This window comes from Moorella sp. E308F (assembly GCF_006538365.1).
GTDB lineage: Bacteria > Bacillota > DSM-521 > Neomoorellales > Neomoorellaceae > Neomoorella.
This window is the reverse complement of the sequence record NZ_BJKN01000001.1, coordinates 489,639-604,981: the sequence shown is the minus strand read 5'-3', so window position 1 is coordinate 604,981 and position 115,343 is coordinate 489,639. Positions and strand designations below refer to the sequence as shown.

The 115,343-nt window shown below is 55.7% G+C and carries 108 protein-coding genes, 3 tRNA genes and 4 pseudogenes (1 of these 115 only partly in view); 89 read left to right on the top strand and 26 right to left on the bottom strand.

All coding sequences use genetic code 11. The annotated features are described in order from the left end of the window. The 20 genes from wecB to E308F_RS02765 all read left to right on the top strand — a co-directional run. Window positions 1-887, top strand: the 3' portion of a protein-coding gene (wecB, locus tag E308F_RS02860; protein ID WP_141263360.1) for a non-hydrolyzing UDP-N-acetylglucosamine 2-epimerase. The gene continues 271 nt to the left of window position 1, outside the view; only the last 887 of its 1,158 coding nucleotides appear in the window; the start codon falls outside the window, past its left edge; it ends in the stop codon at window positions 885-887. Between the two features lie 122 nt (window positions 888-1,009). Continuing rightward, a complete protein-coding gene (locus tag E308F_RS02855) occupies window positions 1,010-1,282 on the top strand; it encodes an AtpZ/AtpI family protein (protein ID WP_141263359.1) in 273 nt (90 codons plus the stop codon). After that, entirely contained in the window at window positions 1,254-1,622 is a 369-nt protein-coding gene (locus E308F_RS02850) for a hypothetical protein (protein ID WP_141263358.1), read from the top strand. Before E308F_RS02855 ends, E308F_RS02850 begins: the two co-directional genes overlap by 29 nt. 4 nt (window positions 1,623-1,626) lie before the next feature. Continuing rightward, entirely contained in the window at window positions 1,627-2,310 is a 684-nt protein-coding gene (atpB, locus tag E308F_RS02845) for a F0F1 ATP synthase subunit A (RefSeq protein WP_172613489.1), read from the top strand. Window positions 2,311-2,377: 67 nt separating this feature from the next. After that, entirely contained in the window at window positions 2,378-2,647 is a 270-nt protein-coding gene (gene atpE / locus E308F_RS02840) for an ATP synthase F0 subunit C (RefSeq protein ID WP_373995602.1), read from the top strand. Window positions 2,648-2,731: 84 nt separating this feature from the next. Further along, a complete protein-coding gene (gene atpF, locus E308F_RS02835) occupies window positions 2,732-3,238 on the top strand; it encodes a F0F1 ATP synthase subunit B (protein ID WP_141263353.1) in 507 nt (168 codons plus the stop codon). Continuing rightward, entirely contained in the window at window positions 3,235-3,771 is a 537-nt protein-coding gene (locus tag E308F_RS02830) for a F0F1 ATP synthase subunit delta (protein ID WP_141263352.1), read from the top strand. The genes atpF and E308F_RS02830 overlap by 4 nt, the downstream gene beginning before the upstream one ends. A 35-nt stretch (window positions 3,772-3,806) precedes the next feature. Then, a complete protein-coding gene (atpA, locus tag E308F_RS02825) occupies window positions 3,807-5,330 on the top strand; it encodes a F0F1 ATP synthase subunit alpha (RefSeq protein WP_141263350.1) in 1,524 nt (507 codons plus the stop codon). Between the two features lie 14 nt (window positions 5,331-5,344). Further along, window positions 5,345-6,193, top strand: a complete 849-nt coding sequence (gene atpG, locus E308F_RS02820) for an ATP synthase F1 subunit gamma (RefSeq protein ID WP_141263348.1) — start codon at window positions 5,345-5,347, stop codon at window positions 6,191-6,193. A 15-nt stretch (window positions 6,194-6,208) separates the two neighbouring features. Then, window positions 6,209-7,597 carry a F0F1 ATP synthase subunit beta gene (gene atpD, locus E308F_RS02815; RefSeq protein ID WP_141263346.1) on the top strand — a complete coding sequence of 463 codons (1,389 nt, stop codon included), beginning with the start codon at window positions 6,209-6,211 and terminating at the stop codon, window positions 7,595-7,597. After that, window positions 7,598-8,002, top strand: coding sequence for a F0F1 ATP synthase subunit epsilon (locus E308F_RS02810; protein WP_141263344.1), 405 nt, complete (start codon window positions 7,598-7,600; stop codon window positions 8,000-8,002). A 66-nt stretch (window positions 8,003-8,068) separates the two neighbouring features. Then, on the top strand, window positions 8,069-8,923 hold the full coding sequence (locus tag E308F_RS02805; RefSeq protein ID WP_141263342.1) for a YwmB family TATA-box binding protein: 855 nt from the start codon (window positions 8,069-8,071) through the stop codon (window positions 8,921-8,923). A gap of 58 nt (window positions 8,924-8,981) precedes the next feature. Then, the gene (gene murA, locus E308F_RS02800) at window positions 8,982-10,238 is read left to right on the top strand and encodes a UDP-N-acetylglucosamine 1-carboxyvinyltransferase (protein WP_141263340.1); all 1,257 of its coding nucleotides are present in this window, start codon (window positions 8,982-8,984) and stop codon (window positions 10,236-10,238) included. A gap of 135 nt (window positions 10,239-10,373) precedes the next feature. After that, a complete protein-coding gene (gene spoIID / locus E308F_RS02795) occupies window positions 10,374-11,354 on the top strand; it encodes a stage II sporulation protein D (RefSeq protein ID WP_141263338.1) in 981 nt (326 codons plus the stop codon). Between the two features lie 112 nt (window positions 11,355-11,466). Then, window positions 11,467-12,183, top strand: a complete 717-nt coding sequence (locus E308F_RS02790) for a M23 family metallopeptidase (protein WP_141263336.1) — start codon at window positions 11,467-11,469, stop codon at window positions 12,181-12,183. A gap of 62 nt (window positions 12,184-12,245) precedes the next feature. Then, a complete protein-coding gene (gene spoIIID / locus E308F_RS02785) occupies window positions 12,246-12,503 on the top strand; it encodes a sporulation transcriptional regulator SpoIIID (RefSeq protein ID WP_141263335.1) in 258 nt (85 codons plus the stop codon). Window positions 12,504-12,579: 76 nt separating this feature from the next. Continuing rightward, on the top strand, window positions 12,580-13,614 hold the full coding sequence (locus E308F_RS02780; RefSeq protein ID WP_141263333.1) for a rod shape-determining protein: 1,035 nt from the start codon (window positions 12,580-12,582) through the stop codon (window positions 13,612-13,614). Between the two features lie 182 nt (window positions 13,615-13,796). After that, complete coding sequence (locus E308F_RS02775) at window positions 13,797-14,969, top strand: efflux RND transporter periplasmic adaptor subunit (RefSeq protein WP_141263331.1); 1,173 nt, start codon at window positions 13,797-13,799, stop codon at window positions 14,967-14,969. Then, entirely contained in the window at window positions 14,966-18,088 is a 3,123-nt protein-coding gene (locus E308F_RS02770; RefSeq protein ID WP_141263329.1) for an efflux RND transporter permease subunit, read from the top strand. Before E308F_RS02775 ends, E308F_RS02770 begins: the two co-directional genes overlap by 4 nt. Window positions 18,089-18,206: 118 nt before the next feature. After that, window positions 18,207-18,788: a TetR/AcrR family transcriptional regulator gene (locus tag E308F_RS02765; RefSeq protein WP_141263327.1), complete on the top strand. Its 582-nt coding sequence runs from the start codon at window positions 18,207-18,209 to the stop codon at window positions 18,786-18,788. 140 nt (window positions 18,789-18,928) lie between these two features. Here the strand turns inward: E308F_RS02765 and E308F_RS02760 are convergent, their stop codons facing one another. Then, complete coding sequence (locus E308F_RS02760; RefSeq protein ID WP_141263325.1) at window positions 18,929-19,114, bottom strand: hypothetical protein; 186 nt, start codon at window positions 19,112-19,114, stop codon at window positions 18,929-18,931. Window positions 19,115-19,389: 275 nt separating this feature from the next. On the opposite strand from E308F_RS02760, the gene E308F_RS02755 reads away from it, so the two are divergent. From E308F_RS02755 to E308F_RS02740, 4 genes are all read left to right on the top strand, one after another. After that, window positions 19,390-20,016 (top strand): copper amine oxidase N-terminal domain-containing protein, encoded by a 627-nt coding sequence (locus E308F_RS02755; RefSeq protein ID WP_141263323.1) that lies wholly within the window; start codon window positions 19,390-19,392, stop codon window positions 20,014-20,016. Window positions 20,017-20,155: 139 nt separating this feature from the next. Beyond that, complete coding sequence (locus E308F_RS02750; RefSeq protein WP_141263321.1) at window positions 20,156-21,118, top strand: LCP family protein; 963 nt, start codon at window positions 20,156-20,158, stop codon at window positions 21,116-21,118. 96 nt (window positions 21,119-21,214) lie between these two features. Continuing rightward, the gene (locus E308F_RS02745) at window positions 21,215-21,946 is read left to right on the top strand and encodes a WecB/TagA/CpsF family glycosyltransferase (RefSeq protein WP_141263319.1); all 732 of its coding nucleotides are present in this window, start codon (window positions 21,215-21,217) and stop codon (window positions 21,944-21,946) included. 83 nt (window positions 21,947-22,029) lie between these two features. Further along, window positions 22,030-25,758 carry a S8 family serine peptidase gene (locus E308F_RS02740; protein ID WP_141263317.1) on the top strand — a complete coding sequence of 1,243 codons (3,729 nt, stop codon included), beginning with the start codon at window positions 22,030-22,032 and terminating at the stop codon, window positions 25,756-25,758. A 27-nt stretch (window positions 25,759-25,785) separates the two neighbouring features. Here E308F_RS02740 and E308F_RS02735 read toward each other — a convergent pair whose 3' ends face one another. From E308F_RS02735 to E308F_RS02725, 3 genes are all read right to left on the bottom strand, one after another. Continuing rightward, window positions 25,786-26,868, bottom strand: a complete 1,083-nt coding sequence (locus E308F_RS02735) for a zf-HC2 domain-containing protein (protein WP_141263315.1) — start codon at window positions 26,866-26,868, stop codon at window positions 25,786-25,788. 11 nt (window positions 26,869-26,879) lie between these two features. Further along, window positions 26,880-27,473 (bottom strand): RNA polymerase sigma factor, encoded by a 594-nt coding sequence (locus tag E308F_RS02730; protein WP_141263313.1) that lies wholly within the window; start codon window positions 27,471-27,473, stop codon window positions 26,880-26,882. Window positions 27,474-27,800: 327 nt separating this feature from the next. Then, complete coding sequence (locus E308F_RS02725; protein WP_253260380.1) at window positions 27,801-28,583, bottom strand: Rpn family recombination-promoting nuclease/putative transposase; 783 nt, start codon at window positions 28,581-28,583, stop codon at window positions 27,801-27,803. A gap of 641 nt (window positions 28,584-29,224) precedes the next feature. Here E308F_RS02725 and E308F_RS02720 point away from each other — a divergent pair. The 6 genes from E308F_RS02720 (at window position 29,225) to E308F_RS02695 (ending at window position 39,774) form a co-directional block, all read left to right on the top strand. Next, on the top strand, window positions 29,225-29,803 hold the full coding sequence (locus E308F_RS02720) for an RNA polymerase sigma factor (RefSeq protein ID WP_141263311.1): 579 nt from the start codon (window positions 29,225-29,227) through the stop codon (window positions 29,801-29,803). A 159-nt stretch (window positions 29,804-29,962) separates the two neighbouring features. Further along, complete coding sequence (locus tag E308F_RS02715; protein ID WP_216364435.1) at window positions 29,963-31,075, top strand: zf-HC2 domain-containing protein; 1,113 nt, start codon at window positions 29,963-29,965, stop codon at window positions 31,073-31,075. A 424-nt stretch (window positions 31,076-31,499) separates the two neighbouring features. Further along, complete coding sequence (locus E308F_RS02710; protein WP_141263307.1) at window positions 31,500-33,965, top strand: copper amine oxidase N-terminal domain-containing protein; 2,466 nt, start codon at window positions 31,500-31,502, stop codon at window positions 33,963-33,965. A gap of 135 nt (window positions 33,966-34,100) precedes the next feature. Next, on the top strand, window positions 34,101-35,168 hold the full coding sequence (locus E308F_RS02705) for a TolC family protein (RefSeq protein WP_172613494.1): 1,068 nt from the start codon (window positions 34,101-34,103) through the stop codon (window positions 35,166-35,168). Window positions 35,169-35,320: 152 nt separating this feature from the next. Further along, window positions 35,321-36,535: an efflux RND transporter periplasmic adaptor subunit gene (locus tag E308F_RS02700; protein WP_141263304.1), complete on the top strand. Its 1,215-nt coding sequence runs from the start codon at window positions 35,321-35,323 to the stop codon at window positions 36,533-36,535. Further along, on the top strand, window positions 36,535-39,774 hold the full coding sequence (locus tag E308F_RS02695) for an efflux RND transporter permease subunit (protein ID WP_141263302.1): 3,240 nt from the start codon (window positions 36,535-36,537) through the stop codon (window positions 39,772-39,774). Before E308F_RS02700 ends, E308F_RS02695 begins: the two co-directional genes overlap by 1 nt. A gap of 22 nt (window positions 39,775-39,796) precedes the next feature. Here E308F_RS02695 and E308F_RS02690 read toward each other — a convergent pair whose 3' ends face one another. Together E308F_RS02690 and E308F_RS02685 are read right to left on the bottom strand one after the other, a co-directional pair. Further along, window positions 39,797-40,864 carry a zf-HC2 domain-containing protein gene (locus E308F_RS02690; protein ID WP_141263300.1) on the bottom strand — a complete coding sequence of 356 codons (1,068 nt, stop codon included), beginning with the start codon at window positions 40,862-40,864 and terminating at the stop codon, window positions 39,797-39,799. 11 nt (window positions 40,865-40,875) lie between these two features. Next, window positions 40,876-41,376 (bottom strand): RNA polymerase sigma factor, encoded by a 501-nt coding sequence (locus E308F_RS02685; protein ID WP_253260379.1) that lies wholly within the window; start codon window positions 41,374-41,376, stop codon window positions 40,876-40,878. A gap of 332 nt (window positions 41,377-41,708) precedes the next feature. On the opposite strand from E308F_RS02685, the gene E308F_RS02680 reads away from it, so the two are divergent. After that, window positions 41,709-42,773, top strand: coding sequence for a copper amine oxidase N-terminal domain-containing protein (locus tag E308F_RS02680; RefSeq protein WP_172613806.1), 1,065 nt, complete (start codon window positions 41,709-41,711; stop codon window positions 42,771-42,773). Between the two features lie 349 nt (window positions 42,774-43,122). Here the strand turns inward: E308F_RS02680 and tnpA (E308F_RS02675) are convergent, their stop codons facing one another. Next, entirely contained in the window at window positions 43,123-43,353 is a 231-nt protein-coding gene (tnpA, locus tag E308F_RS02675) for an IS66 family insertion sequence element accessory protein TnpA (protein ID WP_253260378.1), read from the bottom strand. 544 nt (window positions 43,354-43,897) lie between these two features. Here tnpA (E308F_RS02675) and E308F_RS02670 point away from each other — a divergent pair. Both E308F_RS02670 and fliD read left to right on the top strand, forming a co-directional pair. Further along, window positions 43,898-44,170 carry a hypothetical protein gene (locus E308F_RS02670; protein WP_141263295.1) on the top strand — a complete coding sequence of 91 codons (273 nt, stop codon included), beginning with the start codon at window positions 43,898-43,900 and terminating at the stop codon, window positions 44,168-44,170. 243 nt (window positions 44,171-44,413) lie between these two features. Beyond that, complete coding sequence (gene fliD / locus E308F_RS02665; RefSeq protein WP_141263293.1) at window positions 44,414-45,853, top strand: flagellar filament capping protein FliD; 1,440 nt, start codon at window positions 44,414-44,416, stop codon at window positions 45,851-45,853. A gap of 149 nt (window positions 45,854-46,002) precedes the next feature. On the opposite strand, the gene E308F_RS02660 is transcribed toward fliD, so the two are convergent. Continuing rightward, window positions 46,003-46,560, bottom strand: coding sequence for a sigma-70 domain-containing protein (locus E308F_RS02660; RefSeq protein WP_141263291.1), 558 nt, complete (start codon window positions 46,558-46,560; stop codon window positions 46,003-46,005). Window positions 46,561-46,915: 355 nt separating this feature from the next. Between E308F_RS02660 and E308F_RS02655 the strand changes: the two genes are divergently transcribed. The 7 genes from E308F_RS02655 to E308F_RS02625 all read left to right on the top strand — a co-directional run bounded on the left by E308F_RS02655 (window position 46,916) and on the right by E308F_RS02625 (window position 55,289). Next, the gene (locus E308F_RS02655) at window positions 46,916-47,563 is read left to right on the top strand and encodes a hypothetical protein (RefSeq protein WP_141263289.1); all 648 of its coding nucleotides are present in this window, start codon (window positions 46,916-46,918) and stop codon (window positions 47,561-47,563) included. 239 nt (window positions 47,564-47,802) lie between these two features. Next, window positions 47,803-49,314, top strand: a complete 1,512-nt coding sequence (locus tag E308F_RS02650) for an efflux RND transporter periplasmic adaptor subunit (RefSeq protein ID WP_141263287.1) — start codon at window positions 47,803-47,805, stop codon at window positions 49,312-49,314. Between the two features lie 5 nt (window positions 49,315-49,319). Next, the gene (locus tag E308F_RS02645; protein ID WP_141263285.1) at window positions 49,320-50,069 is read left to right on the top strand and encodes an ABC transporter ATP-binding protein; all 750 of its coding nucleotides are present in this window, start codon (window positions 49,320-49,322) and stop codon (window positions 50,067-50,069) included. Continuing rightward, window positions 50,066-51,277 carry an ABC transporter permease gene (locus E308F_RS02640; protein ID WP_141263283.1) on the top strand — a complete coding sequence of 404 codons (1,212 nt, stop codon included), beginning with the start codon at window positions 50,066-50,068 and terminating at the stop codon, window positions 51,275-51,277. Before E308F_RS02645 ends, E308F_RS02640 begins: the two co-directional genes overlap by 4 nt. 39 nt (window positions 51,278-51,316) lie before the next feature. Further along, the gene (locus E308F_RS02635; protein WP_172613805.1) at window positions 51,317-51,613 is read left to right on the top strand and encodes a hypothetical protein; all 297 of its coding nucleotides are present in this window, start codon (window positions 51,317-51,319) and stop codon (window positions 51,611-51,613) included. Window positions 51,614-51,901: 288 nt separating this feature from the next. Then, window positions 51,902-54,100, top strand: a complete 2,199-nt coding sequence (locus E308F_RS02630; protein ID WP_141263278.1) for a copper amine oxidase N-terminal domain-containing protein — start codon at window positions 51,902-51,904, stop codon at window positions 54,098-54,100. An 88-nt stretch (window positions 54,101-54,188) separates the two neighbouring features. Next, on the top strand, window positions 54,189-55,289 hold the full coding sequence (locus E308F_RS02625; protein WP_141263276.1) for a TolC family protein: 1,101 nt from the start codon (window positions 54,189-54,191) through the stop codon (window positions 55,287-55,289). Window positions 55,290-55,531: 242 nt separating this feature from the next. On the opposite strand, the pseudogene E308F_RS02620 reads toward E308F_RS02625, so the two are convergent. Next, window positions 55,532-55,798: pseudogene (locus tag E308F_RS02620) on the bottom strand (transposase); the annotation flags it as partial. A gap of 145 nt (window positions 55,799-55,943) precedes the next feature. Here E308F_RS02620 and tnpA (E308F_RS16995) point away from each other — a divergent pair. Beyond that, on the top strand, window positions 55,944-56,120 hold the full coding sequence (gene tnpA, locus E308F_RS16995; RefSeq protein ID WP_428846034.1) for an IS66 family insertion sequence element accessory protein TnpA: 177 nt from the start codon (window positions 55,944-55,946) through the stop codon (window positions 56,118-56,120). Between the two features lie 164 nt (window positions 56,121-56,284). Continuing rightward, window positions 56,285-57,847 (top strand): DUF4127 family protein, encoded by a 1,563-nt coding sequence (locus E308F_RS02610; protein WP_141263272.1) that lies wholly within the window; start codon window positions 56,285-56,287, stop codon window positions 57,845-57,847. A 256-nt stretch (window positions 57,848-58,103) separates the two neighbouring features. Here the strand turns inward: E308F_RS02610 and E308F_RS02605 are convergent, their stop codons facing one another. The 6 genes from E308F_RS02605 to E308F_RS02580 form a co-directional block, all read right to left on the bottom strand. Further along, window positions 58,104-58,466 (bottom strand): hypothetical protein, encoded by a 363-nt coding sequence (locus E308F_RS02605; RefSeq protein ID WP_141263270.1) that lies wholly within the window; start codon window positions 58,464-58,466, stop codon window positions 58,104-58,106. A gap of 53 nt (window positions 58,467-58,519) precedes the next feature. Then, on the bottom strand, window positions 58,520-59,128 hold the full coding sequence (locus tag E308F_RS02600) for a TetR/AcrR family transcriptional regulator (protein ID WP_141263268.1): 609 nt from the start codon (window positions 59,126-59,128) through the stop codon (window positions 58,520-58,522). Between the two features lie 78 nt (window positions 59,129-59,206). Further along, a complete protein-coding gene (locus E308F_RS02595; protein ID WP_141263266.1) occupies window positions 59,207-60,406 on the bottom strand; it encodes an ABC transporter permease in 1,200 nt (399 codons plus the stop codon). Between the two features lie 13 nt (window positions 60,407-60,419). Further along, complete coding sequence (locus E308F_RS02590) at window positions 60,420-61,559, bottom strand: ABC transporter permease (RefSeq protein WP_141263264.1); 1,140 nt, start codon at window positions 61,557-61,559, stop codon at window positions 60,420-60,422. Then, window positions 61,552-62,259, bottom strand: coding sequence for an ATP-binding cassette domain-containing protein (locus tag E308F_RS02585; protein ID WP_141263262.1), 708 nt, complete (start codon window positions 62,257-62,259; stop codon window positions 61,552-61,554). Before E308F_RS02585 ends, E308F_RS02590 begins: the two co-directional genes overlap by 8 nt. After that, window positions 62,260-63,372, bottom strand: coding sequence for an HlyD family secretion protein (locus tag E308F_RS02580; RefSeq protein WP_141263260.1), 1,113 nt, complete (start codon window positions 63,370-63,372; stop codon window positions 62,260-62,262). Between the two features lie 397 nt (window positions 63,373-63,769). Between E308F_RS02580 and E308F_RS02575 the strand changes: the two genes are divergently transcribed. The 14 genes and pseudogenes from E308F_RS02575 to E308F_RS02510 all read left to right on the top strand — a co-directional run bounded on the left by E308F_RS02575 (window position 63,770) and on the right by E308F_RS02510 (window position 72,019). Beyond that, on the top strand, window positions 63,770-64,030 hold the full coding sequence (locus E308F_RS02575) for a DUF4258 domain-containing protein (protein WP_141263258.1): 261 nt from the start codon (window positions 63,770-63,772) through the stop codon (window positions 64,028-64,030). Further along, a complete protein-coding gene (locus tag E308F_RS02570) occupies window positions 64,027-64,239 on the top strand; it encodes a DUF2283 domain-containing protein (protein WP_141263255.1) in 213 nt (70 codons plus the stop codon). The genes E308F_RS02575 and E308F_RS02570 overlap by 4 nt, the downstream gene beginning before the upstream one ends. Before the next feature lie 478 nt (window positions 64,240-64,717). Further along, window positions 64,718-65,164 (top strand): MarR family winged helix-turn-helix transcriptional regulator, encoded by a 447-nt coding sequence (locus E308F_RS02565; RefSeq protein WP_141263253.1) that lies wholly within the window; start codon window positions 64,718-64,720, stop codon window positions 65,162-65,164. Next, on the top strand, window positions 65,151-66,746 hold the full coding sequence (locus E308F_RS02560) for a DHA2 family efflux MFS transporter permease subunit (protein WP_141263251.1): 1,596 nt from the start codon (window positions 65,151-65,153) through the stop codon (window positions 66,744-66,746). Before E308F_RS02565 ends, E308F_RS02560 begins: the two co-directional genes overlap by 14 nt. A 23-nt stretch (window positions 66,747-66,769) precedes the next feature. Further along, window positions 66,770-67,462: an HlyD family secretion protein gene (locus E308F_RS02555; protein ID WP_141263249.1), complete on the top strand. Its 693-nt coding sequence runs from the start codon at window positions 66,770-66,772 to the stop codon at window positions 67,460-67,462. Window positions 67,463-67,496: 34 nt separating this feature from the next. Then, window positions 67,497-68,696, top strand: a complete 1,200-nt coding sequence (locus E308F_RS02550; RefSeq protein ID WP_141263247.1) for an efflux RND transporter periplasmic adaptor subunit — start codon at window positions 67,497-67,499, stop codon at window positions 68,694-68,696. A 92-nt stretch (window positions 68,697-68,788) separates the two neighbouring features. Beyond that, on the top strand, window positions 68,789-69,109 hold the full coding sequence (locus tag E308F_RS02545) for a hypothetical protein (protein ID WP_141263245.1): 321 nt from the start codon (window positions 68,789-68,791) through the stop codon (window positions 69,107-69,109). Beyond that, window positions 69,102-69,446 carry a toxin-antitoxin system TumE family protein gene (locus E308F_RS02540; protein WP_253260377.1) on the top strand — a complete coding sequence of 115 codons (345 nt, stop codon included), beginning with the start codon at window positions 69,102-69,104 and terminating at the stop codon, window positions 69,444-69,446. Before E308F_RS02545 ends, E308F_RS02540 begins: the two co-directional genes overlap by 8 nt. Before the next feature lie 96 nt (window positions 69,447-69,542). Then, window positions 69,543-69,647 (top strand): annotated as a pseudogene (locus E308F_RS16805) (hypothetical protein); the annotation flags it as partial. Window positions 69,648-69,680: 33 nt separating this feature from the next. Further along, a complete protein-coding gene (locus E308F_RS02535; RefSeq protein WP_062280557.1) occupies window positions 69,681-69,986 on the top strand; it encodes a nucleotidyltransferase domain-containing protein in 306 nt (101 codons plus the stop codon). Beyond that, a complete protein-coding gene (locus E308F_RS02530) occupies window positions 69,976-70,377 on the top strand; it encodes a HEPN domain-containing protein (protein ID WP_141263241.1) in 402 nt (133 codons plus the stop codon). Before E308F_RS02535 ends, E308F_RS02530 begins: the two co-directional genes overlap by 11 nt. 191 nt (window positions 70,378-70,568) lie before the next feature. After that, window positions 70,569-70,820, top strand: a complete 252-nt coding sequence (locus tag E308F_RS02520; protein WP_141263239.1) for a hypothetical protein — start codon at window positions 70,569-70,571, stop codon at window positions 70,818-70,820. Between the two features lie 330 nt (window positions 70,821-71,150). Beyond that, window positions 71,151-71,495 (top strand): nucleotidyltransferase family protein, encoded by a 345-nt coding sequence (locus tag E308F_RS02515; protein ID WP_141263237.1) that lies wholly within the window; start codon window positions 71,151-71,153, stop codon window positions 71,493-71,495. Then, a complete protein-coding gene (locus E308F_RS02510; RefSeq protein ID WP_141263235.1) occupies window positions 71,492-72,019 on the top strand; it encodes a hypothetical protein in 528 nt (175 codons plus the stop codon). Before E308F_RS02515 ends, E308F_RS02510 begins: the two co-directional genes overlap by 4 nt. A gap of 7 nt (window positions 72,020-72,026) precedes the next feature. Here the strand turns inward: E308F_RS02510 and E308F_RS02505 are convergent, their stop codons facing one another. Continuing rightward, a complete protein-coding gene (locus tag E308F_RS02505) occupies window positions 72,027-73,562 on the bottom strand; it encodes an ATP-binding protein (RefSeq protein WP_141263233.1) in 1,536 nt (511 codons plus the stop codon). An 85-nt stretch (window positions 73,563-73,647) separates the two neighbouring features. Between E308F_RS02505 and E308F_RS15700 the strand changes: the two genes are divergently transcribed. From E308F_RS15700 to E308F_RS02495, 3 genes are read left to right on the top strand one after another with little or no spacing between them, the layout of a single operon-like run. Beyond that, window positions 73,648-73,809, top strand: coding sequence for a hypothetical protein (locus E308F_RS15700; protein ID WP_172613496.1), 162 nt, complete (start codon window positions 73,648-73,650; stop codon window positions 73,807-73,809). Beyond that, window positions 73,806-74,132 carry a DUF86 domain-containing protein gene (locus tag E308F_RS16800; RefSeq protein WP_172613803.1) on the top strand — a complete coding sequence of 109 codons (327 nt, stop codon included), beginning with the start codon at window positions 73,806-73,808 and terminating at the stop codon, window positions 74,130-74,132. The genes E308F_RS15700 and E308F_RS16800 overlap by 4 nt, the downstream gene beginning before the upstream one ends. Then, window positions 74,047-75,741, top strand: coding sequence for an FAD-dependent oxidoreductase (locus E308F_RS02495; protein ID WP_172613802.1), 1,695 nt, complete (start codon window positions 74,047-74,049; stop codon window positions 75,739-75,741). Before E308F_RS16800 ends, E308F_RS02495 begins: the two co-directional genes overlap by 86 nt. Before the next feature lie 4 nt (window positions 75,742-75,745). Here the strand turns inward: E308F_RS02495 and E308F_RS02490 are convergent. Both E308F_RS02490 and E308F_RS02485 read right to left on the bottom strand, forming a co-directional pair. Next, window positions 75,746-76,111: pseudogene (locus E308F_RS02490) on the bottom strand (HEPN domain-containing protein); the annotation flags it as partial. A gap of 34 nt (window positions 76,112-76,145) precedes the next feature. Beyond that, on the bottom strand, window positions 76,146-76,463 hold the full coding sequence (locus E308F_RS02485; RefSeq protein ID WP_172613499.1) for a nucleotidyltransferase domain-containing protein: 318 nt from the start codon (window positions 76,461-76,463) through the stop codon (window positions 76,146-76,148). 147 nt (window positions 76,464-76,610) lie between these two features. Between E308F_RS02485 and E308F_RS02480 the strand changes: the two genes are divergently transcribed. Continuing rightward, entirely contained in the window at window positions 76,611-77,759 is a 1,149-nt protein-coding gene (locus E308F_RS02480; protein ID WP_141263226.1) for a S41 family peptidase, read from the top strand. A 1-nt stretch (window position 77,760) separates the two neighbouring features. Here E308F_RS02480 and E308F_RS02475 read toward each other — a convergent pair whose 3' ends face one another. Together E308F_RS02475 and E308F_RS02470 are read right to left on the bottom strand one after the other, a co-directional pair. After that, window positions 77,761-78,180, bottom strand: coding sequence for a type II toxin-antitoxin system VapC family toxin (locus E308F_RS02475; RefSeq protein ID WP_141263224.1), 420 nt, complete (start codon window positions 78,178-78,180; stop codon window positions 77,761-77,763). Beyond that, window positions 78,161-78,406, bottom strand: coding sequence for an AbrB/MazE/SpoVT family DNA-binding domain-containing protein (locus tag E308F_RS02470; protein ID WP_141263222.1), 246 nt, complete (start codon window positions 78,404-78,406; stop codon window positions 78,161-78,163). Before E308F_RS02470 ends, E308F_RS02475 begins: the two co-directional genes overlap by 20 nt. 91 nt (window positions 78,407-78,497) lie before the next feature. Between E308F_RS02470 and E308F_RS02465 the strand changes: the two genes are divergently transcribed. The 4 genes from E308F_RS02465 to fdhF all read left to right on the top strand — a co-directional run bounded on the left by E308F_RS02465 (window position 78,498) and on the right by fdhF (window position 84,851). After that, complete coding sequence (locus tag E308F_RS02465) at window positions 78,498-79,532, top strand: alpha-hydroxy-acid oxidizing protein (protein ID WP_141263221.1); 1,035 nt, start codon at window positions 78,498-78,500, stop codon at window positions 79,530-79,532. A gap of 132 nt (window positions 79,533-79,664) precedes the next feature. After that, the gene (gene nuoE, locus E308F_RS02460; protein WP_253256431.1) at window positions 79,665-80,147 is read left to right on the top strand and encodes an NADH-quinone oxidoreductase subunit NuoE; all 483 of its coding nucleotides are present in this window, start codon (window positions 79,665-79,667) and stop codon (window positions 80,145-80,147) included. Window positions 80,148-80,299: 152 nt separating this feature from the next. After that, entirely contained in the window at window positions 80,300-82,075 is a 1,776-nt protein-coding gene (gene nuoF / locus E308F_RS02455; RefSeq protein WP_141264077.1) for an NADH-quinone oxidoreductase subunit NuoF, read from the top strand. Window positions 82,076-82,154: 79 nt separating this feature from the next. Then, a complete protein-coding gene (gene fdhF / locus E308F_RS02450) occupies window positions 82,155-84,851 on the top strand; it encodes a formate dehydrogenase subunit alpha (RefSeq protein WP_141263219.1) in 2,697 nt (898 codons plus the stop codon). A 279-nt stretch (window positions 84,852-85,130) separates the two neighbouring features. Here the strand turns inward: fdhF and E308F_RS02445 are convergent, their stop codons facing one another. After that, window positions 85,131-87,065, bottom strand: a complete 1,935-nt coding sequence (locus tag E308F_RS02445) for a sigma 54-interacting transcriptional regulator (protein ID WP_141263217.1) — start codon at window positions 87,063-87,065, stop codon at window positions 85,131-85,133. A gap of 452 nt (window positions 87,066-87,517) precedes the next feature. Between E308F_RS02445 and E308F_RS02440 the strand changes: the two genes are divergently transcribed. From E308F_RS02440 to E308F_RS02380, 13 genes are all read left to right on the top strand, one after another. Further along, window positions 87,518-87,811, top strand: coding sequence for a 4Fe-4S binding protein (locus E308F_RS02440; RefSeq protein ID WP_216364434.1), 294 nt, complete (start codon window positions 87,518-87,520; stop codon window positions 87,809-87,811). A 17-nt stretch (window positions 87,812-87,828) separates the two neighbouring features. Next, a complete protein-coding gene (locus E308F_RS02435) occupies window positions 87,829-88,989 on the top strand; it encodes a transketolase C-terminal domain-containing protein (protein ID WP_141263216.1) in 1,161 nt (386 codons plus the stop codon). Between the two features lie 18 nt (window positions 88,990-89,007). Further along, window positions 89,008-89,880, top strand: coding sequence for a thiamine pyrophosphate-dependent enzyme (locus E308F_RS02430; protein ID WP_141263214.1), 873 nt, complete (start codon window positions 89,008-89,010; stop codon window positions 89,878-89,880). After that, window positions 89,877-90,311 (top strand): 2-oxoacid:acceptor oxidoreductase family protein, encoded by a 435-nt coding sequence (locus E308F_RS02425; RefSeq protein WP_141263212.1) that lies wholly within the window; start codon window positions 89,877-89,879, stop codon window positions 90,309-90,311. The genes E308F_RS02430 and E308F_RS02425 overlap by 4 nt, the downstream gene beginning before the upstream one ends. Window positions 90,312-90,466: 155 nt before the next feature. Beyond that, on the top strand, window positions 90,467-91,813 hold the full coding sequence (locus tag E308F_RS02420) for a GntP family permease (protein ID WP_141263210.1): 1,347 nt from the start codon (window positions 90,467-90,469) through the stop codon (window positions 91,811-91,813). A 230-nt stretch (window positions 91,814-92,043) separates the two neighbouring features. After that, the gene (locus E308F_RS02415) at window positions 92,044-93,213 is read left to right on the top strand and encodes an aconitase family protein (RefSeq protein WP_141263208.1); all 1,170 of its coding nucleotides are present in this window, start codon (window positions 92,044-92,046) and stop codon (window positions 93,211-93,213) included. A 181-nt stretch (window positions 93,214-93,394) separates the two neighbouring features. Then, window positions 93,395-94,783 carry an NAD(P)/FAD-dependent oxidoreductase gene (locus E308F_RS02410; protein WP_141263206.1) on the top strand — a complete coding sequence of 463 codons (1,389 nt, stop codon included), beginning with the start codon at window positions 93,395-93,397 and terminating at the stop codon, window positions 94,781-94,783. Between the two features lie 96 nt (window positions 94,784-94,879). Then, window positions 94,880-96,163: an adenylosuccinate synthase gene (locus E308F_RS02405; RefSeq protein WP_141263205.1), complete on the top strand. Its 1,284-nt coding sequence runs from the start codon at window positions 94,880-94,882 to the stop codon at window positions 96,161-96,163. A 414-nt stretch (window positions 96,164-96,577) separates the two neighbouring features. After that, entirely contained in the window at window positions 96,578-98,353 is a 1,776-nt protein-coding gene (locus tag E308F_RS02400) for an L-lactate permease (protein ID WP_141263203.1), read from the top strand. 213 nt (window positions 98,354-98,566) lie between these two features. Continuing rightward, a complete protein-coding gene (locus tag E308F_RS02395) occupies window positions 98,567-99,922 on the top strand; it encodes a (Fe-S)-binding protein (protein WP_253260376.1) in 1,356 nt (451 codons plus the stop codon). Window positions 99,923-99,952: 30 nt separating this feature from the next. After that, window positions 99,953-100,516: a LutC/YkgG family protein gene (locus tag E308F_RS02390; RefSeq protein WP_141263201.1), complete on the top strand. Its 564-nt coding sequence runs from the start codon at window positions 99,953-99,955 to the stop codon at window positions 100,514-100,516. After that, a complete protein-coding gene (ldhH, locus tag E308F_RS02385) occupies window positions 100,506-102,674 on the top strand; it encodes an L-lactate dehydrogenase (quinone) large subunit LdhH (protein WP_141263199.1) in 2,169 nt (722 codons plus the stop codon). Before E308F_RS02390 ends, ldhH begins: the two co-directional genes overlap by 11 nt. Before the next feature lie 89 nt (window positions 102,675-102,763). After that, window positions 102,764-103,465: a FadR/GntR family transcriptional regulator gene (locus E308F_RS02380; protein WP_141263197.1), complete on the top strand. Its 702-nt coding sequence runs from the start codon at window positions 102,764-102,766 to the stop codon at window positions 103,463-103,465. A gap of 70 nt (window positions 103,466-103,535) precedes the next feature. Here the strand turns inward: E308F_RS02380 and E308F_RS02375 are convergent, their stop codons facing one another. From E308F_RS02375 to E308F_RS02355, 5 genes are all read right to left on the bottom strand, one after another. Further along, window positions 103,536-103,820, bottom strand: a complete 285-nt coding sequence (locus E308F_RS02375) for a DUF2442 domain-containing protein (protein WP_141263195.1) — start codon at window positions 103,818-103,820, stop codon at window positions 103,536-103,538. A gap of 13 nt (window positions 103,821-103,833) precedes the next feature. After that, complete coding sequence (locus E308F_RS02370) at window positions 103,834-104,094, bottom strand: DUF4160 domain-containing protein (protein ID WP_141263193.1); 261 nt, start codon at window positions 104,092-104,094, stop codon at window positions 103,834-103,836. 155 nt (window positions 104,095-104,249) lie between these two features. Beyond that, a tRNA-Asp gene (locus tag E308F_RS02365) sits at window positions 104,250-104,326 on the bottom strand. A gap of 5 nt (window positions 104,327-104,331) precedes the next feature. Further along, window positions 104,332-104,406, bottom strand: a tRNA-Glu gene (locus E308F_RS02360). Between the two features lie 7 nt (window positions 104,407-104,413). Further along, window positions 104,414-104,489, bottom strand: a tRNA-Lys gene (locus tag E308F_RS02355). Window positions 104,490-104,757: 268 nt separating this feature from the next. On the opposite strand from E308F_RS02355, the gene E308F_RS02350 reads away from it, so the two are divergent. From E308F_RS02350 to E308F_RS02295, 12 genes and pseudogenes are all read left to right on the top strand, one after another. Further along, window positions 104,758-105,573, top strand: a complete 816-nt coding sequence (locus tag E308F_RS02350) for a DeoR/GlpR family DNA-binding transcription regulator (protein ID WP_172613500.1) — start codon at window positions 104,758-104,760, stop codon at window positions 105,571-105,573. 57 nt (window positions 105,574-105,630) lie between these two features. Next, complete coding sequence (locus E308F_RS02345; RefSeq protein WP_141263189.1) at window positions 105,631-107,145, top strand: sugar ABC transporter ATP-binding protein; 1,515 nt, start codon at window positions 105,631-105,633, stop codon at window positions 107,143-107,145. A gap of 36 nt (window positions 107,146-107,181) precedes the next feature. Next, complete coding sequence (locus E308F_RS02340) at window positions 107,182-108,180, top strand: ABC transporter permease (RefSeq protein WP_141263187.1); 999 nt, start codon at window positions 107,182-107,184, stop codon at window positions 108,178-108,180. A gap of 35 nt (window positions 108,181-108,215) precedes the next feature. Next, a complete protein-coding gene (locus tag E308F_RS02335) occupies window positions 108,216-109,205 on the top strand; it encodes an ABC transporter permease (RefSeq protein WP_141264074.1) in 990 nt (329 codons plus the stop codon). A gap of 122 nt (window positions 109,206-109,327) precedes the next feature. Next, window positions 109,328-110,365: an autoinducer 2 ABC transporter substrate-binding protein gene (locus E308F_RS02330; protein ID WP_141263186.1), complete on the top strand. Its 1,038-nt coding sequence runs from the start codon at window positions 109,328-109,330 to the stop codon at window positions 110,363-110,365. A gap of 76 nt (window positions 110,366-110,441) precedes the next feature. Then, window positions 110,442-111,416 carry a sugar phosphate isomerase/epimerase family protein gene (locus E308F_RS02325; protein WP_141263185.1) on the top strand — a complete coding sequence of 325 codons (975 nt, stop codon included), beginning with the start codon at window positions 110,442-110,444 and terminating at the stop codon, window positions 111,414-111,416. 35 nt (window positions 111,417-111,451) lie between these two features. After that, window positions 111,452-112,246 (top strand): class II aldolase/adducin family protein, encoded by a 795-nt coding sequence (locus tag E308F_RS02320; protein WP_141263184.1) that lies wholly within the window; start codon window positions 111,452-111,454, stop codon window positions 112,244-112,246. Window positions 112,247-112,323: 77 nt separating this feature from the next. Then, entirely contained in the window at window positions 112,324-112,596 is a 273-nt protein-coding gene (locus E308F_RS02315) for a BMC domain-containing protein (protein ID WP_141263183.1), read from the top strand. A 60-nt stretch (window positions 112,597-112,656) separates the two neighbouring features. After that, the gene (locus E308F_RS02310) at window positions 112,657-112,953 is read left to right on the top strand and encodes a BMC domain-containing protein (RefSeq protein ID WP_141263182.1); all 297 of its coding nucleotides are present in this window, start codon (window positions 112,657-112,659) and stop codon (window positions 112,951-112,953) included. Window position 112,954: 1 nt separating this feature from the next. Beyond that, a complete protein-coding gene (locus tag E308F_RS02305) occupies window positions 112,955-113,227 on the top strand; it encodes a BMC domain-containing protein (RefSeq protein WP_141263181.1) in 273 nt (90 codons plus the stop codon). 13 nt (window positions 113,228-113,240) lie between these two features. Beyond that, window positions 113,241-114,713: an aldehyde dehydrogenase family protein gene (locus E308F_RS02300; protein ID WP_141263180.1), complete on the top strand. Its 1,473-nt coding sequence runs from the start codon at window positions 113,241-113,243 to the stop codon at window positions 114,711-114,713. A 7-nt stretch (window positions 114,714-114,720) separates the two neighbouring features. Continuing rightward, window positions 114,721-115,343: pseudogene (locus tag E308F_RS02295) on the top strand (hypothetical protein); the annotation flags it as partial.

The window sequence follows — 115,343 nt, the reverse complement described above, 5'->3', positions numbered from 1 at the left end:
CGGACGTGGTCCTGGTTCACGGGGACACCACCACCACCTTCGTAGCGGCCCTGGCTGCCTTTTACCAGCAAATTCCTGTCGGTCATGTCGAAGCCGGCTTAAGGACGGGTGACCGCTACGCCCCATTCCCGGAGGAGATGAACCGCCGCCTGGCCGGAGCCCTGGCCGACATTCATTTTGCCCCCACGGCCACTGCCCGGGACAACCTTTTGCGGGAAGGTGTACCGGCAGAGCATATCTACGTCACCGGTAATACCGTTATCGATGCCTTGAAGGCTACCGTCCGCCCCGGATACTGCTTCAGCGATCCCCGCCTGCAAGAGCTGGATATGGAGAGGTGGCGGGTCGTTCTGGTAACAGCCCACCGCCGGGAAAACTGGGGCGAGCCCATGCGGGAAATATTCAGCGCCTTGCGGGACCTGGTAAAGCGCTATAGCGATATTGCCGTCGTTTTCCCCGTTCACTACAACCCCCGTGTCCGCGAGCTGGCCGGAGAAATCCTCGGTAACCGGGAGCGTATTTACTTGATCGACCCCCTGGACTACGAGCCCTTTGTCAACCTTATGGCCCGTTCCTACCTGGTGTTGACAGACTCCGGTGGCCTCCAGGAAGAAGCGCCGGCCCTCGGCAAACCGGTGCTGGTCCTGCGGGAAGTCACCGAACGCCCGGAAGCCGTTGCTGCCGGTACCGTACGCCTGGTGGGCACGGGCTACCACGAGATCCTGGCAGCGGCCGGCGAACTCCTGGAAGACCGGCAGGCTTACCTGCGCATGGCCCATGCTGTCAACCCCTATGGAGACGGCCAGGCTTCACGGCGTATCCGCGGCGCCCTGCGTCATTATTTTGGCCTGACAATTGCTAGGCCACAGGAATTTACGCCCGCATAAAGTTTCCCTATGTGTTGGATTAAAAAATAAACATCTTTGCGGCAGGAATTTCATTGACAAAAGAGAATACTTTTTAACACTGGCAGGGTATAAAAATTTCCTCCAGGTACAATTTAACATCAATGGCAGCCAAGAAACGTCACTACTGGGATTACGCGAGATTTGCCAATATGGCCTTTTCCTTCGGAGTTACCATGATTGCCGCCATCCTCCTCGGCCTTTATGGCGGGGCATGGCTGGACCGGCGGTTGGGTACGTCACCCCTTTTCATGCTGGCCGGCGTTTTTCTGGGGGTAGGGGTGGGATTTCGCTCTATCTTAAGCGAATTGCGTATCCTGGAAAAGGAAGCACCAAAGATTAAAACCAATGATCAAGATAAAACTCACCCGGACTGAAAAAGGGATGCTGGCCCTGGCTGCCCTGGCAGCAGTAGCTGGCCTGGGAGGCGGTTATTATGCCTTTGTAGCGGGCCTGGGGGTAGCTTTGCCTGTCTCCCTGGGGTTGTTCCGCTGGCAGCTGGGAGCCGTCGCCAACCTGGACAACCTGCCGCCCCAGAAGGCCTTTAATCGTTTCTTTGGCCGTTCCCTCATGCGATCCTCCCTGGCCCTGGCCCTTCTGGGTCTGGCCCTGGCCGGGGGGATAGAATTTCTTTTTGGTGTGTTTGCAGGGCTGCTCCTTCAGGTCCTGGTCTACATGGGCGAGGCCATTCTCATTATCCTGGGAAAGGAGGGATAGAATAATGGGACTGCGAGCCTTAGGGGAGATAATGGCCCATGTCCGGCCCCATGAAGTATTTTACCTGGGGCCCATCCCGGTCTACTCCACGGTGGTCAACACCTGGATTGTCATGGCTCTCTTATTCCTGGGGGTTTTCCTGGCAAGCCGGAAATTAAACTTTATCCCCCGGGGTATCCAGCACATTTTTGAGCTGCTCCTGGAATTTTTCTATGGCCTCCTGGAGGAAACCATGGGCAAGGAAGGCCGGCGCTACCTGCCTCTGGTAGCCACCCTGTTTATTTTCATCCTGAGCCTCAATCTTTCCTGGTTTATCCCCGGGATGAAGCCCCCGACCATGGACCTTTCCACTACGGCGGCCTTTGCTGTGACTACCATTATCCTGGTCCAGCTTATCGGCATCCGGAAAAGGGGCCTGGTGGGCTACATCAAGCACTTTTTCCAGCCGGTGCCCTTTCTCTTTCCCCTGAATGTAATTGAGGAGCTGGTCAAGCCGGTATCCCTTTCCTTACGTCTATTCGGCAATATGTTCGGGGAAGAGATGGTGGTAACCATCCTGTTTATCATGCTGCCCTTTTTATTACCGACGCCCATTATGATCCTGGGCGTCCTTATGGGCTTGATCCAGGCCTTTGTTTTTACCCTGCTTACAGTTACTTATATCGCTAACTTTATTCACGGGCATTAAAGGAGCCGCACTTACGGGATTAGTTCCCGGGGAATGAACGGAAATTAGTGGCTGGCTAACCACCAACATGGCCAGCCCACAAAGGAAGCCATTTTTAGAGGAGGATATGCACATGACAGCACTAGGTTTTATCGGCGTCGGTCTGGCCATTGGCCTGGCAGCACTAGGTTCGGGCCTCGGCCAGGGTTTTGCTTCCCGCGGAGCGATGGAAGGTATCGCTCGTCAGCCCGAGGCCAGCGGCAACATCCGTACCACCCTGCTCCTGGCCCTGGCCTTTATGGAAGCGCTGACGCTCTTTTCCTTCGTTATAGCCATCCTCATGTGGACCAAGCTCTAAAATACCTACGGGCGAGTAAGGCGGTTAAAACCGTCTTATTCGCCCCTGACCTGTTTTTGGGAACAGTGAAAGGGGGGTGGCCACGTGCAGGGCATCTTTCAGGCCTTGAATTTAAGCGGTTGGACCTTTTTGTTCCAGGTCATCAACCTCCTGGTAGTCATGGGGGTTCTTTATATTCTCCTTTACAAACCCCTGGGCAAGATCCTGGCCGACCGCGAGGCGAAAATTGAGGGCAATTTAAGGGACGCGGCGACGGCCAAAGAGAAGGCGGAACAGATGCTCGCCGAGTATCAGCAGCAGCTCCGCGGCGCTCGCCAGGAAGCCCAGGCGATATTGGACCGGGCTAACAGGATGGCCGAAGAGACGCGGGCGGAGATAGTTGCCAAGGCCAAAGAGGAAGCTAGCCGCGCGCTGGAACAGGCACGAGCCGAGATTGAAGGCGAAAAGAGCAAGGCCCTGGCCGCTATCCGCAATGAAGCAGCGACCCTGGCCGTCCTGGCGGCGGGAAAGGTTTTAGGGCGCACCTTAACCCCTGACGACCAGGAACGCCTGGCCCGGGAAGCGCTGGCTGAGGTGGAGCGATTGCAATGAGCAGCCAGACCATCGCCAGGCGCTATGCCCGCGCCCTCTATGAAGTTGCCCGGCAGAAGGGCGCTACGGAAGGCTTTGCCGCCGTCCTGGAAGCAGCCGGCCGGGCCCTGGTAGAGAACCCTGAACTGCGCCGTGTCCTTTATCACCAGCTCATTCCCGTCCGGGAGAAGCAAAGAATAATGGATACCCTCTTCCCGGACGTCGACCCGTTGTTAAAGAACTTTTTCCACCTGGTCATGGCCAAAGGTCGGGAGCGGGCCCTGCCGGAGATAGCGGCCCAATTCCGGCGCATGGTTGACCGGGAAAACAGGGTGCTGCCGGTGGAAGTGCAGGCAGCAGCACCTCTTTCTGAGGAGATCACCGCCGCTCTGAAAGAAAGGCTGGCCCGGATAACGGGACAAAACGTCCGCCTGCAAACCAGAGTGGATCCGTCCCTCCTGGGCGGGATGGTCATCCGCGTGGGGGACAGGGTCCTGGACGCCAGCCTGAAGAAAAAGCTGGAACTTTTGGGCGAGCACTTGAAGGGCGCATAAACAAAACCAGACGTGCAAAGGGGTGAAAAACAGTCTTGAGCATCCGGCCCGATGAAATAACCAGTATTCTCAAGAACCAGATCGAACAGTACCAGCTGGAAGTAGAAGTGGCCGATACGGGGATCATCACCCAGGTGGGTGACGGCATCGCCCGCATCTACGGCCTGGAGCGGGCCATGGCCGGCGAGTTGCTGGAGTTTCCCGGCAATGTCTACGGCATGGTCCTGAACCTGGAAGAAGACAACGTCGGCGCCGTGGTCCTGGGCCCCTACACCCACATCAAAGAAGGGGACCAGGTCAAGCGCACCGGGCGCATTGTCGAGGTACCGGTAGGGGAAGCTCTGATCGGCCGGGTAGTCAACGCCATGGGCCAGCCCATTGACGGCAAGGGGCCCATCAAGACGGAAAAGTTCCGGCCGGTAGAATCACCGGCGCCGGGCGTCGTTTACCGCCAGCCGGTGAATACCCCCCTCCAGACAGGCTTGAAAGCCATAGATTCCATGATCCCCATCGGCCGCGGCCAGCGGGAATTGATTATCGGCGACCGGCAGACGGGCAAGACGGCCATCGCCGTGGACACCATCATCAATCAAAAAGGGCAAAATGTCATCTGCATCTATGTGGCCATAGGCCAGAAGGCTTCCACCGTGGCGGGCGTTGTCCAGCGCCTGGAGGAAGCCGGGGCCATGGAATATACCATTGTCGTTTCGGCAACGGCCAGCGAGCCGGCGCCCATGCTCTACATCGCCCCCTATGCCGGCTGCGCCATGGGCGAGTATTTCATGTACGAGCAGCACCGGGACGTCCTCTGCATCTATGACGACCTGTCCAAGCACGCCGCCGCCTACCGTGAACTTTCCCTGCTGCTAAGGCGGCCGCCGGGACGAGAGGCCTATCCGGGCGACGTTTTCTACCTCCATTCCCGCCTGCTGGAACGGGCGGCCCGTCTGAACGACGCCCTGGGGGGCGGTTCCCTGACGGCCCTGCCCGTTATTGAAACCCAGGCCGGAGACGTGTCGGCCTATATCCCCACTAACGTCATTTCCATCACCGACGGCCAGATCTACCTGGAGTCCGACCTTTTCTACGCCGGCCAGCGCCCGGCCGTCAACGTGGGCCTGTCGGTATCCCGGGTAGGGGGCGCAGCCCAGATCAAGGCCATGAAACAGGTGGCCGGCCGTCTGCGCCTGGACCTGGCCCAGTACCGCGAGCTGGCGGCCTTCGCCCAGTTCGGCTCCGACCTGGACAAGACGACCCAGGCGAGGCTCGCCCGCGGCGAGCGCATGATGGAGATTTTAAAACAGGACCAGTACCAGCCCATGCCGGTGGAAGAGCAGGTAGCGGTCCTCTACGCGGCCGTTAACGGTTTCCTGGATGACCTGCCGGTAGAAAGGGTGCGGCCCTTTGAAAGGGAATTCTTGCGCTTCCTGCACAGCGTGCGCCCGGAAGTTTTGGCCGGTATCCGGGAAAAACGCGAACTCGACGACAATCTTCAGGAGCAGCTGAAGAAGAGCATAGAAGAATTCAAGAGCAGCTTCACCGCTGCCGGGAAAGCATAAGGTGGTGAGCCGGCATGCCCAATATGCGTGACCTGAAGCGCCGTATCCGCAGTATCAGGAGCACTCAGCACATCACCCGGGCCATGAAAATGGTGGCGGCGGCCAAACTGCGCAAGGCCCAGGCCCAGGTCACGGCAGCCCGGCCCTACGCCGAGAAACTTGAGGAAGTCATCGGCCGCCTGATCGGCGCCGTTGATCCGGAGACCCAGCCCCTGGCGGCAACCCGGGAAATCAAAAAAGCCGGCTACGTGCTGATTACCGGTGACCGGGGCCTGGCCGGCGGCTATAATGCCAACCTCATCCGCATGGCGGAAGAACGCCTGCAGGCGGAAGAACGCCCGGTGGCCCTGGTGACTGTAGGCCGGAAAGGAAGGGATTATTTCCGCCGCCGCCGGGTGGAGATAGTCCGGTCCTTTACCGATATCGGCGATGAACCGGACCTCATCCAGGCCCGCGAGCTGGCCCGCCAGCTGGTAGATCTGTACCTGGAGGGAACCGTGGATGAGGTAAACCTCATCTATACCCGTTTTTACTCCGCCCTCCGCCAGGTACCCCGGATCGACCGCCTCCTGCCCATCAAAGCCGGCGCGACCGGGGAGGACAGCGGGGATTATATCTATGAACCTTCTCCCGCCGAGGTCTTAAAGGCCCTGCTACCCCGTTACTGCGAGATCAAGGTCTACCAGGCCCTCTTGGAGGCCAAGGCCAGTGAGCATGGAGCCAGGATGACGGCCATGGATAACGCCACCGAGAATGCAGCCGAAATGATCGATAAATTAACCCTATCCTTCAACCGCGCCCGCCAGGCGGCCATTACCATGGAGATCGTGGAGGTTGTGGCCGGCGCCGACGCCCTGAAGTAAAGGAGGGGATATGGATTGAACGAGGGACAGGTAGTACAGGTAATCGGCCCGGTAGTTGACGTGGAATTTGCCAGCGACCAGCTGCCCGACCTTTATAACGCCATTACCATCAAGAATGATAACATCAATATCACTATGGAAGCCATGCAGCACCTGGGCAACAATACCGTGCGCTGTGTGGCCCTGTCTTCCACCGACGGCCTGCAGCGGGGGATGAAGGCCGTGGATACCGGCGCCCCCATCACCATACCGGTAGGCCGGGCGACGTTAGGCCGGCTGTTTAACGTCCTGGGAGAACCTATTGATAACCAGGGCCCGGTAGAGGCCACAGAACGGCTGCCCATCCACCGGCCGGCACCATCTTTCGAGGAACAGCAGCCGTCGACGGAAATCCTGGAGACAGGCATTAAAGTAGTTGACCTGCTGGCCCCCTACGCCAAGGGAGGTAAAATCGGCCTTTTCGGCGGTGCCGGCGTGGGCAAGACGGTCCTCATCATGGAACTCATCCGCAATATTGCCTACGAGCACGGCGGTTTTTCCGTCTTTGCCGGTGTCGGCGAGCGTACCCGTGAAGGCAACGACCTCTACCTGGAAATGAAGGAATCCGGGGTCATTGAGAAAACGGCCCTGGTCTTCGGCCAGATGAACGAGCCCCCGGGAGCACGCCTGCGGGTGGGCCTGACGGGCCTGACCATGGCCGAGTATTTCCGGGACGCGGAAGGACAGGACGTCCTCCTTTTCATCGATAATATTTTCCGCTTTGTCCAGGCCGGTTCCGAAGTATCGGCTCTCCTGGGACGCATGCCTTCGGCCGTGGGTTACCAGCCCACCCTGGCCACGGAAATGGGCGCCCTGCAGGAGCGCATTACTTCCACCAAAAAGGGTTCCATAACCTCCGTCCAGGCCATTTACGTCCCGGCCGACGACCTGACCGACCCGGCCCCGGCGACTACCTTTGCCCACCTGGACGCCACCACGGTGCTTTCCCGGCAGATCGCCGAGCTGGGCATCTATCCGGCCGTGGATCCTCTGGATTCCACTTCCCGCATCCTCGACCCCAGGATCGTGGGCGAGGAGCACTACCAGGTGGCCCGGGGCGTGCAGCGCATTCTGCAGCGCTACAAGGAACTCCAGGACATCATCGCCATCCTGGGCATGGATGAACTCTCGGAAGACGACAAGCTGATCGTGGCCCGGGCGCGTAAAGTGCAGCGCTTCCTCTCCCAGCCCTTCCACGTGGCGGAGGCCTTTACCGGCCAGCCCGGCGTCTACGTGCCTTTAAAAGAAACCGTCCGCGGCTTCAAGGAGATCCTGGAGGGTCGTCACGACAACTTGCCCGAACAGGCCTTCTATATGGTCGGCACCATTGACGAAGCCGTAAAGAAGGGGCAGGAGATGATGTAAATGGCCCCTCTGAAATTGGAGGTTATTACTCCCGAGAGGGTGACCTTAAAGACGGAGGCTGAAGGCGTTATCGCGCCGGGCATCCTGGGCTACCTGGGCATTTTGCCCGGCCATGCTCCCCTCATTACCCCCCTTAAGGCCGGGGTGGTAACCTATCGCCAGCAAGGCGGCGGGGAGGAGCGCCTGGCTGTATCGGGCGGTTTCCTGGAAGCCGGACCGGAGCATGTGGTCATCCTGGCGGATACGGCGGAAAAAGCCGCCGAAATCGACGTAGAGCGGGCGCGCCAGGCGAAAGCGAGGGCGGAAAAGCGCCTCCGGGAACGGCCGCCCGGCCTGGATGTGGCCCGGGCTGAGGCCGCCCTGCAGCGGGCTACGGCTCGCCTCAAGGCCGCGGGCGCCCTGTGATAGTTTATTCCCCTGGCCCCCTGGCAAGAATAGGTATGAACCTATTCCTGCGAGGGGGCATTTAATTTGCGTCGGTTTTTATTTAATTCTCTTCCTTTTCATTTTAAAACTGTCCTGTTAATCCTTTTCCTCCTGAGCTTCACCGGAGGCCTGGCCCTGGCCAGGCACCTGTTATTGCCGGGGGCGCGGGAACTCTTCGCTGCAGGTAGAAACGCTACCAGTATCAGCCGGGCTGTGGACGGGAAGGACCAGGCACCTCACCTTTTGTTTAACGCCTTTATCGCCGGCGGAGCCCGTCTGGATACCATGGCCCTGGAAGCATGGGGCAGCCTCAATTCTACTTTTATGGACAGCGAGGCCCTCGGCGAGATGGCCGGACGGACGGCAGCCGCCCTGGGGCTGGAGGAAATAACAAGTTTTACCAGGCAGGATGACGCCGGTTTCCACGCCCTGTACTGGGAAGGGGAAATGCAGCCGGGGGTGGCCCTGTTTTTTTCTCTCCAGAGCCTGGCCGGAACGGGGGAGGGGGGCGAGACCTACCTCCTCATCAACGTAGAAGGCCGGCCCCGGCAGGGTGAAGGGGAGATGCTGGCCTGGCAGGAAATGGTGAAGGCGGCCTTCCGCTCCTGGCAGGTGGAGCCCCACTTTATCTACACCCTGACAGGCGTTATTCCCGGAAAACTTTCACCAGCGGAAAGGGAGCAGCGGGCCAGGGCCGTCCTGGACGCCCTTAAGGCTGAAAAGGTAGAGGGCGTGGAAGATGAGGAACTCCTCTCCATCAGCGCCTATTCCCCCTGGTTACCACGTTCCCTGGAAGTTGCCGGTCGTCCGGTAAACGCTAACGTGGCCCTGCGTTACCACGCCACCGACGGCAACACCTATATGCATTTAGGATCTCCCCTTTTAGGTGGCGAGTATTAGCCAGTATATGTTATAATAAAATTTAAATAAGCTTCATATCCGAAGGGGCTAAGGGAAATTGGAGGCAATCGTCATTCAAGGCCGGACGCGCCTTCAGGGACGGGTAGCCATCAGCGGCGCCAAAAATGCTGTGCTACCCATTATTGCAGCCTGCCTGCTTACTGAGGATGAATGTTACCTGGAGGATATTCCCCGCCTGGCTGATGTAGATACCATGTGCGAGGTTATTGGCGAAATGGGGGCCGAAGTTTACCCCGAAGGGGTAAAGAATTTAAGGGTGGCCGCCGCATCTTTAAAGAAAGTAGAGCCACCCTATGAATTTGTCCGCCGCATGCGGGCTTCCTTCCTGGTTATGGGGCCGCTCTTGGCGCGCCTGGGCCGGGTGAGGGTATCCCTGCCCGGCGGTTGTGCCATAGGCGCCAGGCCCATTGACCTCCATCTTAAAGGCATGGCCGCCCTGGGGGCCAGCATTCATGTCAACAACGGCAACGTTGAGGCCGAGGCCGGGCGCCTGAAGGGAGCGTCCATTTACCTGGATTTTCCCAGCGTCGGGGCAACGGAAAACATCATGATGGCCGCCGCCCTGGCCGAAGGGACGACGATCATTGAGAACGCCGCCGGCGAGCCCGAGATCGTCGACCTGGCCAACTTCATCAACGCCATGGGCGGGCGTATCAGCGGCGCCGGTACCAGGGTTATCAAGATCGAAGGTGTCAGGGAACTCCACGGCGCCCGCCACGCAGTCATTCCCGACCGGGTAGAGGCCGGCACCTTCATGATCGCCGCAGCCGCCACCGGGGGCGATGTGTTCCTGGAAAACGTCATCTCCACTCATTTGAAGGCCGTCATGGCCAAGCTGGCGGAAGCCGGAGCCGAACTTTCCGAGGAGGACGGCGGTATCAGGGTGCGGGCGGAACTGCCCCTGAAGGCTGTAGACATCAAGACCATGCCTTATCCCGGCTTTCCCACGGACATGCAGGCCCAGTTCATGGCCCTTCTTACGACGGCCCGGGGCAGCAGCGTCGTCACCGAGACGGTCTTTGAAAACCGCTTCATGCATGTCAATGAGCTAAAGCGCATGGGAGCCAGCATCTTCATCGAGGGCCATTGCGCCGTGGTGAAAGGCAGGGAAAAGCTTACCGGGGCGCCGGTCAAGGCCACTGACCTGCGGGCCGGTGCCGCCCTGGTTATAGCCGGACTTATGGCTGAGGGAGAGACGGTGATTTCCTGCGTCCATCATATTGACCGGGGCTATGAGGACCTGGTGGGCAAACTCCAGGCCCTGGGAGCGAAGATAAGCCGGGAAGAAAGGTAGAGATATCCGGCCTGGCGTCGGATTATCGTTTTTATACTGACCGCCCTTACCAGGGGCGGTCTTTTTTTGGTCAAGCCCTCATATACATGGACATAGCAGGTGGACAAAACCTCAAGCCGCCGGAGGGGGAGCACCATGCGTAAAGTAATGGGCATTTTCATTATCCTTATTTTTGCGGCCGTAATTATCGTACCGGCCATGATTATCGAAGGTATACGTCTTTTTCAGCCGCCGGTCCAGGTCCAGGCGGGGCAACAACTGGTACGGGTCTACTTTCACCAGAGCGATGACATCAAGATCATGCCCCTGGAACAGTATATAATCGGGGTAGTAGCCGGGGAAATGCCGGCCAACTTTGAGCCGGAAGCCCTTAAAGCCCAGGCCGTGGCCGCTCGCACCTATACCCTCAAAAAGATAGAAGAAGCCAGGAACAAGCCCGACGACCACCATCCCAGCGCCGATATCTGCACCGACCCGGCCCACTGCCAGGCCTTTGCCGCTGATGACGTTTTGCGGCAACGCTGGGGTTTCTTTAATTTCTGGCGCTATAAAAGCAAAATCCAGGAAGCCGTCCGGGCCACCCAGGGGATGGTCCTGACCTACCAGGGCAAGCTCATTGACCCCGTCTACCATGCCAACAGCGGCGGCCGGACGGAAAGCGCTGCTGCCGTCTGGGGCCGGGACCTGCCCTACCTCCAGAGCGTATCCTCCCCCTGGGATAAGGAAGCCCCTCACTACCAGGCCACCATTGCCTTCACCCTGGAAGAAATGGACCGGAAGCTGGGGGTAAATCTCAAGGCCGTACCGGCGGCAGCTCTGGCTCCGTCCGGGGGTACGGCCATGAAGGTTCTGGAAAAGACCGCCACCGGCCGCATCAAGACCATAAAAATCGGTAACAAGACCTTTGCCGCCACCGAGTTACGACAGCTTCTGGGCCTGCCCTCAACCGATTTTACCTGGCAGGTCCAGGGGGACCGCATAATCTTCAATACTACCGGTTATGGCCACGGCGTAGGCATGAGCCAGTACGGCGCCAACGGTATGGCCAGGGAGGGTAAAAACTTCGCTGAGATTCTTACCTACTACTACCGGGGAGTAAAGATTGAAAACCGGTGAGGAATTATTTCGACAGCGAAGCATTTTGTAAGAACCGGCAGCGGCATGCGGGGAATAACAGGTATTAAATACCAGAAAATGGGGTAGAATCCAGCTGAGGTGATGCAACTACATGCTGAAGATTCTGGCCTCATGGAAAAAACTTTTATCACGGAACCCCCTGGCCGGGCAGGAAAACCTGGGACGGCTTGAGCGGGCATTAAAGCGTCGCGGCCTCTACCTGGCGCTGCTGGTCCTTCTCTTTGGCGGCAGCTACTACCTGGTTACCAACGACGCCGTGTTCAAAAAGCCCGCCGTCCAGACCTTCACCCTGGCCGGCCAACCGGCGGCCCCCCAGGGAGCGCCGGCGCCCCGGGAACCCCTTGCCGGCTCTACCACTGTACCGCCTGAACTCAAAGAGCAGACCGGGGCCCATGCTGCCCCGGCTACGGCTTCACCTTCCCTGGCCCTGCCCGTTGCCGGAAAAATAGGCAAGGGCTACGGCTTTACCTATGCCCCGGCCTTTGGCGATTACCGCTTCCACCCCGGTATAGACCTGGAAGCCCCTGCTGGCAGCGAGGTTAAAGCCGCCGCTGCCGGGGTAGTGAAGCAGGTAGAGCACAGCAACGCCTGGCGTTACCGCCTGAGCATCGACCTGGGCAACGGCTATCAGCTCGTCTATGCCCACTTAAGCAGCATCAAGGTCGCCAAGGGGGATAAGGTTCAGGCAGGTACCGTTTTGGGTGAGCTGGGTGATCCGGGCACGGCCGAAGCGGGGACCTCAGCCCACCTGCACCTGGAATTACTAAAAAACGGCAAAGCCATCGATCCGGTTTCCGCCCTGCAATAAGTTCTTTTTTCGGCAGCCTGCCAATAAAATTATAGCGGAGTTGAAATTGGGAGGCTGCCCCCATGCAGGATTATATCCAGGAGAGGGTATTGCAAATAGCCGCCTACATTGTGGAGTACCGCTGTACTGTCCGCCAGGCGGCTACTGTTTTTAATGTCAGCAAAAGCACCGTGCACAAGGATGTTACCGAACGCCTGCCGCGCCTTAATAACAACCTGGCCCGGGAGGTACGAGCGGTGCTCAACGCCAACAAGGCCGAACGGCACCTGCGGGGTGGAGAAGCTACCAGGAAAAAATATAAAGAACCCCGGGTTTCCTGAAAGAAAGACAGGAATTCTTTCCTCTTCTGGAGAATAATTAACAAGATTGCCATGGGAGAGGAAAGGAGCAGGAGTAATGTTCGGCCTGGGTCATCAGGATATCGGCATCGATTTGGGGACAGCCACTGTTCTGGTATATGTGCAGGGTAAGGGGATTATGTTACGGGAACCTTCGGTGGTAGCCTTTAACCGGGATAACGGTCAGATTTTTGCCGTCGGGGAAGAAGCCCGGCGTATGCTTGGTCGGACACCGGGAAATATTATCGCCCTGCGCCCTTTGAGGGATGGGGTAATTGCCGACTACGACAGCACCGAAAAAATGTTGCGCTACTTTATAGAAAAAGCCTGCGGCCGCCAGGGACTGCTCCGGCCGCGGGTAATGGTCTGTATCCCCTCCGGGGTTACCAGCGTGGAGGAGCGGGCGGTCCGCCAGGCGGCCCTCCAGGCCGGGGCCAGGCAGGCCTATGTCATTGAAGAACCCCTGGCGGCGGCCCTGGGGGCCGGCCTGGACATTGCCGAACCCAGCGGTTCCATGGTGGTAGATATCGGCGGGGGGACCACCGACATCGCCGTTCTTTCCCTCGGGGGTATTGTCTGCAGCAATTCTTTACGGGTGGCCGGGGACAAGCTCGATGAAGCCATTGTCCGTTATATCCGCCGCGAGCACAACCTGATGATCGGCGAGCGTAGCGCCGAGGAGTTAAAAATCAACATTGGCACGGCCCATCCTTCGTCCCGGGCTGAAGCCAGTATGGATGTCCGCGGCCGCGACCTGGTAACCGGCCTGCCCAAGACGGTAAAGATCACTTCCAGGGAAATCTATATTGCCATCCAGGAGCCCCTGCAGCAGATAACCGGGGCAGTTAAAGAAGTGCTGGAAAAAACGCCGCCGGAACTGGCGGCGGACCTGGTGAACAAAGGCATCGTCATGACCGGCGGGGGCAGCCTCCTCCACGGCTTGGACATAACTTTAAGCGAAGAGACGGGACTGCCGGTGCATGTGGCCGACGATCCCGTCTCCTGTGTGGCCCTGGGGACAGGCAAAGCCCTGACCATGCTGGACGTCCTGCGGCAGAGCAACCCTTCAGAAAACCGGCGCCCGGGCCGGTGAGAATTTGTAAGAGGCAAGTAGATTGGCAGCGACTTGCCTCTTCTTATTTATTGTATGCGAGAAATTTTGCATCGAAATTGGAATGGCAAGCATTGATCACCTTACCACATGATGCTATTATTAAAACGTTATTATACTCCGACCGACCGTCCGGTCAATTTAAAGATGGGGGAGCTGTAACCGTGAGGCCAAAAAGGAACTTTGCCGGTGTTGTCCTTGTCCTTTTCCTCCTGGCTGTAACTTTAGGTGGCTGTGGTAAAAATACGGCAGGCCAGGTGGAAACACCCAGGGTGCCGGTGGAAGTGGCACCTGTCAAACGGGGAAATATCGCCCAGCTGGCCCGGGTTACCGGGATAGTTCAGGCCGGAGCCACCGTCCAGGTGATGGCCGCCAGCGCGGGGAAGATAAAGTCGGTTCTGGTGGATGTCGGCGATAAAGTCTCCCGGGGCCAGGTAATCGCCGAGCTGGAAAACAGCGACCTGGAAGCGCGCCTGCAGCAGGCAAAGGCGAACCTGGAGCAGGCGCGCCTCGGCTTGGACCAGGCTGACGCCCGGGTGAAGCAGGCGGAAGTCAAGGCGGAGCTGGATGAGACCAACCTGAAGCGCACCCAGGCGCTGTTTGAACAGGGCGCAGCATCCCAGCAGCAGCTGGACGCCGCCCGCACAGCCGCGGCCGTCAGCCAGGAAGACCTGGCTGTAGCCCGCGCCGCCCTGGCGGCCGCTCAGGCCCAGGTCGCCGCGGCCGAGGCGGCCGTGCGCCAGGCCGAAGTAGCCCTGGAGAATACATACATCAAGGCGCCGGTGAGCGGGGAAGTAGCGGCGCGCCTGCTGGAGCCCGGCGCCCTGGCCCAGGGGGCGGTGGTCACCCTGGTGACCTCCGGCGAACGCCAGGTGGAGATTGGCGTTACCGAACAGGATGTCAACTACCTCCAGCCGGGCCGGGAGGTTACTGTGGAGGTGCCGGCTGCGGCAGAATCCTTGAAGGGGAGGGTCGCCAGCGTCAGCCCGGCAGCCGACGAACTTTCCCGCCTTTTTAAAGTCGAGGTCAGCCTTGTCAACGCCAAGCCGGCTGTCAGGCCGGGTATGGCCGCCACAGTTATCTACACCACCAGGCAGGTCAAAAACGCCCTTCTGGTACCCAAAAACGCCGTTATCAAGCGCGGCGCCCAGGACGTGGTCTATACAGTCGTTGAAGGCAAGGCGGCAGGTCGGGTAGTCACCACCGGTATAGCTGACGATAAAAACGTCGAGATCGTCAAGGGCCTGACTGACCAGGACAGCATTATAGTAAAAGGCCAGGACTTCGTCAGCGAAGGCCAGCCGGTGGAAGTCGTAAACGGGGGTGCAGGGGCATGAACTGGCTTCAGGCACTGGTCAGGCGGCCGGTAGCGGTAACCGTGGCCGTACTGGTAGCGTTTATCGTGGGAGCCGTGTCCCTATCGCGCCTGCAGATAGACCTCCTGCCCGATATGAACCTGCCCTACGCCGCGGTGATTACCACCTACCAGGGTGCCGGGCCGGAAGAAATCGAAAAGAGCATTACTAAACCCCTGGAAGACGTCCTGGGCACGGTCCAGGGAGTCAAAAATATCCAATCATACAGTATGTCCGGCACATCCGTTGTCCTGCTGGAGTTTAACTGGGGCCAGGATATGGATTTTGCGGCCCTGAATATGCGGGAGAAAGTCGACCAGACGGAGCGCTTTTTACCAGAGGCCGCCGACAAACCGATGGTAATGAAGTTTGACCCCAACATGATGCCCGTAATGACCCTGGCCATGTACGGCGCCCTGGACGAGCAGCAGCTGAAAGACCTGGCGGAAAACACCGTCAAGACGCGCCTTGAGCGCCTGGACGGCGTCGCCTCGGTCAACATCACCGGCGGCCTGGAGCGCGAGATCCAGGTGCTGGTAGACCCGGCCCGGCTGCAGCTCTACGGCCTGTCCATCAGCCAGGTGGTCCAGGCCCTGCAGGCGGAGAACAGCACCTTTTCCGCCGGCAAGGTCAGCGATGCCGGCAAGGACGTTCTGGTTCGGGTCGATGGCGAGTTTAAAGACCTGGACCAGATCCGCCAGGTGACCCTGACCACCGCCGCGGGGACGGTGCGCCTGGGCGATATAGCGGAAGTGCGGGATTATCATGCCGAGCGGCAGAACTATGCCCTGTTCAACGGCCGGCCGGCCATCGGCCTGTCTATCCAGAAACAGACTAGCGGCAATACGGTGCAGATCGCCCATGCTGTAAAACAAACTGTCAGGGAACTGCAAAAGGAGCTGCCGCCGGGGGTAACCCTGGAGCCGGTTGTCGACCAGTCCCGTTACATCGAAAGCGCCATCAACGGCGTTTACCGGGATATGCTGTATGGCGGGCTGCTGGCCATGCTTATTATTTTCATTTTCCTGCGGAACTTCCGCGCCACCCTGGTCATCGGCCTCACCATTCCCATCTCGGTAATTACGACTTTTGTTCTGCTCTATTTTGGCAAGATGACCCTCAATATGATGACCCTGGGCGGTCTCTCCCTGGGCATAGGCCGCATGGTCGACGACGCCATTGTCGTCTTTGACAACATCTACCGCCACCGCCAGGAGGGCCGGGAAGCTATGGCAGCGGCCGTCTCGGGGACCCGGCAGGTGACCACGGCCGTGGTGGCCTCCACCCTGACTACCGTATCTGTCTTTTTGCCCATCGCCTTTATTGAGGGATTGGCGCGGGAAATCTTCGGCCCCCTGGCCCTGGCGGTGGTCTGCTCCCTGATGGCTTCCCTGGCAGTTTCCATGACCGTCACCCCCACTGTGGCAGCCCGCCTCCTGGCAGGCACCCTGCCACCGGAGGCCACGACAGCCCGGAGTTTCTGGCAGAGCCTGGTTAACGGTCTGTGGCTGGCGCGTTTAAGCAATGCTTACAGCCGCTTCCTGAACTGGGCCCTGGGACACCGTAAAACTGTAATTGCGGTGGTAATCCTTATTTTTGCTGGGAGCCTGGCGCTGATACCCCTGGTGGGGGTAGAGTTTATGCCTGCCACCGACGAAGGAACAATCAACGTATCCATCGAGCTCCCCAAAGGGTCGGCCCTGGAGGCCACCGCCGCGGTGGCCGACCAGGTGGTGCAGGTGGCCCAGCAACAGCCGGAGGTCCAGAGCATCTACCAGCAGATCGGCAGTACCGGCGGCAGGGCCAGCTTTATGAGCGGTGAGACGCCGGAGGCAGCCAGCATCAGCATCAACCTGGTACCGCTGGAGGAGCGCCGTCGCAGTTCGACCGACGTGGCAGCGGCTATCCGGGCGCAGGTCCGGAAAATTGCGGGCGCCAGGATTAACGTCACTACCTCTTCCAGCTTCGGTGGGGCGATGAGCGGCGCGCCGGTGCAGGTCGACATTCACGGACCCGACCTGGAGCGCCTGAAAGAGCTTGCTAATACGGCGCAACAGCTGGTGGCCGCCGTGCCGGGCGCGGTAGGCGTGGAAAACAGCCTGGCTAAAGGCCGGCCCCAGGTAGAGATCACCGTCGACCGGGAAAAGGCCGCCCTGTACCGGCTGGGGGCGGGGCAGGTCGGTGCGGTGGTGGCCACGGCCGTAGGCGGCACGGTAGCCACCCGCTACCGCACCGGCGGTGACGAATACGACATCCGCGTCATTCTGCCGGAAGCCAGCCGTCGCAGTATTGCCGACCTGGAGAATCTCACGGTTCTGTCCCCTCTGGGGGTACAGGTGCCTTTAAAAGAGATCGCCAGCCTCAAGCTGGACACCACTCCCAGCACCATCAACCGCTACAACCAGGACCGGGTGGCCAGCATCACCGCCAATTTGAGCGGGACGCGCCCCCTCGCGGACGTGCTGCGCGACGTCCGGGCGCAGATGGCCCGGCTGGAATTGCCCCCGGGCTACAGCATCGAGTATACCGGCCAGAACGAGATGATGACTGAGACCTTCGGCCAGCTGGGCCTGGCCATGGTTATGGCCATAATCCTGGTCTACCTGGTCATGGCCGCCCAGTTTGAATCCTTCTTCCACCCCTTTATCATTATGTTTTCCATCCCGGTGTCTTTAACAGGGGTGGTACTGGCTCTGCTGGCAACGGGAAGAACTTTCAACGTCGTCGCCTTTATCGGGATCATCATGCTGGCCGGCATTGTACTCTCCAACGCCATTGTCCTGGTGGACTACATCAACATCCTGAGGCGGGAAGGCGTGCCGCGGCAGGAGGCTATCTTGACGGCCGGCCGCACCCGCCTGCGGCCCATCCTGATGACGGCCCTGACCACAATCCTCGCCATGCTGCCTCTCGCTACCGGCATCGGCGAAGGGGCCGAAATGGAAGCCGGCCTGGCTACGGCCGTTATCGGCGGCCTCCTGGCATCTACGCTGCTGACCCTGGTCCTGATACCGGTATTGTATACCGTCTTAGAAGACCTGGGGCAGCGCCTGGCCCGCTTGCTGCGGCCGGCGCGGCGCCGGCAGGGGGTAGGGGTATAAGGCCGCCGGTTCGCCGGCAGATTCCGGCGGCGGGGCAAACCGCCGCCGGCACCGCCTGCCTGCGGCCGGAAATGTAAATAGCAGGTATGGAAAACACGGAAAAGGAGAGGGGAGAGATATGACCCGCGCGACAGGCGACAAGCGCCAGCAGATCCTGGCCGCCGCCACCGAGATCTTTGCCGCCCGCGGCTTTTACCAGGCTAAAATAGCCGACATCGCCGCGGCCGCCGGGGTGGGGAAGGGGACCGTCTACGAGTATTTCCGCAGCAAAAAGGATCTCTTCCAGCAGCTGCTGCTGTATCTTTCCAACACCTACCTGGACCGCCTGCAGCAAGTGAGCCAGGAGCCGACCCTGGCCGGGTTCCTGGAGCGCCTTTTCAGGGAAAGCCTGAGCGAGTTCCAGGCTCACCGGGAAATTGCCAGAATTCTCTTGAGCGATCACCCGCCCATCGACGCCGCCACCCAGCGGCTGCTTTTCGCCACCCAACAAGAGAAGCTGCACCGCCTGGCGCTTTATCTCCAGGTTGCCGGGAAACGAGGAGAGATGCGCCCGGTGTCGCCCCGGCTGGCCGCCAACCTGATCTTGGGTTTCATCGCTGCCCTGGGCCACCAGCTTTTCTTTGAAAGCGATACGGATTTCGATCCGGCCAGCATCGCCAGCGCAGCCACGGAGATGATTCTCCAGGGTATCGGCGGCTAGGGAAAGCGGAACTGTCCGGGCCGCCGAGCGCCTGCAGCCCGGCATGGCTCCTGATCCCACCGCCTCACCCGGGCGCTTGCCCTACCTGCCCCGGGCCGGTAAGTAAAAAGCGCGGTCGTAAACCGCGCCTTTTACTCCTCCTAGACCACATTTCGCTTGGGAAGCCTTGCCCGGGGTCTGCTTTTGCTTTTGCCCAGTTCAAGCTGCTCGTCGATGTCCATAATCCTGACGAGCAGGTGGGGCCGCTCTCTTTCCGAAGCATAGGCCCACTGTTCCAAGAGCGCCTTGCGTTCGCGGAGGAGATTGCGCTGGATGTCCTTTAACATTTTTATGCCTCCCTTCTTCGTTATAAATAAGTAAACCGGGGGAATTGCAGGAAACTAGATTCTTTTGCTAAATAGTATCTCTCGTTGCCCCCGTTTTTATTATACCATAAAGACAGGTACTTTGTGAATTATAGCTTGATAAAAAATTGCAATTATTTCTCCTCGTCAGGACAAAAAAATGCTAACAGGAATCTAGCCCTTTGTGTCGAATTAGACTTAGATAAACCTTAAGCGAGCTTTTGTGACCAAGTTATTTCCGGGAGGAGCCCTGGAGAATGGAGCGTTCTTCCTTACGTAACTGGAAAATAGCCCTGCCCCTGGTCCTGCTAATGGCTGCCGGCATTTATTTTACCGGCCGGTCAGTCCAGGCCGGAGGACCGGAGCCGGGCAGCAGCCAGGACCCCCTGGTGACTAAATCTTATGTCGACAATTATATCAACAGCCGCGTTCGGGAACTGCAGGGGCAGCTTGATAACATAAACAGGCAGATTGCCGAGCTGGAAGCCAGGGTAACGGCCCTGGAGCAGCGGCCGGTGATTAAGTTAACAATCGGCAGCAAAACGGCCTATGTGGGCGGCACCGCCAAACAGCTGCCGGTTGCTCCCTACCAGACGGGCAACGGTACCTCCATGGTTCCCTTCCGCTTTATCGGCGAGGCCCTGGGGGCTAAAGTTGATTATAATGCAGCGACGCAAACTGTCAGTTATACCACGGCAGCACATTCCGTTATACTGAAAATCGGTACTCTGAGCGGTACCTTTGACGGCCGGAAAGTCGACATTCCTGCGCCGGCCACCTTGATAAACGGGACGACCATGGTGCCGGTGCGGGTCATCAGCCAGGGTCTGGGAGCCAGGGTGGATTGGGATCAGGCTACGATGACCATTACCATCAGGCCATGACTTTAGAATCTGTGCAGGTACGGCAGAAGCAACGTAAAGGGCGCGTCAGGCGCCCCTTCCTATGTCACGGCGAAAAATTTTTGCAGGCAGGGGAACCCGAAAGGTTAATTTATCGTCTATAAGTTTGGAGGAAGAGTTCATGGCGACACCAGACCAGTATCAAACCGAATTCTGGGGTGAAAGGTCGGCCCTGGCCAGGCGCCGCCGCCGCAGCTCCCTTCCTTTGATTTTGGGTTTAATGCTGCTGGCCTTTTTTACCTTTGGCGTCTTCGCCTTTGCCGGTTACCGGCTGGCCAACCTCTGGCTGACCGGGGGCCTGGCGACCGGCCAGGGGAATAAGGACGGCAGCGGCCTGGCCGAGGCGGCACCCGGCCGGCCCCAGACCATTTTGCTCATCGGCATCGACCGGCGCCAGCCCCAGGAGCCTTCCCGGTCCGATACCATTATCCTGGCGGTCCTCGATCCCGGGAAACCGGGGGTTGACCTCCTCTCCATACCGCGGGACACGCGGGTAAAAATACCCGGCCACGGCTATGATAAAATCAACGCCGCCCACGCCCTGGGCGGCCCGCAGCTGCTAATGGACACCATCAACGATTTCCTGGGCACCCATATCGAGAAGTATGTGGAAGTCGACTTCCAGGGGTTTGAAAAAATCATTGACATCCTGGGCGGCGTTGATATTGACGTGGACAAGCGCATGTATTACCCGGAAGAGGGCATTAATCTCCGCCCGGGATTCCAGCACTTGAACGGCCACGATGCCCTGGGCTACGTGCGTTATCGCTACGACCCGGAAGGAGACATCACCAGGATCGGCCGCCAGCAGAAATTTATCAAGGCCCTCATTGACCAGACCCTGAAACTAAGCACCATCCCTAAAATCCCAAAGCTGGTTAATGAAATCAGCAAGGAAGTCACGACCAACCTGAGCATTAAGGAAATGCTTTCCCTGGCGATAAGTATGAAGGATTTAAACGGCAGCGCCGTGACCTCATACTTGCTTCCCGGAGAAGGCAGGTACATCAACGGCATCAGCTATTACCTGGTCGACCAGAAAAAGCTGGCGGAAACCCTGGCCGCCATACCCAACCTGCGGTAAAGAAAGCCCGGCCGCTACTCTTAGCCGGCACCGGCCAGGCAGCAGGGAGAGGAAGGCCGGCCTCCGGCTATCCCTCACGAAGGAGAGGGCAGGATTATGTCAAGCTGCTATGTCCTGGGCAACCGGGTCGATCCCCTCACCCTGGCCGGGGCTGTGGCCAGGGTGGCAGAGTTTATCGCGGCCGGTAACCCCCACCATGTGGTGACGCTGAACGCGGAAATCGCCTACCGGGCCTACCGTGAGCCGGATCTCCGGGCCGTCATCAACCGCGCCCACCTGGTAACGGCCGACGGCGCCGGCATCCTCTGGGCGGCCCGCAAGCTGGGAACGCTGCTGCCGGAACGGGTTACGGGCATCGACCTCCTCCAGGCCCTGGCGGCAGAGGGCGCCCGCCGGGGCTGGCGTTTTTACCTCTACGGCGCCGCCCCCGGCGTGGCTGAGGCGGCGGCTGCCAGATTAGTCAGGGAACATCCCGGCCTGGTGGTGGCCGGCACCAGCCATGGTTACCTGTCAGCCCGGGAAATACCGGGACTTATAGAGGCTATCAAAGAAGCGCGACCCCATATTCTCCTTGTGGGCCTCGGCGCCCCGAAGCAGGAATACTGGATCGCCGGCCACCTCAAAGAGCTCCAGGTGCCGGTGGCCATGGGCGTGGGGGGAAGCTTCGATGTCCTGGCGGGACGGGCGCGGCGGGCACCGGCCTGGGTGCAGCGGCTGAACCTGGAATGGCTGTACCGGGTGCTCCAGGAGCCGGCAAGGGTCAAAAGAACGCTGGCCCTGCCGAAGTTTATGCTGGCAGTACTGCGGCAGGCCTGCAAAAAGGGCTGAGGCCCGTGCCTGCTATCGGCCGGGCCTGTTAATGTGACCACCACCGGGTTCACCGGCAGTTATACTCGGCAAGGAGTATACATATGGGCATAAGTTTACATAAAACAAAAACCGTTACCAGGGTACTTGTCTTTTCTATGTTCCTGCTCCTGCTGGTCCTCCTGGGACCTCCCCCTGGGCGGCAGGGCCGGGGCTTCCTCACCGACCGCGCCGCGGATATCATCGGCGCCCGGCCCCTGGCGGCGCCGGGCCTGGTGGCACCGGCCGGTCTTACCGGCAAGGGCGAGATTGTGGGCCTGGCCGACAGCGGCCTGGATGTCGGTAGTGCGAGCGACATTCACCCCGACCTGCAGGGCGCTCCCGGCCAGATGCCCAAAGTGGTCATGCTCAAGAGCTGGGCGGGGAGGGAAAAGGCCGACGACCCTGTCGGCCACGGCACCCACCTGGCCGGTATTATCGCCGGTACAGGTGCGGCCTCAAACGATCAGTACCGCGGCATCGCCCCCGGGGCCAGCATCTATTTCCAGGGCCTGTTAAACTCCAGGGGGGAAATGGCGATCCCCGAAGACCTTTCCCGCCTCTTCCGACCCGCCTATGAGGCCGGCGTCCGCATTCACGTCGACGGCTGGGGCGGCGGTCCCAACGCCTACCGCGACGCTGCCGCCCAGATTGACAGCTTTGTCCGCCAGTACCCCGACTTCCTTCCCATCTTCGGCGCCGGCAACAGCGGGCCGGTCCAGGGGTCCCTTACAACCGAAGCCAACAGCAAAAACGCCCTGGTGGTAGGGGCGAGCGAGTCCGTGCGCCCCGCTTTCAGCCCCGACGCCAATGATGCCAGCCGCCAGGCCGATTTCTCCAGCCGCGGCCCCACCGGTGACGGGCGCAATAAACCCGATCTCCTGGCGCCGGGTACGGGTATCGTCGCTCCCCGCTCCCGCCTGGTAGAAGGCAATTTCCCGCCCAATGCCAGCTATAACGTCCAGAGCGGCACCAGCCAGGCAGCGGCCGTGACCGGCGGTGCCGCGGCTATCTTACGCCAGTACCTGAAAACAAGGGGTTTTTCCGACCCCTCTGCGGCACTGTTGAAGGCCGCCCTGGTCAACGGCGCCTGGACGCCGCCGGAAGGGCCGACGGCTGCTTTTCCCGGCATCCTGGACCTGGCCGGAACTGTCCTGGCCCTGGAGGAAAAGAGCATGCACCTTGTGGATGCCGGAGAAGGCCTGGCAGCGGGGCAGGAGATGACCTTCCAGGTCGAAGTGAATGCCGCAGCTGCGCCTTTCAAGGCCACCCTGGCCTGGACCGACCCGGCACCGGCACCCGGAGCCGAGGCCGCCCTGGTCAATGACCTGGACCTGGTGGTAATTGCGCCCGACGGCCGCCAGTTTTTCGGTAATGATTATAACGATACCGGTAAAGCCGACCGCCGCAACAATCTGGAAAAAGTTTACATAAAAGACCCGGCCCCCGGCACTTACACCGTTAAAGTACGGGCCATAACCATCACCAAAAGCGCTCTGCCCGGGACCCGGCAGCCGGTCCAGGATTTTGCCCTGGCCTTCGGTCGGCCCCTGGAGCGGGGAGTGGTGGCCGGGGTAAACGGCAACAGCGTGATTTTAAGCGACGGCCGCACCATTACCGCCCCGCCAGGGGGCATCAAAAACTGCGTCGACGGCGCTGTGGCCCCGGCCGATAGCGCCTCCATCCTGCCGGGCTCCGAAGCCTACCTGGGGCCGCAAACCCTGTATATAGTAGGCCGTAGCTGGCAGGCCGCCGGCGTCCAGGCCCTGCAGACCGGCCAGGGCAGCCTGTTCCTGGAGATTAACAGCCAGGCCCGGACCGGCGGCTACTACTTCAATCCTGCCGGGAGCCTTTCCGTCAACGACCGTCCCGGCATAGCCGCGGACCTGCCGCCCGGCTTTTCCCTGGACGCCACCCTCAATCCGGCAACCCAGACTCTGTGGCGGGTCCGGGCCGGCTATCAGGAAAAGGAAGGCATTCTCGCCCGCATTGACCTGGAAAAGCGAGAACTCTGGCTCCTGGGACGCGATGCCCCCTATACCTTCAGTCCGCATGTCGCCGTAACCTTTGCCGATAAACTGGTAGATGCCGGCAGGGAGGATCTCCCTTACGGCGCCGCCGGGCGGGCCGAAGCCGGGTCCCTGGTGCCGGGTATGGCCGTGCACCTGGTTTTCGATCCGGCAACAGGCCTGGTGGAATACATCGCCGTAAAAAGAGAGCTGGCCCTGGGACAGGTGACCAGGGTTGAGGGCAATAGCCTCACCCTGGCCACCGGCGCCACCTATACCCTTTTTCCCGGCGCGCCCGTCAAGCGCGACGGCGAGCCGGCGCAGGTGGCCGCCGTCCGCCCCGGCGACTGGGCGGTTCTGAACCTTATGTCCGGCAGCCGGCAGATAATAGCCCTGACGGCTTACAGCAATGTCACTTACGGCCGCGTCCTCTATGTGAGCGCGAACCGGCGCAGCCTGTACCTCATGGATTATGCCAATCAGTTTCGGATTTACGGACTGGATGATAGCACGGAAGTATTTCGCTGGGGGCTCCCCGTCAGCGTCGCTACTTTAAGTCCGGGCGACTGGGTGCGCCTGACGATAGCTCCGGGAGGAGAAAAGGCCTGGCGCGCCGATATAGCTGCCCCGGCCGGTGAAACCGGTAAAGTCCTGGCCGGCGTTGACGGGCGGCAGGGCCTCCTGCGCACCGCCGACGGCGGCAGCTACTTTTTAAGCGACCGCACCCTGGTCACTCTAAACGGCTACCGGGTGGACGCTGCCGGCCTGCCGGCCTGGGTGCCCGTGACCCTTACCCTTCTGGAAGGGCCGGAAGGGTCCATCCTGGCCCGGGTAGCAGCTGCGAGCTTTCCCGCCAGCCGGCCGCCGGAACTGGCCGTCTCGGTCCTGCCACGGGAAACCGGCTTCATCCTTAAAGGGACCACTACCGCCAGCCGCCTGTATTTAAACTATGATGACGGCAGACAGGAGATAATTCCGCTGGATGCCAGGGGCAATTTCCAGTGGCCTTTATCAGGCGGGGAAAAAAGCGTCCTCCTGGTGGCCCTGGACCAGGCGACGAGCGGGGTGACGGGGCAGAAAATCGACCTGGAAAGCACGGTAGGAGAGGGTTTCTGGGATACCTTTGGCCACTGGGCGGAAGAGGACATCAAGAAAATGGCCGCCCGGGGTATACTGGAGGGCTATGAGGACGGCAGCTTTCGTCCGGACAGCCCGGTGCGGCGGGTGGAGCTGGTAGCCATGCTGGTCCGCCTGGCCGGCTGGGCGCCCGGCAGCGGGGAACCCCTGCCTTTCAGAGACGCGGCCGCCATCCCGGCCTGGGCGCAGGGCATTGTGGCCGCGGCCCGGACCCACGGCCTGGTAGCCGGCTATGAAGACGGCACCTTCCGACCGGACCGGCCCGTCAGCCGCGTGGAAGCGGCGGCCTTTTTCACCCGTTACCTGGAGATAGTAAGTAAAGGCACCGGGAACGGCAGCGCCGCAGACGAGGCCGCCCCTCCCTCCGGAACGACCGCGCCGCTCCCGGCAGCTTCCCCGGCCGGACAGGCAGAAAACTCCCGGACGGGTGTATCTAACGCGGGCAGCCCCCTTACCGGCGCGGCACCTGGTACCTCCATGCCGGATTCCCTCCCCTTCCGCGACCGGGACGACGTCCCGGCGTGGGGCCGGGAGGCCGTGGCCCGCGCCTATACAAAAGGCCTCATGCGCGGCGTGGCGCCGGACGTCTTTGCCCCCCTCTCCCCCCTCACCCGCGCCCAGGCCGCGGCCGTCCTGGCACGGATGTAGATATAAATTAAGGGACCTCGCGGTCCCTTAATTCGTCTCCAGCCATAATATGATGGTGTGCTGTTTCGTTTCCTCTTCCCAGGTGCTGAGCTGTTGTTCCAGGGCTTTGGCTTCCTTAGCGAGTTTTTCTTTTTCCGCCGAATCGGCGGCGGCGTTCACCTGGGCCACCTTGGCCTGGTACTGCTCCAGGGTGGCGCTGAACTGCTCGGTCAGGTCCAGGGTAGTGGTATTTTTGGAGATCACCTGACCCAGCTGGCTCAGTCCGTCCAGGAGGGCAGCGGCCTGGCCTTCTGCTACCTTGAATGTGTAAATTACCCGTTTTTCCTGGCCGTTGTCCTGGTCGGCGATGACCTGGGTGTCCGCGCCGCTGCCGGCCGCCAGGCTCAAGGCCCTTGCCCTAGCCACTGCCATATCAGCCACCGTAATTTTAAGCATGGTGCTGGTCGCCTGGCGCCGGTCGCCCAAGAAGGCGCGGGCTACATAGGGTTCAGCTGCAGCTACCTGCGTGGGCTGCCCGCCAGAATTGCCGTTGCCTGTAGGTGTAACCGCTCCGTCGGCGGGTTTGGAAGACTCTTTGCCGCTGCTGGCGATCACGGGTGCCGTGTCTTTACCGGGCGCTTCACCGCCACCCGGCTGCCGGCCGTCTGGCTTTACCGTCTGGCTGGTCCCGCTGTCCGGCAGCAAATTTGACGCCGGCGGCTCCGCGTTCGGAACGGGGTTGTCAACAGCTACCTGCCGGCCATCGCTGTGCTGCACACTGGCTACAGGTGCAGGCAAGTGCTGCCATATTCCCCGGGCGGCGTAGCCGATAGAGCCGGCGGCCAGTACAGCCACGGCTGCAGCGGCAGCCGCCCAGCGCCGGATACCTCGCCAGGGCCGGACCCTTTGCCGTTCCGCCAGCCTGGCGTTGGCCGCCGTAGCAAACCCCGGCGGCGCCGCCACCGGCGCCTTCAACCCCTGCAGCGCCAGGGAAAGCTTTCGCCAGCGGGCCAGTTCCTCCCGGCAGGCCGGGCAGCCTTCCAGGTGCTGCTGTAAAACTTCCATTTCTTCTGTGGCGAGTTCCCCGTCCAGGTAGGGCGAGAAAAACTCCCGCGCTTCACGGCACTGCATAACCTCTCACCTCAAGGCTGCCTGTGCTCAGGCGGCTTCTCCTCTGCCATCTGCGTTACTTTCTCTCTCATAGCCTGCCGCGCCCGGTTGAGGCGCGATTTCACCGTCCCCGGCGGGCAGCCCAGCAGGGACGCAATTTCCTCATAACTGTAACCCTGCAGTTCCCGCAGCACCAGCACCGCCTGGTACTCCGCCGGCAGCTGCCTTAAGGCGCTGCGGACAAAGCCCCTCAGCTCCATGTCCTCTACCAGTTCCTGGGGGTCGCCCCCGGCAGCGGCCACTTCCCTGGTGACCTCGCCCTCACCCGTATCCAGGGGGGCGTCCAGGGAAACCGCCGGGTGGCGGGCTATTTTCCGGCGCAGGTTTAAAAATAAATTTACGGTGATGCGGTGCAGCCAGGTGCCCGGGTCGGCCTCGTACCGGAACTTATCCAGCCCCATGTAGGCCCGGACAAAAACCTCCTGGGCCAGGTCCTGGGCGTCGGTATGGTTGCCCGTCAGCTGGTAGCTCAAATTATATACTCTATCTTGATAGGTCAGGACCAGTTCTTCAAAGGAAACAGCGCCATTCTTTTTGCCAGGCGCTTTTTTACTCCCAAGGTTCAAGAAGAACACCCCTGGAGGCCCGGTATTACCCGGACACTTATTAGACAACATTGAAGGACAAAAAGTTCCCATTTTGCATTTCTAGTATATTATAGCCACGGGTCCCCTGCAACCTGGCAAATAATGTATTTAGCTTTTATTTATTCCCTGTTAAATAAACTTAATTGCTGATCCGGACCCACGCCGTACCCTCTCCGCTTTCACTCCGTTTTATGAACTATTGCGTCATAAAGTTGTATTTAAACAGGATTGCAGCCATTAAAACAGGGACCTCGCGGTCCCTCATAGTGACTAAAGCCAATACCTGTCCTTTAATCTGCGCCATCCTCAATTTTCCAGTTGCTTTCTCAGGACATTTATCTCTTCCGGGCTAAGTCCGGTAGCCTTGATAATGGTGTCAATGTCTATGTTGAGCAGCAGCAAGTTTCTGGCTATTTCCTGTTGGGCTTCCAGCTTGCCTTCCAACTTGCCCTCCAACTTACCCTCAATCTTACCTTCAATCTTGCCTTCCATCTTGCCTTTCAATAAAGCCTGCTGCTGCATCTCTGCCAGGGTTAATTCCAGGTTGTAAATCATCCGTCCCACCAGCTCTTCCGGGCGCATCTTCTGGTCCAGGAGAAAGACACCGGCGATCAGGTTTGCCGCCCTGATAAGTTCTTCTTCGCTGTAACGGTTGACGTCAAAGAGAAGATAGCGGAAGTCCAGGAGATGCCCGCAAAAATCCTGGTAACGGTCCAGCATTTCTTTGAAAGAGAGCGCCGCTGTCCAGGAGCCGGCTCCGTTGTAGAGGACGGCCGGGATGATGGGCGGCAGGCGGAAATGTTTGCTTTCCCGCTCATACTGCGGCGTGTTGTTGAAGATTTCCCGCCAGATCTCTACCATATAAAGCAATAGACGGAAGGGTATGAGGTAGTCTACCGTTGACTGCAGCTCCAGCAGGACGTAAAAGATGACGTTTTTATCTCTGGTCTTAAGCCGGTAGACGATATCGGCTTCTTTCTCGCTGAAATCCTGGAGGACGTAGGATTTGTTCACCAGGATGAGGTCGTCGGCATCAATGGTTTCTACCCATTTTTCCCGGACGAAGGTCTTTATGAGTTCCAGGAACACCCTTTTGTCGGATAGAAGTTGCTTGTAACCTTTGTCATGGGGGTGATGGGTTGCTCCGCTTGCCCTTCGTTTTCCGGCATGGAAACACCTTCTTCCGGCTATCATTATACCATATCTTTGGGGCAAAAGATACTTTCAGGAAACCCTTAAATAACAAGGGAACTCTTGCTTCCTTATTGCATCTCCAGCCGCCGGCCCAACGCCGTACCCTTTTCGCTTTCACCCCGTTTTATTTTTCTTTGCAGCCTCATTGCCTGCATTCCAGACTGAGGTCATATTTTGATGGCCATATTTTAAACCTCAACTGACGAGCCGGTGCAAGCGCTAGTATGGGCTTTCTTTTGCCAGGCGCTTTCGGCAAGGTGAGATGACTGTGAATTGACAGCGTAATAGGAATATAGCAAAATAGTAAAGGCATGCTGTCTATGCACCCGGGCTGTTTGGCGCGGGTGCTTTTTTGTATGCCCGGTAAGGGTGCACACCACATTTTATTCTGCCATCAGGACGGGAGAGTATTTCCGAAAAATTAACCTGCTCTTCGTTAAAAAATTTATTTCTTCAGGCCGAAACTTTTGCTGGCGTTTTTCGTGTTTATAAGCAGAAAACGAAAAAGGCAGGAACCGGATTAAGGGTGTCTATCCATGGATGAAGTCAAAGGCCTGATAGCCAGGGTCCAGCAAGGGGATATGTACGCTTTTGAAGAGCTGGTAAGAGCCTACCAGGAGAAGATTTACTCCCTGGCCTTCACCCTGGCAGGCAACCATGCCGACGCTGAAGATCTGGCCCAGGAAATCTTGCTGAAAGTGTACATAGCACTGCCAAATTTCGTTAATGACGAGCGAGGGTTTGACGCCTGGGTGCATAGAATTGGTGTTAATCTGTGGATTGACTGGTGGAGAAGGCGCAAGAAGGTACAGATATTTTCCCTGGATGCCGGAGGGGGTACCGATGATGGCGGAATAAGCTGGGAAATAGCAAGTGAAGGGAACAATCCGGAAGAAGAATTAAAAAAGAAAGAGTTCTGGAGGGCGCTGTGGCGTACCATGGGCGAACTCCCGGAAAACTGCCGGGTGGCGCTCAAATTAAGGGCGATTGACGGTTATTCCTATAAAGAAATTACCGTTATCTTGAAAAACTCTGAGGCGGGCCTCAAGTCCCAGTTGAACCGCTGCCGGCAGCGGTTGAAACAAAAGTTAGCGGCTGCCGGGTTCTATCTCTAGGGCCAAAATAGTATGGAGGGCCATAAAAATTTTTCCTGATGGAGCGAAACTTTCGGGTTCGTTATGCGTGTTAATATGCAGAAAGGCCGGTGGAAGAGACCGCATGTAGCTCCGGGAGCAAAAAAAGTCGGAACGGCTGGAGGAGGAGGGATGACTGCTATGAACTGCCGGCAGGCCCGGCGCTTGCTTTCCCCCTACTTTGACAATGAAGTGGGGGTTAAAGAAAGAGACGCGATAGAAAAGCACCTTGCCGTTTGTCCCGCCTGCCGTGAAGAACTGGAAGCCATGAGGAAAATATCCGCGGGGCTGCAGGAAATATACAGGCATGTTAAAGCACCGCCGGGTTTCAGCACGGCGGTCATCACCAGGATAAAGCAGCAGGCCCGGCAGCGGGAAGCGAATGCTGCGCTACGGAGGCCTGCCTGGATGAGACATCTGGCGGCAGCGGCGGCAGTGGCGGTACTGGCCGGAGGCACCGTGTTCCTGGCCTACAAGGAAAGGCCGGGGGGCGCAACGGATGGAAGTGTGGCCTGGCAGGACAGCTCGCAAGTAGAGCCCCCGGCGGTAGCCCTGGCACCAGGGGAACAAACCCAGGAAACAAATTTACAGGGACAACGTGGAGATGGTGGAAGGGCATCAAAGGAGACAGGATCTACCGGGAAGGCAGCTGCCCTTAAGGATAAAAACGAAGGAAGGGTAACGCAACAGGTAGATACGAAAAAAATCAACCCTGAACTCGCTAAACCCCAGCAAGAAGTGAATAAGGGACAAATCTCAGGGCAACAGCCTGAAGTAACCAGCCCGCAACCTGCGTCTCAAAAACAAGAAGGCCAGCCTGCCCGGGTTTTCCTGAGCAATACCAGGCATAGCCGCAGTACGCTGCTCAAGCTAAAGGTAGCTAACCTACCAGCGGTTCAAGAGAAGGTATTAACCCTGGCCACGCAGGCAGGAGCGGAATCCCCACAGGTGGTGTGGGTATGGCAAAACGAAGAGACTATTCTCCGCCTGGTAGTACCGGTGCAAGCAGCAGGCAAGCTGGTCGAGGAAGTAGCTGCCCTGGGGGAAGAACTGGAGCGCCATCAGGAGACAAATGACATCACAGCGGAGTACAACAGGAAGCTGGCCGAATATCAACTGCTGGCTGGGCAAAAGGAGAAGGCAAATGCCAGCGCCGGCATGCTTAAAATGCTGCAGCAACAGCTGGAAGCATTAGAAAAAGAATCGCTGGAGGCCGGTCACGAAATCGTAAACATATGGCTTATGGCCAGATAGGTAATGATTTTGGATAACCAGTTAGCGGGAAGGTTGTTAAGAAAAACACCTTCCTGCCGGAGTTTCAAGCGCCGAAGGCGGGGGAGAAACCTGTGAAAGGGGGGATGCTATCCTGACTGCTGAAAGCTTCTCTGGCCGGCATCATAACCCGTGGGGTGCCAGTAGTGTCATTAACGGAGCAAGATAGGCACCAGGAGAAGCAAAAAGGTGTCCCTGGGGATCACCTGGTCCCGGGGGTGGCCTCGTGGGAAAAGGCAGTATAACCAGCGGGGCCGTGTTGCCTGAGGAGCAGTTGGGAAATATCTGTGAGGTAAAAGCAAAGAGCAGGAGAAGGCGAGGCTAAAGGTAAGGCGCTGGAAGCGCCGCCGGGCCTGAAGCAGCGGTCCCGGAGAAGAGCAACTTCAAACTATTGGGAGGGTAAAGAATGGCGAGAGATTTTAAGAAGCGTGGTAAACTTATTTCAGTGTTGTTGGTACTAACCATGCTGGTTACCCTGTTCCCCTTGGGTGCGGGGAGCGCTCTGGCCGCCAGCGAGTACCGGGCCCTCACGGTGCCCAGCGTCCTGGACGGTGTGTGGCAGGAACTGGGCAGCGTAGTCGTGGAAATTGACGGAGGGACCTTGAAGCAGGGCGATTCGGTTAACCTGATGTTTCCCAGTGATTTCGTGATCGGCAGCATTAGCGGTTATGATACTGTTAGTGGGTATGCGTATTTAAAAGACAGCGCCGGCAATATTACGGTCAAAGCGTTTGTCCCCTATTCGCTGGCCGGCAAGATCAACGAACTTACCCAAATTACCGATATTGCCTTAAGTCAGGTCAGCGATGAAGAATTCAAACTCACTGTAGTAGGCACACCGCAGCCAATGAATGGTACCGAGCCTACCGACGCTTCCATAATTAAACTCGAATTCCCGCGCGTTTATGTAGATAGCGGCTTTGATGGCGACATTAAATTGACCGCCACTACTTCCAGCGGTTCTGGTTTCCCCACCGGCAGCGTGGTAGTCGGCCGCGTGGTCACCGGAGCTAACAAGGTAGAGCTGGCGGCGACTAACATCCCGTCCTTCAGCGACAACACCATCGATGATCCAATTAAGATCCGTGTTACCGAGAAAAAGCCCAGCGCTCTGGATAGCGGCAGCGAATCGCTGAAGTTTAAGCTACCCTCTGATTTTGAGTGGATCGGCGACGGGCTGACGGTAACCCGTCTGTGGGGCGACCAGATTGTTTATACAACCGGCACATTAAGCGATACTTCCAATAAGCCGGCTGATCCAGCTCAGCCTGCCATCGGTTTAGAATTTACTGGTTTTAATGATGACGAGTTAAAAGTAAATCTCAAGGTATGGGACCCCCAGAAGGACATCAACAATGACGGTACTCCTGACGGGGGTTGGGTCCTGGAGACAGCGGATGGCCGCGACGGAACCTACAAGGAAACCGCCTTCGAGATTAAGATCAATATAGCGGTAGTAGATGAGCAGGACGCCCAGCGGGGAGATGTAATTATCTCTACTACCGGCAGCAAGAGCGACTTAACACCCAGCGAGTTGACCATTGCCGAGTACGGCCAATATGAATCGACCCTGGAAGCTATGGATGCGCCGCTGCTGTATTCCGGCCAGATCGACGCCAGGATTGGCAAGGTTGTGATTAAAGAATCCATCGCCGGCAGCCTGGTGGAGGGAAGGACCATTATCCTGACTCTGCCCGCCAACGCCAAGTGGCACAAGATCGATGAGGACAGCGATAAGGGCGTGAGCCTGGAGTTTGCCGGCTTCCCCGGCACCGACGGGCGCGATGCCAAGTGGATAGTCAGGGGTAAATCGACGAGCGAAGGCGCTGAACTGGTGCTTGAGGACATGGAAGTTGCTCTGGAGCCCGGTTCGAGCGGAGACCTGGTGATTGAGGCCAGCGGTACGGCTGGGGTCAGTGGCAGTGTGGTGGTGGCCAAAGTTGAGTCCCCCGTAACTATGGAAGCTTCCGCAACCACCGAGGTTAAAGCCGGTGAAGTAACGGAAGTCGGGGATTTGCTTGTGAAAGAAAAATACGCCGGTGCTATTGACGATGATAAGGATTTAATCATCGACCTGCCGGAAGGAGTAAAGTTTGTTGCTGCGCCGAAAGTAGAGGTTGTTGAAGGTAACATTAAATTCCTGTCCGGAGATATTCGCACCGTCGGCGCCAGCAATACCGATGATAACCAGCTGGTAATCCCGGTTGATACTAAGAGTTCAGTAGCCAGCACTATCAAAATCAGCGGCATCAAAATTGTTGCCGACCGGAGTGTTCCCGACGGTGATGTCATCGCCAAGGTCCAGGGTCCTGCTGTGGCCGAAGTGAACGATAAGACAGAAGTGCAGAAGGAATATGAGTATGATGGTACAACCCTTGAGGTGGCCGGAAAAGAGGCCTTCGTAGTAGGAAGCGACTACAAGATCTTCCCGAAGACCTCCACAGCAGCCAAGGCGCTCATCGCCAAGGTTGTCAATCCGGTGCCCGGTGAAACTGGTAAGAAGACAGCTAGCTTCGTAATTGGTAGCAACACTTACACTGTCAATGACGTGCAGAGCACCATGGACGTAGTTGCTTATACGAAGAACGGCCGGACCTACTTGCCCATGCGCTATGCCGCCTACGCCCTGGGGATTACTCCCGAGAATATCCTCTGGGACGGTAGGACAGCAACCTTTATCGGCAACGGCCGGGTTGTCCAGGTAATTCCTGGCAGCATGATCATGTCCATCAATGGTGCCCCCATTACCATGGACGTACCTACCGAGGTGGTCAACGGCCGGATCATGGTGCCCTTCCGCTGGGTTGCCCAGGCCTTCGGTGCCCAGGTTGACTGGGACGAAGCCACCCGGACGGTAACCATGACCCTGTAGCGTTGCATATGGTGCTGGGACGGGGCCGCTTTTAACGGTCCCGTCTCCTGTATATTGTGGAGGGATAACATGAGGGATAACATAATGTACCAACCCGGGAAAAAATGGCTGCCAGTCTTTATTATTCTGCTTATAATGAGCTTACTCGTACCATCTGGTAGCGCCTATGGCCAGGAAACCCTGACTGTAGATGAGGCTATAGATACCGCGCTAAAAAATAGTAACGATTTAAAGTCGATTCAAGAACAGGTGGAGCGGTTATGGGAACAGCGAAAAGATGTGGCCGATGATGTAAATTATGCTCCTGCTCCCGGAGTGGGAGCAGTCACTGCGGAAGCTCAAAGCATGTGGACCAGCTTGTTAAACGTAGATATCAACTGGCGCATTAAAAAAAGGGAACTGGAAGAGGCAAGGCGCAAACTGGCCCTTGATATTATAAGTAAATATATGGATGTTGTTACCGCCCAGGAAAATTTAAAAAGAGCAGAGATTATTGCCAGCAGGGACACAGTATCGCTAAAAAATATGCAGGCTATGGTAGCCGTAGGCATGGCGACTCAAGCGAATTTAAGCGGTATAGAGGCCCAGGCAGAAAATGCACAAAAGAGTTTGGAAGTTGCCCGGCAGAACCTGGAAAAAGCCTATGAAGCCTTAAACAGGCTCATGGGCGTTGAATTAAGTAAACGTTACGAGGTTATTGTTCCCGATTATAGAAAAATGGATATCCAGGATGTAGAGGTGGAAGCAGAGAGGGCGGTAGATACAAATTATGACGTCTGGCTGTTGCGGCGGAAAACCGACATTGAAAACTGGGACCTGGATTACCCCTTTACCTATGGACCTAACGGTACTGCTGTTAAAGATTACGACGTGGAAAAACATGATGTCTACTCAGTCAATTTTGCCCGGCTCAGTGCCGAGGATGCCGTACGCGAGCAGGTAAGGAAAGCGTACCGCGACATATTAAACCTGGAAGAGCAAATTGTTGCAGCCCAGAAAGGAGTTGCCGCTGCTGAGGAAAATGTCCGCACCGGGAAGGTGCAGTATGAAGTAGGGGTAATTACCCGGGAGCAACTCCTCAAGTTAGAGGCACAGGCTGTTGAAGCAACGACAGCTCTAAATTCTTTAAAGGCAGCCCATTACGCCAGTGTGGCGGCATTCAAATGGCTTACCGGTAAGGATATAAAGCAGTTTGATAAATAAACCGGCAGAACCAATTGTTTACGATGATGTAGCTTGCAATATGTAAGCTACATTATTAATCCTTTATATTTCGCAAAAAGCCATTAACAGCGAACTATTGCATCAGCATAATAAAATCAAATTTAATTAAGGGGAAAAGGTGAGGACATTTTATGAGGGGGAAGACAAAGTTCCTGGTTATTATCGCAGTTGTGGCTATCCTGGTAGCGGTCGCCGCTGTCTGGAAAAAAGACCATGCTGATATAAAAAAAGATGAGGCAGGCCAGGAAAAAATTAAAGTAACAGCAATCAAGGTAAAAGAACAGACCATTACAGAAGCTTCCTATGTTACCGCTACTGTAATTCCCCAGGAAAGGGTTAAACTGGCATCTAAAATAATGGCTCATGTAGAAAAGATTTATGTCCGCGAAGGAGATAGCTTCCATAGGGGCCAGTTACTGGTGAGACTGGACCAGCGCGAGATTGTAGCCCACAGCGACCAGGCCAGGGCCGGCCTGGAACAAGCTTTAAAGGCTGTAAACGCAGCAGAAGCCGCTTTAGAAGACGTAGCCGCGGCTAAGAAAGCTGCGGAGGCCAGCCTGGCTAACGCCCAAAGCACTTATGAACGAACAAAAAAGCTTTTCCAGGTGGGCGCAGCCACTACTCAAGATTTTGATAACGCTACTGAGCGTTTCAAGGCAACGAAGGCGCAAATGGAGCGCTTAGAAGCCCAGGAACAGGCCCTGCTGGCCCAGCGGGAACAGGCTATGGCCAAAGTAAAAGAGGCCCAGGCAAGTGTCGAGGCAATGGCCATTCAATTAAGCTATGCCGCTATAAACGCTCCTTTTGACGGTTATGTTGTCCAAAAACTGGCCGAAGAAGGCGACCTGGTGGGGCCGGGACAGCCCCTCTTGATTGTTGATAGGCCGCCCTGGAGGGTGGAAGCGGCCGTGAATGAAAAATACCTGCAGGATATTCATCTCGGCGATCCTTTAAAAATTAAAGTAGATACCCTGGGGCAAGAGATTACTGGCAGGGTTGCGGAAATAAACCCCGCCGTTGATCCTGTGTCCAGGACATTTAAGATTAAAATCGACTTGCCGGAAAAAAACGGCGCCAAACCGGGGATGTTTGCCAGGGTATATCTGCCTGCCGGGCTCAAAAAGGGTATTGTGCTACCCGAAGAGGCCATCATCAAAAAGTATGATTTTTCCGGGGTATATATTGTCGATGCTGAAGGGACGGCCCACCTGCGTTACGTAGAACCGGGTAAAAAATTAAAAGACGGCATCGAAATTTTATCCGGGGTAAACCCCGGGGAGAGTGTTGTCATTAAAGGAGCGGAAAGCCTGGCAGATGGCATGCAGGTGGAGGTGGATTATCACTAATGAAACAATATAGCCTGGCCGGCCAGATAGCCCGGAAGTTCATTAATTCCAGGTTAACACCCCTGCTAATTATTGCTGCCCTTTTAATGGGCACGATGGCCGTTTTAGTTACTCCCCGGGAAGAAGAACCCCAGATAAAAGTGCCGATGGTAGACATTATGGTAGCCGCCCCCGGCTCACGAGTAGAGGAAGTAGAAACAAAAGTTACTAAACCCCTGGAAAAGCTCATGTGGGAAATCGAGGGCGTGGAATATGTATATTCAACGTCGCGGGCAGAAATGGCCCTGGTGACGGTTCGCTTTAAGGTGGGGTCCGACCCGGAAGCCAGCCTGGTTAAATTATACAACAAGATATTTGCCAATTTAGATCGCCTGCCACCGGGGGTTACGCAACCTCTAATTAAACTAAAATCCATCGACGATGTCCCAATTGTAACCTTTACTCTATGGAGCAAAGAGTTCAATGATTACCAGTTAAGGAAAATTGCCCTGGTCTTGGAGGATGAATTAAAGAAAATTGAAAATGTGGCCGACACCAAAATTTACGGCGGCCGCTCCGAGCAGGTCAATGTATACCTGGATGCCAGCAGGCTGGCCGCCTACGGTCTCTCCCCGCTGGCAGTATCGAGGGCGTTGCAGCAGGCGAATGTTTCTTTAGGCAGCGGCAGTTTTAATGGTAATAACAATGAAATCCAGGTTAAAACAGGTCATTTTTTCCGCAATGAAGAAGAGATAGCCAACCTTTTAATTACAATGGCAGATGGAAAACCGGTTTATTTAAGGGATGTGGCCACCATTAAGGCAGGCCCCCAGGAAGTCGATAGTTATGTATTTTTTGGCACGGGGTCCCAGGCGGAGGAAAAAGGAGTATACCCGGCGGTAACCATTTCGATAAGCAAAAAGAAAGGCACCAACGCGGTTAAAGTTGCCGAAGAAGTTATTGACAAGGTTCACAAGTTGCAAGGAGAGGTCATTCCCGCAGGAGTAGAGGTCACAGTTACCAGGAATTATGGTGAAACGGCAGCCGAAAAATCTAACGAATTAATCAAGCACCTGCTAATAGCTACCCTTTCAGTCACTATACTTATCAGTATAACCCTGGGAATACGGGCGGGAATAATAGTTGCCGTGGCTGTCCCGGTTACCCTGGCTATTGCTTTATTTTTAAGCCGGATGTTTGGCTACACCTTAAACCGGGTTACCCTTTTCGCTTTAATCTTTGCCATCGGCATTTTAGTTGATGACGCTATTGTCGTGATCGAAAATATTCACCGCTGGTTCACCATGAAAAAATGCAGCGATATAGAAACGGCAGTTTCAGCTGTCGATGAAGTCGGTAACCCGACCATCCTGGCAACCTTTACGGTAATTGCCGTCCTTTTACCTATGGCCTTTGTCAGCGGTTTGATGGGTCCCTATATGAGCCCGATTCCAATTAACGCTTCCGTAGCCATGTTTTTTTCTTTACTGGTAGCTTTTATCGTAACTCCCTGGGCGGCGTTCCGTCTCTTACGCCGGCAACATAGCGAGAGTTGCGGCCAACCGGCGGTTGCCACTTCACTTCTTGCCAGCAGGTATTCAGTGATGATGAATACCCTCCTGGAGAACACCTGGAAAAGAAATTTCTTTTTGGGCGGGGTAGTTTTCTTGCTGTTGCTATGCTTTGGCTTGATTGGAAGCAAGATGGTTACTTTTAAAATGTTACCCTTTGATAACAAAAGCGAATTTGAAATTGTAGTTGACATGCCCGAGGGTACAACCCTGGAGCAAACCAGCAAGGTAGCCCTGGCTATCGGTGACTATCTCAAAACTGTCAAAGAGGTAACCAATTATCAATTATACGTTGGTATTCCCGCTCCTTTTAATTTTAACGGCCTGGTGCGGCACTATTACCTGCGGGAAGGGAGCAATTACGCCGATATCCAGGTAAACTTATTACCCAAACACATGCGCCGTAAACAAAGCCATGATATCGCCAAAGAAATCCGCCCGGCGGTCCAAAAGATTGCGGCGCAATACGGGGCCAATGTAAAAGTAGCGGAAGTACCCCCCGGACCGCCGGTGCTATCGACGCTGGTGGCTGAGATTTATGGTGAAAACAGCCGTGACCAGGTCGCGGTGGCAAGTAAAGTAATGGAAATCCTTAAGAATACCCCCGGGGTAGTGGACGTTGACTGGTTTGTTAATGATGACCAGACTGAGTACCGTTTTAACATTAAGGATAAAGCGCGGGCAAGCGGCGTGACTGAAGATCAAATTGTCCGTACCATACGCCTACTTTTGAGCGGCTATGAGGCCGGCACCATGGACCAGTCAGGCAGCCTGGAAGGGGCAAAAGTAATAGTCCGGGCTCCCAGGGCCGAGCGCTCTGATATGGCGAACCTGCTGTCTTATAAGGTACAGGCTCCCGGCGGCCAGCTTGTATCCTTAGCCGAACTGGTCGAGTTAGAAAAGGGCCTGGCCGATAAAACCATCGACCATAAGAATTTGCAGCGGGTCATTTATGTGGTAGCCGATGTAGCGGGAAAAGAGGAGAGCCCCGTATATGCCATGCTGGCGGTTCGCGATCAAATAAAATCCCTTACTTCTAGCAACGGCCAACCTGTAAAAATATACCTTACCCGTCAACCGGAAGACGAGAAAGGAGTGAGCCTGAAGTGGGACGGGGAATGGCAGATTACTTACGAGGTATTCCGCGATTTAGGCCTGGCCTTTATGGTCGGCATAATTGTGATGTATTTGTTGATTGTTGGCTGGTTCCAGTCCTTTGTCGTCCCGCTGGTGATTATGTCGCCCATACCTTTAACTTTAATAGGTATCATACCCGGGCATATGCTGATGCAAGCCTTCTTTACAGCAACTTCCATGATCGGTTTTATTGCCCTAGCCGGTATAATCGTCCGCAATTCGATATTGCTAGTTGAGTTCGCCAAACAGCGGGTTGAGGAAGGCATACCCTTACAAGAAGCCGTAATTGAAGCCGGCATCGTCCGGGCTAAACCTATACTGTTAACAGCTGCTGCTGTCATGGTCGGGAGTTTTGTTATCTTGTTCGATCCTATATTCCAGGGGCTGGCGATATCCCTTATTTTTGGCACCCTGGTAGCGACGCTCTTAACCCTTGTTGTCATTCCTTTACTCTACTTTATAGTTGGCAAGAAGGCCGCTGGCGGTATAGATACTGGCCCCTCCGCTCCAGCCGTTCACATGGATATGCACCCCGGCGGCGCAGGCCGGTAGAAATAAGGGACCTTGCGGTCCCTTATTTCGTCTCCAGCCATAATATGATGGTGCGCTGTTTTGTTTCCTCTTCCCAGGTACTGAGCTGTTGTTCCAGGGCTTTAGCTTCCTTAGTGAGCTTTGCCCTCTCCTCCGGGTCGGCAGCGGCATTAACCTGGGCCACCTTGGCCTGGTACTGCTTCAGGGTGGCGCTGAACTGCTGCGTCAGGTCCTGGGTGGTGGTATTTTTGGAGATTACCTGGCCCAACTGGCTCAATCCAGCCAGGAGGGCAGCGGCCTGGCTTTCTGCCACGGTGAACTTGTAGATTACCCGCTTCACCTGGCCGTTATCCTGGTCAGCGATGACCTGAATTGCGGCGCCGCTGCTGCTGGCTAAACTTAAAGCCTTTCCTTTGGCCCCTGTTATATCAGCTACGGTGATTTTTATCATTGTACTGGTCGCCTGGCGCTCGGCGCTTAAAAAGGTCCGGGCGGTATATGGCTCGCTGTCAGCCAGCCGTGTGGGTTGCTGGCCCGGCTTACCGCTGTCCGGTGTCGTTGCGTGCCGCTCGCTCTCATTTCCAGGTGAAGTCTCCGGCAAGGGCTTTCTGCCTGCCGCGTTGCCACTGCCCGGCTGCTGGCCGTCCGGCTTTACCGGCTGGCTTTGCCCGCTGTCCGGCGGCAGATTTGACGCCGGCGGCTCCGCGTTCGGAACGGGGTTGTCAACAGCTACCTGCCGGCCATCGCTGTGCTGCACACTGGCTACAGGTGCAGGCAAGTGCTGCCATATTCCCCGGGCGGCGTAGCCGATAGAGCCGGCGGCCAGTACAGCCACGGCTGCAGCGGCAGCCGCCCAGCGCCGGATACCTCGCCAGGGCCGGACCCTTTGCCGTTCCGCCAGCCTGGCGTTGGCCGCCGTAGCAAACCCCGGCGGCGCCGCCACCGGCGCCTTCAACCCCTGCAGCGCCAGGGAAAGCTTTCGCCAGCGGGCCAGTTCCTCCCGGCAGGCCGGGCAGCCTTCCAGGTGCTGCTGTAAAACTTCCATTTCTTCTGTGGCGAGTTCCCCGTCCAGGTAGGGCGAGAAAAACTCCCGCGCTTCACGGCACTGCATAACCTCTCACCTCAAGGCTGCCTGTGCTCAGGCGGCTTCTCCTCTGCCATCTGCGTTACTTTCTCTCTCATAGCCTGCCGCGCCCGGTTGAGGCGCGATTTCACCGTCCCCGGCGGGCAGCCCAGCAGGGACGCAATTTCCTCATAACTGTAACCCTGCAGTTCCCGCAGCACCAGCACCGCCTGGTACTCCGCCGGCAGCTGCCTTAAGGCGCTGCGGACAAAGCCCCTCAGCTCCATGTCCTCTACCAGTTCCTGGGGGTCGCCCCCGGCAGCGGCCACTTCCCTGGTGACCTCGCCCTCACCCGTATCCAGGGGGGCGTCCAGGGAAACCGCCGGGTGGCGGGCTATTTTCCGGCGCAGGTTTAAAAATAAATTTACGGTGATGCGGTGCAGCCAGGTGCCCGGGTCGGCCTCGTACCGGAACTTATCCAGCCCCATGTAGGCCCGGACAAAAACCTCCTGGGCCAGGTCCTGGGCGTCGGTATGGTTGCCCGTCAGCTGGTAGCTCAAATTATATACTCTATCTTGATAGGTCAGGACCAGTTCTTCAAAGGAAACAGCACCGGTTTTTTGCCCGGCGCCTTTTTACTCCCAAGGTTCAAGAAGAACACCCCTGGAGGTCCGGATTCCCGGACACTTATTAGATAAATTTGAAGGACAAAAAGTTCCCGTTGTGTATTAATAAGTATATAATAGCTATACCCCGGCCGCAACCTGGCAAATGATGTATTTTTTCAGCTTATTTTAAGCCAATTTTAAGCCAAGATTTTCCTCGGGTAGAAGGAATAATGGGCTTAGATACAGAAAACAACATTGCGACTAAAAAATTGGAGGGATGGCAGTTGTTAAAAAAAGGACTGCTGACGACATTTCTCGTCTTGGCGCTGATGACGGCGGCGGGAACGGCTGAGGCGAGCGTAGGCAAGAAAGCCCTCACCGTCGACTACAACAATGTCCAGATCAATGTCAACGGGTCCATCATCACTTTTTCACCCGACCAGGAGCCCTTCATTTTTAACGGCATCACCTTTTTGCCCCTGCGGGTGGTGGCCGAAGCCCTGAACTGCAATGTTGACTGGCAGGGTGATACTAGCACTGTAGTTATCAACAGCAAGACGTCGCCGGAAGTCATCAACCTCAGGCTGCAGCTGACCCAGAAAGACCAGGAGCTCCAGAGCTTAAAGCAGCAAGTGGCGCAATTACAGCGGGAGCTGGCGGCCATAGAAGAGGAAAGTAGCGATCTGGGCGACCTGGAAGACGAACTCCTGGACGATTACGACTCGATAGGCGATGTCGATCTCGACGACCTCGAGCTTGACGGCGACGAAGATAGCGTCGAGGTGGAAGTATGGGTGGACCTGGATGAATATGAAGACGAGTGGGCCGACCTGAGCGACGACGATATCGAGGACTGGCTGGAAGAGCTGGTGGAGGACATCCAGGACGAGCTGTCGGAGGATACGGAAGTGTACGGCGAAATCCTCAACAGCGTCGATGACGACACCCTGGTGGAATTCTATAAAGACGGCGACGACGACCTGGAAATCGATTACGAGGACGAAGATTACCGGGAAAGCGGCGATGCCGACGAGGCTATTGACGAGCTGGAAGGGCAGGCCTATTACGTGGGCGACATCGAGTTTACGGTATCCTATGCCAGCTATTCCGAGAGCAGCGAAAAGGCGACCGTCTACCTGGAAGCCGAGGACAGCGACGCAGCCGACGCCTGGGATGATTTAAACAGCAGCACAATTGAAGACGATGTCACGGATATTTGCGAGGAAGTGGTCGATATCTTTGACGACGCCGGCATCAGCCTGGAAGAGGTGCGGACATACTTATATGACTATGATGATAATAGGCTTGATTACTTCACCTACTACGTAGACGATGAAACTCTGGAATGAAAGCAAACGTAAAATTATCCCCACCTATCTCAATAATTTGCTTCTAGCTTGTTAAAGCTCCTGCTTTCTTAGTTTTTCATTTTATATGATGAAGTCTAAGAAGATAGATCAAGCCTTCTTTATCATCTTCATCAATAAGGGGTGGAGGGGATCCAGCTCGAACCCTTACTTGAACAGTACCGCCTGCCCGTCAATGGACTTGCGCAAATCGGTGGCGCCGCAGGCGAGAAAACCCGGTCGATGCCAAATTCGTTCAGCATAACGATACCAGGACCCGGATCACCTGGGCGAGCAAAGCCGGATCAAAGCCAGGTCTTACTTCGATGCCGGCCTGCCCCACTTTAACAAGCTAGGTATTGCCTTGCTCTATAGATGCCTGCTCGCTTACTTCTACTGGCAGCCACCGATTTGATTTCCCCGAGGAAACTCCGTTCTGGTTTTTATACTTCCGTAGCCAGTACCATAACTGCCGGGGGTTAATGCCTTCATGGGAGGCCAACCATTCTTTAATACTTTGCCCGCTGGCCTGGTATTCGGCTATCCGGGTTGCCCATAGTTCTTGCAGTTCGGCTTTGGTCATAAAAATCTTCCCTCCGTTGGTGTTCTCGAGGGAGATTATCCTATAAATCTTGTTTTGGTGCCAGGTGGGTAGGGTTTGACGCTTATCTTACAAAGATCGCATTTACAATGCGATCTTTTTTTGCGTGCGCCCGACATGGGCGTTAACTTGGTGGTGAAAGTCCAATGCAGGCGAGGCAGCACCAGCCTGCCAGCCAAAGGCAAGGGTGTCCACCGTGAGGTGGAGTCTGAAGGAAGCCGGAGGCAAAGCCACGGCCCGATGAACTAGAACTTCATAGAGGCTAGACCATCCGAAAGAGTTGGCAAAACATAGTAAAATCCCAGGCTAATATAATATTTGCGTTAACCTAGAAGTGAAACTACAAGACTCGCCTCAGTTAACAATTTTTGGTGAACAAATAAGCGGCGATGGGTCTTTTATTTAGGAAAGTTGGGGGGCGCGATGGGTCCTCCTAATATATTCCAAAGAAATCAAGAAAACAATAGTAATTTTTAGCTAGTATTAAGATGTTTTTCAGGATAATTTCAGCTTCAGTTGCTATAATTTGGTAACAAGAAGGAAGAAGGAATTATTTTTAGGTACAGCCAAGAAATACGCCGACTGCGGGATGCATTCTGCTGAGGATGGAACGGAAATTACGGCCGTAAATATTATAAAGGTAAATTCTAACATTCAAGCTGATGTTACCAAAGTAGCAGCAGCAACCGACGGCAGTGGTTCTGGGGATGGAAGTAACGCTTTAGAAATTGCTGGATTACTTAAAACACTGAACAAAAAGACGGTTTTGCGATCGAAGAAGACCGCCAGTATACCTTAATTATACTGGCGATCAACGCCAACGAGGGCAATATTATCAGCCGTATCCTGCCGGAGAATGTGCTGAAGGTGACCAGCCAGATGAAATACATGGTGGACTCCTTGTTGAGTTGATATGAAATTGCCCCGGGAGACGTGCCGGATACCAGATTTACGCATAAGAATATGGCCCGAACTGCTGCAGGGGTGAGGGTCGCCGGCGCTGGCGGTGGGAGAACAAATTTCCATAGGGGAGGTTTTATAAATGGCGGGGAGCATTTATATTTCCGGCCTGGTATCAGGGCTGGATACAGATTCTATAATCGAGCAGTTAATGGAAATTGAAAATACCCGTCTGACAAGTCTTGAGGAACGTAAGGAACAATATAGCGAAAAGAAAAATGCCTGGAATGATTTGTACACCCGTTTAAGTACCCTGTTGAGCAAGCTTACTGATTTAAAACTATCTTCTACGTTTACCAGCATGACAGTAAATTCAAGTGACAGCAATGCATTGACGGCTAATGCGAAAAGCGGCACGGCAAGCGGGACTTACCGGATAGGCATCATCCAGCTGGCCCAGGCGCATAGAATGGCCAGCGTCAGTCAAGTAGCGGCGGATGATGGGGCTGCCTTAGGTCTAGAAGGTACTTTCAGCATAACAGTAAACGGTGAAACCAGGAGCATAACGGTAAACGCTACGGACAGTCTTTCAGATATCATGGATCTTATAAATGCCATTCCGGAGGACGGGCAAACCGATTCGGGAGCTGGGGATGTTGTTTCGGCAAGTATCATAGACCACCGTCTTGTACTTACTTCTAAGACAAGCGGAGAAGAGGGCGAGATATCTTTTGAAGATCCTGACAACGTTCTCCAGGGACTGCAACTGGTTTCCGATACCAGTGGGACGATTATACCAGATGCCGTTGTCCAGGAGGCTCAGGACGCCGTATTTACCGTTGACGGTCTCACTATAACCCGAACCACCAATACCGTTACCGACGTCATTCAGGGGGTTACTCTCAATCTCCTGGGTGTAACAGACACCAACGGCAATGGCGCCATTGAACCGGCGGAAACACTGAGATTGGAAATAAGTCAAGACATCCAGACTACCATCGACGCTGTTAATGCTGTTGTGGAGCAATACAATACAGTGATGGATTTTATCAGCACCGCATTAGGGGATGAAGGCGATCTGCAGGGTGATACTACGCTGGCAAGGATACAGAGTTATTTACGTCAATTGATGACTGATAGAATTACCGGTTTAACGGGATCCTATCAGACGCCCTGGAGTATCGGCCTTTCTACCGGGGCTGTAGCAGGCAGTGGCACTTTGACATTCGACAGCAGCGGCAAAATAACCGTGGATACGGAAACGCTTGCGGCTGCTTTGGAGGATGATCCGGCGGCAGTTATGGCCGTCTTTACCAATGATGGCGGTACCGGGCTGGTTGACAGGCTGGCTGAATATATTACTTCCCTCGTACGCTCCGGGGACGGCCTAATTCCCTTCAGGGAGCAGTCCCTACAGAAAATCATGGACGACCTTGACGACCAGATCGAGCGTATGGAAGAACGGCTTACCTTAAAGGAGGAGCAGCTCCGAGAGCAATTTGCGGCCATGGAGGAAGCTTTGGCGACTTTGCAGAGCCAGGGAGATTGGCTGGCCTCGCTGATTGATGGATGGGGGAACTAGCAGGCTATCTGAATAATTAATGCATGATACCGGTGCAAGAACGCCTAATTAATCAACAGTTCAATTGAGCACAATTAAGCAGAATATAATAAGCAAAATATAAGGGCCTCGGCGGAGTATTCCCGTGCGAGGCCCTAATGGTTTGTTGCTTAAGGTAATTTGGAGGCGTCAGGCTGTGATTGTTGTCCTTTCTGGGGCGCCGGCCCTTGCGGCCTCACCCATTCCCATGCTGCCAGACCTCTTGCTTTCATATCTGCCAGCATCTGGTCGGCCTGCTCCTGGCTTATCCTCCCTCCCTGGACATCCTCTTCCAGGCGGGCTTTTTCCAGTTCCAGAAGCTTTTGGACGACCTGGTCTTGGTCAAACCCTTTTTCCTGGACGAGGCTGGTCAGGGATTTGCCCGCCTGCATATAGCTGCGGACTTCATCCACCGTCATGTCTAATGCCAGGGCAATATTCTGCAGGCGGCTTTCACCGTTGGTCCTAGGGGCCAAATTTTTATCAGGGGGTAACGGCTGGGAAGGACCGGTAGTGGCCGGGCTTCCATCTGCTTTCTGGCCGGTGTTTTGTGTCGTACTGGCGGGCGGATTTCCCTGTTGTTTATCTGTTCCCTGGACGGCAGTCCCCTTGGAGCCGCAACCGGCAAGTAACGACATTCCGAGCACCAACAGCATGGCGGAAAGGATCAGTCCCGGCTTTCTGGTCATAATCTGTGCACCTCCCTTCTATATCTATCTTTCGTGAAATTTACAGCGCTGTCTTGAGAAACGCTGCAAATTTCGTGGCCCATTATATCAGGGGAATCTGAAATCATACTGAAATCTAGCTAAAAAACGGCTTAAAAATTGGTTAAACTTTCCTGGTTTGGTACAGGACATTGGATTTTCTTTAAGGAGCGATTATACCTGGAAGGCATGCGGATGCTGCTATAAATTTCCTGGGAGAGAATTGGATTTAAGGGAATTTTAAAGGAGTTTTCAGCCGGCATTCAGGTAAAAATTGCTTGGAGAATATATAATTAAAGTAAAATCCGCAAGTTAAAATTTACGGGAGGGATTGGTGATGTTTAAAATCAAAAGTAAGAAATGGATTGCTCCAGTCGTAACTCTGGTAGTGATGATGACCCTGGGAGCCGGGGCAGCGATGGCCGCCAGTTCGTCAGGCTGGAACCAGCAAGAAATTAGCAAGCTCTTTATTGCCAACCTGGCATCTAATCTGGACATTGATACATCGGAGTTGAAAGAGGCTATAGCACAATCATGGAAAGAAACTCTTGCCGAAGGAGTAACCCAGGGTTTTATTAAGCAGGATGAGGCAGACAGGATCGAGCAGGCGATTGAAAACGGCACCTGGTTAAACGTTGGGCCATTAATGGACCCCTGGTTTGGCAGGAGAAATGGGGGCAGCAACCTGGCGGAGCTGGCCGCTGTCCTAGGAATTGACAGCAGTGAATTCTTTAATAAACTGAAAAACGGGGAGACCCTCGAAAGCATAGCCGCGGAAAAAGGCTTTACCCTGGAACAAGTGAAAGATAAGCTGATAGCCAGGAAAAGGCAAAAACTAAACGAGCAGGTGGCCAGGGGTGAGCTATCCGGGGAAGCTGCCGCCCAAATAATTTCCCATTTTGAGCAGTTGGATTTAAGTAAGATGAGTCCTTTCGGCGCTCCCGGAATGATGCCGCCGTTGCCTCCAACTTCTTTCCAGCGATAACCTGGATGAACTTGATTTAAGGCTAATCTCCAGGCATAAATAAGATGCCGGCCTAAAATTTGGGTGTAAATGTGCTCGCTATAGACGGAACACGGCGGGCAGGGCGTGTTTTTGCTCGAGAAAGACGGCGGTAGGAGGCTGCCGGAGAGATGTAAGTCTGGCAGCCCTTTTTACTGGGTGTAATTTCATATAAAAATTTAGATACGTTGTACGCGGCAAAAAAAGAGAGGAAGATTGTAATGACAGCAGCAACCGTCCCAGTCACGCCTCCCCGGCCCAAAAAGCTCAAGTTGGTGCTGGGGGTTTGTATATTTATACTTCTGGGCGGTACCTTTCTGTGGTGGCAGCACGGGCGCCGGGCAGAGGTCACCTACATAACCATGCCCGCAGTTCAAGGTAGCATCAAGAGCACCATCAACGCCACCGGCACCGTCGAGCCGGTAAAGAGCGTAAACCTGGGTTTTAAGAACAGCGGCCTCATCAAAGCCATTTACGTCAAGCCCGGGGACGCGGTCAAAGCCGGGCAGGTGCTGGCCCTCCAGGACACCACCGAACTGGAAGCGCAGCTGGCCCAGGCACAGGCAAGCTACAACAGCGCCCTGGCCAACCTGCAGAAGCTGGAAGCCGGCGCCACGGCCGCAGAGATCGCCCAGGCCGAAGCCAATCTGGAGACCGCCCGGATAGCATACAACAACGCCGCAGCCGCGGCAGAACGCAGCCAGGCGCTATACGACGCCGGGGCGCTATCAAAAGCTGAGCTAGACAGCGCCATCAGCGAACGCGATACCGCAGCCGCCACGGTACGCCAAGCCGAAGCCGCCCTGGAAGACCTGAAAAACGGCAGCAGGCCGGAAGAAATCGCCGCGGCGCGGGCAGAAGTAGAAGCGGCGCGGGTGCAGGTAGAACTGGCCCGGGACGACCTGGACAGCGCCCGGCTGTGCGCCCCGTGGGACGGCATCATCAGCGCCGTCAACGGCGAAGTAGGATACCGCGTCGGCAGCAGCACGGACAGCGAAGACACCAGCTTCATCACCCTGATCACGGAAGAACTGCAGGTACGGGCCCAGGTAAACGAAGCCGACATCAACGAAGTAAAGGTCGGGCAGGAAGTAACCTTCACCGTCAACGCCCTGCCCGGAGAAGAATTGACCGGGAAAGTAGCCTGGATCGCCCCGAAGGCCGAGACCGTCTCCAACGTCCAGCTCTACGAGGTAGTCATATCCGTAGACAAAGACAAAAGCCAGTCCCTAAAGGCCGGCATGACGGCCAGCGTCGATTTTATTATCGCCAGTAAAGACAACGTATTAACCATACCCAAAGCGGCCCTGACCTTTGCCAGCAGCTACCAGGCCAGCAGTAAAAACGGCAGCCGGGCTAATGGTACAGCGGCCGGCGGCTCCGGCAGTGCTCCCAGCCAGGATGGCGGGCAGGAAAACAAAAACTTTAGATCAAATGCAGGTATGAGCGAAACCGAGGCAAGCTCTGGAGAAGCCACCGGCCGGGGCGTAGTGCTGGTATTAGAAAACGGCCAGCCGGTACCCCGGCAGGTCGTTACCGGCATAAGCGACGAGAGCAACGTAGAAGTAGTAAGCGGGCTGCAGGCAGGAGAAGCGGTCATCATCGGCATCAGCTCTTCCCAAGGGACAGCGGCAAGCACTTCCACCAGATCGTCCTCCAGCAACCAATCAAGGACGCCTATGACCCCCGGGCCCATGATGGGGCCACCGGCAGGCGGCCCCCCGGGGAGGTAGGAGAAGTGACCACACCAGTAATCCAACTGCAGGGAGTGACCCGAGTCTACGCCAGCGGCGAGAACCGGGTGCATGCCCTGCGAGGCATCGAATTAGAAGTCAACGCCGGGGAAATGGTAGCCATCATGGGCGCCTCCGGGTCAGGCAAATCCACCCTGATGCACATCCTGGGCTGCCTGGATAAGCCCACCGGCGGCCGCTACCTGCTGCACGGCCAGGACGTCACCGGGCTCACCCCCGACCAGCTGGCTTACATCCGCAACCGGCAGATTGGGTTTGTCTTCCAGAGCTTCAACCTCATCGGCAACCTGACGGCCTGGGAAAACGTCGCTCTGCCCCTGATCTACGCTGGCGTGCCCCGGCGGGAAATGCAGGCCCGGGCCATAGCCGCCCTGCAGCAGGTAGGATTAGAAGGCCGGGAACACCACCGGCCCAACCAGCTGTCCGGCGGGCAGCAGCAGCGGGTAGCCATCGCCCGCGCCCTGGTCAACGACCCGGCCATCATCTTAGCCGACGAACCCACCGGCGCCCTGGACACCCGCACCAGCGTCGAGGTGATGGCCATCTTCCAGGAGCTGCACCGCGAAAAAGGACTGACGGTAGTCATCGTCACCCACGAACCCGACATCGCAGCCTACTGCCGGCGGCTGGTACGAGTACGCGACGGCCAGATCGTCGCCGACGAAGACATACAACAACCGCGGCAGGCAGAACAAGAGCTGGCAGCGCAACCGGCAGGGGAGGAAAAAGCATGAACTTCAGAGCAGCGCTGGCCGTAGCCTGGCGGGGACTCATGGCCAACAAAATGCGCTCGCTACTCACCATGCTGGGCATCATCATCGGCGTCGCCGCAGTAATCGTCATGGTCAGCATCGGCCAGGGAGCAACAGCCCAGGTAACGGAAAGGATAGCCCGCATGGGGTCAAACATCCTGATGATACGTCCCGGGACAGGGTTCGGGCCGGTGCGCGGCGCCGCCGGCATCGAAAGCCTCACCTTAAAAGACGCGCAGGCCATAGCCGGGCTGCCTCTGGTACAGAACGTTGCCCCGGAAGTCAACCAGGAGGTAACAGCCGCCGCCGGCAGCCAGACCTGGAGCACCACGGTCAAAGGCACCAGCGCCTCATACCCGAAGATAAGAAACCTGGAGACAGCCGTGGGGTCCTTTTTCACCGAAGAAGACAGCGAAGAAGCCAGACAAGTAGCCGTGCTCGGGCCAACGGTAGAAGCCAACCTCTTCCCCGACGGCAGCAGCGCCGTCGGCCGGACAATCACCCTGAACAATTTAAGGTTCACCGTCGTCGGCGTCCTCAAAGCCCAGGGCGGCGGCATGGGGGGCCAGGACCAGGACGACATGATTTACATCCCCATAACAACAGCCCAGCAGCGCTTCAGCGGCAGCCGTAACGTCCAGGTCATCAACGTCCAGGCGCGGGACGCCGGAAGCCTTGCCACGGTCGAAGAAGAAATAACCGCCCTATTACGCCAGCGGCACCGCCTCAGCGACCAGGAAGAAGACGACTTCAACATCCAGAACATGACAGCCATCATGGAAACCGTAGAAGAAACCACCAAGACCATGACATTGCTATTAGCAGGAGTAGCGGCGGTATCCCTATTAGTAGGGGGCATCGGCATCATGAACATCATGCTGGTATCCGTCACCGAACGCACCCGGGAGATCGGCATCCGCATGGCCGTAGGAGCCACCGGCGGGGCAATATTAAGCCAGTTTCTCATCGAAGCCCTGGTATTGAGCCTGGCCGGCGGCATAATCGGGATGCTGGCCGGGTTCACCGGCAGCCGCCTGGTAGCCGTTCTAGCCGGCTGGCCGGCAGTCATCGCCCCGGCCTCCATCCTGCTGGCCATAGGTTTCTCGGCCCTGGTGGGAATCTTCTTCGGCTACTACCCGGCCCGCCGGGCCGCCACGGCCAATCCTATCGAGGCCCTGCGGTATGAGTAGGCTCTCTTACTCCCGGCCAACCAGGCAAAATTCGGGCCTATGTCACCCCGGTATTATATAGATGATATCAAGATTGAGGTAACTTATGCTGGGTATTCTGAGAGCAGCGACATGGCGACCATCGACCTGGAAGCCGTGGGGGGCGATGCCGGCGACGCCTGGGACGCTCTGAGCAGCAGAACAATCGAAAATGATGTCCTGGATATTTGCGAAGACGTCGTCGGCGTTTTCGACGATGTCGGCGTAAGCCTTGAAGAGATGCGAGTATACTTATACTATTACGATTACAACTTGCTTGACAGCTTCACCTATTACGTAGACGACGAAACTCTGTAATGAACCTAAAAAATTAATCTCGGCCGGGAACTTTTCGCCGCTCAGCGGTGTCTAATTAACTGGTTGGGCGAGGAAAAGCCGTCCAGTCCGGCAGAAAAACGGCTGGCGGCGTAGAATATTCCTCCCATGGCACATTTGCCTAATCCCAGCAGTAGTCGTAGCCTTAGCCGTAGCAACAATTGCGAAATCAGAGATAAGGAGGGAGATACCGGGCAAAAAGGCCTCCCTGGCCGCAGAGAAGCAAGTTGCCGCCCTACATACGGGCAAAAAATCAAGGAGGGAAACTAGTTGTTAAAGACGAGGAAAAAATGGATTTCCATCCTGCTCACCCTAGCCATGCTGGTGGGCCTGATGGTGCCCTTCGCCGGGACAGCGATAGCGGGAACCACCTATGAAGCATTAGATGCACCATCAGTAAAAGACGATGCCGTAAGGGATCTAGGCACCCTACGCATTAACGTCGATCCTACCGTGCCTGGTAAAACTTCAGAAGCCTTGATTTCTTTACCTGATGATTTTGATATTGTTTATGAAGAAGGTACCGACGTGCAAAATTTCGCTGACTTTGCAGCGGGCATAAGCGCGTATCTTGAAGATGACGGTGTAACGAATGTAACGAATGCCGTATATTTAACTGAGGTTGACGAAAACTCTTTTAAGCTGTCTTATACTCCGTCGGGGAGCGGCGAACTCAACATATACATCCCGTTTGAAAATATATACGTAGCCGACGGTGCTCCCAAAGGCGATATTGAAGTAACTATCGATGGTATCAGCGGCCAATTCGGCGATGGCAAGGTAGTCATCGGTAAAGTCAGCGGCAGCGCTGTGGAAGTCAGCGTCGTCGAAGACGATACTTTCTCTGACGAAGGCGGCACGGTCACCATCCGGGTAGAAGAAGACGTGGCAGGTAGCCTCAATGAAGAGGACACGTTAGACTTAGTCTTGCCAGACGGATTTGAGTGGTCTAAGCCAAGTAATAAGAATGTCCTATGGGGCAGCTTAAACGCGAGCGATTTAAATATTGTTGTGGATCCGGATGATAAGGATGAGTTACACATTTCTTTGCAGAGCGAAGCAAGCAAGTCAACTTCAAGATCTGCTTTTGAGTTCACAGTAGATATAGAGGTAGCTGAGACGGATGATGCGGAATATGGCGATGTAGTGGTGGATGTTAAAGGGGATTATTCTGCCACCCCTGACGAGATCATAGTCGGTACCTACGGCGATTACGACGTGACCATCGAAGCTGATGATCCTGATGTCATCGCTTATGCCGGTTATAATGAGCAGGACGTCAGCGACATCACCATTAAGGAAACTGTAGCCGGTAGCCTTATTAACGGTCGCTCCATTACTTTGACCCTACCCGCCAACGCCAGGTGGGTCAAGATTGATGATAAAGAAATTGATCCGGATAATGGCGTAACCAATGTAGCAGAAGATGGCGACGTTCGATTAGACGCCAAGCTCCAAGGAACTGACGATCGGACATTGAAACTGACAGTGGACGGAAGTTCCGAGGGTGACGATGCTGTTGAATTAACTATTGAAGACATCCAGGTAGCCCTGAAAGCTGGCGTGACCGGTGACCTGGTGGTAGAAGTTGGCGGCAGCGCCGGTCTGGAAGGCGAGATTACCATCGCCAAAGTAGTTGCTCCTATTAGTGTATCCGCTGATAAGACTAATATTGAGATTGGCAAGTATGGCCAAGCTGCCGGTGACATTGTGATTACCGAGTATGCTGCAGAAGCAATTAAAGCTGACGACTTGGTGGTCACGCTGCCTGACGATGTCGACTTCGATGGCACCCCCGATGTTGAGGTGACCGAAGGCGATCTGGAGATCGAAGATATTGACGTTGATGATAATGTTTTGACTATAACTATTGGCGACGAAAGTACCGAAGCCAGCACGATCGTAATCAGCGACATTAAGTATGCCGTTAATCGCGTCTTGCCCGAAGGCGACATAGAAGTTGAAATCGGTGGCGACGCAGTGGTAGAAACTGATAAAGTAGGTTATGAAAGTGACGACCCCTTCTTTGAAGATGACGATGTAGCTGCTGTAGTAGTCAACGCTACATGTGTAACTGCTGCCGGCGGTGCGACCAAGCAGAGTGCATCCTTTGTCATTGGCAGCACCACATACTCAGTAAACGGTGTGGAAGCCACCATGGATGTCGCCGCCTACGTGAAAAACGGCCGCACCTACCTGCCTGTACGATATGTTGCATACGCCCTGGGAATTTCCCCGGAAAATATTCTCTGGGACGGCAAGACCGCTACATTTATTGGCAATGGTCGCGTAGTGCAGGCCACTCCTGGCAGCGCCATACTTTCCATCAACGGTGCTCCCGTAACCATGGACGTTGTCACCGAAGTGGTCAACGGTCGCGTAATGGTGCCGTTCCGTTGGATTGCTCAGGCCTTTGGCGCCCAAGTGGATTACAATGAGACAACTCAGACCGTCAACATGAGTCTATAAGCAATGAAAAAACGTTCACGTTAGAGTAGTAGCAAAGGGACCCGGATCTCAGACATAGATCCGGGTCCCGGATTTAGGAGTGAAATATATGCGGCGCGCGGGTATCTATATCTTGCTGCCAGCTTTACTTTTATTTAATCTTTTTCCCTTCCAAGCGTTTGCAACGGGAACAAATACGGGGGAAACCTCGTTGACCCTTCAGCAAGCGATTGACCTAGCCCTCCAGAATGATAAAGAACTAAAGAAAGCCGAAGCGGAAATTGATCGAACGAAATATTTGAGAGATAATGCGGCCGAGAGTGTAACATTTACGCCAGAAATGGGCAGTAGCTACGATTCGACTTATGAGGTTAAATGGAACAATCTATTATCAGCCGATCTCACCTGGCGTATGAGCAAAAAATCTCTGGAAGCAAAACGAGATGCGGTGGTATTGGAAACATGCCAAAGTTATTGGAATGTGCAATCTGCCCAGGAGGAGGTTGAACTACAGGAGAAACTGGAACAGCAGGCCCTTTTAAACCTACAGAACGCACGTGCAGGCTTGCGAGCAGGGACCGTGGCCGAGTCAGCTATTGTCGCTGCAGAGGGAGAGTGGCAAAAGGCAAAAAACAATTTGCAGGCTGCACGGCATGATTTGGAAGAGGCTTATAATTCTTTTAACCAGCAAATCGGCCTGGATACAAACGCAAGGCCGACTTTAACCGATAAGCCGACCTATGAACCTCTGGAAATCGACGATCTTAATTATGAAGTAGCAAGAATTATCGAAAGCAGCCCCAGTGTCTGGCAAGCCCAGCAGCAAGTGACATTAAAAGAATGGGCGGCAGATATGATATTTTCTTCTGGAGAATATACGCCATATAAGGCTAGACAAATAGCGGTTGATCAGGCCAAGTTGGATGCGGCAAGCGCCCAGGAATTAATGGAAATGGTAACTAAACAAATATATTATAACACAAAAAGCCTGGAGGAAAGCTATCAAGCCGCCCGGGAAACTTTAAAAATGGCCCAGGAGAATTTAAGGGTCGCCAAGGTAAAATATGACACCGGTATGGCTACAGAGGCAGATGTTGTGGCAGCAGAAATTGCCGTAGTCCAGGCAAGGATAAACTTGAATGAATTGACCCGACAGCACGCTTACATGAAGCTTGCTTTTGAAAAGCCATGGGCAGCATCTGGCAGTTGAGGAGAGTTGCATGTGGGTGAATAAGCAGGAGGATAGGACAATGCTGAAAAGCAAACCGTTACCTGCCGGAATTCTGCTGTGGATAATGGAGGGTGGGAAGTTCAAGATAACCATTTTCCTTGGGAGTGTAAATCATTAAGGTCCCAGTACCAATTATCCCTGGGAGAACTAGCGATAAACCTCGGAGGTTTGGGGGCAGAGCCCCCAAGAACTATCTCAGTTAATATTCCCTTGTATGCCAGTTAAATAATCATTCTTGCCGTCAGTCTATCATCAAAGTAGATTTTTAGTTGAGAGAGACACCTGCCCCAATCTCTTATCGGCATAGTCCATTTTCTTGCAATGTCGAGGATGGCCAGGTAGATGATTTTACAGAGAGCATCATCCGTCATATAGACCGATTTAGTTTTAGTAACCTTTCTCAGCTGTTGGTGATAACCCACGACGGTATTGGTGGTATAGATAATCCGGTGTATTTCTGGTGGGTACTTGAAATAAGCGGTTAATTCCTGCGTAAGCGCCAAACCAAACCCACCTTGGCATCATACCCAAGTTTAGGGGATAATCCTTCTCAGAAAACACGCTGAGGAGGGTTTTTCTTATGACCAAAGCCGAAGGCAAGCACTATGGGAAGCCTGGATAGCCGAATATAAGATGAGCAGGCAAAGAGTTAAAGAGTGGTGCGCCTCCCATGAAGATGTTAGCCCCAAACAATTATGGTACTGGCTGCGGAAGTATAAAAAACAGAACGGAGTTTCCTCAGGAGAATCCAACCGATGGTTGCCGGTAGAAGGTAAGCGTCAAATACTACCCACTTTTTGCGTTACGTAAGCATAAAATAACCCCCACCTTAGATAATAGGTGGGGGTTATTTTACGCTTACGGCCTTGATTAGTTTGTGCCGGCGACAAAATTTGTGCCCACAAGAGACAAAAGGGGAAAATTGCTGGTATAATAGCTTTGAGGCATGTCGATTATTGCTGAAGGAGAATGTTATGTTAATAAAACGCCTGGTACTGGTTATCTTGTTTTCCGTCTGGGGTTTAATTAGTTTTAGCGGCCTGGCCCGGGCCCAGGACAAGGTCCTGTACATACCCCTGGATGAGCGGCCGTTGAACCTGGATTATGTTATCACTGCTATGGCGGACGTCCTATATGTGGAAACACCTCCCGATTTTATGTTGCCTGACCACAGAACGCCGGCACCGGTGGAGCCCCTTTGGGATTGGGTCTTTAAAAACGCAACTGACACAAGAGGGATGGTGCTGGCTACCGACACTTTGATTTACGGCAGCCTGATCTCCTCCCGGAACCACGAGCTTTCCCGGGAAGAGCTTCTGATCCGGGTGGAAAACTTCAAAAAGCTAAAGGCCCTCAACCCTCGCTTGAAGGTTCTAGCCTTTACCACCCTTATGCGCACCCCGGCTGTAAATACGGCGGTGGAGGAACCTGCTTACTACGGTACCTACGGTGCGGCTATTTACAGGTTGACTGCTCTGGAGGATAAAAAGGAAAACGGCGGTTTAGAACCTTGGGAAGCAACGGAGCTGGCCGGTTTAAAGTCCTTCATACCACGGGAGTACCTCCGGGACTGGCTGGAACGGCGGGCGAAAAACCTGGAGGTAACCTCCCGCCTGCTGGAATTGACGCGGGAGGGGATAATCGACTACCTGGTCCTGGGGCGGGATGATACTTCCGCCCCCAGCCAGTCCCACTGGGAATACCGTTACCTGTTGCAGCAGGCGGAGGGCCTGACGGCGGACAAATTTATTTCTTTTCCCGGCGTTGATGAAGGGGGCCTCGTCCTGCTGACGCGCCTGGCCAACCTACTGGCTGGAGAAAAGCCCGGGGTTTATCTGGAGTACGCCCCGGGGCCGGGGGCGGCCACCGTAGCGCTTTATGAGGACACCACCGTCGGCGAAAACGCAGCCGCCCACATTGCCGCGGCCGGTGGCCGGATTGTGACCGACTCCCGCTCGGCCGACCTGGTGTTAATGCTCAACACGCCGCCGGACGGCGTTACCAGGGAAGCTGCTTCGCCAGCTAACAGCGCCGCCTTGAGGCCGGCGGCGGCAGCTTATGCGGACAAAATCGCGGCGTACATCGCCGGGGGACGGCCGGTGGCCCTGGCCGATATTGCCTTCGCCAACGGCGGCGACAATTCCTTGCTGGCGGCCTTGGAGCAGGCCGGCTTGCTGCCGCGTCTTCAGGCCTATGCGGGCATGAACACGGCCGGCAATTCCATCGGCTACGCTCTCTGCCAGGGGCTGCTGGCCCGCCAGATGCAGCCGGAGGACCAGCAGGCCATCCTGGCCGTGCGCCTCCTCGATGACTGGGGCTATCAGGCCAATGTGCGCGGCCAGGTTGACCGGGAGATTATCCGGCCCTACGGGGTGGATAAAAATAACCTGGGAGCTTATGCGGATCGTATTTTCACCGCCATCAGGGAGGGTATGGACCGGTTCGCCCGGGCCCACTTGCGTGATTTTAAAATTGACTCCCTGGAGATTTCTTTCCCCTGGAACCGGGCTTTTAATATTGGCGTGAAGATCTGGTGAGGGTTTGACGGACCATTTTAATCCGGCTTTTCAAGACATCCAGTTTTGTGTCCATGGTCAAAGGGAAGCTAGAAGTTATTCTCTATTATCTTTAAAATTTCAGTTAACGTTGGTTCTATAGAGGGTTTAATTTGATCCTCTTCGTGCCTATTGATGTGGCCTGATAAACCTGATGAAACCTCTATTAAGAGCAATCACTTCCTTAATAAGCCGGAATTCCTGGCGATTTTCTTTAGGAAGTCGAAGTATTCCTGGATCATTTTAATACCCCGAGCAAGGCTTCTTTTTCTATTTTTAGTTCATCTAGCATATCTTTTGTTGCTTTCCACTCAAAAAAATCCATATTATCATCCAGACTACCTTGAACAAAGGCCTGATAAAATGCTTCGGTACTCATCCCATATTTCCTTTCAAAGTAGCCAAGGCTTTTTTTAAGTTCTTCAACAGTACGGTTTATTTCTTCTACCTTGGCGAGTAAAGTTTTCAGAACAAGTCTTTTAACCATTTTCTCACTGGCGTTTATTTTATCTGCATCCAATCCCATTTGCATCACCCTTCTTGGGAAAAAATTAGCTGGAAGCGGAACCGTCCGCTTTTTCTGACCATTTCTTTTAGCCATTACTAAAATATTATATCACGCCAGCGGAGATGCGAAGAAGCCTTTAGAGCGGCTCATGCAACGATGTGGCTTAATATCAGATCGGTGATATGCTTGAGCCTCTTTTCCATATTGCCGGGGCATAAGGGGTCCTCTTCCCAGAGGATGGCCAGGATGTCCCTGTTGGTGAAATAGCCGGAGCAGAGGGTGGTGATGCTGGCCAGCACCTGTTTGAGGTCCAGGTCGGGGCGGAAGACGCCCCGGGAAATGCCTTCGGCGAGGATGGCCCTGAGGGTGGGCAGCCCCTGTTCCCACACCTCCGGTAAAACTTTACGGGCGTACTTACCTCCCTGAAGGGCCTCCCAGGCCATGAGACGAGGGTAGTTGGGGTTGGCGGCCAGGAAATAAAAGTAATTGCGGATGGCCGCCGCGACCTGATGCTTCAAGTCCCCCTTCTTGCGGAAGGCCTTTTTCCCGGCGGCGAGGCTTTTTTCGAAATTCACCTTGAGGACGTAAGTATAAAGTTCTTCTTTGCTGTTGAAGTAGTGATAGAGCATGCGTTTATTTACCCGCGCCAGGGCGGCGATTTCATCTACCCGCGCGCCATCTATGCCTTTGGCGGCAAAGACTTCTTCGGCGGCAGCCAGGATGCGTTCCCGGCTGCCTTTTGCTCTCCTTTCCATCCCTTGCTCACGCCTTGCCTGTTAGGTTTACAAAATAAATTTTACCCCATTTTTTCCGGTCCAGCCAGGGTTCCGGGTTTATTTCCAGCGGGAGGGATACGAGGGGCCGCTGTTTATCGCCGTCCCGGCGTTCGGGGGCGGGTTGAGCCGCTTGGGAAAAGTGACGGCAGCCAGCACCGCCAGGAGGGCCATCAGGCCTAAGGCCCGGATGTGCGGCAGGACATAGCTTATATCAAGCTCCTTCAGCGCGACCTGCCGGAAGCCCAGCATCATCCAGGTGGAGGGCAGCAGCCGGGCCAGGTAATTGATAAAAGCCGGTATATGGGTCCAGGGCCAGGTAAAGCCGGAGATCATAAAGAAGGGGACGGACAAAAGCATCACGTACCTGGTAACCTGCAGGGAGTTGGGTGCGCGGGTGGAAATGAAAAAACCGGCAGCGGTGATGATCAAGTCGTAGAGCAGGCCGAGCAGGATAAGCAGGGTCGGGGAGCCGCCGATCTTTACGTGGACGAAGCGGGAGGCGAACCAAAGCAGGAGGGCATAATTGAAAAAGCCGGCGACGAAATAAGGGAGGGCCTTGCCGGCGAAGATTTTCCACGCCGGCACAGGAGTGCTTAAGTACTGCAGCCAGGTCCGGCGCTCTTTCTCCCGTGTTACGGTCAGGCTGACGCTGAGGAGGCCGATCTGGTGCAGGATAATCATGATTAACCCCATATATAAAAAGTTGGTATAGCTAAAAGTGGGGTTGTACCAGACTTCGGTGTTCAGGGAGACCGTGTCCATAATGGCGCGGATCTCGTTTTTAGTATAGCCCATGCCCGCTAGATAGGAGGCCGTGCTGCTAGCGCTGAACTCGTTAAACACCTCGCGGATGTACTTGCGGGTATTGTACCCCCAGATTAAATTGGAGCCGTCGTAAATGGCAAGTACCCTGGTCAAGGTGTGCCGGGATATGTCCTGCTCAAAGTGTTCCGGGATGACCACGCCGGCCCGCACCCGGCCGTTTTTCATCCCCTCCTGAAGCTCAGGATAAGTCTTTATGTCGTCGACGACCTTGAAGTGAGGGCTGTTGGCGAAGGCGGCGGCTATTTCCCGGCTGAGTTTTGAGTCATCCAGGTCGACGATGGCTATAGGCACGTTGTTAAGGACGGCGGTGACATAGGCGGCGCCGAAAAGGGCGGCGTAGCCGAGGGGGACGAGGAAGACCATTAGAAAGAGGATTTTCTCTTTGAAGATGTGGAGCATTTCGTAGTGGGCGATGCTGAGGATCTGCCGCATGAGCCTCTTCCTCCTAACTCCGCGCGATAAAGATAGCAGCTGCTCCATAGCATACGGCGGCGACGGCCAGTATGGCTAGTATATAATGGGTCATCAAATTCCACCCTGCGTTTTTGAAGGCGAAGTAGTTTAACCCCTGGAAGAACCACGTCTGGGGCAGTATCCAGGCAATCTTCTGCAGGTAAACCGGCATGGCCTCCAGGGGCCAGGTGTAGCCCGACAACACAAAGGAAGGTAAGGCGATAATCATGCCGAACCTGGCGGCATTAACGGCGTTATGGGCGAAGCTGGAGGCCAGGGTGCCGATGCTGTGGACGGCTACAGCAAAAGCCAGGGTGAAGAAGAGAAGGGCCGCCCAGCTGAAGTTAAGGGGCATCTTAAAGACGCCGAAGGCCAGGACATAGATGGGCAAGACGACGGCCATAAAAATAAATATCTGGGCTATCGACTTGCTGGCGAAGAATCTAAATTTGGAAATGCCGCAGGCCTTGATCTGCAGCCAGCTTTTCATGCCCCTTTCGCCGATGACGTTCAGGCACGCCGCCAGGGTGCAGCATTGCTGCCAGATGTTTAAAGCCAGGGCCAGCACCAGGAAGTAGGCGTAGTTGAGGGCCGGGTTGAACCATGCTTCCTCGCTGATGTCGATGGCCTGGTAGGCTTCTTTGGCTTGCTGCAATTGGACTCCCCGGGCCACCAGGGCGCTGACGCCGGCCTGGGCGCTGAGGGTGCGGGTGACGGTCAGCAAAGCCGCGGAGGCGTTGGTGGCATAGATCATGTTGCTCCCGTCGATAACTGCCAGCACCCGCGCCTGCCGGCCGAGGGCCAGATTCCTGCCGTAGTTCTCGGGGATGACGACGCCCACGACGGCTTTCCCCTGCTTGATTAACTCCTGCAAGTCGTCGTAACTCGTGACCGAGGCGACTAGCTTTAAATATTCCGCCTTTCCTATCTTGTCCACCAGCTCGCGGCTGGCGGCGGAGTTGTCCAGGTCGACGACCGCGGTGGGGATGTCTTTTAATACCTGGGCGCTGTAGACGGCGTAAAAGAGCAGCAGCCCCAGTAGAGAGCCGCAGAAAAGGATATAACGCAAGCCCCTGTCGCGCCAGAGGTAAAACACCTCGCGCCGCATAATGGCCAGGCACTGTCTAAACATCGCCGTCACCGCCCTGCCCGGTGAGGGACTGGAGCCGGGCGTTCCACCGCATCAGGGCTTCGGCGGGCGGGTAGAAGGTGATTTTACCCTTCTCCAGCCAGCCGACCCGGTGGACGTGGTGCATAAACTCGGCGTTGCTGAAAGCCCAGATACAGGTCCCGCCTCCGGCAAGAAAGTTATCTAACTCCCGCAAGATGATGCGGCGCGAATCCAGGTCGATGGCGCCGATGAGCTCGTCGGCGATGAGCACGCGGGGTTTATTGAGGAGGGCGCAGGCCAGGGCCAGGCGCTGGTATGGTCCCACTTCCATGTTGCCGACGGGTTGATTTAAAATCTCGCTCAGCTCCAGCCGCTCAATCAGCCGGTCGATATTGTCCCGGTCGGCGTTTTTCAGCGCGGCGATAAAGTCGAGGTTTTCCGCGGCGTTCAAATCCTGGAAAAGGCTGCGCTCCTGGGTGACCAGTCCCAGGTATCTTTTAAACTTCTCGTTCCTGCGGATATCCATCCCGGCTATCTCTACTTTTCCGGAATTGAACCTGTCGATGCCGGCCAGGATGTGGAGGAGAGCCGTCTTGCCGCTGCCCTTCATGCCGAAGATGCCCAGGCATTCGCCCGCGGCCACTTCCAGATTCAGGCCGTCCAGGACGGTTTTTGGGCCGATTTTCTGCGTCAGGTCTTTAACGGCAACTATTATCTCCATTTACTGCTGCTCCCCTTCCAGGATCTTTACCCTGGCCGTCATGCCGGTCTTTAAGACCAGGTCCGGGTTGGGGACGTCGATTTTAACCTCGAAGCTGCGGATGTCGTGCTCGTACTGATCATTAATCGCCTTTTTGACGGCAAACTCGCCGGCGTCGTTGATCCACACCACCTTGCCTTTAAAGGTTTTGCCCGGGAAGGCGTCTACCGTTACCTCCGCCTCCTGGTCGAGGTGGACGCGGCCGATCTTCTTTTCGCTTATGTAAACTTTGACGTAGGTATGGAGCAAATCGGTGATTTCAAAGACAGGCGTCCCGGCGTTTACCATTTCGCCCTGCTCGAGGTATTTCTGGGTGATGAAGCCGGCTATGGGGGCTTTTAAAACGGCATCGGCCAGGTAGGCTTTTGCTTCCTCTACCGCACCGCCAGCCTGTTTGGCCTGGCCGGCGGCAGCTTCTAGCTGGGCCTGGGCTACCGCTATCCCTGTGCGCGCTGATATTGCCTGCTCGAGGAGGGCCCGGGCCTCCTGCAGCTTCTTTTGCGCGACGTTATAGGCGTTTTGGGCGCGCTCGTAACCGATTTTGGCTTCTTCCAGCTTGCGGTCGTCCACAGCGCCCTGCTCGTGCAGCAGGCGGAGGCGGTCGTACAGGTCTTTGGCGTTGTTCAACTGGTCCTGGGCGTCTTTTACGCCCACCTCGGCTGCGGCGACACCTGCCTCGGCCTGCTTGATCTTGGCTTCAATTTGCTGGCTCTGTAAGGTTACGTTGTGGCTGGCCTGGTTTACCTGCCCCTGGGCGGCGGCATAGGCCCCTTCGGCCTGGGCCAGCTTGGCATTGAGCTCGCTGCTGTCCAGGCGGGCCAGCTCCTGGCCCTGCTCCACCCTGGCGCCCTCGTCGACGAGAATGGTTTCGATCCTGCCGGGTATTTTAAAGGCCGCCACGGCTGTCCTGGCTTCTATGGTGCCGGTGGCGGTGAGGCTGTCGCGCTCTTCGACGATTGCCATTTGTTGCTTGTAAAAGTAGTTGTGAAAGATAAAGACGGCAGCGGTGAAGATACCTGCCAGTAAGACGGTTACTGCCGTTTTTTGGAGTTTGATGCGGGTTAAAGCGTTCACAGTGGTCACCTCTTTGCATTGCTTAAGTGCGTGTGACTTCCGGGCTGGCTTTGTTTTATGTTAGTTAGCATAATTTTGTATACTAACTAGTTAGTTACCTATCTACTATCTATATAGCCTGGCGTATACGATGTCAAACACGAAAAAAGACCGTCCTGGACCAACGGTCTACCTTATTTACCAGTTCCTTCCCTCTAATGGCTTGAAACAGGGTTTTACAAATTTTTTAGTTACTTTAACTACGCAAAACAAAAACAGTACCACGGGGCAGGTAAGGTCTTCATTCAAAAGGTAAACCCTTGCTAGCCGGCTTTTTCCGGTGTAAACTTTAATTAAATTCTCGTCTTTGCCCTTGGCGGCGAAGACTTCTTCTGCGGCATCCAGGAGGAAGGAACCCTTGAAGCTTAGATTTACCTTCCATGCTGAAAAGCAGCTAATAGAAAGGAAAATCCCTAAACAGCTGGTGAATGAGACAGTACGTAATCCGGAACAAATAATACCGCAAGGACAGGATGTTTTAATCTACCAGAAAATTTATAAGGAACTGGGGAAAGAATACCTGCTCAGGGTTGCCATAAAATTATCGGGAGATACACAAGTGGTTTTAACCGCATATAAAACGTCAAAAATTAAAAAGTACGGAGGCGATAAATCATGAAGTTTCGTTATGATCCAGATGCTGACGCCGTATATATTCGTTTTAATGACAACTCTATTTATGAAACTGAAGAAATATCCCAGGGTGTATTGTTGGACATCGATGAAGAAGGCAAGCTGGTAGGCCTGGAGATTCTTAATGCATCTAAAAAATTGGGAAAGCCCCCTTTAACTGTGGAGGTAGAGCTACCGAAGACGGCTACTATATAGCCTGCTTTTTATTTCCACTATTGGTACAGAGGATGATTCGTTAGCCGGATGAATTGCAACGTAAATACTGCGATGCCCCGCCGGGGCAATCCCGGCTGGTTTGAGGCCGTACCAACGAAAAGGCGCGGCCTTTACATTTTCTGGTTGACTGCTGCGCTAGAGATTTGGTAGCATCAGATAAAGAGTCAACAGAATCTATAAAAACCTGGTTGATGTTCCTGCTGCTGTAGATATACTTATAGAAACTTCAGAAAAAAATAGAAAGACACCGGACGTTACGAGGGTTAGTTTATGCTGAGGCTGCAAAAGGGCTGGTAGTTTATGAGCGATGAAGAGAGACAATGACCTTGGAGGTGCCGGTTTCAGCCTGGACCCACGGGTAGAGCGGTAACAGTTGACAGAGCACCATGGTGGTGCTATTATTTTTATCGTTGTTACTTCGATATCGTAATATTCGATTTCAAAGCAGGTGGTGGGATTGCAGGAGATCCAGCTTTTAGAGCTTTTCAGCCGGGTGTACCGGCGGCTGGTGCGGCGGCTGGCGCCGCTGTTCCAGGCGGAAGGTTTTTCCGGGACGGAGATCCTGGTCCTCTGGAAAGTGCAGAAACGGGGTTCTTTGCGGGTGACGGAGCTGGCCGGGCACACCGGCATCCCGCCCAGCACCTTTACCGGCGTCCTGGACCGCTTGGTGGCCCGGGGGCTCCTGGAGCGGGTGCCGGACCCGGGGGACCGCCGCGGCATCCTGGTGCGGGGTACTCCTGCCCTGGCAGAATTGATGGACCGGCTGGCGGCAGCCCTTGAAGGCGAACTGAGGCGTATCTTTAATGCCCTGCCGGAAGACTGCAGGCGGCGATTGGTGGCTGATCTAGAAGCGCTCAATCAATACCTGGAACGGGAAGAAGGGGAAAGTCATGGCCGGGCGTGAGCGGGAACAGGCCGGGGCGGGAGCAGACCTGCCGGCAACCGGCCATGGACGGCAGGACTCCTGGGTTGTCCCCGTCCTGGTGGCCCTCATCGGGGCTTTTATGTCTATCCTGGATTCCAGCATCGTCAACGTGGCCATCCCCACCATCATGCACGTTTTTAACACCGATACCAGCACGGTCGAATGGGTGGTCACCATTTACATGCTGGCGCTGGGGGTCGTCGTCCCCTTAAGCGGCTGGCTGGGGGACAGGCTGGGCTTTAAAAAGCTGTACATCCTCGCCCTGGTCATCTTCACCTTCGGTTCTCTTTTGTGTGCTTTGAGCTGGAACATCGATTCCCTCATCGCGGCCCGGGTGGTCCAGGCCCTGGGCGGCGGCTTGATCATGCCCACCACTATGGCCATGATTTACCGCATGGTGCCCCGCGACAGGATCGGCAGCGCCATGGGGGTGCTGGGGATCGCCCTCTTTGTAGCTCCGGCCATCGGGCCGACCCTGGGCGGCTACCTGGTGGAGTATGTTGACTGGCGCTGGATCTTTACCATCAACCTGCCTATCGGGGTGCTGGGGGTGCTGCTTTCCCTGGTCCTCCTGCCCGACTTTCCGGCTACCGGGGCGGGTAGCCTGGATATCGGCGGGGCCATCACCGCGGCGGTAGGACTTTTTACCCTCCTGTTAGCCTTGAGCAAGGGAGCGGACTGGGGCTGGACCGCGGAAGCCACTGTCCTCCTGTTTTACACCAGCGCCGTTTCCCTGGGCCTTTTTGTGTACCTGGAGCTTACCTGTCCTAATCCCCTGCTGGACCTGCGGGTGTTCCGCTATCCGGCCTTTACCCTAGCCAATCTCATGGTGGTGGTGACCACCATCGGCCTGTTTGGGGGCATCTTTTATGTTCCCCTTTTTCTCCAGACCATCCGCGGCCTGGGGGCTATGGAGACAGGCCTGTTGTCTATGCCCGGTGCCCTGGTCTCGGCGCTGATGATGCCGGTAACCGGCCGCCTTTACGACCGCATCGGCCCTCGTCTGATGGCGGTGACAGGGCTGGTAGTGCTGGCTATAACTACCTATCTCTTTCACTTCTTAGATATTGTTACCCCCGACAGGGTCATCATTACCTGGCTGATCCTGCGTAGCGTAAGCATGTCCTTTGCCTCCATGCCGGCCCAGACGGCGGCCCTGGCGGGGCTGCCGCCCGAGCTGGTGGGCCGGGCTTCGGCCATGACCAATATTATCAACCGGGTGTCGGGCTCTTTTGGGATAGCCATCCTGACCTCGATTTTAAACCACCGTACGGCCCTGCACACCATGCAGCTAGCCAGCCAGGTGACGGCGGACAATCCGGCCGTTGTCACCTTTTTCCAGCGGGTTGATGCTTACCTGGGGGGCGGGATGCCGGCAGCCCAGGTTAAAAGCCTGGCAATCACCTACCTGGCGGGGCTGGTGTCGCGGGCGGCCTTCGTGCGGGGCATAGATGACATCTTTATAGTAATGGCCGGCTTTGCCCTGGCCGGCGTTATTCCGGCCTTCTTCCTTCAGAAGGGGCCTGGTGGTGCCCGACCGGGCTTTGGCGGCGGCGAGTAAACAAAATAGGGAGTGAGCGGCAGTTGTCAAGGAAGCTGGTAGTCATCCTGGTGCTGGTTCTGGCCCTGGCCGGTGCCGGCGCCATTGCCTTTTACTACTACTATGAAAACCTCAACTATGCCAGCACTGACGACGCCCGGGTGGCGGCGGATACGGTGACGGTAACCCCGGAAATAGCGGGGAAACTCCTGGAATGGCGCGTCCAGGAAGGTGATGAGGTAAAAGCCGGGCAGGTTCTGGGCCGGCAGGACCTGGAATCTACCCTGACTTCCAGCGCCGTCAATCCCCAGGCCCTGGGTACGGCGGCCGGCGTCATGGCCCGCAAGGCGGAAATCCGGGCGCCTATAGACGGCCGGGTGCTGCAATCCAAGGCGGTGGTGGGGCAAATGGCGGCGCCGGGCATGACCCTGGCCATTATTGCCGACACCAATAACCTCTACATCAGCGCCAACATCAAGGAGACTGTCATTGCCAGGGTCAAGGTAGGCCAGGCGGTGGACGTGCGGATTGACGCTTACCCGGGCCGGGTCTTCAGCGGCCGGGTGACGTCCATCGGCCGGGCGACGACGTCGGTGTTTTCCCTGCTGCCGGCCCAGAATGCCAGCGGCAATTATACCAAGGTGACCCAGGTCATCCCGGTGAAGATCCAGCTCGTTGACGCCGGCGATGTGCAGCTGATGCCGGGGATGAACGCTACGGTGCGGATTCATATTTAGATAGAAATTTATCCATTGCGGAGGGGAACGAGCCATGCGAATGTGGGGGAAAAGGGCGCTTGCCCTTTTGCTTGCCGCTGTCCTGCCTTTGGGCGCCGCCGGTTGCGGCACCAGGGCCAGGGCCAGCGACCGGGTGACTGTTAAAGCCGTGGCCGCCGGCAAGGGGAAGCTGGCGGCCACGGTAGAAATAACCGGCGCCCTGGTGCCGGCGCGGGTGGCCAATGTGGCCAGCAAGCTGGTGGGGCAGGTGCTGGCCGTGAAGGCCGATGTCGGCGACCAGGTTAAGGCCGGTCAGGTCCTGGTGGAGATCGATACCAAAGAACTCCAGGCCCAGCTCCAGCAGGCCGAGGCGGCCGTCCGCGGCGTTCAGGACCAGGCGGAACAGGCACGCATCGGCATGGAGGCGGCGCAGGTAGCCGTAGCCAATGCCAGGGTGGCGCTGGACGCCGCCCAGAAATACTACGACCGCATTAAGGCCCTGGCGGACGCCGGTGCGGCGTCCCAGAGCCAGCTGGACGATGCCCGGACCAAGCTGGACCAGGCAAAGAACGGCTATGAGGCTGCCAGCAAGCAGTACGAGGTGGCCAAAAAGCAGTACGAAACCGCATCCGGCTCCGGCCTGGCCCAGGCCCAGGCGGCGGTGAACACCATTAAAGTGAATATGAGCAATGCCGTCATAACCAGCCCGATCACCGGCGTGGTCACTAACAGGAACATTAATCCCGGCGAAATAGCCGCACCAACGAGCCCCCTGCCCCTGCTGACCGTTGCTGATATATCAACGCTGAAGCTCCAGGGTACTATCGGCCAGGAGGCAGTCCCCCTGCTGTCAACGGGACAGAAAGTGACAGTCACCCTGGACGCCTTGCCGGGCCGGGAGTTCACCGGCACGGTGACCCAGGTAGGCCCGGTGGCGGCGGCTACGGGACAGCGTTTCCCGGTGGAGATCAGCCTGGCCAACCCGGGCGAGCTGAAGGCCGGCATGACGGCCCGGGCCGTATTTAAACTGACGGCCCCGGAGGGCGTCCTTGTGCCCCTTGCTGCCGTACGTACGGACGGCGGCCAGGATTATGTCTTCGTGGTAAAAAACGGTACGGTAGAGCGGCGGCCGGTTGTTCTGGGCCTGAAAAACGAGGAACAGGTGATGGTACTTAAGGGCCTTGAGGCCGGCGAGCAGGTGGCCGTGACCAACGTGGGCGTGCTGCAGGACGGCATGGCCGTGACGGTGGAGTAGTGTTAGTACGGGCAGGATTGACTGGATAATTGGCTAATGATAGGATGTAAAATAAAGAAATACTTCAGCCAAGAGAGGGGAAAGGTGATTACATGTATGGAGAAAGGGCTAATCTGGATGCCGATTTTTTACGTAAGGTAGGTCCTGTGCTTAGGAGTATGGGGTTTGCCAATGAGAGGGAAGCACTTAAGGAGCAGGCTTTACTCCTAATTTTAAGCAAGATAAACCGATATCGAGCCGAATGCTCATACTACGAAAAAAAGTATGGTATGACTTTTGAAAAGTTTACTACCATGGTTAATGAAAATGGTGGTGAGGATTTCGAACATGAAGACGATCTCCTGGACTGGCGGTTTGCAAAGGAAACATTGGAAGATTTAATGCGCCAGAAAAAGGAGATTGAGGATGCTTAATGTCCTTAAAGCCTTCCAGAGTATTAATAAGACTTATGTCGTTGAACTTTTTGAACGGGAAACCAATCGTAAGCGTTTAAAAGCAACCATTACTTTTATCGATGGTAGCAGGCTTTTCATAAAAGATTATAATTTTGGCTCTGAACGGAAGTATTCGTATCACTGGGCAGATAGATATGGAGAACTTATTATTCGCTGGGACAATGCTCCTCACTGGCGCCAGATTACCACCTTTCCTCATCATAAGCATATAGGTTCATCAGAAAGGGTAGAACCATCATTAGAGATAGATCTCAGCGCGGTATTGCTGTTCATTAAGAGCCAAATAAGTGATTAGGTATCTTTCAGGCCCCCCCGGAGAGGATAATATGACACAAGAATCTTGTTCCGTCCCTGCCGGCGAGCAATGGCATAAAGAGTTGCCTTCAGGCACGTTTTCCGTAACATTTATGGTTTTAGCCTCGACCCGGATAAAATTCGCCAGCTCCTGGAGGGATTGCCGGATCTGGCCGGTGATTTTAAGAAGGACCTGCATTGAAGAGTAAAGTTTGAACAAGGGGAGGAAAATTCCTTGGAAGAAGTTCTTAAGGACGTAGTAGACAGAATAGTGAAGACCGTAAATCCCGACAAAATAATCCTTTTTGGGTCCAGAAGTAAAGGGAAAGCAGGATTTAATAGTGATTATGATCTCCTGGTGCTGAAGAGCGGAATAAATAATCGCCGCGCTTTGGCTCAACAGCTTTATAAAAACCTGGTCGATGTTCCTGCGGCTGTAGATATACTTGTAGATACTCCGGAAAAAATAGAAAGGTACCAGACTTCACAGGGGTTGGTTTATGCTGAGGCTGCCAAAGGGTTGGTAGTTTATGAGCGATGAATTATGGCGGCTGTGGTTAAAAAAAGCAAAAAGCAATCTCGCCAGGGCAAAACTGGGCAGGCAAACACCTGATATTCTATACGAAGATCTTTGTTTTGACGCCCAGCAAGCAGCCGAGAAAGCTCTTAAAGGTATAATGGCCTTTTTTAAGATTGAGATCCCAAAAACACATTCTATTGGATACCTTTTAAAGTTAATTGAAGAAGCGGGGGTAGGGCAAGTTACTGAAAGCCTTAAGGAAGCTGCAATACTAACTGATTACGCTGTAACGACCCGTTACCCGGGAGACTGGGAACCAATAGATGAAGCAGAATACAAACAGGCAGTCTCTCTCGCCCAGGAAGTTTACCAATGGGCTTTATCCCTTACCAAACAGCATGAAGAAAAATAAACATTTGAGCATATTTTCCCTCCCGTCCAGGAAGGCGATGAGGCTATAGCCGGGCAGGTCCTGGGCCGGCTGAACCTGGAATCTACCCTCCTTCAAGCGCCATTAACCCCCAGGCCCTGGGAGCGGCGGCTACGGGACAGCGTTTCCCGGTAGAGATCAGCCTGGCCAACCCGGGCGAGCTGAAGGCCGGCATGACGGCCCGGGCCGTATTTAAACTGGCGGCCCCGGAGGGCGTAGTTGTGCCCCTTGCTGCCGTGCGTACGGACAACGGCCAGGATTATGTCTTCGTGGTAAAAAACGGTACGGTAGAGCGGCGGCCGGTTGTTCTGGGCCTGGAGAACGAGGAGCAGGTGATGGTACTTAAGGGCCTTGAGGTCGGCGAGCAGGTGGCCGTGACCAACGTGGGCGTGCTGCAGGACGGCATGGCCGTGACGGTGGAGTAATGTTAGTACGGGCAGGGCTTAAACGGTGCCCCGCGGGAGCGGGTGGCGACGATTCTAATGCCGACCCGGGTGAGATGGGGAACCTCTTTCTCAGTCCGCCCCGGCGATTTCCCAAAGGGACAATCCCGGCCCGGTTTGAGGCCGCACCAATAAAAAGGCGCGGCCTTTACTTTTTTTGGTTGACTGCTGCTCTGGAAATTTGGTAGCATCAGATATAGATCATTCTTTCATGATATCATTCTTACATGCCGAATCCATGTGCCTGGGTATAGATTTTAAGCCTGTGAAGGGGATGCCATTATCTTTCAGGAACTCGCTGGAGAGGATAGTATGACACAAGAATCTGCCCGGTTAAAGCGGCTTCTTGACATGAAACGCCAGGAAGAGTTAGATAAGCGCCGCGCTCTGGCCTGGCAGAAGGCCCGGGAGGTGGCCTCCTTTTTGCGGGATACTTACGGCGCGCAGGAGGTTATCCTCTATGGCTCCCTGGCGCGGGGCGATTTCCGGCAAGGGTCCGATATTGATCTTTATATCAAGGGCTTTACAGGCTCTTACTGGCAGATGCTGGCCCGGGCCGGCCGCCTGGCAGCGCCCTTTGAGGTCAGTATCGTATGCGCCGAAGACGCCCTCCCATCTTTACAGGAAGAAGTCGCCCGGGAAGGGGTGGAAATTTGATTCCTGAAAAATACCTCCTGCTGGAAGCCCGTATTCGTAAAGAAGTAGCCAACTTGGAAAGGCTGGAAAGGGAACTGGCGCGGTACAATTTATTTCCCAGGATTCAAGCCGATTCCCTGGGAGGTTTCAGCCTTGCTGATGAAGCCTCCCTGCGGATTATAGGTTCCATATTGCACGATTACTATACGGCTATAGAAAAGATTTTTAGAATAATAGCCAGGGATATTGACTGTTCCGTCCCTGCCGGCGAGCAATGGCATAAAGAGTTGTTGGATCAAATGACCCTGGAAGTGCCGGGCTTACGCCCGGCGTTGCTTGCCGGTAAGACAGCCCGGAGCCTGGATGAACTCCGGGCTTTCAGGCACGTTTTCCGTAACATTTATGGTTTTAGCCTGGACCCGGCAAAAATTCGCCAGCTCCTGGAGGGATTGCCGGAGGTGGCCGGTGATTTTAAGAAGGACCTCCATCTTTTTACCCTTAGAATGCGCCGGATCCTCGGGCTTGACAGTGGCAGCGAGGTGTAACCAATTCTTATTCCAGCTCTCCCCGGAGGTAATCGACGAACTGCCGGGCGGTGCGGCCGGATGTGCCGTTCTGGTAGAGGGCCCACTGCAGGGCGCGGCGGCGCAGCTCGGCAGGTGCTATTTGCAGGCCGGCTTTGCGGGCCAGCTCGCCTACAATGGCCAGGTACTGCTCCTGGTCCGGGCTGGGGAAAATGACGGTAAGGCCGAAGCGCTCCGCCAGGGAGAGCTTCTCCTGGACGGTGTCCTGCAGACGCACCTCGCCGCCAGCATTCGGCGCGCGGTCGGCGAAGAATTCCTTCACCAGGTGGCGGCGATTGGAGGTAGCGTAAACCAGGACGTTGGCCGGCCGTACCTGCAGGCTCCCTTCCAAAAGACCTTTAAGCTCTTTATATTCCACCTCGTCCTCTTCAAAGGAAAGGTCGTCGATGAAGATGATAAACTTCTGCGGCCGGGTGGCGAGGATTTTTAGTATCTCCTGGTAGTCGCCCAGGTACTTCTTGGGTAACTCTATAAGCCGCAGGCCCCGGGAACCGTAGGCGTGCAGGAGGGCCTTGACCGTTGACGACTTGCCGGTACCCCGGGCGCCGTAGAGGAGGATGTTGACGGCCGGCAGGCCGCGCAGGAACTTCTCGGTATTGTGAACGACCTCCCGGCGTTCGGCTTCATACCCTACCAGGTCGGCCATGGTAATGGGGTCGGGGCGGTCGATACATATGAGCCTGCCGCCCGCCGGGCCGCGTTCCCAGCGGAAGGCCCAATAGGCACCGAAGATGCCCGTACCCCAGGTGTGGTAGTAGTCGGCCAGGAGCTTGATACCGTCCCGGCCCCAGTCACCGGTAGCCAGGAGTTTTTCTTTGATCTCCCGGCGGGCCGCCTCTGGTGGCTGGAGGGGTTGGTCCGGGTTGAGAGGTTGAAGCTGCGTCCAGTCGGGGATGGGTGCCCGGCCGGGGGTAAAATCTTCGGCTAGTGCATGTCCGCCCGCGTTGGGATTCGGGACACAGGCCGGCAGGGGGGCGCCGGCCGGGTTGTTTGCGGTGGCAACGGGCGGGGAGCCCATCAGGGCCAGAGCGGCTTTGTAGGCGGCGGGGCCCAGGCCGGCCAGGGCCTGGAGGGAACGCAGGTCCTGCCGGACGGCGTCTTTAAGGGCGGCGCCCATATCATTCCACCCCTGCTGCCCGGCCTTGAGGGTAAAAGTATTTTCCGCTTCAATGATGCGGTCGAGGAGGTAGTTCTCCCAGGGGTCGCCGGTAAAGGGTCGCTGATAGAGCTCGGTGTAACCCGCCAGCAGGCGAAAAAAGCGGCGGCAGGCGGCGGCCAGCTCCTCGCCGGGCGCCTGTTTGCCTGTGCCGTTACTGGCGCTTGCCCTTGTCCCGTCGCCGGCGCCTGCCCTGCCGGCCCCTTCCCGGTCCTTTTCCTCCCCTTCGCCCAGCAAGCGGCAGACTTCAAGGAAAGCAGCGATAACAGGATCGCCGGTGAGATCCTGGTAGATAAGCAGGTCCCTGTTCTGGCGGTAGATTTGCTGAAAGGTATTGGGAGCAAACATTTGATGAGGAACCTCCTGAAACACAAGCAACTAACTCAGTCATATAAAAATTACACTACAATTTCCGGCTTAAAGCAAGGATTTTTTGCCTAAGTTAAAGGTGAGCATGGAGCTGGCCATTACCTGCATCATGGATATAGGCAATTATATTATCAGCGCCATGGATTTACCCGAACCGGAAACCTATGCCGACATCCCGTTGATTCTGGGTAACGACTGCCCGAGGAACTGGCTAAAAAACTTATGAAGATGGCCCAATTTCGTAACATTATTGTCCATGATTATGCTCGACTTGATGCTGAGATCATCTGGGGAATATTAAAACGTGATCTCGGCGATTTAAAGCATTTTATGTTAACCATAAAAAACTATTGGGTATTAGCTAATGGGGCAACGGTTGCTGTTATTTTTTTTCGCTTTATGTTTTATGTTGACTCTGACCGGTACGGGGAGCCGGCCGGAAGGCTGGCCCCTGGCGGCACCTGTGGTCCGTACGGATATCGTCGTTTACGGCGGGGGCCTGGCCGGCTGCGCGGCGGCCTGGAAGGCAGCGGCAACGGCACCGGATAGAACGGTGGTCCTGGTGGTCCCCTACCCCGAGGGCGAATATGGCGGGCTGGCCACGGTGGGCGGCCAGAACTTCTGGGACGTGCGCTACTGGCTCCGGGATGGAAGGCTTGCGCAGGGGGGCTCTTTTGCCCACTGGTTTAAAGCGGTGGGACCATTTTACCGCACGGCAGATCTTGGGGCACGGATTGCTGCTGACCTGGGGAGACTGCCCAATCTTCATACTTACTGGGCCATGGATATTACTGCCGTCCGGAAGGACCGGCGCGGGCGGCTCCAGGCCCTGGCCCTGCGGGAGCTACAGAGGGATGCCGCCGGTACCATAGTTTGGGGTAACAGGCGCCGGGTACTGGCCGCGTCCATCTTTGTCGACGCCTCGGAAGATGGGCGGCTCAGCCGCTTGAGCGAGGCCGGCGTAACGGTGGGCCGGGAAGACTGGCCCGTTGAATTTTTGGCGGCGGACCTGGTTAGCAAGGAAGAGGCGCGGCGTCTGAAGAGCTTGCGGCTGCAAGGCGGTACTGCCGGCGCCGGAGGAATAGCGGCTGGCCGGCCGGGGCCCGGCGACGATGGGGATATCCTGCTGCCCCGCCAGCAGGCGGCTACCCTCATGTTCAAGGTGCGCGGGGTGCAGCCCGGCCGTTACCGGGATATGACTTTCCGCCAGGAGCGGGGTGCGTGGGGGGCCTATGGCGGCAGGGAAGTTTACATAAACGACCCGGTTGTTACCGCCTTTAACGACAAGTACGGGCCCCTGGGCTTTGCCTTAAAGCCACTTAATGCCGCCCAGGACGGCCCGGGAAGCCCGGAGTGGTGGGTCAATGCCCTCCTCATCTTTAATGTCGACGGCCGGGCGAATGCCCGCGACCGCGGGCATGACCCATACCCTCGCGATATGGCTCCGGGCGCTCTGGATACCGATACGGCCTGGCATAAGGCGCGGGAGATTTTGGATAACCCTGATTTTCTCCGGGCGCTGCGCCGTTTTGAGGGTTTTGATAAGGTGGAACTGGTACGCGATGGACAGGGCCGGCCGGTCACCGGGGGGATGCTATACTTACGGGAAACCGTGCATACGGTGGTCGACCCCCGGGAAGCGGGACCGGGGACGGAGAACAGCAACTACGCCCTAACCGCGGCGGCCACCCAGGGCGCCGGTCCAGGCCCGGCGGAAGGCAACGATCTTGGCAATTATATAAACCGCATTGGCCTGGGCTTCTACTGGCAGGATATCAATGCCTATCATTTCAGCGACCTTAAAGGCAGCGACGGTCGCTACCGCTGGCCGGTGACGCCTTTCTTGCGGCCTGATTATCCCCGGACCACGCCGGGACCGGGCGGGTGGCCGCAAAACCCGGTCTATATCCCCTTTAACACCCTCCTCAGCCGGTCGGTGCCCAATTTGCTCATCCCCGGCTACGCGGCCAGTATTTCCTCACTGGCCTGGGCCGAGCTACGGGTCCTGCCTAATAGTTGCGTCCTGGGGGATGCTGCCGGGGTGGCGGCGGCCTACGCCGTGACGAAAGGTCGCGATCCCGGTACCTTCACCGATGCCGACGTGGCGGCCGTCCGGGAGATACTGGTGCAGCGCTTCGGCGCCCGGGTGGATAAGTAAATTTTTAATCAGCAAATCCTCTTTCTTTAAGGTAGCGTTGTACGGCGTGGATAAACTTTTCCGCAGCTTGCAGAAGTTCAAGAGCATCTTCTACTACTATAGGAGTAACTTCGCCATAATCTCCTTGTTGCCGGAATTCAAAAGCGCGATGAAGCGATTTACTAAGTTCTTTTTGGAATATCCCTGGCTTAACGAAATAACGATCGAAGAGGGCGATAACCCCGCTATGTTTGGCGGAACCCTGGTCGATAGTTACTAGAAGAGCCAGGGTAGCATAAAACATGGCATAATAAGAACGATTGATTATACTGCGCGGGCTGCCCTGGGTTGCCAGTAGTTTTTGCGCATCTGCCAGCACTTCATATGCTTCGTTTAACCTAAAGCTCGTTTATATTATCTTCTTTTCATACTTTTATTCCTTCTTTTTTTATAGAACGGTACAATGACGAAATAGAAAAAGGTCCGTTTAGTACTTCATTACGATTAACTGCCAGTGGTACGATAACCACATTGTTTTCAAATCCAACTTCCCAGGCTACATCGCTGATTAAACGTTTTTGCTCACGTGAAAGAGGACCTGTTTCTAAGTAAAGATCAAGATCGGAATCTGGTCTAGCTTGCCCGCGTGCCCGGGAGCCAAATAGACGTACTTCGTATAGAGGAATCTTCCCTGTGAGACGCTCTTTTACCTTCCTGGCAATGGCCAGGTCTTTAGTGTTCACTACGTTTTTGCTCCTTCCGTTATCTATTTGTTTTCATGTTAACATTTATTGGGAAAAAGATCAATGCAATCAAAAAATAGGAGCAGGAAAAGAACGTACTCTACCGAATAGTTAAGAACATCAAACCGGGAGAGGGGAAATGACGGTATGATGCCGAAAGTGCGGCGGTGGGTTTTCTTTCTGGTGACGTTTTTTGCCCTTTTCTTGGGGGATTTGGCTGTAGCCCGGGCTGCAGCGCCGGGATGGTCCCTCCTGGACGAGGTGCGTTCTCTCACGGAAAAAAATTATGCCGGTCCTTTAAACCGGGCAGCCCTGGAAGCAGGGGCCGTCCAGGGCCTGGTGGAGTCCCTGGGCGACCCTTACAGTGAATACATAGCCCCGGAAGATTTACCGTCTTTTGCTTCCTCGCTAAATGATGAATATACGGGTGTAGGGGTTGTTTTCCAGGAAATTGAGGGACAGGTGGTGATCAGTAATATTATCCCCGGCTCGCCGGCCGCCCGGTTGGGGGTCGCGCCCGGCTCGGTGCTGATGGCCGTGGACGGCCGGCCGGTCAAGGGCTTGCCCCTGGAGGAGATAGGCCGGCTGTTGAGCGGTAAGCCGGGAACCTATGTGGACCTGACTGTTACCCTGCCCGGCGGTGGCAGTCGCCGGAGCTATTACCTGCGCCGGGAGGTAATCCGGCCACCGGTGGTCAGCAGCCGCCTGCTCGCCGGGCCGGTAGGCTACCTTTACCTGCGCTCCTTCCCCTACTGGGCGCCTGCGGAGGTGGAAACGGCGCTGGCGGAGCTGGAAGCCCGGGGTGCCCGGGGAATTATCCTGGATCTCCGGGGCAACCCCGGCGGCTACCTGGACGCTGCCCTGGAGATTGCTTCTCTGTTTTTGCTCCCGGATAAACCTGTGGTACAGGTGGTGGGCCGGGATAAAAAAGTTACCGTCCTCCGTTCCCGGGGACCGGGACAGGACCTGCCCCTGGTGGTCCTTGTGGACCGGGGCACGGCCAGCGCGGCGGAGCTCCTGGCCGGGGCCCTGCAGGGCAATCGCGCCGCCATCCTCATCGGCACCCGGACCTACGGCAAAGGGGCGCTGCAGACTATCTTTCCTTTGAGCAACGGCGGCGCTTTAAAATTAACTACGGCATATTATCGTACTCCTGCCGGTCAAGCTATTGACGGGGTAGGGCTAATACCTGATATTGAAGTGACGGAGGGACGGAAGCAATTGGACCGCGCCCTGAAGGTCCTGCGGGCGCAAATTGCCCCACCCCTGGTGGTGGGCAACCTGGCCTGCCGGTAATTTACTTTGCCTTGATTTTTTCAGGCAACCACATGATGCCGGCCTCACCGGTGACTTTATGAAACTCCGGGTCGCCGGTTACTATTTGACTTCCGGTTTGTACTCCGAGGGCCAGGGTAAAACAATCGGCATAGGCGATTGGGTTTTTAGCTTTATATTTAGCGGCTTTTAGTGCAAATTCTTTATTTACGTTAACAATTTCTATCGGCAACGTTTCCAAAAGAGCCATGGCTTCATTTAGCTTTTTTGTGCCTGCTGCTCTTTCGATAATATAAGCAACTTCGCCAAGATTAACGGCACTCATCAAAATTTGCGCCGCCTCGTTTTGGGCTTCTTCGATTATAGCTTCTACTTGATCGGCTCCCGGCTCGTTTTGTAAATATGCCAGGACGGCGTAACTGTCAAAAACGTACTTCTTCATTTTTTACCTCTTCTTTTCTGGTGGCGAGGAGTGTTTCTACCAGGTGATAACCTTGAAGCATTCCTTTACCTGAGGCGATAGGATTCGGGGGAACGGGCGTAAGATTGAGGCTGCCATCATTTTCTGTAAAAACAATCTTGGTTCCGGGGCTGATGTTATAACGCTGGCGCAGTTCTTTAGGTATAACGACCCAGCCTTTTGAAGATACGCGAACAATATAAGGCATACACATCACCGCCAAATTATACTATTTGTTGTAAAGTATAACGCTAAAATATGTATTTATCAAGATATATTTAAGAAAGGAGAATTTGCTTATGCCGGTAACCCTTGCGTCTATTCGCGAGCGGGCCAGGGTGCTCCTGGACGGCATCTGCCACGTTTGCCCGGTATGTGACGGGCGGCGCTGTCCTACCGGTGTACCGGGGATGGGGGGCATTGGCACCGGAGCGTCGTTCCGCAATAATGTAACGGCCCTGGCGGCCTGGCAGGTCAACATGCGCGTCCTCCACGACCGCAAAGACCAGAACCTGGGGTTAAGGCTTTTCGGCCAGAAGCTGGCCTTTCCCATCCTGGGGGCGGCTGTGGCCGGGGCCAGGGTCAATTTCCAGGGGCGTATCGGCGAGGAAGAACTGGCGCGGGCCTTTGTCCTGGGGGCGGCCGGGGCCGGCAGTCTCTCCTTCACCGGAGACGGTCCCCTGCCGGAACTTATGGACGCCGGGCTCAAAGCCATCAGGGCCGCAGGCGGGCGGGGCATCCCGGTCATCAAACCCCGGGAAGACGCAGAAATAGTGAGCCTCATTCGCCGGGCCGAGGATGCCGGCGCCGTGGCCATAGCTATTGATGTCGATGCTGCCGGGCTGGTGAATATGACCCGCGCCGGCCAGCTGGTGGAACCCAAGACGGTGGAGCAGATTGCCGGGATCGCGGCGGCGACCTCTCTTCCCCTAATTTTGAAGGGCGTTATGACGGTGGCCGACGCGGAGGCCGCCGTGGCCGGCGGGGCGGCGGCCATTGTGGTTTCCAATCATGGCGGCCGCGCCCTGGACCACACGCCGGGGACGGCGGCGGTGCTGCCGCAGATCGCGGCGGCGGTGGGAGATAAAATAACGGTCCTGGCCGACGGCGGCGCGCGCTCGGGGGTGGATGTTCTGAAAATGCTGGCCCTGGGCGCCCGGGCGGTCCTGGTGGGCCGTCCCCTGGCCATTGCCGCCATCGGCGGCGGTGCCGCCGGTGTGCGGCTACAGCTGGAAACTATGGCCGACGACCTGGCCGTTGCCATGCGCCTTACTGCTTGCGGCGATTTAGGGGATATAGGACCGGGGATATTGCACCCCATCCGAATTTCTTGATTTTGTCCGTTCAAAGTTAAATATGCAAAATAGTAAAATTTAGTGACAAAAAAGTTACTGACTGGTGCGTAGATTTAGTGTTATAATAACACTAAATTGGTGGAAAACATTTGATGGGAGGGTTGGCTAGATTTGATAGATCCTGGTGGCAATAATGATGCGAACATTAAGGCAAAAGCCCTGGCGGAGGTCCTGGAACGCTATGCTGGAACTAAAGGCGCCCTGATCCCTCTCCTCCAGGAAGCCCAGGAGATTTACGGCTACCTGTCGCGAGAAGTGATGCAGGAAATTGCCAGGAGGCTGAAAATCCCTTTCAGCCAGGTTTACGGCGTGGCTACTTTTTATACCCAGTTTCACTTGAAACCCCGCGGCCGGAACATCATCCGCGTCTGCCAGGGTACGGCCTGCCACGTGCGGGGGGGTGCCCGGCTCCTGGAGGCTATTTCGGCGACCCTGGGTATAGGTAAAAATGAAACCACCCCCGATGGCCGCTTTACCCTGGAAACGGTGGCCTGCCTGGGTTCCTGCGGCCTGGCCCCGGTGATGATGATTAACGAAGAAACCTACGGGCGGCTGGCGCCTGAGAAGATCCCGACCATACTGGAAAAATACTAGCTATACGATGTGACGTCGCGAGCTTCTACAGCTTGGATAAAAAGACTTCGATTTTAGGCGGGGGTGAAACCGAATTGCTGGACCTGAAGGAATGGCGGGATACTTTGCAGCAGCAATCTCACCGGGGGGACAGGCCGTCCCTTACCGTGGGCATGAGCACCTGCGGCCAGGCGGCCGGGGGAGCGAAGGTAATGGCGGCCCTGGTAGAAGAGACGGCCAGGCGGGGTTTGCAGGTAGATATAAGCCAGACGAGCTGTATCGGCATGTGTTACGCCGAACCCATCGTAGAAGTAGTCTTGCCGGGGAAACCGCGCGTGTTTTACGGCGATGTAACCCCGGAGCGGGTCCCCGTCTTGATTGAAAAACATGTGGTGCAGGGGGAACCTGTCAGGGACTGGGCCCTGATCCAGGTGCCCGGTGAGGTAGCTCCCTATGAAGACATCCCGGTGATGGCGGCAAGCCCTTACTACGGCCGTCAGGTGCGGGTGGTGACTTCCCGCCTGGGTTTGACCGACCCGGAAAGCCTGGAAGAATATATTGCCACCGGCGGCTATGAGGCCCTGGAAAAGGTCTTGAGCCGGATGACCCCGGAACAGGTTATCGAGGAAATCAAGATTTCGGGTCTGCGCGGCCGGGGCGGAGCCGGTTTTCCTACGGGCTTGAAGTGGAGTTTTACCCGGCAGGCCCCGGGGGACAAAAAGTATGTGGTCTGCAATGCCGATGAGGGCGATCCCGGCGCCTTTATGGATCGCAGCGTCCTGGAAGGCGACCCATTTACCGTTATTGAGGGCATGACCATCGCCGCCTACGCCATAGGCGCCGATGAAGGCTATATTTACTGCCGTGCGGAGTACCCTTTAGCCATCAAACGTCTGAAAACGGCCATAACTGCAGCCGGAGAAAAGGGCTTGCTGGGCCGGGATATCCTGGGGACGGGCTTTAATTTTGACCTGCATATCAAGGCCGGCGCCGGCGCCTTTGTCTGCGGCGAGGAGACGGCTTTACTCGCTTCCATCGAGGGCAAGCGGGGCATGCCCCGGGTGCGGCCGCCCTTCCCGGCACAGCAGGGGTTATGGGGTAAGCCTACCAATATCAATAATGTCGAAACCTACGCCAACGTCCCCTTTATTATCAAGAACGGCGGCCAGTGGTTTGCCTCTATGGGCACGGAAAAGAGCAAGGGGACCAAGGTCTTCTGCCTGACGGGCAAGATCAAGAAGACCGGGCTCATCGAAGTGCCCATGGGTATAACCCTGCGGGAAATTATCTTTGATATCGCCGGCGGTATCCAGGATGATAAGCAGTTCAAGGCCGTCCAGATCGGTGGGCCGTCGGGCGGCTGCCTGCCGGAAGACAAGCTGGACCTGCCGGTGGATTACGAATCCCTCACTGCCGCGGGGGCCATCATGGGTTCCGGCGGCATGGTGGTCATGGATGAGAATACCTGCATGGTGGATGTGGCCCGCTTTTTCCTGAACTTTACCCAGGCGGAATCCTGCGGCAAGTGTACTCCCTGCCGCGAGGGCACCAAACGGATGCTGGAGATCCTCACCCGTATATGCGAGGGTGAGGGGAAGATGGAGGATCTGGATACCCTGGAAACGCTGGCGCGGGTAGTCAAGAACACGGCCCTCTGCGGCCTGGGGCAGACCTGTCCCAACCCCATCCTCTCCACCCTCCAGTACTTCCGCCACGAATATGAGGCCCACATCAAAGATAAGCGCTGCCCGGCCCACGTCTGCCAGGCCTTGCTGGTCTATACCATTGACGCCGACAAGTGTACCGGCTGCGGCGCCTGTGCCCGGGCCTGCCCGGCGGGGGCCATCAGCGGCGAGAAAAAACAGCCGCACCGCATTGATTCCGCCCTGTGCATCAAGTGCGGCAGTTGTATGGAGAAGTGCAAGTTCGGGGCGATATCCAGGTTGTAGCGTACTTTAAGCTCCAACTTCCCACCTCCCACTTCCCACTTCCCATTTCCCACATCTATTTACGTAGGGGGGAAAACAGATGGCTGATGTCACCTTGACCATAGATGGCAAGAGAATAACCGTACCGGCCGGGACAACGGTCTTGCAGGCCGCCCGGGACAACGGCATCTTTATCCCTACCCTCTGCCATGACCCGAAGCTCACGCCCTGGGGCGGCTGCCGCCTGTGTGTGGTGGAAATCGAGGGTATGCGCGGCCTGCCGGCCTCATGCGTGACCGCCGTCGCCGAGGGCATGGTGGTGCAGACGGCTTCGCCGGCTGTAATTGAAGCCCGCAAAATGATGTTGGAATTATTGCTGGCCAACCATCCCCGGGACTGCCTCACCTGCAGCAAGAGCGGCGCCTGCAGCCTGCAGGATTACGCCTACTATTACGGCGTAAGGGGAGACAAATTCCACGGGGAAAAACACGACTATCCCCTGGAGGATGACAACCCCTTCATCGTGCGGGATATGAACAAGTGCATCCTGTGCGGCAAGTGCATCCGCGTTTGCGCGGAAGTCCAGGTTAACAACGTCATCGACTTTGCCCACCGCGGTTTCAACACCAGGGTAACCCCGGCCATGGATCTGACCTTAAGGGAATCGGAAGAATGCGTCTTTTGCGGCAACTGTGTCCAGGTCTGCCCGGTGGGGGCCCTGACGGAGAAGGCGAGTTTATGGCAGGGCCGCGAGTGGGAGCTGACGAAAGTGCGGACCACCTGCACCTTCTGCGGCGTGGGCTGCAACCTGGAGGTCAGCGTGAAGGACGACCATGTGGTGCGCGTCCGCGGCTATGACAACCCCCTGGTCAACAGCGGCTGGCTCTGCGTCAAGGGCCGCTTCGGCGTCGACTTTGCTGAAAGCCCGGACCGCATTACCCGGCCCCTCATCCGCGTGGGCGAGCGGGGCGAGGGTCGCTTCCGGGAAGCTACCTGGGACGAGGCCCTGGAATTTACCGCCCGGCGCTTGCAAGAGATCAAGGAGCAGTACGGCAGCCGGGCCATCGGCGCTTTAAGTTCGGCCCGGTGTACCAACGAAGAAAACTACCTGATGCAGAAGTTCATGCGGGCGGTGATCGGCACCAACAACGTCGATCACTGCGCCCGGACCTGACACGCCCCTACCGTGGCCGGTCTGGCCATAGCATTCGGTAGCGGCGCTATGACGAACTCCATCGCTGAAATCGAGCATAACGACGTCCTGCTCATTATCGGTTCTAACACCACCGAAGCCCACCCGGTCATCGGCCAGAAGATGAAACAGGCTGCCCGGCGGGGAGCAAAGCTCATCGTTGTTGACCCGCGCCGGATTGAGCTGGTGGAGCACGCCCACCTGTGGCTGCCCATCAGGCCGGGGACCAATGTGGCTTTAATTAACGGCCTGATGTATGTCATCATCACGGAAGGCCTGGTGGATAAAAAGTTTATTGAGGAACGGACGGAAGGTTTTGAAAACCTCTGGGCTGTAGTCCAGAACTACCCGCCGGAGCGGGTGGCGGGGATTACCGGCGTGCCGGCGGAGAAGATCTACGCCGCGGCGCGGCTTTATGCCACGACTGACAGGGCGGGGATCTTCTATACCCTGGGCATCACCGAGCATACCAGCGGTACCAGCAACGTCATGAACCTGGCCAACCTGGCCATGATTACCGGCCATGTGGGCAAAGAGTTCAGCGGCGTCAACCCCTTACGTGGCCAGAATAACGTCCAGGGGGCCTGTGACATGGGTGCCCTGCCCGACGTCTTCCCCGGTTACCAGAAGGTGGCCAACCCGGAGGTTCGAGAGCGCTTTGCTGCCGCCTGGAACTGCCGGCTGGACGCCACCCCGGGCCTTCGCATCCCGGAGATGATCGACCTGGCGACGGAGGGCTATATCAGGGCCATGTACATCATGGGCGAAGACCCGGCCCTGACGGATCCGGATATCACCCACGTGCGCAAAGCCCTGGCCAACCTGGACTTCCTGGTAGTGCAGGATCTCTTTATCTCCGAGACGGCGAAGTTTGCCGACGTCATCCTGCCCGGCGCCAGTTTCCTGGAGAAGGACGGCACCTTCACCAATACCGAGCGCCGGGTGCAAAGGGTGCGCCGGGCCTTGAGGCCCAGGGGAGAATCCCGGCCCGACTGGCAGATTATTTGCGATCTGGCAACGCGCCTGGGCTACCCAATGCACTACGACTCCCCGGAGCAGATCTTCGCCGAGATGGCCAGCCTCACCCCCAGCTATGCCGGTATGAGCTACGCCCGCCTGGAGGGTAACGGCCTGCAGTGGCCCTGCCCAACGCCGGAACACCCGGGGACTAAATTCCTCCATGCCGGCAGGTTCCCGCGGGGCAAGGGCTTGCTCCAGGGTATTGAGTATCAGCCTCCGGCCGAGCTGACGGACGAGGAATATCCCATTTTGCTGACTACCGGCCGCATGCTGTACCACTACGGCATCACCACCCGCCATTCGCCGTCCCTGGAAAGCTACCGGCCGGAAGAATACGCGGAAATAAACCCCGCCCAGGCGGCCGAGCTGGGTGTCCGGACGGGGGACAGGGTAACAGTAGTCTCCCGCCGCGGCCGACTGGTGACGAAGGTTAAAGTGACGGACCGGGTACCGCCGGGGATAATGTTCATGACCTACCACTACAAAGAGTCCCCGGTGAACATCTTGACCAACGCCGCCTTTGACCCCATCGCCAAGACGGCGGAATACAAGGTGACCGCGGTACGGTTGGAACCGGCGAGTTGAAAACCGTCCAGCGTTAAAAACTAAGGGGTGCTGTTATGCACCCCTTTTCCAGTTTGCCATCAAGACGGTTGATATCATTTTTTACTTCCTGGCGTAGGGCTTCAATTTTATTATCAAACCTGGCTTCCTGGGCTTCTTTAGTGTCACTTATTTGCTTTTGTAGATCGTTTTTGACATTACTTATCTTGGCCTCAAGGTCATTCTTAGTGTCGCTGATTTGTTTTTGTAGGCTTCTTCAGCCATAGCTGCCACCCCTTTCGCTCCTCTGATAACATCTTACTATGCTTTACCAGCTTTGTCTATCTTATTTTCCTCTTTTAACTTCCGCCACAGGGTGGTGCGGCTGACGCCTAAGCGGCGGGCGGCTTCGGCCTTGTTGCCCCCCGTTTCGGCCAGAACGCGCATGATCAGGCCGCGTTCCAGGATGTTTACCTGGCCGGCCAGTCTTTCTATCCGTCCTTCTCCTGGTGCACCTTCTCCGGGGTTCCCGGGCTCCGGCGCTGTTACCAACCCCAGAGCCTGGCGAACCTCAGCAGCGCTGATGGTGGTCCCATGGCAGCGTAAGGCCAGGCGTTCCATGCAGTTGCGCAGCTCCCGGATGTTGCCCGGCCACTGGTACTGGAGCAACTCCCTGGCTGCCTCCGGCGTGAGGTTCCCTGCCGGCCGCTGCAACTGGCGGCAGAACTCCTGGAGGAAATGTTCGGCCAGGAGGAGCACATCAGCCCCGCGCTCCCGCAAAGGCGGGATTTCCAGGTTAAGGACGTTGATGCGGTAGTAAAGGTCTTCCCGGAAGGCCTGCTCCTTGACCATCTGCGCGAGATTGCGGTGGGTGGCCGCAATAACCCTTACGTTGACGGGGATGATGCGGTCATCCCCCAGGCGCATGATCTCCCCTTCTTCCAGGACCCGCAGTACCCGGGCCTGGAGGCGGGGCGACATTTCCCCGATTTCATCCAGGAAGATGGTCCCCTCGTGGGCGAGTTCGAAAAGGCCGGGTTTGCCGCCTTTGCGGGCGCCGGTAAAGGCCCCCTCGGCGTAGCCGAAAAGCTCGCTTTCCAGGAGGTTTTCCGGCAGGGCGGCGCAGTTGACGGCTACAAAGGGACCGTCCTGCCGGGGGCCGGCCAGGTGGATGGCATGGGCGAACATTTCCTTGCCTGAACCTGTCTCACCATGAATGAGGACCGTGGACTGGACGGAGGCGTACTCCCGGGCCAGACGCACGGCTTCCTTCAAGGCCGGGCTTTCGCCAAGGATGTCGGCAAAGGTATACTTGGCCACGTGGCCGCGCCCGGCCAGGCGGCGCCGGACCTTGTGCTCCAGGCTTTGCAGGCTGGAAATATTCTGGAAAGTAGTTACCACTCCTACGGTGCGGCCGTCGACAATGATGGGTACGCGGTTGGCCACCACCCTGGTATTGCCGATGTCCAGCAGCTCACCAAGTTCCGGCTTTCCTGTCTTTAACAAGATATGGCACTGGGCATTGGGGATGACCTCCGTTACCGGGCGGCCGATAGCATCCCCGGCGCGCCAGCCGGAGAGTTTTTCCGCCACGGGGTTGAAGACGGTTATGCGGCCTTCTTCATCCAGGGCGATAATGCCGTCATAGGCAAAGTCCAGGATGGCCTTGAGTTGTTCGGCCCGGCGTTTCTCCTGGTGGCGGACCTGTAACACCCGCTGGGCCTCCTTGAGGGCCTGGTAGACCGTTTCCTTGCCGGAGGTAATGATGACGCTGTTTAGGCCGAAATTGCGCGCCTCGCGGGCCATGGCAATTTTGCCGATGATTACTTCGGCACCGGCTTCCTTGAGGGCCAGAATGCCCCGCCGGATGTCATCATCCTGGTTTTTTAGAGTGTATTTGAGAAAAGTATCTCCCAGGATGGTTTCCAGGCTCTCCAGGCCCTGGATGACATCGGGGACATCAGCGATGCCGATGGGGCCGCCGAATTGTTTGGCCTGGTAATAGGCTCGCAGGATATCGTAACCGCCAATGGGAACGTCGACCACCGGGAGGTCCACGGCCTGCTGGATGAGCCAGGCTGTTACGCCGCGGCTGACAATGACCTGGCAACCGTTTCTAGCCAGATCGCGGGCCAGGTTTGCCCCTTCTTCCATCCTGGCAACGTGGATGGATAGATCCAGGCCCAGCTCCAGGCTCACCTGGCGGGCGATGTGGGCCAGGTCTTCGTAGGGAGCAATAAAAGCAATTTCTGCCACGAAACCGTTCCCCCTGAGTTTCAATCCGGAAACGGCGATAGGCCGTTACAAAAAAGAAACATGACAGATTTTGATGTTACTATTCGACGTTAAGATGGTTTTTCCTTGCCGGGTTGCAAAATTTTCGTTTTTAGTTCTATATTTAAAAGAAACTCGTTAAACCAGGAAAAAAATGGCTGCTATAAAAAGCAAAATGTTGTCAAGGAAATATTTCTGTTTTTAACCGCTATCCCCTTGAAACATACATGAACGTTACGTTTGGTCGTATAAGTAATATTGATGAAACATAAGGGGATCCGTCCGGCTGCTGCGGCCGGCTTTTCTTTCCCCGGGGTCTTTAAATAGCAAGGGTTGTAAGGCAGTAAAAAAATACCAGGTCATTTCCCGCGGGCTGGCATGAATTTTGCAATATTAATTAATGTCTGTTGTCTTAGCGGAGGAGGCGAATAAAAGTGGCGGCTAAAGAGCTACCGGTAGTACCATCGGCCAGGCCGGGTACCATGGCCGCGGGGGCGGCCATGGAGCGTATCCGCGAGCGGCGGCCGGTGATTGATAAACAAAAATGTAATCTCTGCCGCGAGTGCCTGCTGTATTGCCCGGACGCAGCCCTGGCGACAGATAAAGGGGAAGTGAGAGTGGATTTGCGTTTTTGCAAAGGATGCGGCATCTGCGCCGTCGAGTGCCCCGCCCGGGCTATCACCATGGTTCCGGAACATGCCGGCAACCGGGGGTTTATTGAGAAGTAAGCAGGGAGTGAATGAAAATGCACCTGTTATTAAACGGCAACGAAGCGGCCGCCCATGCCGCCCGCCTGGCGCGGGTAGAAGTCCTGGCTTCCTACCCTATTACCCCGGCGGCGCCGGTCATGGAAAAGATTACGCAGTTTATAGCCGACGGCAACCTCAAATGTAATTTTGTCCGGGTGGAGTCCGACCACAGCGCCATGGCCGCGGCCCTGGGGGCGGCCATGGCCGGAGCCAGATCGTTTCTCATTACCAATTCCCAGGGCCTGGCCTATATGAGCGAGGTCCTCTACCATACTTCCGGCCTCCGCCAGCCGGTGGTCATGGCTGTAGTCAACCGGGCCCTGGCGGCCCCCCACAGCCGCTTCCCGGAGCACGGCGATGTTGTGGCTCAGGAGGCATGCGGGTGGATCCAGCTTTTCTGCGAGAACAACCAGGAAGTCCTGGACAGCCTCATCCAGGCTTTTCGCCTGGGTGAAGACGAGCGGGTGCGCCTGCCGGTAATGGTCAACTATGAGGGTTACATCCAATCCCATACCCGGGAAACCGTAGACCTGCCGGAGCAGGAAGCAGTAGATACCTTCCTGCCCCTGGTGCGGCGGCCGGTCCTGGATGTAAATAACCCCCTGGCGGTCAATACCGTTACTGGCCCGGAACTATATATGGACTACAAATACCATCAGGATGCCGCCCTGCAGCGGGCGGGCGAAGTCTTGCAGGAGGTTAGCGCGAATTATGCCAAACTAACGGGCCGCGACTGGGGCGGTGCCGTATCGGGCTACCGCCTGGAGGATGCGGAAATCGTACTGGTGGCTATGGGCTCCCTGGTCAGCACGGCCAGGATTGCCGTCGACGCTCTGCGGGCCGCAGGAGAAAAGGTGGGGCTGCTGAAAATCCGCCTTTTCCGGCCCTTCCCGGCGGATACGGTGCGAGAAATGATGCATCATACCCGGGCCGTAGTCGCCCTGGATAAAAATATCGTTTACGGCGCCGGGGGCGCCCTGGGCCGGGAACTGCGGGCCGTTCTCTACGGATTTACGAAGGTACCGGTTTACAGTTATATCCTCGGCCTCGGCGGACGGGATGTAGGTGTTGAAGATTTAATCACCATTTACCGGCAGGTAAACGAAGGACTTGCCGCCGGAAAGATTCCGGCGCTCTATCAATGGCATGGGCTGTAAGGCCGGAGGTGAGAAGATATGGAAGTATACAAGACATTGGCCGAAATACCGCAAGACGAGCTTTTTACCGGGGGCCACGGCGGTTGCCGCGGGTGTGGGGCGGCCCTGGCGGTGCGCCAGGCCATGAAGGCCCTGGGTCCGCGGACCATTGTTACCATTCCTGCTTCCTGTATGGCCACCATCGGCGGTTCGGGCTTAAGTACCGCCTGGGAGATACCCTTTTACCATTCCCTTTTTGAATGCGCTCCGGCCGTCGCCTCCGGTATCCGGGCGGCCCTGGACATCCAGGGGATTATAGATGTCAATGTCGTTTCCTGGGCCGGTGACGCCGGAACGGCCGACATAGGCTTCCAGTCGCTGACCGGAGCGGCGGAACGCCAGGAGAATATCATCCACGTCTGCTATGATAATGAAACTTATATGAATACCGGCGGCCAGGCCGGCAGCGTTACCCCTTACCAGGCGGTCACGCCTGACACGCCCGCCGGCAAGCCTACGCCGCGCAAAGACATGCTGGCCATCATGGCCGCCCACCACCCGGCCTATCTGGCTACGGCTTCAGTCGCCTATCCCCTGGACCTGATCCGGAAATTCCAGAAGGCCAGGGCCATTCAGGGCTTCCGCTATATCCACATCCTGGCCCCTTGCTTTAGAGGCTGGGGTATTCGGGAGGACCAGACGGTGCAGCTCGCCCGTCTGGCAGTAGAGTGCGGCCTGTGGCAGCTTTATGAAGAGATAGGCGGCCGGCGGCGGTTAACAGTCGTCCCGGAACGCCGTATACCGGTGCGGGAGTACCTGCGGCTTCAGGGGCGCTTTAAGAACATGGATGAAGCGGCCGTCGAGGCCCTTCAGGCCGAGGCTGACCGCCGCTTCCAGGAGGTGCAGTCATGATCGAAATCCGCTTCCACGGCCGTTACGGCCAGCCGGTGGCCGCCCTGGCCGGTAAAGTAGCTCAAGCCGCCCTGGCGGCAGGTAAATATGTCCAGGTCTTTGAAAACTTTGCCGCTTACCGGCCGGGGGCGCCTATGTATACGGTGGTGCGTATTGCTGATAGTTTTATCCGGGAACGCTCGGCCAATGCCAGCCGTCCGGATGTCGTGGTGCTCCTGGATAACAGCCTGCTGGGTATTATGGATGTAACCCGGGGATTGAAAGCTGGGGGGATAGTTATAGCCATTAACGTCGATCCAGCGGTAAAAAGAAGTAATCAGAGGGTAAATTGGCAGTTGCTATCCCTTGATTCGGACGCAAGTATAGATAAAAAAGAAGAAATGATTTTAGCGGAATTAAGTAAGTTGGGCATGCTCCAGCATCACAATTAAGGGAAGTTTTTCTGGCGTTTTGCTTATAGAATTTTAGGAAAGGAGTGATGCTGAATATTTTACTAAAAAGAATGGGGGGATGCCGTATAAGTTGTTATGAAGGAAAATAAAGAAATCATGACGAAAATAAAAATTAATAGATAGGGGGGAACCTTATGATTATCCAAAACGCAGTTGTGGCTTTATCGGCTTTTGTGGCAGTTATTGCTTTGTTATTTTTGTTTATTGGAAGGTTCAAATGGCATGTTTTCCTGGCGCTTTTAATTCCCATCGTCCTAATGGGTCTTGTGCCTGGCCTGGATATGGATAAGTTTATTAAAGCCTTTGAAACCGGTTTTGGTAAAACAGTCCAATCTATTGCGGTTGTTATAGTCCTTGGCTCTATTATTGCCGAGGCCTTAAAAAATACGGGTGGTATTGAAAAAATCACCTTAACTATGATTAAATGGATCGGCGAAAAAAGGATGCCGCTGGCCCTAACCTTGACCGGCTTCGTTATCGGTATTGCCATTTTTTCCGACATCGGTTACGTTATTCTGAACCCATTAGTGCATTCGGCAGCTATTAAAGTAGGCACCAATATGAGTGTAATGGCTACGGGACTGGTGGGAGCCATGCAGCTTACCCATGCCATGGTGCCGCCTACACCGGGACCGCTGGCGGCCGCGGCCCTGGTGAAAGCCGATGTGGGTAAAATTATTGTTTTTGGTAGCATTGCCTGCCTTGTAGGCTCCCTGGCGGGCTGGGTTTATGCACAAATAGTGGGGCCACGGGTGCCTTCACCACCTTCAGAAGAGTTTCTGGGTCAATCATTTGCCGAAAAAGGGATGGAATCCGAACTGCCCACCACGGCGGCAGCATATGCACCTATCCTCATCCCCTTAATTTTGATTGCCGGGCAGAGTGTAGCTTCTTTTGCCCTTCCTAAAGAAAGCCTTTTGAGGCTTGCCCTTACCTATTTAGGCTGGCCGGTTGTGGCCTTATCCATTGGTGTTTGGCTGGCCTACCGCAATACCAAGGGAGAGCAGAAAAAGAAACAAAACAGTGAGTGGATTGAAAATGCCCTGCGGACTTCTGCTATGATCATTGTTGTAACTGGCCTGGGTGGGTCCTTGAGTGCAATTTTAAAGGGAACACCGGCGGTAGATCTGATTGCCAAGTCCGTGGCCCAGACGGGGGTTCCGGCCATTTTCCTGCCCTTTGTTTTAGGCGTAATTGGCAACATGATAACCGGTTCGACGACTGTAGGCGTCATTACCGCAGGTTCTCTGGTAGCTCCCATGCTGGGAACTCTTAATTTAAGCCCGGAAGCTGCCATGCTGGCCGGGGCCGCCGGTTCGGTAATTATCAAATATGTTAATTCCAGTTATTTCTGGGTGTGCACTTCTCTCTCCAAGATGGAACTTAAATCTGCCTTGATTTCCTACGGCGGTGTTACGCTGGTTGGTGGTATCTTCTCCATGATTGCCGTCTATGTCATGTGGCTTATGCATCTTATTTAATTATGTAAACAAAAACCTGGCCCGGATGGAAGTTGCTTGCAGGCGCCCAATCCGGGCCAGGTGAGCTAAAAGCAGAAAAAAGGCTAACCGATACTGCATTGGGCGAGATAGATTTTACAGGCATCAGACGTTTTTACCATGTACCCGGGTATGTTCGAGTGGTTGTATAGGCGATTATAGTGCAAAAGATAAAACTGAAGGCTAAATTTTTAGAAGGGAAGTCTTCAGGTATGAACTTTTTCCTTAAAGCCCTGGGAGCTGCCGCCGGGATACAGCGAGTAGTACCGGGCGAAGAGATAACCATCAACGTTGATTTAATTCTTGCTCATGATGGAACTGCCGCCAAAATCCTGGCTGCCTGGCCTGAAGGGGAACAAGTCGCGCAACCGGCAAAAGTGGTTTTCACTCTCGATCATGCTATGCCGGCGCCGACGATAGCGAGCCGGCAGCTGCATTTGCAGTTAAGGGCTTACGCTCGCCGGCAGGGAATTAACCTTTTTGAAAGGTGTGAGGGGGTTCTCCACCAGGTGGTGGCTGAATACTTCCATCCCCGGGCCGGCATGATTATTGCCGGTGCCGATGGTCATGTAACAACGGCCGGCGCCTTTGGTGTCATAGCGTTTTCTCTTGCCCCTGCCGAACTGGTACCGGTACTGCTTACCGGACAACTTCCATTAGTGGTGCCAGAAACAGTAATAGTAACAATAAAGGGCGGCTTGCCACCAGGGGTATCCCCGCGGGATCTGGGATTGGAACTCCTGCGACGCTTGGGAGGAGGCGTCTTAAAAAATAAAGCCCTGCTGCTGCAGGGAGAGGGTGTCTGGAAGCTTTCGCCAAGTGGACGGATGAGCGTTTGTAACCTGATCGGCGAAATGGGCTGTATGACAGGAATGATTATCCCACCAGAGGAACAGGTTGCTGACAGCGATTTAACTATTGATGCTTCTACCCTGAAGCCCCTTGTTGCCTGTCCTCCAGCACCGAATAACGTCCAGCCGGTACAGAAGGTCGCTGGCTTACCCTTAACCCAGGTTATGGTAGGGGGTTGCGGGAGCGGTCGCCTGGAGGATTTTGAAGAACTGGCCGCTGCTATGAACGGCAGACCTGTTCACGGGGACGTAAACCTGCTGTTAGTACCGGCATCCAGGGCTGTTTTGCAGGAAATGGAAGCCCGGGGCTTGAGTTGGAGCTTACGACAGCAGGGGGCCGTAATTTTGCCTCCCGGTTGTGGCCCCTGTCCGGGGCAGCATGCCGGCTTGCTGGCGCCGGGTGACCGGGTGCTGGCAGCTACGGTCCGCAACACTCCCGGGCGCATGGGCTCTCCCGAGGCGGAGATTTACCTGGCTTCACCCCGGACGGCCGGCCTGGCGGCTGTCGCCGGCGCCATTGTGGCCGGTTGACGAATACCTTCTTGAAATAGGCCTCCCTCCCATAGGGAAGGCTTTATTGTTTATAAGAACTCAGAGTGCCGATTCTCCTTGACGCCCCGTAAAGGGTCTGGTAAAATTATAATGTTGTTCTGGCTAATCCCGTTGCGGGGGCTATTTTTTTGCCCGGAAACAGGTTGAGGAGGGGAGACGGATGGCTGGAAAATATGATGTGGTCATCGTTGGCGCCGGCCCGGCAGGGATTTTCACCGCCCTGGAGCTGGTGCGGCAGGAAAGCGGGCTCAAAGTGCTCATCCTTGAGAAGGGACACGGCTTAAATCGCCGGGTGTGCCCGTCCAAGGAGACGCGTTCCAGCTGCCTGCACTGCAACCCCTGCTCGGTAGTATCCGGCTGGGGAGGAGCCGGGGCTTTCAGTGACGGCAAATTAACCCTGTCGCCGGAAGTAGGCGGCTGGCTGAGTGAATATATACCGGAGCGGGAAGTAACGGCTTTAATCGATTATGTCGACGGCGTTTACCGCCATTTCGGGGCGCCGGATAAGGTCTACGGCAGCCTGGAAGATGAGCGCATTGCCGACATCCAGCGCCAGGCCGTCCTGGCGGATTTAAAGCTGATTCCGGCTCCCATCCGCCACCTGGGCACCGGGCGCACCCAGGAGATCCTCCAGGCCATGAAGGATTACCTGGAGGAGCACGGCGTAGAGGTGCGCACGGATACGCCGGTTGAGGAAATCCTGGTAGAAGATAACCGGGTTACCGGGGTGGTTACCCGGCGGGGTGAAGAGATCAGCGCCCGTTATGTGGTCCTGGCTCCCGGCCGGGAAGGCGCCGACTGGCTGCGCCGGGTGGCTGCCGGGTTGAACCTGAAGCTGGTCGTCAATCCCGTGGATATTGGCGTGCGGGTAGAAGTGCCGGCGGCCGTCATGGAGCACCTGACCAGCGTCATTTACGAATCTAAATTTATCTTTTACTCGCGGAAATTTGACGATCGGGTGCGGACCTTCTGCATGAACCCCTACGGGGAAGTAGTGCTGGAAAATAACGAGGGCCTGGTGACGGTGAACGGCCATTCCTATGCGGACAAAAAGACTAACAATACCAACTTTGCGCTGCTGGTCAGCAAGACCTTTACCGAGCCTTTCAAGGAACCCATTGCCTACGGCCGTTATGTGGCCCGGCTGGCCAACCTCCTGGGCGGCGGTGTCCTGGTCCAGCGCTTGGGTGACCTCCTGTCGGGGCGGCGGACCACAGCTGACCGCCTGGAAAAGGGCCTGGTAACACCGACACTGACCGAGGCCACGCCCGGGGACCTGTCCCTGGTCTTCCCTTACCGGCACCTTACGGCCATTGTGGAGATGCTCGCGGCCATGGATAAGATCGCGCCGGGGGTTTATTCCCGGCATACCCTGCTTTACGGCGTGGAGGTTAAATTTTATTCGTCCCGGTTAAGTTTAAGCCAGGAACTGCAAACAAATATCCACGGCCTGTACGCTGCCGGTGACGGCGCCGGGGTTACCCGCGGCCTGGCCCAGGCTTCGGCGGCCGGTGTCATTGCCGCCCGGGCTATTATAGCCAGCGCTTAACTGGTGGTGGCCTGGCTTGCGCCCGGCCCCGATACCAGGCGAGGATGAAATAAAACAAACGAATAAACAAACAATAAATTGAAAGGCGGTGCTTGCATGGCGGCGGTAGTCCTGGTGGGAGCCCAGTGGGGCGACGAGGGCAAGGGAAAAATTACCGATTACCTGGCGGAAAAAGCTGAAGTGGTGGTTCGTTACCAGGGAGGGAGCAACGCCGGCCATACGGTAATGGTCGGGGAACAGGAGTTCAAACTGCACCTGGTGCCTTCCGGTATCCTCTATCCAGGCAAGCTCTGCCTTATTGGCAATGGTGTGGTGGTCGACCCGGCCGTCCTGGTGCAGGAACTGGACGGCCTGGCGGAGCGGGGTATAGATACCTCAAGTTTGAGGATCAGCGACCGGGCCCACCTCATTTTACCTTACCACAAGGGCCTGGATGCCGCCGAGGAAGAGCGCCGGGGCCAAGCCCAGATCGGCACCACCAAACGGGGCATTGGCCCGGCCTATGTTGATAAAACGGCCCGGACGGGCATCCGGGTAGGGGATCTCCTGGATTGGGAGGAATTCCGCGGGAAGCTGGCCCGCAACCTGGCGGCAGTCAACGAGATGCTGGCTAAAATTTACGACCGGCCGGGTTACGTCCTGGAGGCCATCCTGGACGAATATGCCGGCTATGCCAGGCGCCTGAGGCCCCTCATTGCCGATACCGTCCGCCTGGTTAATGAGGCTTTAAAGAACGGTCGCAGGGTCCTCTTTGAAGGTGCCCAGGGGACCCTCCTGGACCTGGACCAGGGGACTTATCCCTTTGTTACTTCTTCCTACCCGACGGCTGGCGGGGCCTGCATTGGTGCCGGTATTGGCCCGACGAAGATTAATAAGGTCCTGGGGGTGGTCAAGGCTTATACCACCCGGGTGGGAGCCGGGCCCTTCCCGGCTGAAATAACGGGGAGTATCGGCGATACTTTGAGAGAGCAGGGAAGGGAGTATGGTACCACCACCGGGCGGCCGCGCCGCTGCGGCTGGCTGGATACGGTCATCTTGCGCCATGCCGCCGAGGTCAACGGCCTGACGGGCCTCGCCCTGACCAAGCTGGATGTCCTGACGGGAATTGATCCTTTACGCATTTGTACCGGCTACCGTTACGGCGGCGAGATAATCCGGGATTTCCCAGCCAGCCTGAAGGTCCTGCAGCAGTGTGAGCCCGTTTACGAAGAAGTCCCCGGCTGGCAGGAAGATATCACTGCAGCTAGGTCCCTGGCGGACCTGCCTGCTGCCTGCCGCAGCTACATCCGGCGGCTGGAAGAACTGACCGGCGTGCCCGTTCATCTCATTGCCGTCGGCCCGCGCCGGGACCAGACCATTGTGGTGGAAGACGTTTTCTAGCCTTGCTTGTAGCAACACGCCGGTGCCTGGCCCTGAAGACCAGTCGCCGGCGTTTTTTCTTTGCTTTGGGCAACCCGGAGAAGGTTTTACATGGCGAAACCAGATTGAATGAAAAAATTAACGGATCTTTTTTAATTAAGGGTAATAGATGTTTGTGAAAAGGATGGCATGCATTAAATATATCAGGTATTGAAATTGCCGCAAAAATGGTTTAACATAAAAATTGCCTGACAGTCATGCCGGGGAGGGGAACGCCGCCGCGATGAAGCAGGACAGGCAGCGTGAGCCTTGCTCTGGCCTGGGATTTTAATTAGGGAAGGGGGGGTATTCGCGCTTAGTAAGTAACTGGTCTGATCGCCTGAATGTCATAACAGTATATTCGGAATTTAATGATGGCAAGGAGGCGCTGAAATAATGCCCTGGACCCAAGTCTATGATCCGGCCAACAATCTTGCCGTATCAGCCTTGCTGGCTGCTATCCCCATTATTTTCCTTTTTTATGCCCTGGCCGTTCGAAAAATGAAAGGACATATTGCCGCTTTTCTGACGGTGGTGGCGGCTATTGCTGTCGCTGTTTTCGGCTACCGCATGCCGGCCGACCTGGCCATTCTTTCTTTTGTTAACGGTGGACTGTACGGTCTGTTTCCCATTGGCTGGATTGTAGTTGCCGCCGTCTTTTTGTACCAGATAACTGTAAAAACGGGGCAGTTTGAAATTATCAAGGATTCTATTGCCGGTATTACTGAAGACCGGCGCCTGCAGGCATTGCTGATTGCTTTTTCCTTTGGTGCTTTCCTTGAAGGTTCGGCTGGTTTTGGCGCTCCGGTGGCCATTACCGCCGCTATGCTGGCAGGCCTGGGCTTCAACCCCGTTTATGCCGCCAGTATTTGCCTGCTGGCCAACACGGCGCCGGTGGCCTTCGGTGCTATTGGCGTTCCTGTGCTCACCCTCGGCCAGGTGGCAGGGATTGATTCCATGCTCCTTAGCAAAATGATCGGCCGCCAGTTGCCTTTCCTCTCTGTCCTGTTGCCTTTCTGGCTGGTGGCAATCATGTCGGGCTGGAAAGGTGTCAAAGAGACGTGGCCGGCTTGTCTTGTAAGCGGCGGTTCTTTTGCCGTCAGTCAGTGGTTTTCCTCCAACTATTTAAGTCCCATGCTGCCCGATATTATCTCCGCTCTCTTTTCTCTAATCTGCCTGATATTGTTTCTGCGCGTCTGGCAACCCGGACATATCTGGCGTTTCCCCAACGAGACTGCCTCAAAGGGGCCCCGATCCCACCATGCGCCCGGCACTATTCTGAAGGCGTGGACGCCTTTTATCATCCTCACGTTGATGGTAGCTGACTGGGGTATCGGTCCGGTAAAGGCTGTACTAGATCTGGTTACTATCAAATTCGCCATACCTGGCCTGCATCAGGCCATTATCAAGGTCGGTACTTCCGAACCCATGAACGCTATCTTTACCTTTAACTGGCTTGCTGCCCCGGGTACAGGGATCCTGATTGCTGCTTTCATATCGATGCTGATTCTAGATATGCGCTTTAGCGACTGGCTGCGCCTCTTCGGCGAGACTTTACATGATCTGCGCTATGCTGTCCTTACGATATTTTTAGTTCTGGGCTTTGCTTATACAGCAAACTATTCCGGGATGAGTACCACTCTGGGACAGGCCCTGACAGTTACCGGCAAGGCTTTTCCTTTTGTAGCACCCTTTCTGGGTTGGCTGGGTGTCTTCATTACGGGTAGCGATACGTCCGCCAATGCCCTTTTCGGTAAATTGCAGTATATTACCGCCCAAAATATCGGCGTCGATCCGGTGCTGACGGTAGCTGCCAACTCCTCCGGCGGTGTCACTGGAAAAATGATCTCCCCTCAGAGCATCGCTGTTGCCACGGCGGCTACCGGTCAGGTGGGTCAGGAGGGTGAGCTCTTCCGTTTCGCTATCGTACCCAGCATCTTGATGACGGTTTTTATCAGCGTCATAACAACCCTTCAGGCCTATTTCTTTACATGGATGATCCCGGCCCACGGCGACCTGGCTCAGCCGGTTGTTAACACCGCCATGGTCAGCCTGTCCGACGGGTTATGGATCCTTGCCGGAACACTGATCGTTATTGCCATCTTAGCGGTTATTGTTACTGCCAGCAACCGCCGTGCCGGTCGGCGGGAAGTTTATACGCCGGGCAAATAGGCTGTAGGAGATGATAAAAGCCCCGCCGGCCGGGGCTTTTTTAATGAGCGCTGCAGTCCATTAAGTCCTCGTGAAATAGCGGGGGCTATTCTGCGAAATAATTATTGAATTGCCGTAAAAAAATGTTATAATAGAACCACCAGGTGGTCAGGCCGGACAAAATTGTCTGATCATTGAAGCGGTTATCCGGCGGCGCAAGCAGGCCGTGCCTCTGTGGAGGCGTTAATTCAGGGAAAGCTGGTAGGCCCCTTGCCGGCAAAGGAGCGAACTGCCGTGAGTCTTTTCGATGATTTAGCTCTGGTAGAAGAGGAAATGGCTAGATGCATGAAGTGCGGCAACTGCCAGGCGGTCTGCCCGCTATATAAAGAAACCCTGGAGGAAACGGCGGTAGCCCGGGGTAAGATCCAGCTGGCCTATGCCTACCTGAAGGGCGAGATCCCGGCCACCAACATCCTGGCGGAAAAGCTGCTTTTTTGTCTCACCTGCATGGCCTGCGTCGCCAACTGCCCCAGTGGTGTCCGGGTCGATACGGTAGTCCTGGCTGCCCGGGCGGCCATGGTGCGGGAAAAGGGCCTGCCCTGGGTAAAAAAAATAATCTTCCAGGGCTTGAAGCGTCCTTGGCTCTTTGACACGGCCCTCAAAACCGGCCGCCGTCTCCAGCCCCTGGCCCTGCGTTACCGGCCGGAAATCCAGCGCTGTCACCCCCGCTTCCCCATCGGGCTGGAACTGCGGCGGGTACTGCCGCCCCTGGCTAAAAGGACTCTGAAAGAAGAGTTCCCCGAGGTAATCCGCCCGGTAAAACCCCGGGCCCGGGCGGCCTTTTTCACCGGTTGCCTGGAAAATTATATCTATACCGACATCGGCCGGGCGGTGGTCAACGTCCTGCTGGTCAATGATATCGAGGTTATAATCCCCCGGGACCAGCACTGCTGTGGTATCCCGGTCCTGGTACACGGCGACGTCCCGACGGTCAGGGAAATGGCCGCTTCCAACCTGCAGATTTTCCAGCGTTATAACTTTGACTACCTGGTGGTGGCCTGCGCCACCTGCGGCGAGGCCTGGAAGCATTTTTACCCGCAGCTTCTTGCGAACAGCTTCCAGGGAGCGGCGGCCCGGGTCACGGCCGCCAGGGCCCGGGATATCAACGAACTGCTGCTGGAGATTGATTACCGCCGGCCGGCCGCCGGCCTGCCCCTCAAGGTGACCTACCATGATCCCTGTCACCTGGTGCGCGGCCAGGGTATTAGCAATGAACCGCGGCAGGTTTTGCGCTCCATTCCCGGCCTGGAGTTCCAGGAAATGAAAAATGCCGGCCGCTGCTGCGGCGGCGCCGGTTCCTTCAGCCTGACCAACTACAACATATCCATGCAGGTCCAGGCCCACAAGGTGGCGGCCATTAAGGCCACCGGGGCTGATACGGTGGTTACCGGCTGCCCGGCCTGCCGTATGCAGCTGGAAGACGGCCTGGCCCAGGCGGGGTTTTCGCCGCGGGTCCTCCACGTCGTCCAGCTCCTGAAGCAGGCCTATGCCAGGAGTGAAGTGAGAAGTGAGAGGCGAGAGGTGGGATAAAGAATATCTAATCACGGGGAGGGTTTATTCTTGAACCAAGATGATTTAATTGCTTTCTTTACCCGCCAGGCTGAGGTCATGGGGGCGCAGGTCATACCCGTGGAAGGCGCGGGGGGGATCGGGCCGAAATTGGTCGAGGCTTTACAGCCCTTTGGGAACAGGGTAGCCCTGGTAGAGTCTTCTATGTGCAGGGAAGCGGGGCTGGAGGCGGCCCTGGCAGCAGCCGGCTTCGGCATTGAGAAGGAAGGCGCCGATTTTGCCCGCCAGGCCGATACTGGTATTGTTGAGTTTGATTATGGCATTGCCGAGACGGGAACCCTGGCCATGGACGCCACTGACCTGAAAACACGCCTGGCGACCATGCTGCCCCTGACCTGCGTGGCTTTGCTGCGGGCGGAGCGAATCCGGGCCGGTTTGACCGAGGTAATCGACGCCTATTTGGAGCGGGGGAACTGGCCGGGGTATTTCACCCTGGTCACGGGTCCCAGCCGTACGGCCGACATTGAACGCAGCCTGACCATTGGCGTTCACGGCCCGGAAAGGCTGCTGATTATCCTGGTGAGGAATAACGGAGGTGGCCGCCATGGCCGGTAAAGAATTCAGGGAGCGTATACGTCAGGCCTTGAACAATGCCAGCCTGCGCGGGGCGCTGGGGCGTTTTGCCGACTCTTACATCGTTTCCCGGGAACAGGTCTATGCCGGCCGGGATTTTGAATCCTTAAGGCAGAGGATTGCCGCTATCAAGGCCGATGCCGCCGGACGTTACGAGGAACTGGCCGACCGGTTCACCCGGGCGGTGGAGGCCCGTGGCGGCAAGGTATTCCGCGCTAAGGACGCCGCGGCCGCCAGGGAATATATCTACCAGGTGGCTAGAGAACACGGCGTTACCGATATCGTCAAATCCAAGTCCTTTGCTTCGGAAGAGATCCACCTGAACGAATTCCTTCAGGAGCGGGGCATCAACCCCCATGAGACCGACCTGGCCGAGTGGATACTGCAGCTCATGCCGGGAGAAAGGCCTTCCCACATGGTCATGCCGGCCATTCACCTGCCCAAAGAAGAGGTGGCCCGGGTCTTCAGCCGTTACCTGGGTGAACCGGTGGAACCGGATATTAAAAACCTGGTCCGCATCGCCCGCCGGGAGCTGAGGAAAAAGTTTCTTACCGCCGGCATGGGCATCAGCGGCGCCAACATTGCTGTGGCTGAAACGGGGACCATTGTCATCTGCACCAATGAGGGCAACGCCCGCCTGGCTACGACTGTACCGCCGGTCCACGTGGCCATTGTCGGCTACGAGAAGCTGGTGCCGGAGCTCAAAGATATCGTTCCTATCCTTGAGGCCCTGCCCCGCAGCGGTACGGCCCAGCCCATTACCAGCTATGTGACCATGATTACCGGTCCGGTCCCGGCCTGGCAGGGCGAAGGTGAGGGGATTAAGGAGCTGCACGTCGTTCTCCTGGACAACGGCCGTACCCGGATGGCCGCCGACCCGGTCTTCAAGGAAGCCCTGCAGTGCATCCGCTGTGCCTCCTGCACCAACGTCTGCCCTGTCTTCCAGCTGGTCAGCGGCCAGGTCTACGGCTATATTTACAGCGGTGGCATCGGCAGCATCCTGACGGCCTTCTTTAATTCCCTGGAAGACGCCGCCGACCCCCAGAGCCTGTGCATCGGCTGCCGGCGTTGCGCCGAGGTCTGCCCGGCAAAGATTAATATCCCCGATCTGGTGTTGAAGCTGCGGGAGCGGGTCGTCACGAAGCAGGGCCTCTCCAGCGGGTACCGCATTGCCCTCCACGGGGTGGTGGCTAGGCCGAAGCTCATGCACACCCTGCTGCGGACCGCTGCTCGTCTTCAGGGCCCGGTGACCCATGGCCGGCCCCTCATCCGGCACCTGCCCCTCTTCTTCAGCAGTCTCACGGAAGGGCGCAGCCTGCCGGCCATTGCCCGGGTGCCCCTGCGTGACCGGGTGAAGGTTCTGGAACGGCCCTTGAGCCGGCCCCGCCTGCGAGCTGCCTTTTACAGCGGCTGCGTCATTGACTTCGTCTACCCGGAGATCGGTGAGGCCGTTTATAAGGTACTGGGGCGGGAAGGGGTGCAGGTAGTGTTCCCCCAGGAGCAGGCCTGCTGCGGCGCCCCAGCAGCTTACGCCGGCGACCGGGAGACGGCAGTTAAACTGGCTAAACAGAATATCGCCGCCCTGGAAGGCGCCAGTGCCGGGGTTATCGTTACCGCCTGTCCCACCTGCGCCGTGGCCCTGAAAAAGGACTTCCCCGAGCTCCTGGCCGGAGACCCGGCCTGGGAAGCGCGGGCCCGGATTCTAGCTGCAAAGGTCAAGGATTTTACCGAACTCGTCCATGAACTGACCAGGGATCGCCAGGGACCTTCCGGCCAGCCGCTTAAAGAAAGCGGGCGGGCCCTTAAAGTCACCTACCACGATTCCTGCCACTTCAAGCGGCACCTGGGCCTGGACCGGGTGGCGCGGGAGGTGTTAAAAGGCCGGCCAGAGGTAGAACTGGTTGAGATGCAGGAAAGCGACCGCTGCTGCGGCTTTGGCGGCTCCTACAGCATCAAATACCCGGAAATCAGCAGGCCAATCCTGGCGCGCAAGCTAAAAAATATTGCGGCGAGCGGGGCGGAATTGGTGGCGGTGGACTGCCCGGGATGCGTCCTCCAGCTCCGCGGCGGTCTGGACCAGATGGGAAGTACTGTACAGGTTAAGCATACGGCCGAGATACTTGCAGCCGCTCAAGACTGAAACATGGGGGTAAAAACTGCACCTGGAGGGAACCTGTGCGGACTTTATACCGGGATTAGACAGGCTATTTTTTAGAGGTGAGGACAGAGGTGGACCTGAGGCCTATCCGCCCTAAAAAAATATATGAAGAAATTGTTCGGCAGATCAAGGACCTTATTGGTGAGGGCAACCTGAAACCCGGGGACCGCCTGCCTCCGGAGCGGGAACTGTCCGAGCGCCTGGGTGTCAGCCGCGCCTCCGTGCGGGAAGCCCTGAGCGCCCTGGCGGCCATGGGGGTTATCGACATCCGGCCGGGGGAGGGCACCTTTGTCCAGAATATCCGTCACGGGGCCATTGTAGAACCCCTGGCAATGGCCCTGCTTCTGGACCGCCAGGTAGCCATGGAACTTCTGGAGGCGCGCCAGGCCCTGGAAGGCGAGGCCGCGTATCTCGCGGCCCGCCGCGCCGGGCCGCAAGATTTAGAAAAAATGGCCGAGATTTTAAAGGAGATGGAGCGCGACCTGCAGAAGGGCACCCTGGGGGAAGAAGCCGACCTGCGCTTTCACCTGGCCATAGCCGAAGCGGCCCGCAATTCCGTCCTGGCCAGGCTCATGCATACGGTTTCCGACACCATGCGCCAGGCCCTGCGTACCAGCCGCCAGCGCCTCTATAACACCCCTGGCAACCAGGAACTTCTCTTTGAGCAGCACAAAGGCATTTACGAAGCCATCAAAGCCCACAACCCCCGTGCCGCCCGGAGGGCCATATGCCAGCACCTGCGTTTTGTCGAGCGAGAACTGCAAAAGGAATAGGAGAACTGCCGCCCGGACCTTCTTTAGCGGGATAATATGCATTAGACCCACCAGGGACATCCAGGTGGGTCTAATGAATCATATCGCCGGTTATATCTTCGGCATTATATAATGTCCAGGGATCAATGGTCAGGCAGTTTGTTTCATCCCTTTTTCCTGCTAAATCCCATGCCGCCGTATTATCCAGGATCGTTAAAGTGTTTTTAAAAACCTCTTTATCTCTTAAGGGTTCAAAAACTCCGTATAAAAGTTTTTTCATATCGTAACGGGTCACTTTGCCGTCCACGAACTGGCAGATAATGGCGTAATCCCTTTCTTTATCTGCATATACCTGGATCAACGCCGGTGGTATCATATTTATCACGCTCCTATCTGAGGGGATCGATTTTAAAGAGCTCTTTTTTATGATAAGCGTTATGCCAGTTATCCATTAACTCATCCTGGTGCAGTAGGGTCCAGGCTATGACCAAACTCGCCTGTTTTTTGGGCAGATGGCCTTTAATAATAACCGCCTTTTGAATATCGACAATAGCATGGTAATCCCCATATTCCACATGAAAATGAGGCGGTAAATGTTCGTCATAAAACATTGAAATCTTGATGCCATAGAACCAGCTAATTTGTACCATAGAAAACACCTTCCCGCATTGCCTGCAAACCCCGTCGGTGCATTCTCGAAAATTATTACAGTCTCATCATACCCTAAAAACTGCTTATACCTCTACATTTATTATACCATGCTATACGTAGCAAAAAAGCCCCTTCCCGGGGCTTCATTCTTTCCTGGCGGAGCCGACGGGAATTGAACCCGCGATCTCCGGCGTGACAGGCCGGCATGTTAGACCGCTACACTACGGCTCCTGGTTTGGTGACCCGTGGGGGAATCGAACCCCCGTTACGAGCGTGAAAGGCTCGTGTCTTAACCTCTTGACCAACGGGCCATATATCTGGTGAGCCATGGTGGACTCGAACCACCGACACCCTGATTAAAAGTCAGGTGCTCTACCGTCTGAGCTAATGGCCCACAGGTCAGTATATTACATGCTTATTTCAGTCCTGTCAAGAGGGAAATATTTGCTTGATTATTATTAATAGCCACGATTTTCACCTTAGTATTGTGAAGCAAGTATGGCGATAGAATTATTTTTTGGGAAAACACAGGATACAAATTTGTAAACCCAAATTTTAAACAAAAAAATTTGCGCAACCAGAAGGAATTTCTGGGTATATGGCGAATTAATTAAGCAAATCAAAGATAACGATATTTGTTTTCGGAAGGGAGGGTTGAGGGCTTGCGGGCTGAAGACCGGCGGCGAGAAATTATCAGGCATTTGGATGACCAGGGTATCGTCAAAGTTACCGAACTCAGCAGTATTTTTCAAGTCACGGAAGAAACCATCCGCCGCGATTTGGAACGCCTGGAAAACGAAGGCTATTTGAAGCGTACCCACGGGGGCGCCGTAAAAATAGCCTCTAACCAGGAAGAAACCGCCTTCCATATCCGCAATATGCGCAATCGCTACGAAAAGCAGCTGATAGGCAGGAGGGCGGCTGAACTGGTCCAGCCCGGTGATGTTATCGCCGTTGACGCCAGCACCACCGCTCTGCAGTTTGTTCATTATCTTAAAGATAAAAAGGACCTGGTGATAATTACCCATGCCCTGAAAGTTGTTATGGCCCTCATGGGCAATCCCGATATAACGGTCATCTGCACCGGCGGCACCTTGCATTCGCGGACGTTGTCCTTTGTCGGACCTCTGGTTGAAAGCGCCTTGGCCAATTACAATATTAAGAAGGCGTTCATTTCTTGCAAGGGGGTAACCCTGGAGGAAGGCATTACTGAATCCACGGAGGTGCAGGCCAGGGTGAAAGCGGAGTTGCTGCGGGGAGCCAAGGAGATAATTCTTCTGGCAGATCATGATAAATTTGGCACGGCGGCCCTGGCCACGGTGGCGCCAGTAACGGCTGTACACAAATTGATTACTGATATGAGAACTCCTGAGGAGGAATTAGAGAAATTTCGCCAGGCCGGGGTGGAAGTGATTGTGGCCGGAGGGGCGAGCGACTCATCAGGAGAGCGATTAGCAGACAAGTTGTTAACCACATAAAGGGCTATAAAAAATAACCAGAGTATCCTGGCCGATCGGGGAAGGACGGAATTTTATATGAGTCGAAAGCCTTTTCTGCAAATGAGAAATATAAGCAAAACTTTTCCGGGTGTTCGAGCCCTGAACTCAGTTCAATTGGAAATATTGCCGGGTGAAGTTCATGCCCTGGTGGGTGAAAATGGTGCCGGCAAATCAACCCTGATAAAGATATTGGCTGGTGTGGAGCAACCCGATCCGGGAGCGGAAATTTTAATCGACGGGCATCCGGCGAACATCCGGCAGCCCATTGATGCCAATCAGCAAGGTATAGCTGTTATTTACCAGGATTTCAGTCTTTTTCCCAACCTTACGGTGGCGGAAAATATAAGTTTTGGCAAGGAAATCGGCCAGGGCAAGCGCTTTGTTAACTGGTCCGAGATTAAAGAAACAGCTACAAATGCCCTGGCTGAGCTAGGGGTTGAATTGGACCTTAATCTACAATTAGAAAGATTACCTGTAGCCAAACAGCAACTTGTAGCTATAGCCCGTGCCCTTGCCTTTAAAGCGAGATTTATTATTATGGATGAGCCCACCTCTTCCCTATCTCGCGGTGAGGTTGAGAACTTATTTAAAATCATCGGTACTTTAAAAGAGAAGGGAATCGCCATTCTTTTCGTTAGCCATAGATTACAGGAATTATTTACTATTGCCGAACGCTTTACTGTTTTGCGTGATGGTAAATATATTGGTACTTATCTTAAAGAAGAACTGGATGAAGAAAAACTCATTTCATTAATGGTGGGACGAAAGATAGAATTTATCAAGCAATCCAGAAACGAAACGGGATCGGTCCTGTTAGAAGTAAGGTCGTTAACCAAGAAGGGTAATTTTAAAGACATTTCTTTTACCTTGCACAAAGGAGAAATATTGGGACTTACCGGGCTGGTAGGCGCGGGGCGGACCGAAGTCGCCCAGGCCTTATTTGGACTTAATATTCCCGATAGCGGCGAAATTTTCTTAGAAGGCATTAAGGTTAATATACGCTCTCCGGAAGAAGCCATGCGTCTGGGTATTGCTTATATTCCTGAAGGCAGGCAGCGTGAAGGACTGGTATTAAGGCAATCAGTAGCCAATAATATTTCCCTGGCCATGCTCAAAAAAATGCGGGGCAAATTTGGCCTTTTGAATACCGGCCAAGAGAGAGAACTTGTAGGAGAGTATATGGAGGCTCTGGACGTAAGGCCCCGTCTACCCAATATGCTGGCGATGCAGCTTTCAGGTGGCAATCAACAAAAGGTAGTACTGGCCAAATGGCTGGCAACACGTCCTAAAATCTTAATTATTGACGAACCAACAAATGGTATAGATGTTGGTGCTAAAGCAGAAATTCATAAACTCCTGCGCCAGCTGGCATCACAGGGGATGGGTATCCTTATGATTTCTTCGGAACTACCTGAAATTTTAGCAGTAAGTGATCGTATTCTGGTAATGCGCCGCGGCCGGCTGGTGGGTGAGTTTGATATCGAGGAAGCCACCCAGGAAAAAATTATGAACAGGGCTTTTATGGGAATGCCGGGTCGGGTAACGGCTTAAACCTGTCTTTGGCGATACAAGGAGAAGGTGTAAAAAATGAAACAACGTACCAAATCAAAGGAACTATGGATTTTTATAATGCTGGTAGTTTTATCAGTTTTGATAAGTGCTCGCAGCAATGTTTTCCTGCGTCCGGATAACTTAATTGATTTGTTAAAAAACAATGCTGTCCTGGGCATTATGGCTTTGGGAATGACGCTGGTCATTATTACAGGGGGCATTGATTTATCCGTCGGCGCGGTGGTGGCTGTGCTAACGGTTTTGATCGGCAAATTTATGGTGACTTTTGGCGGCAACCTGCTGCTGACTTTTTTAGTTGCTGTTGCAGGCGGGGTTATCATTGGAATAATAAATGGTACTTTAATTGCCCGGGCTAATATTCCCGCCATTGTAGTTACCCTGGGCTCCATGAGCATTATAAATGGTCTTATGCTTTATTACACCAACGGCACCTGGATTAATGATATTCCCTCTTGGTTTATAGATTTCGGTAAAATCACCTTTTTTAAGTTTCCTGATGCCAGCGGCAATATGGTGGGAATCCCTATTCAGATAATAATTTTCCTGATAATGGTTTTGCTGACCTGGGCGTTATTAAAATATACCCTGATTGGCAGGGCGGTATATGCCGTGGGGGGTAATCCTGTCTCGGCCAAACGAGTGGGTATTAATATAGAACGCACTTTGATATTTGTATATGCCTATATGGGCTTCCTGGCCGGCGTGGCGGCAGTTGTCCATACATCTATTATGCGTCAGGTCGATCCCAATGCCTTTTTAGGATTTGAATTACAGGTAGTCGCGGCAGTGGTGGTCGGAGGGGCCAGCCTTGCGGGTGGCAACGGTTCTATCATTGGCACAGTCCTTGGCGTCTTATTTATGGCCGTTCTTAATAACGGCCTTATCCTGACCCATATCCCTACCTTCTGGCAAAAGATTATCGTTGGCCTGATCATCATCTTGGCCGTCAGCTTTGATGTAATCCAGAGGAAACGGATGGAAAAGAGCCTGCCTAGAGTGGATGTAGAATATTAAAGAGGGTGGAAACTTTGTCGAAAACTAGCAAAGAAATGATACTCCTGTATGTTTTTGCGGGCCTCTTTCTGTTAATGTCAGTAATCTCTCCCTCAAAGTTTTTGAGCCTGGGAAACCTCCAGTCCATGGCGACCCAGATGCCCGAATTAGGCCTGATAGCCCTGGGCATGATGGTGGTTATTATTACGGGCGGAATAGATCTTTCGATTACCTTTACTGCCGCCCTATCGGGAATAGTTGGAGCCCTGGTCCTGTCTTCCGGCTATAGTGCCGGGGTTGAGGGAACAGCAGTTCTACTTTTAATCGTGAGGGCCCTGCTGGCAACCCTGATCACCGCCTTAATCTGCGGTTTTGTAAACGGCTTCCTCGTATCATATGTTGGTGTTTCGCCTATCCTTGTCACCCTTGGAACTATGACGCTTTTTGAAGGGCTGAGTGTTTGGCTGACCAAAGGCGGCGCCATATCAGGGTTCCCGGAACAGTACCAGTGGATTGGCAATGGCTATTTGGGATTTATTCCCGTTCCAATTTTAATATTTATCGTCTTTGCTGTCTTGACCGGGATTCTACTGGAGCGGACGGCCTGGGGGAGAAGCGTTTATATGTTTGGCTGTAACTCAGTGGCTACCTATTTTTCAGGCATTAATACCAAAAAGGTGGTAATGCTTGTTTATCTCTATGCAGCAGTGATGGCTGCCATGGCCGCCATCATTATGACCTCCCGCTATAATTCCGCCAAGGTGGATTATGGTTCATCATATTTATTACAGAGCGTGGCCATTGTGGTCCTGGGTGGGACCGATATCGCTGGGGGCTATGGCAAGGTCGTGGGAACGGTTGTGGCAGCAGGTATAGTCCAGGTACTCTCCAGCGGGTTGAATTTAATTGGTATTAATAGGTTTATAGTCGACGTTACTATGGGGGTTCTGCTAATTGCTGTATTGTTATTAAACTACTTTATTAGTAAAAGAAGACAGGGGAAGGAGGTAAAAATAGAGCAAAAAAAGACGAGTATTGCCACGTGAGAAGACAGGTAGGGGGATAAATACGATACTAAGGAGGTGAGATGGAAAAGAAAAGATATTAAGAAAGAATTTTACCATATCTCCCAAATTCATACTTTAGCAAAGGAGGTTGTCAGTTTTAAATGAAAAAGCTCATAGCGTTTCTATTATCAATGCTATTAATAATTTCTTTAGCCGGTTGCGGAAGTAAACCATCCGAGACCCAGCAGCAACAAGGACAGCAGCAGACCACTCCAGCCAAAGATAAAAAATATAAAATTGTTGTCATGCCCAAACTGGTAGGCATACCCTATTTTAACGCTTCTGAGCAGGGCGCCAAGAAGGCCGGCCAGGATCTGGGCGTAGAGGTGATTTATACCGGCCCCACCAAGGCCGACGCCGCTGAACAGGTAAAAATGATTGAAGACCTTATCACCCAGGGTGTTGATGCCATTGCCGTGGCTCCCAACGACCCGGCTGCTTTAACCCCTGTGCTCAAGAAAGCAAAGGATAAAGGCATCCTGGTTGTCGACTGGGATACGCCGGCTGATAAGTCGGTGGTCGACCTATCCGTGCACCAGATTGATGACAAACAGTATGGTGAACATATCTGGGACCTGCTGGTCAAAAGCATGGGTACTGATAGCGCCGAATACGCCATTATCACCGGCGGTCTCTCCGCGGCTAATCTAAATAGCTGGATTAACTATGGCCTCGAGTATGCCAAAACCAAATATCCCAACCTGAAACTGGTTACCGATAAGATCCCGTCCGATGAAAAGCAGCAAGTGGCTTACCAGAAGGCTCTGGAGCTGATCAAGGCTTATCCCAACCTGAAAGGCATCATTGGTATCAGCACACCGGCTCCCATCGGTGCTGCCCAGGCGGTTCAGGAAAAAGGCTTGCAGGAAAAAGTCAGTGTTGTCGGGACCGCCCTGCCCAATGACTCCAAGACCTATTTGAAGGACGGGTCCCTGGATGTTGCGACTTTATGGGAACCGGCCAAACTGGGTTATCTTACGGTAGCATTAATTAAAGACATGCTGGATGGCAAGAAGCCTACCGACGGGCAGGAAGTGCCCAATGTAGGCAAGATTCAGGTCAAATCAGACGGCAAGACGGTCATTATGGGACCGCCTACCGATTTTACCAAAGACAACGTCGATCAATTCAACTTCTAAACGTTTAATTGGGGAGGGACAGGGGCCTGCCCCTCCCCTTTTAACTTGAACTAACGTGCAGGCAGGTGGGATAAGCATGGAAACTAAATTTTCCGCCGGCGTCTGGGCCTTTGACGGCTGCGGTGACCGCTTCCTGTTAAGCGGCTATCGCGACGGCAAACCCGTGGTGGAGCGCATCAAAGAGGCTGCCAGCATTCCCGGTTTGAGTGGCGTAGAGTTAAACTACCCGGCCGACGTAACCGATGCCAATCTGGATGAAGTCGAAGAGGCCCTGAAAGCTAACAACCTGCAGGCTTCTATTATTGGCGTGGATCACAGCGGGCAGCGCAAGTGGCAGTTTGGCAGCCTGGCAGCGGCCGATGCCAGTATCCGCGGGGAAGCCGTAACCCTGGCCCAACGCGGTATGGATGTGGCCGCCCGGCTGGGGGCGAATCAGGTCAATATCTGGCTGGGACAGGATGGTTTTGATTATTGTTTCCAGGTGGATTATTTAAAGGCCTGGCGCTGGCTGGTGGAGAGTTTAAAGGAGATAGCCGGTTATCGTAGCGATGTCCGGGTTTGCGTTGAGTACAAGCCTAAGGAGCCGCGGACTCATGCTTTCATTAATAACGCCGCCAAGGCCCTCCTGCTGGTCCAGGAGGTAGGGCTGGACAATATCGGGGTTACCATTGATGTCGGCCATTCCCTCAATGCCGGGGAAAATGTGGCTGAAGCCCTGGCGTTACTGGCCGGCCACGGCAAGATGTTCCACTTCCACTTCAATGACAACTACCGCAGCTGGGACGACGACCTGCTGGTGGGCTCGGTCCACCTGGTCGAATACATTGAACTCCTGTACTGGCTGCAAAAGGTGGGCTATGACGGCTGGTACTCCCTGGACGTCTTCCCCTACCGGGAGGACCCGGTCCAGGTATGCCGGGAGAGCATTGCTACGTTGAAAGGTATCTTAAACCTTATAGAGCGGCTGGGAATCAACAAACTGGATGAGCTAATCGCTAAAGGTGATGCCATAGCTACCTTGAGCTTTATCCGGCAGCACATTCTGCCCTGAAGGCATAGGTAGCTGGTAAGAGAGGAGATTTCATAGTGGCTTCCGAGTATCAAATCAGGCAGGACATTTGTGAAGTAGGCCGGCGTATTTATGCCAAAGGATTTGTTGCCTCCAATGACGGTAATATTAGCGTCCGCATCGGGGAAAATGAGGTTTTAACCACCCCTACCGGCGTGAGCAAGGGCTTTATGACGCCCGACATGATCATCAAGGTGGACCTGGAAGGGCGAAAAATAGCCGGCAATCTTAAACCTTCTTCAGAAATTAAAATGCACCTGGATGTTTACCGGCACCGGCCCGATGTGCGGGCGGTAGTTCACGCCCATCCGCCTGTGGCCACCGCCTTTGCCGTGGCCGGTATCCCCCTGGACAAGCCGGTACTGCCGGAAATCATCATCACCCTGGGGGCTGTCCCCATCGCCAAATACGGCACCCCGTCTACCGAAGAGATACCCCTGGCGGTCAGGGAGTACCTGGATAAATACGACGCCGTCCTGTTGGAAAACCACGGCGCCCTTACCATGGGGACGGACGTCTACAACGCCTTTTACAAGATGGAATCCATCGAACACTTTGCCAAGATCAGCCTGGCGGCCCGGCAGCTGGGCGGGGAACGCGTACTGCCCTGTGAGGAAGTAGAGAAGCTGCTGCAGATCCGGGAAAAGCTCGGCGTCAGCGGCCGTCACCCGGGATGCACGGGGTGCGGTGCCTGCAGCATATCCGGCCAGGTGGATAATGGGACGAGCGGCATCCCGGCAGAAGAGCTCCAGGAAATCATCAGCGCCGTAACCCGGCGCGTCCTGGCCTCCCTTAGGGATAGGAAACAGTAAAGGAGGGGCAGGGTAGCTCCGTCTTCCCTTAAGTCAAGTTAATTACAACCATTGCAACTCAATTTCGGAGGCACACCATGAACAATCAAGCCCTGGGTATAATCGAAGTGCGCGGCCTGGCCGCCGCCGTCGCCGCCGCGGACACGGCCGCCAAAACGGCGGCAGTCACCATCCTCGGCTACGAACCGACCAAAGGCAGCGGCCTGGTAGTATTAAAAATCAGCGGTGAAGTCAGTGCCGTCACGGCAGCCATCGAAGCCGCCAGGGAACAGGTTGCGGCCATAAGTACTGTTTTTGCCAGCCGGATTATTGCCCGGCCCCATGAAGAACTGGCGCGGTATTTAAGCTAAGAAACCCTCCAGGTAAAAACCCAGGAGAACCTTAGAAATTAAAGGAGGAAGAGTGAACCCATGAGCGCTTTAGGCCTCATCGAAACCAAAGGACTGGTCGCGGCCATTGAAGCGGCAGATGCCATGCTCAAAGCCGCCAGCGTCGAGCTGGTGGGAATGGAGAAGATCGGCTCGGGTCTTGTCACCGTCATGGTCAGCGGCGAAGTAGGTGCCGTCAAGGCCGCCACCGAAGCCGGCGGTGCTGCTGCTACCAGGCTCGGGGAAGTCATCGCCGTCCACGTCATCCCGCGGCCCCATAGCGACGTCGCCCGCATCCTGCCCGCTAAAAAAGACGCCTCTGCCAAGGGGGTAGATTAACATGAAAGACGGCGCCCTGGGGCTCATCGAAACCAAAGGACTGGTCGCGGCCATTGAAGCGGCAGATGCCATGCTCAAAGCCGCCGGCGTCGAGCTGGCCGGTATGGAGAAGATCGGCTCGGGTCTCGTCACCGTCATGGTCAAAGGTGATGTCGGAGCCGTCAAGGCCGCCACCGAAGCCGGAGCCGCTGCCGCCGGGAGACTCGGCGAGATTGTCGCCGTCCACGTCATCCCGCGGCCCCACACTGACCTCAGCACGATATTACCAGCCTGAGCGGTGAGCAGAAATGATCGACGAAACCACTATCGCCAGCATTGTCGCCGAAGTATTAAAAAACATCCAGCAGCAGTCCCGCAATGGGACAACAGCTACTACGGCAACAACGTGTAGCGGTGCCTGCCAGGCGCGGGCCGGCCAGGCCGCGGCCACTACCTCCCGCGGTGACAAAGGCGTATACAGCGACTTGAAGGCAGCTATCCGCGTTGCCAAAAGAGCGCAGCAAGAACTGGTAAAGTTAAGCCTCAAAACCAGGGGCGAGATCGTCGCCGCCATCCGCCGGGCGGCTATTGAAAACGTAGAAACAATTGCCCGGCTGGCCCACGAAGAAACCGGCTACGGCCGGGTAGAAGACAAGATCCAGAAAAAGCTCTATGCCGCCCGTCTAACCCCGGGCCTCGAGGATATAAAGACGGAAGCCATCAGCGGCGACAACGGCCTCATCCTGATTGAGCGGGCGCCCTTCGGCCTCATCGCCTCCATCGAGCCGGCCACCCATCCAGGCTCCTGCGTCATCAACCACGCCATCAGCATGGTCGCCGCCGGCAACAGCATAATCTTCCTGCCCCATCCCAAAGGGCTCAAGACCACCCAGTACCTGGTGCGCCTTTTCAACGCCGCCATCCAGGAAGCCGGCGGGCCGGAGGATTTATTAGTCGTTGGCGATAAAGTCAGCCTGGAAAACCTGGACCTGGTCCTAAGCCATCCCGATGTAGATCTGGTCGTCGCCACCGGCGGGCCGGAAGTAGTCAACCGCGCCTTAAGAAGCGGCAAAAAAGCCATTGCCGCCGGGCCAGGCAATCCCCCCGTAGTCGTCGACGAAACCGTCAAGGACCTGGACTATGCCGCCAGATGTATTGTCGACGGCGCCGCCTTTGACAACACCGTCCTCTGCATAGCCGAAAAGGTCATCATCGCCGTGGAAGCAATAGCCGATGAGCTCCTCTTCCACCTCCAGAGCCACGGCGCCTATCTCGTGCGGGATGAAGGGGATAAAGAAAAACTCATGCGCACCATCCTGCCCGACGGCAAGCGCTTCCACCCCGACCTTATCGGCCGGGACGCCACTGTTATTCTAAAGCAAGCCGGCATCGACGCACCGGAAAACACCAGGATCGCCCTCATGGAATGTCCCCCGGAGCATCCCCTGGTACAGGAAGAACAGCTGCTGCCGGTCCTGCCCCTGGTACGAGTGCCGGACTTCGACGCCGCCCTGGAACTGGCCGTGCAGGTGGAGCACGGCTTCAAACATACAGCCATCATCCACAGCCAGGACGTTAGCCGCATCACCGCTTACGCCCGCAAGCTCCGCACCGACATCCTGGTGGCCAACGCTTCCTCGGCTGCCGGTTTAAACATCGGCGGCGAAGGGCACTTCAGCCACACCATCGCCAGCCCCACAGGCGAGGGCATCTGCACACCCCGGACCTACACCCGGGAACAGCGGACGGTCATTGTCGGGGCGCTGCGGACGGTAGATTAGTAATTAAATGCAGTTATATTGTGAAATAAGGAACGAGAGCGGAGTGGATACCGCGTTGAAGGAAATGCCTGGCAGCGAACTAAACGCCATCATAAGTAAAATAGCATCTGCCGGCGTGGTCGGCGCTGGCGGGGGCGGTTTCCCCACCGCCTTTAAACTGAAGACCGGAACACCTATCCAGACCATTATCATTAACGGGGCCGAGTGCGAACCCTTACTTAAAGTCGACCAGGAACTCATGGCCCGCTACCCGGCGGAACTCCTGGCCACTTTAGCCACCCTTGTTCAGGCCACCGGCGCCCGAACAGGGGTTATAGCCCTCAAAGAAAAATACCGGGAGGCCCATGCTGCCCTGGCAGGAGAAATAAGCAATTACCCGGGGCTAAAGCTCCACCTCCTGCCGGACGTCTACCCCATGGGGGACGAGCACTTATTGACCTATAGCGTCACCGGCAAAATAATTCCGCCGGGAGGGTTACCATTACAGGCGGGAGCGGTAGTTTTAAACGTCGAGACTTTATATAATATCCACCAGGCTCTGAAAGGAAACCCTGTAACCCATAAGTACATCACCGTCACCGGCGCCGTCCGGAAGCCCATCACTGCCAGGGTACCGGTCGGCACCCCGGT

Excerpts from the sequence above, each read along its gene's own strand:
- E308F_RS02855 (WP_141263359.1), top strand. The coding sequence starts at position 1,010 with ATGGCAGCCAAGAAACGTCACTACTGGGATTACGCGAGATTTGCCAAT.
- E308F_RS02850 (WP_141263358.1), top strand. The coding sequence starts at position 1,254 with ATGATCAAGATAAAACTCACCCGGACTGAAAAAGGGATGCTGGCCCTG.
- atpB (WP_172613489.1), top strand. The coding sequence starts at position 1,627 with ATGGGACTGCGAGCCTTAGGGGAGATAATGGCCCATGTCCGGCCCCAT.
- atpE (WP_373995602.1), top strand. The coding sequence starts at position 2,378 with ATGGCCAGCCCACAAAGGAAGCCATTTTTAGAGGAGGATATGCACATG.
- E308F_RS02830 (WP_141263352.1), top strand. The coding sequence starts at position 3,235 with ATGAGCAGCCAGACCATCGCCAGGCGCTATGCCCGCGCCCTCTATGAA.
- atpG (WP_141263348.1), top strand. The coding sequence starts at position 5,345 with ATGCCCAATATGCGTGACCTGAAGCGCCGTATCCGCAGTATCAGGAGC.
- E308F_RS02810 (WP_141263344.1), top strand. The coding sequence starts at position 7,598 with ATGGCCCCTCTGAAATTGGAGGTTATTACTCCCGAGAGGGTGACCTTA.
- spoIID (WP_141263338.1), top strand. The coding sequence starts at position 10,374 with ATGCGTAAAGTAATGGGCATTTTCATTATCCTTATTTTTGCGGCCGTA.
- E308F_RS02790 (WP_141263336.1), top strand. The coding sequence starts at position 11,467 with ATGCTGAAGATTCTGGCCTCATGGAAAAAACTTTTATCACGGAACCCC.
- spoIIID (WP_141263335.1), top strand. The coding sequence starts at position 12,246 with ATGCAGGATTATATCCAGGAGAGGGTATTGCAAATAGCCGCCTACATT.
- E308F_RS02780 (WP_141263333.1), top strand. The coding sequence starts at position 12,580 with ATGTTCGGCCTGGGTCATCAGGATATCGGCATCGATTTGGGGACAGCC.
- E308F_RS02770 (WP_141263329.1), top strand. The coding sequence starts at position 14,966 with ATGAACTGGCTTCAGGCACTGGTCAGGCGGCCGGTAGCGGTAACCGTG.
- E308F_RS02765 (WP_141263327.1), top strand. The coding sequence starts at position 18,207 with ATGACCCGCGCGACAGGCGACAAGCGCCAGCAGATCCTGGCCGCCGCC.
- E308F_RS02760 (WP_141263325.1), bottom strand. The coding sequence starts at position 19,114 with ATGTTAAAGGACATCCAGCGCAATCTCCTCCGCGAACGCAAGGCGCTC.
- E308F_RS02755 (WP_141263323.1), top strand. The coding sequence starts at position 19,390 with ATGGAGCGTTCTTCCTTACGTAACTGGAAAATAGCCCTGCCCCTGGTC.
- E308F_RS02750 (WP_141263321.1), top strand. The coding sequence starts at position 20,156 with ATGGCGACACCAGACCAGTATCAAACCGAATTCTGGGGTGAAAGGTCG.
- E308F_RS02745 (WP_141263319.1), top strand. The coding sequence starts at position 21,215 with ATGTCAAGCTGCTATGTCCTGGGCAACCGGGTCGATCCCCTCACCCTG.
- E308F_RS02740 (WP_141263317.1), top strand. The coding sequence starts at position 22,030 with ATGGGCATAAGTTTACATAAAACAAAAACCGTTACCAGGGTACTTGTC.
- E308F_RS02735 (WP_141263315.1), bottom strand. The coding sequence starts at position 26,868 with ATGCAGTGCCGTGAAGCGCGGGAGTTTTTCTCGCCCTACCTGGACGGG.
- E308F_RS02720 (WP_141263311.1), top strand. The coding sequence starts at position 29,225 with ATGGATGAAGTCAAAGGCCTGATAGCCAGGGTCCAGCAAGGGGATATG.
- E308F_RS02715 (WP_216364435.1), top strand. The coding sequence starts at position 29,963 with ATGAACTGCCGGCAGGCCCGGCGCTTGCTTTCCCCCTACTTTGACAAT.
- E308F_RS02710 (WP_141263307.1), top strand. The coding sequence starts at position 31,500 with ATGGCGAGAGATTTTAAGAAGCGTGGTAAACTTATTTCAGTGTTGTTG.
- E308F_RS02705 (WP_172613494.1), top strand. The coding sequence starts at position 34,101 with ATGAGCTTACTCGTACCATCTGGTAGCGCCTATGGCCAGGAAACCCTG.
- E308F_RS02700 (WP_141263304.1), top strand. The coding sequence starts at position 35,321 with ATGAGGGGGAAGACAAAGTTCCTGGTTATTATCGCAGTTGTGGCTATC.
- E308F_RS02695 (WP_141263302.1), top strand. The coding sequence starts at position 36,535 with ATGAAACAATATAGCCTGGCCGGCCAGATAGCCCGGAAGTTCATTAAT.
- E308F_RS02690 (WP_141263300.1), bottom strand. The coding sequence starts at position 40,864 with ATGCAGTGCCGTGAAGCGCGGGAGTTTTTCTCGCCCTACCTGGACGGG.
- tnpA (WP_253260378.1), bottom strand. The coding sequence starts at position 43,353 with ATGACCAAAGCCGAACTGCAAGAACTATGGGCAACCCGGATAGCCGAA.
- fliD (WP_141263293.1), top strand. The coding sequence starts at position 44,414 with ATGGCGGGGAGCATTTATATTTCCGGCCTGGTATCAGGGCTGGATACA.
- E308F_RS02660 (WP_141263291.1), bottom strand. The coding sequence starts at position 46,560 with ATGACCAGAAAGCCGGGACTGATCCTTTCCGCCATGCTGTTGGTGCTC.
- E308F_RS02655 (WP_141263289.1), top strand. The coding sequence starts at position 46,916 with ATGTTTAAAATCAAAAGTAAGAAATGGATTGCTCCAGTCGTAACTCTG.
- E308F_RS02650 (WP_141263287.1), top strand. The coding sequence starts at position 47,803 with ATGACAGCAGCAACCGTCCCAGTCACGCCTCCCCGGCCCAAAAAGCTC.
- E308F_RS02640 (WP_141263283.1), top strand. The coding sequence starts at position 50,066 with ATGAACTTCAGAGCAGCGCTGGCCGTAGCCTGGCGGGGACTCATGGCC.
- E308F_RS02635 (WP_172613805.1), top strand. The coding sequence starts at position 51,317 with ATGTCACCCCGGTATTATATAGATGATATCAAGATTGAGGTAACTTAT.
- E308F_RS02625 (WP_141263276.1), top strand. The coding sequence starts at position 54,189 with ATGCGGCGCGCGGGTATCTATATCTTGCTGCCAGCTTTACTTTTATTT.
- tnpA (WP_428846034.1), top strand. The coding sequence starts at position 55,944 with ATGAGCAGGCAAAGAGTTAAAGAGTGGTGCGCCTCCCATGAAGATGTT.
- E308F_RS02610 (WP_141263272.1), top strand. The coding sequence starts at position 56,285 with ATGTTAATAAAACGCCTGGTACTGGTTATCTTGTTTTCCGTCTGGGGT.
- E308F_RS02605 (WP_141263270.1), bottom strand. The coding sequence starts at position 58,466 with ATGGCTAAAAGAAATGGTCAGAAAAAGCGGACGGTTCCGCTTCCAGCT.
- E308F_RS02600 (WP_141263268.1), bottom strand. The coding sequence starts at position 59,128 with ATGGAAAGGAGAGCAAAAGGCAGCCGGGAACGCATCCTGGCTGCCGCC.
- E308F_RS02595 (WP_141263266.1), bottom strand. The coding sequence starts at position 60,406 with ATGCGGCAGATCCTCAGCATCGCCCACTACGAAATGCTCCACATCTTC.
- E308F_RS02590 (WP_141263264.1), bottom strand. The coding sequence starts at position 61,559 with ATGTTTAGACAGTGCCTGGCCATTATGCGGCGCGAGGTGTTTTACCTC.
- E308F_RS02585 (WP_141263262.1), bottom strand. The coding sequence starts at position 62,259 with ATGGAGATAATAGTTGCCGTTAAAGACCTGACGCAGAAAATCGGCCCA.
- E308F_RS02570 (WP_141263255.1), top strand. The coding sequence starts at position 64,027 with ATGAAGTTTCGTTATGATCCAGATGCTGACGCCGTATATATTCGTTTT.
- E308F_RS02560 (WP_141263251.1), top strand. The coding sequence starts at position 65,151 with ATGGCCGGGCGTGAGCGGGAACAGGCCGGGGCGGGAGCAGACCTGCCG.
- E308F_RS02550 (WP_141263247.1), top strand. The coding sequence starts at position 67,497 with ATGCGAATGTGGGGGAAAAGGGCGCTTGCCCTTTTGCTTGCCGCTGTC.
- E308F_RS02545 (WP_141263245.1), top strand. The coding sequence starts at position 68,789 with ATGTATGGAGAAAGGGCTAATCTGGATGCCGATTTTTTACGTAAGGTA.
- E308F_RS02540 (WP_253260377.1), top strand. The coding sequence starts at position 69,102 with ATGCTTAATGTCCTTAAAGCCTTCCAGAGTATTAATAAGACTTATGTC.
- E308F_RS02530 (WP_141263241.1), top strand. The coding sequence starts at position 69,976 with ATGAGCGATGAATTATGGCGGCTGTGGTTAAAAAAAGCAAAAAGCAAT.
- E308F_RS02520 (WP_141263239.1), top strand. The coding sequence starts at position 70,569 with ATGACGGCCCGGGCCGTATTTAAACTGGCGGCCCCGGAGGGCGTAGTT.
- E308F_RS02515 (WP_141263237.1), top strand. The coding sequence starts at position 71,151 with ATGACACAAGAATCTGCCCGGTTAAAGCGGCTTCTTGACATGAAACGC.
- E308F_RS02505 (WP_141263233.1), bottom strand. The coding sequence starts at position 73,562 with ATGTTTGCTCCCAATACCTTTCAGCAAATCTACCGCCAGAACAGGGAC.
- E308F_RS16800 (WP_172613803.1), top strand. The coding sequence starts at position 73,806 with ATGAAGATGGCCCAATTTCGTAACATTATTGTCCATGATTATGCTCGA.
- E308F_RS02480 (WP_141263226.1), top strand. The coding sequence starts at position 76,611 with ATGATGCCGAAAGTGCGGCGGTGGGTTTTCTTTCTGGTGACGTTTTTT.
- E308F_RS02475 (WP_141263224.1), bottom strand. The coding sequence starts at position 78,180 with ATGAAGAAGTACGTTTTTGACAGTTACGCCGTCCTGGCATATTTACAA.
- E308F_RS02470 (WP_141263222.1), bottom strand. The coding sequence starts at position 78,406 with ATGCCTTATATTGTTCGCGTATCTTCAAAAGGCTGGGTCGTTATACCT.
- E308F_RS02465 (WP_141263221.1), top strand. The coding sequence starts at position 78,498 with ATGCCGGTAACCCTTGCGTCTATTCGCGAGCGGGCCAGGGTGCTCCTG.
- nuoF (WP_141264077.1), top strand. The coding sequence starts at position 80,300 with ATGAGCACCTGCGGCCAGGCGGCCGGGGGAGCGAAGGTAATGGCGGCC.
- E308F_RS02435 (WP_141263216.1), top strand. The coding sequence starts at position 87,829 with ATGCACCTGTTATTAAACGGCAACGAAGCGGCCGCCCATGCCGCCCGC.
- E308F_RS02430 (WP_141263214.1), top strand. The coding sequence starts at position 89,008 with ATGGAAGTATACAAGACATTGGCCGAAATACCGCAAGACGAGCTTTTT.
- E308F_RS02425 (WP_141263212.1), top strand. The coding sequence starts at position 89,877 with ATGATCGAAATCCGCTTCCACGGCCGTTACGGCCAGCCGGTGGCCGCC.
- E308F_RS02420 (WP_141263210.1), top strand. The coding sequence starts at position 90,467 with ATGATTATCCAAAACGCAGTTGTGGCTTTATCGGCTTTTGTGGCAGTT.
- E308F_RS02415 (WP_141263208.1), top strand. The coding sequence starts at position 92,044 with ATGAACTTTTTCCTTAAAGCCCTGGGAGCTGCCGCCGGGATACAGCGA.
- E308F_RS02410 (WP_141263206.1), top strand. The coding sequence starts at position 93,395 with ATGGCTGGAAAATATGATGTGGTCATCGTTGGCGCCGGCCCGGCAGGG.
- E308F_RS02405 (WP_141263205.1), top strand. The coding sequence starts at position 94,880 with ATGGCGGCGGTAGTCCTGGTGGGAGCCCAGTGGGGCGACGAGGGCAAG.
- E308F_RS02400 (WP_141263203.1), top strand. The coding sequence starts at position 96,578 with ATGCCCTGGACCCAAGTCTATGATCCGGCCAACAATCTTGCCGTATCA.
- ldhH (WP_141263199.1), top strand. The coding sequence starts at position 100,506 with ATGGCCGGTAAAGAATTCAGGGAGCGTATACGTCAGGCCTTGAACAAT.
- E308F_RS02375 (WP_141263195.1), bottom strand. The coding sequence starts at position 103,820 with ATGATACCACCGGCGTTGATCCAGGTATATGCAGATAAAGAAAGGGAT.
- E308F_RS02370 (WP_141263193.1), bottom strand. The coding sequence starts at position 104,094 with ATGGTACAAATTAGCTGGTTCTATGGCATCAAGATTTCAATGTTTTAT.
- E308F_RS02345 (WP_141263189.1), top strand. The coding sequence starts at position 105,631 with ATGAGTCGAAAGCCTTTTCTGCAAATGAGAAATATAAGCAAAACTTTT.
- E308F_RS02340 (WP_141263187.1), top strand. The coding sequence starts at position 107,182 with ATGAAACAACGTACCAAATCAAAGGAACTATGGATTTTTATAATGCTG.
- E308F_RS02335 (WP_141264074.1), top strand. The coding sequence starts at position 108,216 with ATGATACTCCTGTATGTTTTTGCGGGCCTCTTTCTGTTAATGTCAGTA.
- E308F_RS02330 (WP_141263186.1), top strand. The coding sequence starts at position 109,328 with ATGAAAAAGCTCATAGCGTTTCTATTATCAATGCTATTAATAATTTCT.
- E308F_RS02325 (WP_141263185.1), top strand. The coding sequence starts at position 110,442 with ATGGAAACTAAATTTTCCGCCGGCGTCTGGGCCTTTGACGGCTGCGGT.
- E308F_RS02315 (WP_141263183.1), top strand. The coding sequence starts at position 112,324 with ATGAACAATCAAGCCCTGGGTATAATCGAAGTGCGCGGCCTGGCCGCC.
- E308F_RS02310 (WP_141263182.1), top strand. The coding sequence starts at position 112,657 with ATGAGCGCTTTAGGCCTCATCGAAACCAAAGGACTGGTCGCGGCCATT.
- E308F_RS02305 (WP_141263181.1), top strand. The coding sequence starts at position 112,955 with ATGAAAGACGGCGCCCTGGGGCTCATCGAAACCAAAGGACTGGTCGCG.
- E308F_RS02300 (WP_141263180.1), top strand. The coding sequence starts at position 113,241 with ATGATCGACGAAACCACTATCGCCAGCATTGTCGCCGAAGTATTAAAA.